We start from the raw sequence: 93,586 nt of genomic DNA on the forward strand, positions 1-93,586 counted from the left end.
CTAATTGGTTTTCCAAGTCCTGTTTCTGCTTAGGTGTAGAAACTCGGGCATACAGATAGACACCACGCTTCTCACCTTTATTAAGCAAAGCAAAGACGGATTCCTCGTCCCAATTGTACTGCCCACTAGGCAGCTTAGTTGCCTTGAGAATACCAGCCTCTCGCCACCGGTGAAGGGTAGGTCGGCTGATTTGAAGCAGTCTCAAAACTTCATTTGCTTTCATTCCTTTATTATATCGTATGATATAATATATACCAATAGATATAATTATTTTAACAACTAAAATGCAAAAAAATAGCACCAATGGTGCTAAATAAAAAAACATATCACATAATATCATTTATACGAAAAGATATAAGTTTTACAAACTATATATTTCAATCCAACTTCCGTGCGTTCACAAAGGTAAAGCACCAAGAAGTTTAACGTGATGCACTCAGCAAATACCGAGCCTAGCGCGAATCATGAATGTGCCATCTGTAGCAGTTCTTTGGCATGCTCGCGACTCAGCTTGGTGATCTCTTCGCCCGAAATCATCCGTGCCAGTTCGTTGATCCGCTCGGCTGGCTTTAAAATCGTCACATGTGTGGTCGTCCGATTGTTTTGAACAGTCTTTTGAATCAGAAAATGATGCTGGGCAACGGCGGCAACCTGTGGGAGGTGTGTAATACACAGGACCTGTGAATGCTGGGCAATCAGCTTGATTTTATCGGCAATGGCCTGAGCAACGCGTCCGCTGACCCCGGTATCGACCTCGTCAAAAATAATCGAGGTGACGCCTTCATGCTGAGCAAAGATCGTCTTCAATGCCAGCATGACCCGCGAAAGCTCTCCACCAGAGGCAATCTTGACCAATGGCCCCATGCTTTCACCAGGGTTGGTTTGAATATAGAACTCAACGTTGTCAATGCCATCTGGGTAGAAGGTCATTGAATCGTTTTGATGGAACTTCACCTCAAAAACAGCCTTATCCATGTAAAGTTCTTTTAACTGTTGATGTACCTGACCATTTAACTGATGGGCAGCTTTTTGACGGACCTGACTCAATTCACTGCCCAATTTCTGCAGCTCGCCAGTCACCGCGGCCAGCTGCTGCTTGAGCTCATCGTCTGAATCAGCGGTCTGCTCCATCGTCGATAGTTCCTTATGAATCTTTTCATAGTATGCCAAGACATCTTCAACCGTATCGCCATACTTACGTTCCAGGTCACCAATGATGGTCAATCTTTCATTGATCTGTTCCAGACGGCCATCATCAAATTCGAGCATATCTAACTGACGACTGGCAGCATTGGCAGCGTCTTGAAGCGAATAGTAGGCATCCCCCAGCGACTTGCTCAACTCATCATAGGCCGCATCAAACGGCGCGATTTCTTGAACCTCATTCATTGCCTGAGCAACCTGATCAAGGACCGGTGCCTCACCTTCATTTAAGACACCAACGACCAGCTGCAGGGCATTGTTGATCTGTTGAAAATGCTCCAGACGATCGCGTTCGCTGGTCAGCTCATCTTCTTCATTGGCGTGCAGATTGGCATCACTGATCTCTTTAACCTGGTAGCGCAGCATGTCCAAACGCTGTGCCCATTGCTGCGAGTCAGCCTGTTTACGACTCAGTGTTGCCTTTAGCTTAGCATAGCGCTGGTAAGCTTCTTGATATTTAGACAACAGCGGCTTAACCTGAGCGGCGGCAAACTGATCTAGCATGTGCAGGTGATTTTCTGGCTGCATTAGTTGCTGATGATCGTTTTGCCCTTGAATATCAACCAGATGCGCGCCGATTTTACGCAGCGTAGCAGTATTGATCAAGGCGCCATTAACGCGAATCACGTTGCGGCCGTTGCGATGAATCTCGCGGGAAATAATCAGCGTGCCATCCTCGTGCTCGATTCCCAGTTCCTCTAACAGCTCAAAAAAGCGCGGATCATTTGGCAGCGTAAACTGGCCTTGCAGATGCAGCTTTTCTTCGCCATGCCGGATAAACTCCTGTGAGCCGCGATTACCCGCTAACAACCCCACGGCATCAATGATAATGGACTTGCCGGCCCCGGTCTCACCAGTCAGAACCGTCATCTGATCGCTGAAGTCCAGCGTAAGGTGCTCAATAATCGCCAAATTATCGATTGTCAGTTCCTGTAGCATAGCATCACCTGACTTTAGCGCAATGCCTGCAGTGTTCGCTCAAATTCAACGGCAGCTCCGGCAGAATGGCAGACGATCAAAACCGTGGCATCATCGCCAATTGCCGTAAACACTGTTGGATACTTCATTTGATTGATCAGCATGGCAGCAACCGGACCGTTACCTGGCCGCATCGTTAAGGACACGAACCGATCGCTGCGCTTCATTTCCTGCAATTCGTTACCCATCACGTTGGCCAGACGCTCTTCTTTGTTGTCTTGGCGCCGAGCTGGCAAACTGTAGTGATAGCCGCCACCTACGCTTGGCACCTTGAGCAGCTGCATGTCTTTAATATCACGTGAAATCGTAGCTTGCGTCACCCGAATACCGGATTTGGCCAGCAGCTTAACGAGGTCTTCTTGACGCTCAACGTATTGATTGGAAATAATCTCTTGAATGTGTCGCTGACGTTCTGATTTCTTCATTAGACAAAACCTCCAAAACTAATCCTGCTTGTTCAGTTCCGCATAGGCCGCGTCAATCGTCTGGTCAATCTTGACTTCTGGTGCAATTTGGCCTTTTCGATCAACCAGTTTCAAGTGGGCCAAAAATTCGATATTGCCTTGACCACCTTTGATTGGTGAAAAGTCTAGACCTAAAACGTCGAAATGATCAGCAGTCGCAAATTCCAGCACATGCTGCAGGACTTCTTCATGCACCTTGCGATCACGAACGATACCATGCTTGCCGACGTGTTCCTTACCGGCTTCAAACTGCGGCTTAATCAAGGCCACAACTGAGCCGCCCATCTTTAGAATTTGGGCCAATGGCGGCAAAATCAGACTCAATGAGATAAACGATACGTCAATTGAGGCAAATTCCGGCTGACCGTGTGTAAAATCGGCCAGCTTGCTGTAGCGAAAGTTGGTCTGCTCCATGACCACAACCCGCGGATCATCGCGCAACTGCCAAACCAATTGATTGGTCCCAACGTCTAAGGCATAGCTGAGCTTGGCATCATTTTGCAACATCACATCGGTAAAGCCGCCGGTTGAGCTGCCAATGTCCAATACAACCTTATCCTTAACCGAAATATCAAACGACTTGAGTGCCTTGGCTAATTTGAGACCGCCTCGGCTAACGTATGGCATCTTCTTGCCTTTCATATGCAGCGTCGTGGTGACCGGAATCTTTTGGCCCGGCTTATCAAGGCGCTCATTGTTCTTGCCTAAAATCTCACCGGCCATCACGGCACGCTTAGCCTGTTCTCTAGAATCAAACAACCCTTGTTTGACTAGTAAAATATCAACGCGTTCTTTTTCAATCATAATCTCGTCCTATAGTTTAAAATATGCCAAAAATTGATCAAAGCTGTCCATTGATCTCCCAGTCAATTTAGCCAGCCGATCTTGATCCTCAATTGCCTGATCAAGGGCTTTTTGCAGCTGTTCTTTGGCACCGTCCAATCCCAAGAGCCCCGGATAGGTATTTTTGTGCTCGGCAGCATCCTTGTGAGTAGCCTTGCCCATCTGCTCTGGCGTGGCCACTACGTCCATGATGTCATCATAGATCTGAAAGGCCAGACCAAACTGCGCGCCAAACGATCCCAAAAGCTCAATGACTGCTGCCGGCTGCTCAGTGATAATACCGCCCGCTTGCACTGCATATTTAAGCAGCGCCCCGGTTTTTTGCCGGTGCAGATACTGCAGCTCCGCCAGCTTCAAATGCTTGCCCTCACCTTCAATATCGCGCGCCTGGCCGGCAACCATGCCACTGGGACCAGCTGCCTTGGCCAAAGCCAGGGTCAACCTTGCCTGCACTTCAATTGGCAATTCGTTATCAGTCAGCCACTGAAAAGCCAGCGTCAACAGGCCATCACCTGCCAGTGTTGCCATGCCTGCACCAAATTTAACATGGTTGGTCGGCTCACCGCGACGCAGATCATCGTTGTCCATAGCGGGCAGATCATCATGAATCAAAGAGTAGGTATGCAAAAGTTCCAAGGCACAAGCAGCCCGTAGCGTACTTTCATCAATCCTACCGCCCAGCATCTCAACCGTTGCCAATGTCAGTGCCGGTCGCAAGCGCTTGCCGCCTGCCGTTACCGAGTAGCACATTGACTTGCTTAAAGTTGGCTGATCAATATCTTGTGGCAATGCTCGATCCAAATAGTCATCGATTTGCGTTTTAAGTTCACTTAGCGTACTGGCCATCTGCTCATCCCTTTCATTAAATTCAGGCTAAAAAAGATCAACGTTGTCGTCTTGGCCATCTTTAAAGCCCTGACCGTTAAATTGCGAGCGATATCCTTGGTGACCAGAGCCATCGTCAGTACGGCTGTCGGTTGGATCTTCGACTTCTTTGCCATCGTCTTTCATTAGATGCGCAACGGTGGCTTCAGCGTTTTGCAGCTGTTTTTGCAGACCATTGGCCAGTTCCATACCGGTTTTGAATTCATTCAGTGATTCTTCCAAAGACAGATTGCCTTGTTGCAGCTCACTTACGATCTGCTGCAGCTGACTCATCTGTTCTTCAAAGCTGGGTTGTTTTGCCATTTTTTACCTCTTATTGATTTTCTTGATTACTGCTTCAGCCGCGCCATCCGCAAAATGCAAGACGACTGACTCATCTTTTTTAAGCTGCCTGGTACTGGCAACGACCTTGTCTTCTTTGGTGACATAACTGTAGCCACGTGCCATAACCTTTAGCGGACTCAGCGAATCCAGCTGGCTCAGCATGCTTTTGAACCGGTCGCTTTCATGCAGCAGGCGACGATCCATGGCATGAATCATTGCCTGCTGCAGCTGGGTAAGCGCCTGTTGATTATGCTGGAGACGATTAGCCGGTGCATTGAGCAAAAGGCCATCCAAGGCTCGCTGCCAATCGTGTCTGGTTTGGGAAAGGCGCCACTGCATGGACTGCTGCAGCTTTTCGGTTAATTGATCAACATGTTGCTGCTCACCCTCGTACAATCGTGCTGGCTGAGCAAAAACATAGCTGCTGGTTAGGACCTGAAGCTGTTGTTTAGCCTGCTGCAATCGATTTTGGATCGTATTGACCAGCTGTGTGCGGGCACTTTGCAGATCAGCCAAAAGATCCATTAAATGCAGCGGCGTAGCCATTTCAGCCGCCAAACCAGGTACCTGGGCCCGATAGTCGGCAGCCAGGTCGCAGATGGTCGTATCGGTTTCATGACCAACCCCAGAAATAACCGGAATTGGACTGGCAGCCACGGCACGAGCGACAATTTCAGAGTTAAAAGGCATCAGATCTTCTTCGGAGCCACCACCACGGGCCACAATCAGCGTGTCAAACGTGCCATTGATCCCAACTCGCTGAATCTGACGGGCCAAGTCCTCAGCCGCGCGCTCACCTTGCACTTGCGTAGGGTAAAAGACGACCTGTACCAACGGATTGTTATTGCGAATCCGCGTGATCATATCGTGCTTGACGGCCCCATCATTGCTGGTAACGATTGCGATTCGCTTAGGAAATGGATTGAGCGGGCGCGGGTCTTGCGCATGGGTAAACGCCCCGCTGGCCTTCAGTTTTTTATAGGTTTCTTGAAAGGCTAACTGGGCAGCGCTGATTCCAACCGGCAGCATTCGATTGACATAAAACTGATACCGGCCGTTTTGTTCATAAACCGTTACCTTCCCGCCTAAAATAACCTCCATCCCATTTTCTGGGGTAAAGTCAACGTTTTTCCAGTCGCTGCTAAACATTACGGCATCAATGACGGCCTGGCGATCTTCAGGAGCCGAGTCGTCTTTGAGCGAAAAGTACTGGTGACGGGCCCTTTTTTTAAAGTTGGTCAGCTTACCAACGATCCAGAGATTTTTCTGCAGATAAGGATCAAAATCAAATTTGCGTTTGATGTAGCGAGTCAGTTGATTAACCGTCAGGCAATCCTTTTTATCCATTAATTTCAGCGCTCCATTCTGCCAGATCAACCGTCTGTTCCATCAAAGAAGCAATCGTCATCGGCCCAACCCCTCCTGGAACGGGCGTAATCATTCCCGCCACTTCTTTGACTGATTCAAAGTCGACATCACCAACGATCGTCCCATCATCCAACCGATTAATACCGACATCGATCACCGTAGCTCCCGGTTTAACGGCATCGGCCTTGATCAGATTTGGTACACCGGCGGCCACAACCAAAATGTCAGCCTCGCGCGTCCGCTTAGCCAGATCCTTGGTACGACGGCCTGTAATGGTGACCGTAGCATCCTCATTGATCAAAAGCGCCTGCAGCGGCCGACTGACCAGCGTGCTGCGGCCAACGATAACAACGTCTTGGCTAGCCAATGGCACATGATAATGGCGCAGCATCGTCATGATACCGCGTGGCGTACAGGCAACCGGATAGTTTCCTTGAACGTTGTTGTAAAGCTTGCCGACATTGATTGGATGAAAGCCGTCAACGTCTTTAAGCGGGTCAATCAGATTGACGATCGCCGTATCATCAAGATGATTAGGCAGCGGTTCTTGAACCAGAATGGCATGAATCGATGGATCACTGTTGAGGTGTTCGACTGCCTGCACCAGCTCAGCCTGACTGGTTGAAGCCGGCAAGTGTTCACGAACCGATTTCATTCCCATGCTGTGCGCCTTTTTTTCCTTGCTGCGCGTATAAATCTGGCTGGCTGGATCATCACCAACCAAAATCGTGGCAATCCCTGGCGTAATGCCCTTTTCTTTCAATTTTTCAATACGTTGCTTGGTATGAGCGTTGACTTCTTTAGCCAATGCTCGGCCGTCAATCAATGTGGCCACGTGCTTCACCCCTTATCAGACTGCATAAAAATTGCATATGTTTATATTTTATCATCATTCGCGCAACAAAAAAAGAAGCTGGGAATTAACTCAGCCTCTTAGCAATTTTATAGATAACCATGCCTCAGCACAGGAATTGGCTGGCCGTTCAAATACTGATAGATCAGCGTTTGATCAACCTAGCCATTTTCGCGCACTCTGTTTAATTAGTTTTGTTCGCTTTCAATGCTGCCCAAGACACCGTTGATAAAGCGGTATGACTTTTCATCACTAAAGTCATGTGCCAGTCTTAAGGCTTCGTTAATCGCAACGGCATTTGGCACCTTGGTATATTCCAGCTCGTATAATGCCAAGCGCAAAATCACCAAATCAGGCCGTGCCAGACGCTCCAAAGTCCAGCCCGGTGCCAGCTTGGATTCGATCTGGGCATCCAGTTCGTCTTGATGGGCCAAAACGCCATCCACCAGCTCTGGCAAGTAGGCTGGCACCTCTTGATCCGGCTCAAGGCCCAGACGTTCGGTGTAGATTGCCTCCCGATCGATTTCAGGATCCGAAGCCAATGCAAAAAGCGTTTGAAAGGCACATTCACGGATCGCATGACGACTAATTTCCACTATTCTTCACCATCTTTGTTTTCGTGTTCCCCAAAAATATCGTTGGGGTCAACCTGCTGCTCTTCTTTTTCAGTGATAACGCCCTGTACGTGAACGTTGACTTCCTTAACGTCCAGATCAGTCATCAGCGTAACCTGCTGCTTGATTTTGTCTTGGATCTCGGCGGCCACTTTAGGAACCGAAACTCCGTATTCCAAGTAGACGTCGACATCAATCGACAGTTCGTCATCACTGTTGGAAAGCTTAACGCCACGACGATGGTCAGAACGCCCCAGCAATTCACTGACGCTGTTGGCAATTGAGCCATGCATGCGTGAAACGCCTTCAATTTGACCAGCAGCAATCCCTGCAATGATTTCTAAGACCCGTGGCGCGATTTGAATCGTACCCAACGATTGATCTTCGCTGTTTAAGATAATGTTGGAATCTTCTGCCATTTGTCAGCCCTCCAGTTTTTTTCGTCATTAAGACATCTTTTTAATTATGCACTATTCTGCTAAAATTGGCAACCATGCCAGCCTAGTGCATCAGTGCATATTCGGCAATCTTTTTTACATCATGATTGTACCAATCGTGAATAACCAAGTCTAGCCGATCGACTGTGAAGGTGCCAAACTGCAGCTGCTGCATGGACATTAGATCAGCCAACAACGCCGGCGGAGCTTTTAGCGGCGCTTTGAATCTGGCAATCGTCACGTGACCAGAACAAGTTGGATAACGTTCGGCAACTGGCAGCTTATCGGTTAACCGATGGCGCAAATTCTGACGCAGCATGGTCAATTCATCAGAATAATATCCCGTAGCCAAGATGCCAGCTGGACTGGCAATCAATCCCTTGAGCGTCACATCAAATGGCTTTGATTTTGCCATTAAATCTTGAAGCGCTTTTTGATAGGCAGCCAGGTCATGGGGCGAAATAGAAAAGTCATCATAAGCGCCAATCAGATCCAAAACGGTTAGATGCAGATCTTTTAATGGATAGTAATAAAGATTGGGATTGGCAAGGTGCAGTTTTTGCTGAGCATAGCCAATATTGCGACCGACATGAATCGGTAAGTGGGCAAGCAGCGTTAAGCCACGCCGATGATCTGGCTGTTCATGATTCAAATAAGGATCGGTAAATTCGTTTTTTAAAATGGCCCGCCTGCCTTTTCGATCGATGGCTTGGTAAAGGCAGCTCAGGTCGTTTGAAGCTGATTCGGTCATCATTACAGCTTAACGATTTCCAGTTCAGTTGGGGCCGTGGTCAAAACCTCAACGCCGCCATGCGTTACCAAAATGTCGTCTTCAATTCGGACGCCGCCAATTTCTGGAATATAGATACCAGGTTCAACGGTAATGACCTGATTGTTTTGCAAAACGACGTCACTGGCATTGGGACCATAGCTGGCTGGCAGCTCGTGGACGCTTAGGCCGATGCCGTGGCCCATGCCATGATTGAACTCATCGCCATAACCGGCGTTTTCGATAATCTGCCGTCCTGCTGCATCCAATTGATCACCATGAATACCAACTTTAGCTGCATCAATTACAGCTTGCCGGGCCTCATTGACGATCTTATAGACGTCCTTTAGTTCCGGATCGATGTTGCCGATCCCAAACGTCCGCGTCATGTCAGCCGTATAGCCTTCCACAAAGTAGCCAAAGTCCAGCGTCACGATATCGCCGTTTGCAATCACCTTGTCACTGGCCGTAGCATGCGGCATGGCAGCATTGGCACCACTGGCACAAATCGTTGGAAACGAGGCGGCCTGCGCACCGTGTTCTTTCATCCAAAAATCCAGGCGATTGGCCACTTGTCGTTCTGTCATCCCTGGCTCAATAAAATTCAAGACGTATTCATAGCCAGCTGACTGTAATTGAGCTGCCATGCGGATTTTTTTAATTTCATCGGGATCCTTGACTGCCCGCATGGATTCGATCAGACCATCAAAAGGCACGATATCGGCTTCCATAATTTCGTCTAAGACGTCATAGATCCGATAGTCAATCGTATTTTCAAAGCCAACGACTTCAATTTCCATGCCTTGGCAGATCTGGTTTAAAGCTCCCCAGTAATCGCGCGTGATCATGCCCACGACCTCATCGCTTTCAAATCCTTCCAGCTCGGTAGCATAGCGATCGTCTGTGATCAAAATCGCGGCGTCTTTGGTAATCAAAAGCTCGCCATCACCTTGGGTCAAATCAAATCCCGTCAGGTAAAAAATGTTTGCCTCATTGGTTACCAAAAAAGCATCAATGTATAAAGCGTCAAACCGCTTGCGCAGCCGTTCAATTCGAGAAGCCATGTCTAATCGTTCCTTTCAGTTTTTGCTTGTCATTATTAATCAATTCTGCGAATGCTCGTCAAAAACACCCCGTCTGGTCAGCAGATCTGCAAACGGCCGCACCGAAAGCTCATAAAATTCAGTATCCGAGATTCGTTGGTTACCATCCCAAAACCGGCTGCTCCAAAATTGACCGACGTTAAGCCAGACAAAATTCAAGGCTAATTGTCGATAATCAATATCATCGCGAATTTTTTCGGCTTGCTGCATTTTTTGGAAATAGTCAATAATCATCTCCACGCCATAATTACGGATTTTTTCAATCATACCCCGCAGCTGCTGTTTTTGTTTAGGATCTTTAGTGGTATTAAACATAACCAGCATCACGTTTTGGCGCGGCCACTGCTGGCGAAAGCGTTTGGAAAACTCAATCAGATCATCTTCAAGCTCCCAAGTTGGCACAAAATCATCCATCAGTTCAACAATCAGGCTGCGATACCTTTTGACCAGCTCATTAGCCAACCCCATCTTATCACCAAAGTGGCGGAAAATCGTACTTTCATTGACGCCCGCTTTTTTGGCCAGCTGACTGGTTGTCGTTGCGCTGTAGCCCTGCTCGTTGACCAAAACGGCAAAGGCATCCATAATCTTGTCGTCAGTCGCTGCTTTATCCTTCACGTTTTAGCCCCCTTTTTGTTTTTTATCATTTTAGCACATTATTGCAAGTATTTACTTGCACTTTCTTTTTGAGTATAATGTTTCATTAGATTAAGCTTATGTTAAGTTTAAAGTGGCTACCGTAATTATAGAAGGTGAGAAGTATGGTAAAAACAATTTATTATACCGAACCAACTGATGACGTAGTACAAAGCGCTCATCAAGACTTTCAACTGCAAGATGACTTTCGCTGGCTGCGCACTAAGCCGGCTGAGCGCTGCTGGTCATGGATGATTCGTGGTGGTGCCAAGGCATTCGCCTATCTATATACTTATGGCTGGCGCAGAGCCAAGATCGTGGGGCAAGCAAAACTGCAGCCATATCAAAATCAGGGATATTTTGTTTATGGCAACCACACGCAGCCGGTTAACGACGTCTTTATGCCCTTTTTAATCGGCCAGGCACAGCACTTTTATGCCTTGGCGGCACCGGCCAACTGGGGCATCCCCATAATCGGCCTATTGCTTTCCTATGGTGGAGCCTTGCCAGTGGGCAATTCGCTTCATCAAACCGCACAGCTCTTAAAAGCCGTACAGACCGTCAGTCGGCACCAAGGTCACGTCTTTATCTATCCTGAAGCTCACGTCTGGCCCAACTATACTGAGATTCGACCCTTTCCCGATACCAGTTTTCGGTTTCCGATTAAAAATCAGCGGCCAGCATTTGCCATGACGACGACCTATCAAAAGCCGCGCTGGGGAAAAAAGCCACGTCTGACCGTCTTTATCGATGGACCGTTTATTCCCGATCAGAATCTGTCACTAAAAAAACAGCAGTCCTGGCTGCATGATCAAATTCAAGCTGCCATGATCAGCCGGGCCCGCCTTAGCAATTATGAAGCCATCAAATATATTCAAGAAAGAAGATGAAACCGTGAATATCCTGTTTTGCGGCGATCACCGCGCTGAAGATGGCGTTTTGATCGTTACGCTGTCTTTGCTTCATCATGTTAAAGAACCGCTAAACATTTACATTCTAACGATGAAGACGGCCACCAAGTCGTTGCAGTATGAGCCTTTCAGCAAAAAAGCCGCCGATCTTTTGACCCAGCAGCTCCAATCGTATAATCCCAAAAATTCACTTCATTTAATCGATTGTACCGAGCTGTTCAACGAATCACAGCCCTTGGCCAACATGAACTCGCGCTTTACGCCTTACTCAATGCTGCGACTGTATGTCGATCTGATTCCTAACATGCCGGATCGCCTGCTTTATTTAGACAACGACGTAATCTGCCGTGAATCATTTGATGATTTTTACCATCAAGATCTGACCGGTATCCAGGTCGTTGGCGTACTAGATCATTATGGGAAATGGTTCTTCCACCATCAAATGCGCATGGCCGATTATATCAACTCAGGCATTTTGCTTTTGAACCTGCCTGAAATCAAGCGTACCAATTTATTCGTCAAGGCACGCCGCATGATTGCCACCCGCCATATGTTTATGCCCGACCAGGCTGCAATCAATCGACTCTCACATGCCAAAAAGATTGCACCACGGCGTTTCAACGATCAGCGCCGACTCCATCACGACACTGTATTTCAACACTTTACCACCAGTTTTCGCTTCTTCCCCTGGTTTCACATTCTGACCGTCAAGCCATGGCAGATCAACAACGTTCACAAAGATCTGCGCTTGCATGAATATGACGGTCTCCTGGAAGAATATCGTCAACTGAAGTCCGAACTATAAGGAAGGTTAATATGACGCAGCCAATTCCAATTTTTTATACCATCAGCAATGACTTTGCCCCCTATGCGGCTGTAGCGATTCAGTCGCTGCGTGATCATATCTCGCCTGAGCAGCACTATCAGGTTATCATCGTGCATCAGGGACTGACGCCAGTGACGCGGCAAAATCTGCAAAGCCTGGCCAGTGACAATCTTGAGCTTATTTTTTATGAGATCAATGATGAAGCACTCAATGCCATCCAAAATCGCAAAGAAAACTACCTGCGGGCCGACTTTTTTACGCCCAGCATTTTTTACCGCTTATTTTTAGCCGATCTTTTCCCTCAATACGACAAGGCCATCTATGTCGATAGCGATACGGTCTGGAATGGCGATCCAGCCGACATGTTTGCAATTGAGCTTGGCAATAATCTGATTGGTGCGGCACCAGACCATTCCGTTGAGCACGTTGGCCCAATGCAGCTTTACATTAAAGAAGCGGTCGGCGTCCCCGCCAAACAATACCTCAATTCTGGTGTCTTATTGATGAATTTCAGTCAGTTGCGCAAAGATGAATTTACCCGCCACTTTTTAAATCTGCTGCAAAGATACCATGTTGACTGCATTGCCCCCGATCAAGACTACCTAAACGTCATGTGCAATGGTCGCATCACCTATCTGGATGAAAAATGGAATGCCATGCCAAAAGATGAAGAGTTTGCTGATGAACGCGTCAAAAATCCTAAGCTGATTCACTATAACCTGTTTTTCAAACCTTGGCATTTTGATCACGTTATGTATGATGAATACTTCTGGCAAGCGGCTAAAAAAACGCCTTATGCTCAGCAGCTAAAAGACGTCCGAACTGACTATACGATTGCTCAACAACAGCTGGATCGGCAAAAACTGATGAGCATGCTTAATCATGCCGATGAGCTGCCTGATAATCCCGTAACGTTTAAAAAACTGCAAGAGCAAGGAAAGCAGGTACGGCTGTCATGATTATCGGCGAACATCGCGATCAGGTCATTAAAAACATCGCTGACCATGCGCAAAAAGGACTTTTTAACGAAAAGGTCGAAATCGATGACCCACAGACCTCATCTGAAGAAAGCATGGCGATCGTCAATCAGTTTTGGCAAAATCAAAATCACTGGCGCGCAAGATTCGATAATTTGATTGCTCGGACCACAATGCGTGGCATCACAGATTGGTTCAATCTCAATACCACGTTCTGTGGATTGGAAAATCTGAAATCGTTAAAGCCCAAGCAAGGTGCCGTAATCACCAGCAACCATTTCAATCAGTTGGACAACACCGTCATTCGCAAGCTTGCTCAGAAGAATCATCGTCGGCTGTTCATCGTAATTCAAGAAACCAACTTGAAAATGGATGGTCTGATCGGCTTTTTGATGAATCACCTCGATGTTTTGCCACTGACCAAAAACGTTGGCTATTTGGGTCGTACGCTGCCAAAAAAACTTGAGCAGCAGGTTCAAAAAGGGCACTGGGTTTTGATCTATCCTGAACAGGAAATGTGGTTCAACTATCGCAAGCCGCGGCCCGTCAAGCGTGGTGCCTACTATTACGCTGCCAAGGCCAACGTACCGATCATCTCTTGTTTTACGGAAATCATTGATCAGCCCAAACCAGAAAAAAACAACGATGAATTTTATCAGACTAAGTATCGTCTGCACGTTTTGCCATTGATTTGGCCTGATTCCAAGCTTTCGGTTAATGAAAATGCCAAGATGATGATGGAAAAAGACTACGCCCAGAAAAAAGCCGCTTATGAAGCTGCCTATCAAAAAAAGCTCAGCTATGATTTTGAGCCGCATGATATTGCGGGCTGGCGCGGTTAGGCACGGTTGATCAAAATTCGTTTTGCAATTATTTGATTATTTCACTTGCTTTTTGTAAGAACTCGTGTAGAATAAAGGCATGTTTTAAAGATGCGTTGAAAAAGCAGAAAGGAGAAGTGCATCATGATCAAGTTTGATTTTGCTAAGAACATGGCTTGTTGCTGCCTTTTTCTCTCTGCGGAAAAGGCTTGTTTGAGTTTAATCTAAACATCCCTATCGATCCATTCGATAGCAAAGCCCCGCAGACCTGTTAGTTGGCCAGCGGGGCTTTTTGTATATCGCACTTTGAATCATCGACAAACTCACCGGTGAAAGTCTGATTGTTTAACTATGGCAATCGTTAAGAAAGGAGTACCTGATGTTAGATCAGCATCTAAAAATCGGCATCTTAAATCTGATGCACGATAAAGTTGCTACTCAGCAGCGTTTCACATCAATTTTTAAGGCTCTTGATCCAACGGTTGAACTTACCTTTTTCTATCCTGTTGATCATTATCGCAATCGCGAGGTCCCAGCACTGGTTCAAAACATTTCTGAACCACTGGATCTTAACAAGGCAAGCCAGCTGCAAGGATTCATCATCACGGGTGCCCCAATCGAACAAATGCCATTTGAGCAGGTCGAATATTATGATGAGATCACGCGCCTGATCGATACGCTGGTCGAATTTAACATTCCGCAGCTCTACATCTGCTGGGGTGCCATGGCTGCCGCCAACTATTTGTATGGTATTGAAAAGCGGCAATTAACCAAAAAGTACTTCGGCGTTTTTGACAACGAGGTGTTGGTTGAGACTCCCGTATTAAATGGCTTGACTATGCCATTTCCGGCTCCCCACGCTCGCTATGCCGAACTGGATCATAATCAGATTCGGCAATCATCTGAACTGACGATCAACGCTATGTCCGTTGACGACTATCTGCTCGCTTTAAGCGGCAGCGACAATCAAGACTTTCTGTTTGCCCACCTTGAATACGATCGCATGGCTCTCTTAGCCGAATATCAACGGGAAACGGCTGCCCATCCCGATCGTCACTATGCATTGCCCAAGAACTATTTTAAAGACATCAAAACGCTAGCTGATCCCCAATTCAAATGGGAACAGGTTCAGCAGCTGTATTTTAGAAACTGGCTGCAAAAAGCGGCTGACTATTCACAACTCGCATTGATTGCATAAAAAGGAGAATACCTTATGTCAAAAATCTACACTTCAATCGACCAACTGATTGGCAACACCCCACTGTTAAAGCTTAACCGTATCGTGCCAGAAGACGCGGCTGATGTTTACGTAAAGCTTGAGTTCTTCAACCCAGCCGGCTCCATCAAAGACCGGATTGCCCTGGCCATGATTGAAAAGGCTGAACAAGAAGGCCAGCTTAAACCTGGCGACACTATTATCGAACCAACCTCAGGCAACACTGGGATTGGGCTGGCCAGCGTAGCAGCTGCCAAGGGCTACCACCTGATTATCGTAATGCCAGAAACGATGAGCGTTGAACGACGCAAGCTGATGCAGGGCTACGGGGCTGAATTGATTCTGACGCCTGGTGCCGAAGGGATGAAAGGCTCAATTGCCAAGGCCCAAGAACTGGTTGACGCTAAAGGCTACTTTATGCCAATGCAGTTTGAAAACCCAGCCAACCCAGCCATCCACGAAGCTACGACCGGCCAAGAAATCATCGATGCTTTCGGCAAGGATAATCTGCCAGATGCCTTCGTTGCCGGTGTTGGTACTGGCGGTACTTTGAGTGGGATTGGTCATGCCTTGAAGCAAGCTGATTCAAGCATCAAAGTCTATGCACTTGAACCAGCTGAATCTCCAGTGCTCAAGGAAGGCAAAGCCGGTAAGCATAAGATCCAAGGTATCAGTGCCGGCTTTATTCCAAAGACGCTGGACCAAGACGTTTATGATGGTATTATCGAAGTTACCAGCGACGATGCTATCAAGACCGCTCAAGAAGTCGGTCATCTGGAAGGATTTTTGCCGGGTATCTCAGCTGGTGCCAACATCTATGGTGCGATTGAACTGGCTAAGAAGCTTGGCAAGGGCAAGAAAGTCGTAACCGTTGCTCCTGATGGCGGTGACCGCTACTTGTCAACTGAGCTGTTTGACTACTAAAATCTAATCAATCAAAAGAGGCTGGGAATTAACCCAACCTCTTTATTGTTTTCTGGATAATAATGCCTCAGCGCAGTAGCTGGCTGGCAGTTCAAATGCTGATAAATCAGCATTTGACCGACCTAGCCATCCTTGCGGAGGTTCGAAGACAAACTCCGAAAATCGGCCGCAAGCTGATTTTCGGAGTTTTTTCTCACTCTCTTTATTTTGCAGTTGTTGCTAAACGCCTCAAATAACAATCATTTAGTATCCGTTTAGCAGCTTCCTTATTCGATTTTTCCCAACGTTCAACTGTTTTCAATCAGCTCAGCCACCCGATCCTGCAGTTCTGCAACCGTATGACGCCGCGAACGCGCACATTCCTTGGCTGGTCGCCCACAGATCAAGCACGTCCGTTTAGGCAGCCCCAGCTCGGTCCGTGACATTGAAACCGTCTGTCCAGCTTGACGACTCAAAACGTCCAGATCAAACAGTCGATTTGAGACATCAGCTTCTTCAAATGCGGTCGTCAGATGCTTAACCTGCTCAGCTGGACCATCAACCAAATAAAAGCGTTCAGGTCCGGTTGATTCGTCCAGCCACTGCTCAACCATTTTAAAATCATACTGAGCCTGCAGCTGCTTTTCAAAAATCGTCAGCTTGGTCACAAAGAAGTTCTTTATCGTCTCGTTATTCTTGATTGGTCCGGGAATATTAAGCTTAGCGGCAATCACGGTTTGGTCAGAATGTGATTTTGTCAATTGATTCTGCAAGGCCACCCGACGATCCCGATTGGCCAAGACTTCGGGAATCTGCTGCGGCGTGCCTTTGGCAAACAAATTGTTCATGTTTTCTTCCCCCTTTAGCAAAACGCCAAAAGAAAAGTCCAGTTCGATGACATGCAAGCACATCAGTCGGACTGGACTTTAATTTATTATTCGGCAACTGGGTAAACCGAAACTTTGCGGTTGCTGCGACCCATGCGTTCGAACTTAACAACGCCGTCGATCTTAGCAAACAAAGTGTCGTCACCACCGCGGCCCACGTTTTCACCTGGGTGAATGTGAGTACCACGTTGACGGTAGATGATAGAACCGGCCGTTACGACAGAACCGTCAGCAGCCTTGGTTCCCAGACGACGACCAGCAGAGTTACGACCGTTGGCAGTCGAACCGCCCCCTTTGTGGTGGGAGAAGAATTGAAGATCCATAATCATAGTTTTCACCTCCAGCTTAAAATTTGTTTTTAAGACATTTTAATGTCAATATTTTCTGCATACTGTTCTTGAATATCAAGCATCGCTTCCAAGAACGTCTGCATTAAAATCTGGGAATCGTGTCCCGGATCAATTGAGCTGACTTTAAGCAAACCGCCGTTAGCATGATCGGCCGTAATCGTGGCAGGCTGCCTGACGACTCTTTCCAATCCATTGACCGTAGCGATTGCCAAAGCAGAAACCGCAGCACAGACAATGTCTTGACCATAATCGCCATGATCGGCATGCCCAGTCATCTCAAACGAAGCTATTCCATGATCCTGATTGGTATGAAAAACCGCGCGAATCATTGAATCACCCCATTAAGCGTTAATCGTGTCAATCGTAACCTTAGTATATGGTTGACGGTGACCCTTCTTGGTGTGGGTGTGCTTCTTTGGCTTGTACTTAAAGGTAACAACCTTCTTTTCCTTGCCTTGCTTGTCAACAGTACCTTCAACAGAAGCACCGTCAACAAATGGCGTGCCGACCTTAACGTCGTCGCCGCCTACGAAGATAACCTTGTCAAAAGTTACCTTGTCGCCTTCTTTTGCGTCCAGCTTTTCAACGTAGATAGCTTGACCTGCTTCTACCTTGTATTGCTTGCCGCCAGTAACGATAATTGCGTACATCAGTTTGTGCACCTCCTTAATTTCTAAGACTCGCCGGCCGAGCAGCCGAAGCTTTTAAAACTCGGTTGCGTGCGGTTGTAGTTGTTGGTTCACAAATACAACGTTCATATGGTATCAAAATCTCGGCCGATCGTCAACATCAAACACAGATTTAGATAAAATTTTCCGTACTGATCTTGATAGGTAAATTCTAGATACTGGATTCGTTCGCTGCAATGGACCTAATTACTTCCAAAAGTCAGCGCGGTGTGCAGAATCTTGATGCTTAGAAAAATAAAAATCCCCGCCCCATTAAAGCGAGAATTTAACTATCAAACTTATTAGATTTCTAGTGCTGATTTAACCTTGCCATCAAAAAACGAGGTTAACAGCATTCCCTCACCGCTAAATTGCTGCAGCATCTTAACCATGCTCTGCGTCATATAGCGTGGCGTGTAGATCATGCCATCTTGCAGCCAGCTTTTGATGACGCCCAAAACAGCGGATGCCAAAAACGATACCTGCATTTTGATTGGAACGTCAAAATCATCAAACTCAGTACCAAGCTGTTTAGCATACTTGGTCATTTCCTGGCAAAGTCGATCATAAAGCTGACCATAGAAGAAATCATTGCGTTCGTTGTTCAACAATACATCAAAGACCTCGGCACTGTTTTCAATGCATTGAAAGGCCTCATTTAATGAAAGAACCTGAATTGAGGCACCAGACGTGGAAATAATCTGGCGCTCAACCATAATCTTTGCGAACAAGTCATCTAAAATCTCGTTCATAGCTGACTTGATAAAATCGCGCTTATCCTTATAATGTAGATAAAATGTGCCTCGAGTAATGTTCGCCGTTTCAGTAATCTTTTGGACGCTGATGTTTTCAAGCTTCTCATGCTTCATCAGATAAACAAGTGCCTTGCGGAGACTACTGCGGGTCTTGACTACACGAGGATCAACCTTGCTGCCCGTCATTGGCACTACGCCTCCATTCTAAAAAAAGCTCTTTAGGTTAAACATGTAGCTGGTCTACAAACTTGTTCTACCGTTAGATTAAAACGATGTAAGCGCTTTGTCAATAAATTACACCTACTTCAACAGAAAAGGTTTGGCAATGGTCTAACCAACTGTCTTATTGACATTTTCGTGGAATATAATATACTTAATTAAGTCTGGGGCAATAGCTCAACTGGATAGAGCATTGGTCTTCTAAACCAAAGGTTGTGGGTTCGATTCCCACTTGCCCCATTTTGGAAACGCGGAAAGCATAGATATCAAGGTATTCTCAATCACCCAGGTGTCCTAGAGGCATTAATAAGGGGGTTTTAAGGTTAGAGATGCCTTTTTTATTTTTTTTAATAGTTCTGGTTGATTTTATTAGAATTTAATGCTCAAAACACTGTTATATCAGTACTTCTAACTAATTTTTCGTCTAGCACTGATATAACCTATCAATTTGTATCTATAATTTTTTGTTACCTTTTTTTGGAATTTACACGCACGGCTAGACGGTATTGATTGTATGTTTTGTATAAGCTTGGAAAGATAAATATGTAGATCATTAGTTCAGCATTTTTTACCTAAAATGTTTAAGAAAGTATTAAGAATTAAATTTATGTTACAGAACCATTGCATTTCTTAATAAAAGTAACAATAATGAAATATATAGACAATGCTTTTGACGGGATTATAAAATATTGCCGCTCTTTATCATTTCGTTGATTCTTTCTTTATCTGTAGTTGGTCAAATCTTTGGCAATTTAAAATCCCCGCTGCTAGGTCAATATCCTAATGGCACAAAGCATCGCCTTTTCTTATCAACAAAAACGACATCTGTCTTCATGGCGGATGTCGTTTTTTAGTCATAAAAAAAGCCCTCCCAGAGCACTTAGCGACTAGCAGGGCTAATATATTTAATAGTTGTCTTCTTGGCGCTGAATGTTGATTTTCAGCTTTTCTTCATAGGCATCCATGATCTCGTCTTCAGTAAAGCCAAAATCAACCAGTCCCATCTTCAAAAACAGGTGCCAGGCATGGCGAAAATCTTCTTGACGGTGATTGAAATAACTGCCATACAAGAAGTTTTTGATGGCCAGATATTCCTTGTTCCAGTCTGGGACTTTTTCAGCAGGCTTGCCATTTTTAATGCGCGCAAGCATCTGCTCATCCAAAACAATCAGATGCGTCCATTGCTTTTTGGCACTGAAGAGTAAAAAGAAGTTCAGCGCATCCACGTATTCTTCCAGAACGGTCTGATGATGCGTCCGGCCAGGCAATTTTTTGCCAAGGTGCTCTTTCCAGACTTTAAACCATTCTGCAGCGTTGGCAATCTCAGCCAGCTCAACGTCCAATGCAGTAAAGACGTTTTGCACGCGGGCTTCGGCACCAAGTTGAATATCATGATCCTCATCCAACTGCCAATCAAATTCAATTGACTCATGCAGCAACTTAGTAATATCTAACAAACTAATCTTCCTTTTCTACTTCTGTTTGATTTTCTAAATTTTTAGCCGTCTGTTCTGCTGATTGAGCCGGTTGATCCGGCGTCGTCATGGTCAGCGTCTCATCAACATGATCCTGATCGGCATTGTTGGCAAAGATCATCGCATCCGTTCTAACGGCTAAGAACTCACGGTTGTCCAAGTACCATTCCCGTACCAGCGGATAATGCAATAAGACGTCAAAGAGCGAGACGCGCTCTTCTTTGTCCAGAACCCGGAAGCTCCATTCCTGAGCATAGTCGTCTGGATCAAACGCCAGCTGCAGTCGTACGTTTTGATCCAGTCGCAGCTCGGCGCCATTGTTTTGTGGCAGGTTCAGCAGCATGTAGTCGGTATCCGTGGTTTTGACAAACAGCCGGTCGATAATCGTCAATGGCAGATCTGGTTTTTGCAGGCGGAAACGGGCACCGTTGCCAGTTTCCAAAATTCCCAGATCAATGACGAAATTAAGCTGCTTTTCCAACAGCAAGGCAAACTTAATCATTGGCGAAACAACGGCCTGCAGATCCAGATCACTGAACTTTTGGGTCTGGCGAACGATGAAAAAGTCAACCAGCGCCCGGTTGCTGAACTTGAGAATCTGATGCTTGAGGTTCAGATAAAACAGCGGCTCGTGATGATGCTGCTCGGCAAAGAAGGCCCCACCGTTATGCGGATCGATTTCAAACGTAAAGCGCTCTTGATCCTCCATTGGCGAAATCTTAGCCAATAACTGGTGGTGAATCTCATTTTCTTCGATTTCCAGACTGTTTTCGCCATTCAATTCCAGCATGCGTGCCATTAGCAGTAGATAGTAGTCAGCCAGCTGATAATGCTGTGGAAACTTGACAAAAGCGTTTTCCAGGCTGAGTCCTTCCAGCTTTTCAGTAGCATCAAGCAGTTCAGCCGGATCCTTGGTTTCAGTCAGCTGATTGAGTAAAGCAACGTAGCGCTGACCGATTTCAAGGCCTTGGGTAATCGAGTCGCTGAGTGAATGAACGCGATCGGCTGCCGTTGAGATCATTTGATTACTGCTCATCTGCGCTCACCCCCGCTTTTTTGCCGCCTAGGCTGTTAAGATAGCTGGCATACAGATTTCGGTTGGCCAATTCGAAGTCCTCAAACGTGCCAAACGTATCAATGATGCTCTTTTGCTCGTAGCTTAGAATCGTATTTTCTTTTGAAAGATCCAGTACGACACGTTCATTTTCTTTGATCGTGTCCGCAGCCGTACGGGATTCTTGTTCCTCATCTTCCAGCTTGCTGATCTGTTCAACGATTACCTGACGTGCTTCACGATTCTTGTTGGACTCAAACAGACCGCTGCGTGAGCTGGCATCTTTGAGCTGCTCTTGTAAGGCTGCCCGCTTTTGTTCACGTTCCAGACGACTGTCAATCAGTTTTTGCAGACGATCGTTTTCACTCGAGATCTGTTCAATGCGATCACTATTGTAGCGCTTGTTTTGCTTGCTTAGTTCAAAGGCGCGCGCCAGTTTTTGGTATTCTTCTTGATCAAAGGCAAAGCGGATATTTAAGACGTCCAGTTCACCAAAGCGCCGTCGATCCCACCAGTTCCCAAAGTAGATGCGGTAGTGACCGGTTTGGTATTCTTCATAGTAAAAGAATGGGTATGCCTTGCCCAAATATTGAATCAGGTTGGCACTCAAAAAGTTGCTCAACTGGTCAGCCAGATCATCGACCAGGTTCATAACCCCCTGCTCGTTTGGCTGCTGTTCGCGATGCTCAATTTCCGCAGCATAGCGCTGATTGTCCAGCAATTGATATACCTTGCAGTCATCATGATGTTCGACCGCGGTTTCCAATTCTTGTAGATACTTGATCTTGGCCGCAATCTGCTTGTTGATTGCTTGGCTGATATCAAGCGCACCATTTGTCTGTTCAACACTTGCCATAGCTTTGACTCCTTAATTTAATACTGCTTTAATCTTAGCGGATTTTTGACAACTTTTAAAGCGATTAATCCAGGTAGTTGTAAAATCTTTACCATTTGCGATAACGGTTGCAAATTCTTAAAGAATGACTATAATAGAATTGTTCGAGTATTACACATATGTGGACTACTTGAATGTCAAGAAAAGAGGCGAAACTATTATGGCACGTAAATTGAGTAAGCAAGAACGAAAAGAAATGGCCCGCAAGGCTATGGAAAAGCGTGACAACAAAAAGCCTAATGGTTCAGGCTTCGCTAAGCTGGATGCAGATGCTAAAAAGCTGAGTGAATAGTTTTAGTCACGATTTTGATTTGAAAAAACGCAGCGTCACTTGCAACGCTGCGTTTTTTTCGTCTCTAAAATAAAAAGACCTGCAGCTTGGCAGGCCTCTTTGGCAAAACACAAATTAGTATTGGAGCATGTACTTGTCACGTTCCCAGTCAGAAACGTGTTGACGGTAGCCATCATATTCAAGCGTCTTGGCCTCAAAGAAGTTCTTGTAGAGGTGTTCGCCCATTGATGCACGAACTACGTCATCGGCACGCAGACTCTTCAAAGCGTTGTGCAGGTTGGATGGCAGATCTTCAATGCCCTTGGCTTCACGTTCTTCTGGCGTCATCGTGTAGATGTTTTCCGTAACTTCCTTCATTGGCGTCAGGTTGTTGCGCAGACCGTCCAGACCGGCTTCCAAAATAGCGGCAATTGCCAGGTATGGGTTAGCCGTGCAGTCAACGGAGCGCATTTCAACCCGCGTACCCATCTTACGATCATCTGGGATCCGGATCAATGGTGAACGGTTGGATGCAGACCAGGCAACGTAAACTGGGGCTTCATAGCCAGGTACCAGACGCTTGTAAGAGTTGACGGTTGGGTTGCAGATAGCCGTCAAAGCGCGAGCGTGCTTCAGAATCCCAGCCAGGAAGTGGTAAGCCGTATCGGACAATTGCAGGTCGCCCTTTTCATCGTAGAAGGCGTTATTGCCATCTTTGTCAAACAGCGACATGTTGGTGTGCATACCTGAACCGTTGATGCCAGACAATGGCTTTGGCATAAACGTGGCGTGCAAGCCATGCTTTTTGGCAACTGACTTAACAACAAACTTAAACGTTTGAATGTTGTCGGCTGCTTCCAGAGCATTAGCGTACTTAAAGTCGACTTCGTGTTGGCCAGGAGCAACTTCATGGTGAGCAGCCTCAACATCAAAGCCCATCTTTTCCAGTGCCAAAACAATGTCGCGACGGCAGTTTTCGCCGGCATCGGCAGGTTCCATATCAAAGTAGTTTTCGTTATCGTTTACTTCAGTCGTTGGGTTGCCCTTTTCGTCAGTCTTGAACAAAAAGAATTCTGGTTCCGGACCGATGTTGAATGAAGTAAAGCCAGCTTTCTTCATGTCGTCTAAAACACGGATCAGGTTGTTGCGAGGGTCACCAGCAAATGGCGTGCCATCAGTCATGTGCACGCTGCAGATCACGCGAGCAACCTTACCGTGTTCCTCACCCCAAGGAAAGACCAGCCAAGTTGACATGTCTGGGTAGAGGTACATGTCACTTTCGTTGATGCGGACAAAGCCGTCGATTGAAGAGCCATCAAACATCATCTTGTTGTTCATCAGCTTGTCTAATTGGCTGACGGGCAGGTCAACGCTCTTCGTCGTACCAAACAGATCAGAGAACATTACCCGCAGAAAATGAACGTTTTCTTTTTCAACTAATTCATGAACTTCTTCTTTAGTGAATACGTGTTTTGCCATTTTATTCCATTCCTTCCACACTTACGGTTTCACAACTAGTCTCAGATGGCTAGACCAATTATTGAATTGGCCTTGGTTAATGCTTATATTCAGCCTTCCCTCTGATTACTTTAATAGCCTACCAATTGGAAGGAAATAAGTCAATTTTTGATAGGGCTTTCATGATCGATCACGTTGATTAATTAGTTTGGCTAACGTTTAACTTTAATTTTTTAACCACTCTTTAACGTCAGCTTCAATTTCATTAGTCGTATTCCGACCGCTAACCAAATCATACCATTGAACGTTCATCTTATTTCTAAACCAGGTTAACTGACGCTTGGCATAGTGACGGGAATCCTGCTTGATCTTGGCAATTGCATCCGCCAGCGTCGTCTCACCCTTAAAGTACGGAAACAGCTCTCGGTAGCCGATTCCCTTGCCAGACTGGTAATTTTCACCGCCTTGTTCATACAGCCAGCGTGCCTCATCAAGCAGACCTTCTTTAATCATCAAATCAACCCGTTGATTGATGCGTTCATATAAAACCGAACGTTCGGTAGTCAAACCGATCAGCAAAAATTCATTGTCGCTTTTGGTCTGCGTCTGCTGCGAAAACAGTTGGCCCGTTTTTTCAATAACCTCTAGTGCCCGAATTACACGTCTTAAATTACCCACCGGGATCTGTTTGGCAGCCTGAGGATCTTTTTGGTACAGCTGCTTCCAAACGGCTTCAGGGCCCTTTTGATCGGCCATTTGATGCCAGTAGTCGCGAATCCGTTGCGATTGTTCATCGAAATGATCAGCACCCAGCGCCAGATTTTCAGTCAGTGTCTGCAGATAAAAGCCGGTCCCGCCAACGACCATGGGCAGATGCTGACGAGCGGCAATCTGATCAATTTGTTCATTAGCCAGTTTTTGGAATTCTGCCGCCGAAAAGCGCTGGTTAAGGTCGCGAATATCAATCAAGTGATGCGGTACGCCATCCATTTCAGCAGGCGTGATCTTAGCCGTACCAATGTCTAAGTGACGATAAATCTGCATCGAGTCGCCTGAGATCACCTCGCCGTTTAAATCATGGGCCAGCTGAATCGACAGTGCCGTCTTGCCGACAGCAGTTGGGCCAACGATGGCTATTGCTTTAGTCAAAATTAAAACCTTCCTTGCTTAAAATTACTGGTAAATCTATTCAAAATCAGTCATAATAAAGCCAAATGACATAAAGGGGGCTACTCTTTTGAAAAAATTTACACGTGGTTTTGTATTGGGTGCCTTAACGACTCTGGGTGCGGTGGCAAGTGGCGTGGCTGCTTTCCACAAGACCGTCGTTAAGCCAATCGAAGAAGAAGAAAATCGTTTTGATGAGAACCGTCGCGCCGCTACGCGCAAGGGACGCTCTTCTCACCAACTGTAATCCATTACGATTATAAAAAAGGCTGTTGCATTTCTGCAACAGCCTTTTGTTTTTAGTCAGCGTACTTGGCTTTTTTCGTCTTGCCATGCCAGTCAGCATAGCCGCCCTTTAAGATATAGAGCTTGTGGTAGCCTTTTTTGGCTAAGAAAGTCACGGCCTGCGTGCTCAGCTGCATGCCGTCATCATAAAGGTAAACCGGCAGATCCGGCCGCAATTCGCCATACTGCTGCTTAAGATAGATGTATGGAAGACTGCGGGCGCCTAAAATGTGCCCCTTGTCAAAAGCATCCTTTTGCCGCAAGTCGATTACCTGCGCCTTACGCATGCCATCACGGAAGGCATCTTCATCCAGCACCGTGGCATAATGCTTGCGCCGGTAAGCACTGATCCCAGCACTTACGCCCCAGCCAATCAAAAGTGCCAATACGATGATATCAAAAGCCAGCCATCCCGAACTCATTCCCAGTACCACAACAATTCCTCCAAACATGCTTGTCTTAATTTAAGAAAGGCAATTCATCACGTAAAACGTGCCTCCTTGCCTAACCAAAAATAGTTTTCAAATAAATAGTTTATTTTTCATCGGCAGTAAAGTCAAGTGCCAATGAAGCAGCCCCGATCACACCAGCATCGTTACCCAATTGTGCCAGCTTCAGTTGAGTAGAAGTGCGAACCGTTGGGAAAGCAAATTTTTGGAAGTTTTGCTGTACGCGCTTGAGCAGGAACTCACCGGCTGCCGAAACGCCACCACCGATAACAACCGTTTCAGGGTTCAGCGTGTTGCTGATGTTGGCACATGCCAGACCCAGGTAGTAGGTAACCTTGTTAACAACTTCATTAGCCAGGAAGTCGTTTTCCTTGGCCAGATCAAAGACGATCTTAGCCGTGATCTCATCACCGTTGTCGATCATGGCCTTCAAGCGGCTGTTACCTTCGTATTCTTCAGCAGCATCTTGGGCCAGATGAACGATCCCGGTTGCCGAGGCATATTGTTCCAGACAGCCGTGGTTGCCACAGGTACATTCATAACCATTTGGCTCAACGATGATGTGACCGACTTCACCACCGGCACCATTGACACCATGAACCAGCTTGCCATTGGCGATGATCCCACCACCAACGCCAGTCCCCAGCGTGATGAATACAACGTCGTCACCTTCATGACCAGCACCCTTCCAGCGCTCGCCAAGGCCGGCACAGTTGGCATCGTTGTCCAGAGCAAACTTCAGGCCAGTACCCTTTTCAATTTGTTCCTTAACTGGCTGCAGCGTCTTCCAGTTAAGGTTGTAAGCACCAATTACCGTACCTTCTTCACGGTTAACCGTCCCAGGCGTTCCCATGCCGATACCAATAAATTGACTGCGGTCCATCTTGTACAGATCAATATGGTGGTTGATGGATTGAATAATGTCGGGAACGATGTGCGAACCTTCATCCAAAATGTTGGTACGCAAAGACCACTTTTGTTGAATTTCACCTTGGTCCGTTAAAATAGCAAACTTGATCGTAGTCCCACCAAGGTCAACACCGATTAACTTCTTGTTCATGCTCAAATTTCTCCTTTAACCTCAATAAATCCCTTGCCTCAGTCTAATAAGGCGACTTGTTTTCTTGATTCAGCTCTTCTTCGATGCGGTGCTCTTTTCTTAAAACCAGCTTGGCCTGCATATACAGATCCTTATCCAAGACGCCAGCCCGATAAAGATTGTCGACCTCAATGGCCATCAGCTCGATATCCCAAAGCCTTTTGCCTACGTAAACGAAGACATTAAAGCGTTTCAAAAGCTGTTGAACATCATAAAGCGTGCGAATCTCGCGAATTGGTTTCATTTTAGCAATCCCATTTCCAAAAAAGCTGCAATCGTTACAATCAATATAGTGCCACTTAGAAAGCGTTTTAGCAAGTCTATCCTGCCCAAACGTGGAGCACCAACCACGGCTGCCATAAAGAATCCACCCAGCAAACCGCCCAAGTGACCAGCCAGATCGATTCCTGGCACCAAAATGTCGGTTCCCAGATTAAGCAGCACCAGAATCAAAAACTGATGAGCCAGCGAATGAATTGCCGGCTCGTCCCAAAAAGCCAGCCCCAGCATCAAAAAGGCGCCAAACAGCCCAAAGATCCCGGTACTGGCACCCGCTGAAATCGACTGTGGCAAAAAGACCGCACTAGCTAGATTACCCATCAGCGTACTCATTAGATAGATCGCTAAGAATCGCCAGTGGCCAAATAAATTTTCAATATACATGCCGATAAAATATAGCGTTACACTGTTGACGACCAGGTGCGTGAGTCCAATGTGCACGAACCCGGGCGTAATCAATCGCCACCATTCACCTGCCTTGATCAGGGGCGTATAGCGTGCGCCAAATTCAATCAGCACTTGCGTATTGGTTGAGCCGCCAGCCAGCGTCATCAAGATGAACACAATGACTTGGATCAAAATAATCAGACTGGTCAGCGGCGCTTTTTGCCATGCTTCTCTCATTGTTATGCCTGCTCTAAATTAACGACCTGACCAATTTTAACATCATGATCCTCGAGCGACCATTCGTCATCATCAGCCAGTTGTGTGGTCAATGCTAAGGCAACCGTATTACCGGCATAATTGGCCAGCCAGCGATCATAATAGCCGCCGCCAAAGCCCAGCCGCTTGCCATTAACGGTAAAGGCAACGCCCGGTACGACGGCCAGATCAATGTCTGATGGATCGACAACCGTGCCGCCTTTCGGTTCCAAAACGCCGAATGCGGTTTCTTCAAATTCGGTATCCTCATCAATTTGAACAAACTCCATTTGCCGCTTAGGCAGCGTGCGAGGAACGACGACTCGCCTTCCTTCATGACGCGCATGCAAAATCAGTGGAGCGGTATCCAGTTCAAACGACTGACTCATCGTCAGTGCAATCGTCTGGGCACTGCGCCATTGCGGCAGATCGTAAAGCTTTTGTGCCAAACGATGCTGTTCATGCAGCCGCGTATTTTGATCCAGCTGCTGCAGCCGGGCAATATACGCCTTGCGCATCTCATTTTTTGAATGTGTCAATTTCTTTCTCTCCCTCCGTAAAACGTATTGACAGACGTTTACAAAAGGTAATTATCACCGTTAATTGCGATTTATGCAAGCGTTTTTGTCCAAAAATTGCAACCGTTCGCATAAATCAGTTCAAAATCATGCTGTTTGAGCTAAAAGCATCAATCATTCGGTTGCCGAAAACAAGGCGTACTTTTAGAGCAAAAAAAGACCCAGCCATCAAATTGACGACTGGGCCTGGTTTAATTTGAATTACTTGGTTTCGCGGTGCAGCGTAACCTTGCGTTCCCGTGGGCAGTACTTGTTCAGTTCAAGACGGTCCGGGTTGTTACGACGGTTCTTGCTGGTCAAGTAAGTCCGTTCGTGGCATGAAGTACATTCAAGAGTAATGTTTACACGCATTGGTGGCAACCTCCAAACTTTTTTCAGATTTAATTGGTTATTCGTAACCCTAACTCGTACAACTATATCATCAATTCACTGCTTTGACCAGAGTTTTGTCCAAGATTGTTAAGGAAATTCCCTTGACAGTGATATTTTTTAGTCAAATCTGCAGCTTTATTGATAGTCCTTAGAGCTCTTAACATCCTTCCAGAAAGCCTTAAAGATCTGTGAAGCCATCGTCAGGTTGGCCCCACCATCAGAATTGCTTGCCCCTGGGATGGCCAGGGCAACTACGACCTGTGGATTGTTAGATGGCGCATAACCGGCAAAACTAAGCGTAACCGTGCTGTTGTTCTTGTAGAACGTTTCGGCCGTACCAGTCTTACCTGAAATCGAAGGCGTATCACTGGCTAATTTCTTACCGGTAATGTAAGTGCTGGAACCGTGAACCACGTCATAGAGACCTTCTTTGACGATCTTCCATTCAGCAGCCGTTGCTGGAATCGTCCCCAGCACTTCTGGCTTGGTAGTGTATTCAATGGCCCCCAGCGAACCGTCTTTATTGGTACCACGAATCTGCTTGACGATATATGGTCTCATCCGATAGCCGCCATTGGCAATCGTTGACATGTACTGTGCCAATTGAATCGTTGTGTAGCCATCGTAGTTCCCGTATGAAAGGTCAAGTGCCGAACCGATGTTGGACTGTTTAGAAGGCCCCTCATAGCCGGTACTTTCACCTGGCAGGTCAATCCCTGTCTTAACGCCTAAGCCGAACATCTTGAAGTAGTAGCGCAGCTTGGTAAAGATCGATGGATCAAGGTCAATCGCGCCACCAGAGACATACTTCATGCCCCCTTCTTTCATTGCCAGCTGCATCATGTAGGAGTTGGATGAAACTTCCAGAGCGGTAGCCGCATTCAAGGCAATGTTGGCACTACCAGTCTTGTTGAACCAAGAAGTCTTGGCACTGGTTCCGGCCAGCTTGATCGGCATATCAGTCAAGGTGTTGTTGCTTGGCGTAATGACACCGCTCATAAAGCCACCCATGATCATGGCCCCTTTGACAACCGAACCCATCGTAATTGGATGGTTGATCGCACCAATTTCATCGGTCGTCTGCTTGCCAGTCGTTGGATCCCGATCAATCCCAGCCATCGCGTAGATCTCACCGGTATTTGGATTCATAACGACGGCATAGACCCCAGTTGAATAAGCGATCCCAGCTGATGAATAGTTCTTTTCCAAAATGCTTTGTACCTGTTTTTGGAACTTGGAATTGATCGTCAAAACCAGGTTGTCACCCTTCTTGCCGGCATATTTTACCTTTTCTTTGTTCGTATTGCCAGTGGTTGTAACCTCAGTCTGCGACTTGGAGCCAGCCAGCGTTGCCTGATAGAGTTTTTCCAGATAGCTTTGACCCACGTTGTCGTTTCTTGAGTAGCCTTGCGCCAGCATTGAGTTCAACTCGTCGCTTGGCAGCCCGGATGACAGCGTCCCAGTCAGTGTCTGAATCGCCTTGCCCTGTGGATAGTTTCGCGTCCAGGCCTTGCCGATCTTGACCCCTGGCATCTCGCTTAAGTGCTCACCGACTTCAGCTAATTCCTTAGCCGTGACGCCAGTTGACTTGATATAGGTTGTCGAAAGCGAATAGGCCCCGCTCATGGCAGCATAGATGCGCGCTTTGTTTTGCTGCAGCTTGGTCAGCTTGTAGACTTCCGGATGCTTGTTCAAGTAGGCTAATGCCTTGTTATATTGACCGTTGCTGGTAACCTGACTGGACAGGTGCAGTTTTTTGACAATTGCCTTTAGGTTGCGGCTGTCAGCCAGATAGTAGTCTTCTGCCTGGCGCTGCGTCAACTTGGTCTTGGTACCAACATTGACATAGTTACCCAGACGATTGGCAATCTTATACAGATCCGCACTGGTAACATCGGCGCCTTTGGTATAGGTAATTGCCTGGTGAACCTGATTGCCGACCAGCACCTTGCCAGATGAGTCATAGATCATCCCACGCTGAACGTTGTTGGTCTGCACGGTGGTATCCGAGCTTTTGACCTCAGCCTTAAAAGATGATCCATTCAGCACCTGCAGATAAAACAGGCGGGCAACCAAGGCCAGTAAAAGGAGCGCTACGATCCACAGCAAAAAGTTCAATCGCGATGGAATCACGGATTGCGCAGTTTTTTTGCCCTTCTTGCGTTGATCGAAGATGCCCTTAAAGCGATTTAAGAACTTCAATTTCGATATCTCCTTAGACAGAATAAGTCTATTTTAACAAATTTTTCGCGACTCGACAGAATCAAGCCACAAGATTGTCCTCAAGACTTTAACTATACTCTTTTATTTGCAAGATTAAACCTATTATGAGATGATTTAACGAATTTTAAGCAAGGAAACCACGAAGTTTTCACACTTTATGGCTATAATAAAACCCGTAATTTTCATACTTTATGATAAGGATCTGTTTTAATATGACACATACCGTTCGTCAGCGCCGTTTGGTTTTGCTGATCAGTTTCTTGCTGCCTGTCTTGATTATGGGCGGCTACTTTGCCTATCGCGGCATGGCACCATTTGGCAGCAGTACTGTCCTGACTGTAGATCTTGGTCAGCAGTACGTTGATTTTTTTGCCTATCTGCGCTCATCGCTTCTGCATCACCCCAGCAGTCTGCTCTATTCATTTAGCAAGGGACTGGGCGGTGAGATGTGGGGGACCAATGCATATTATCTTTGGAGTCCACTGAATCTATTGCTGCTCTTTTTCCCAGCCCAGCACCTGTCGAGCGGCATCGCCATCATGACCCTTTTAAAATATGGTCTAGCCGGACTTTCGATGGCTTGGGTGCTTGACAAAGAAAAGCTTCAGCAAGGTCCGCGCATCTGGATCTTTTCAACGCCATATGCCTTAATGGGCTGGATGGTGGCTAATCAGTTCAACCTACTGTGGCTGGACGTTTTGTTCCTGTTACCAATGATCATCTATGGCGAACGCAAGCTGCTGAAGGGTCAGAGTCCCTGGACCTACACGCTATGGCTGGCAGCTGCTTTGATCGACAACTACTATATGGCCTGGATGGTGGCCATCTTTACCGTTTTATTTGGAATCTGGATGATCGCCAGTGAAAAGACCACCTGGCAGTGGCACTGGCACAATGTCGGCTATACCATAGGACGCTATTTAGGCAGTTCCATGATCGCTGGAGCCATCAGCGCGTTCGTACTGCTGCCGACTGCCTATGCCTTAACTCAGAGTAAGGGTACTTATACAACCACGTCATGGAACTGGAAACTCGAGTACAATCCATTGAAGATGCTGGCTAAGCTGGTGCCGGGATCATTTAATTTCAACCAGATGCCAAGTGGTCAGCCTAATATCTATGTCGGCATGCTGATCATGATTGGTGCCGTACTTTACTTTTTCAACCGGCGCGAAAAAATTGGCGGTCGCTTGGTTGCTGGCCTGATTACCTTGTTTTTGCTGGCTTCTTTTTGTATCGAGGCATTGGATTTATTCTGGCATGGCGGTCAGTTTCCGGTCTGGTACCCCTACCGTTTTTCCTACCTATTTTCTTTTTGGAGCATCTGGCTGGCTGCGCGAACATTGCAGCCCGACTTTCGCATCAAGTGGCCAGCCGCGCTTGGCTTAATGGCTTTGGTCGGCAGCATTTTTGCCTACCTGATGCTCAAGCAGGTCAGTCATCTTTCATACATCAATCGTAATCAATTGCTGATTGGGCTGGGGTTTGCACTGGTTGCCATTTTGGCGCTTTTAATTCCGCGCCGGGGCAATCAAAGACTCTATGACCTGCTTTTGATTTTACTGGCAGTCTGTGATGTCAGCACCAGTGCATTTACGTCTTTAAACAATATCTCTTATGTCTCGCAAGCTGAGTTTGGCAACTATACCAAAGAATTGGACAAAGCCGTTACCAAGCTCAAATCTTTAGACAGTGGCCTTTATCGCACTGGCAAGACCTTTATGCGGACCAAAGACGATCCATTCCAAGCCGATTTCAACAGCGGTGATCACTTTGGCTCGACGCTGGAACCTGCTCAGCCGGCTTTCATGGGTGCAATCGGTCAGCCGGATGGTGATGGCTTTATTACCTATACGGACGGCACGCAGGTTACTGATTCGCTGTTGGGCTTCAAGTACTTCTTACAAGAGCGGCATGCTGGCCAACAAAATGGCAATACCGTTTTACCTCAGACCAGCCTCAGACCTGATCTCAAGCAGAAAAAAACGGTAGCCAAGACTTCGATGGTCAACATCAAGTCCAATCAAAATGCCTTGCCAATCGCATTTGGGGCTAGCAGCCAAGTACTGAATCTGACGCATAATACGTTAGATCCCCTGTCCTATCAGTCACAGATTTTTCAGTCACTGGCTGGCCGCAATATCAACCAGTCATTGTTCCAGGTGCAAAACTTTAACCATGTGACGTTTGGCAATGTTCAATCAGCCGTGCAGATTACCGGTACGACCTTCAAAAAGCGCAACCTCATGACTCCGGCAAGCATTGAGCTTGAGTTTACACCAACAACCAACAATTCTTATTATCTGACGCTTGGTGCCAACATCAAAAACAATGCCACGATTACGATCAACGGCAAAGCTTTAACCCAATATGACACCTATCGTAATACGGTAACGGTCAACGTGGCTAACCATGCTAAAGGCAAGACCATCAAGATCATCTTCAGCCTAAAGAACTCAACTTTGTGGATGCAAAACGTCAGCCTCTACATGCTTAACCAAAAAGCTTTCAATGCCAGTCTCAAGACCTTAAAGCAGTCGCCATTAAAGGTCACCAGCTATGGATCCAACCGCATCAAGGGGACGATCAATCTTAAGCATGGTCAGGATCTTTTGATGACCACCATTCCTTATGACAAGGGTTGGCACGTTAAGGTTGATGGCAAAACGGTCACGCCTAAAAAAGCTTTGAGTACCTTCATGGCCATCTCAATGTCTGCTGGCAAGCATACGGTCTCGATGTATTACATTCCACCATACTTGATCTTAGGTACGGCGATCACGCTGATCAGTCTTGGCGCCAGTCTCTGGTGGATCAGATCTGGCATTCGACGCAGACAGTAAAATTTATTTGATTACTATATAAAACAACTTTAATAATAAAAATGGCCGAAGATCAGCGTTTTAAGTCACGCAATCTTCAGCCATTTTTTGTTTTGAGACTTTATTCCCAGCCTCTTTTTTTCATTCGTCAATTTTAGCAACGTTTAACAGCAATGAGCTGGCAACCACCGAAGCTGAGCTAAAGGCCATTGCCAACCCCGCCAAGGCAGGACTGAGCTCAATTCCCCAATGCGCGAAAACACCGGCCGCGATTGGAATACCGATCAGATTGTAGATCAAAGCCCAAAACAGATTCAACTTGATGCGGGCAAAGGTCTTTTTAGCTATTGAAAGTGCCCTAACGACATCTTTAAGACTGTTCTTGATTAAAACAATGCCGCCCGTCTCAATTGCCACATCAGTTCCCGAGCCCATCGCAATGCCGACATCCGCAGTTGCTAATGCCGGTGCGTCATTGATCCCATCACCGACAAAGGCTGTTACACCTTGATTTTGCAGATTTTTGACTCGTTGTGCCTTATCGCCTGGCATAACCGAGGCAATTACCTCATCGATGCCAACCTGCTTGGCAATTGCTTGGGCCGCCTGCTCATTGTCACCGGTAATCATAACCGTGTGATAGCCTTGCTGCTTAAGCTTTTCAATCGCAGCCTTGGCAGATGGCTTAGGGACGTCTTGAATTGCAATCAAGCCGATTACTTTGCCTGCTTGGCCGATTGCTGCTACCGTCTTGCCATCTGACTGCAGCTGATTCATTTTGACTTGCAGTGTTTTGGCAATTGGCTGGCTGGCCAGATCCGGTTTGCCGACAAAAACGGTTTGACCATTGATTATGCCAGTGACGCCTTGGCCTGTTAGATTCTTAAAATCAGTAACAGTAGGCAGCGTAAGCTTTTGATCCTGTGCCTTTTTAACAATGGCACCAGCCAAGGGATGCTCAGACAATGATTCCAAACCGGCTGCCAGTGTTAAGGCTTGTTCTTGCTCCCCGATCACATCGGTAACGACTGGCTGTCCCAGCGTAATCGTCCCGGTTTTGTCAAAGGCCACGTTTTTAATATGGCTGGCAGTTTCCAAAACCTCGCCATTCTTGATCAAAATTCCCAGCTTGGCAGCACGTCCGGTACCAACCATCAAGGCAGTTGGCGTGGCAATTCCTAAAGCACATGGACAGGCAATCACGATTGTCGAAACGGCAAAAGTCAGTGCCTTGGCTAATTCAGCATCCAAAAAGACGTACCAGACGGCAAAAACGGCAATTGCAATCATCAAGACCACTGGAACGAAAATATCAGCAATCCGATCCGCCAGTTTTTGTATCGGTGCATGGCTGGACTGAGCATGCTTGACGATCTCAACGATTTGAGCCAGCATGGTATCCTTGCCAACTTTTTCGGCGATATATTCCAGCATCCCCGTTTGATTGAGGGTACCACCGATCACTGCATCGCCGGCCTGCTTTTCAATCGGCATGCTCTCACCGGTAATCATTGACTCGTTGACCGTTGAATGACCAGCAACTACCTTGCCGTCGGTAGCAATTTTTTCACCAGGACGTACCAGCAGGCGATCACCGATTTTAACGTCTTCAATCGGAACTTCTTTGGTTTGGCCATCTTTAATCAGCGTGGCGTTTTTAACCTGCAGCTGCAGCAGTCTGGTTGTTGACTGTGAGGCTTGCGTGCGCATCTTGTCTTCCAGGTACTGCCCAAGCAAAACGAAGACAATGATGTAAGCGGCACTTTCAAAAAATACGCCTTGATGATGCAATAGCGCGTAGATACTGTACAGATATGCCGTCATGGTCCCAACGGCAACCAACGTGTCCATGTTGGCATGGTGATGCAAAAATGCTGCCCAGGCACTCTGAACAAATGCACGGCCTGAGATCAGCATGATCAACGTTGTCAAAATCAATGCCACCCAGTCACCGTTTGGGATCATTGGCCAATTAAAAAACATAGCCAGCATGTCATATAACATCGGTAACGCCAGCATCAAAGCCAGCCAAAAACGCTTTTTGATGCTCATCATTTTACGATCACCTTACCATGAAACATATTCATCCCACAGGCAAACTCATACTCGCCAGCCTTGCTGGTATCAACTTTAATCTGGTGCAGCTGATTTTGTGGCAGTTTTTCGTTGATTCCCATATCTGGAAAGACGACCCGTTCCAAGCAAGATGAAGGATCCTTGCGATAAAAATCCAGTTCTGCCGGTACGCCTTTTTTTAAGACAATCGTACTTGGCGAATAACCACCATTAACTTCTACTTTTACCTTCTGATCCTGGCTGTCGGCACTAACGTCAGCCGCAACGGCCTTTTCTTGATGACGGCCAAAGAACCACCAGATAATTGCAGCAATTAATAATACAGCAATCAATAAAACTAAGACTTTAATCATTATTCCATTCTCCTTTTGTTTACGATTGTAATCTTTAACCGTAATCATTTTGAACTTTATAATTACATTTGTCAACACAGACGTAATAAAAAAATTCCCCACTTCGCTTTTGAAGCGGGGAATTATTGGAAGCTTACTTAACTTCCAAAATCTTGACCTTCATCGTGCCATTTGGAATCTCAATTTCAACTTCTTCACCAACCTTGTGACCAATCAAGCCCTTAGCCATTGGCGATTCGTTTGAGATCTTGCCGTTCAGTGGGTCAGATTCGGATTCACCAACGATTTGGTAGGTTTCCGGTTCTTCGTCCGGCAGTTCTTTAAACGTTACCTGACGACCCATTGATACCTCGTCAGCAGCCACGTCATTGTTGTCGATGATCACCGAGTACTGCAGCATGTGTTCGATCTGTGAGATCCGGCTTTCAACAAATGACTGCTCGTCTTTGGCTGACTCGTATTCGGAGTTTTCCGAAAGGTCACCATAGCTGCGGGCAATCTTGATTCGTTTGATTACTTCTGGGCGCCGTACCAGACGCAGGTTTTCCAGTTCTTCTTCCAGTTTTTGCTTACCTTCAGCCGTCATTGGGTAGCTTTTTTCTTCAGCCATTTCAATAACTCCTTTGATTTTTATTTAGAAATGATTTTAAGTTTCGTCTTTTGCAACGTTAACATGCTAAACATTAATTGTAAACCATCATTAATGTTACTTTAGTTCAGTATGACCGCGCTTGACCAAAATGTCGCGAACCTTAGTCGATAAAAGATCAATTGCGACCTGGTTTTCGCCACCCTCTGGTACGATCAAATCAGCGTAGCGCTTGGTTGGTTCGATAAATTGGTGATACATTGGCTTAACCGTTGCCAGATATTGACCAATGATTGAATCCAAAGACCGCCCCCGCTCTTCCATATCACGCTGAATACGGCGAATGATGCGAATGTCATCATCAGTATCAACATACACCTTGATATCCATCAGATTACGAAGGCGCTCGTCATCCAGGATCAAAATGCCTTCCAGAATAATCACGTCTTGTGGTTCCACATGCACGGTCTCCTTAGCCCGCGTGTAGGCTTTATAGTCATAAACCGGCATTTCAATGGCTTGATTATGCCGTAATTGGTCCAGCTGCTCAACCAACAGATCCGTGTCAAAAGCCAGGGGATGATCATAGTTAACGGCCTTACGCTGCTCCATGGTCATGTCGGCCTGGTCGTTGTAGTAGGTATCTTGAGTAATAATCTGAATGGACTGGCCATGCAGCTGATTGTAGATGGCACGGCTGACCGTGGTTTTACCACTGCCGGAGCCGCCCGTTACGCCAATAATGATTGGACGTTTGTCATCATTGTTCACGCTAAATTTCTCCTTTATTTGTCAATACAAAATTTAGTATAGCGCAGCCAGATAGCAGCGACAAGGTTATTCACTGGTATTTGTCGTTGCAGTCGGTTTTTGCTGCAGCTTTTCTACAATCTGAGGCGTTGACTGACTCCGTTTTAGATAAAAGCGCCCGGCCTTAATTCCCTGCGTCTTGTGCGTTTGCAAATAATAGTCGAACACATAGGCATTGCGTACCAGTTTTTGTTTTTTTAGCAAGGACCCGGTCTGTTTATCGGTCGTACCCTTTGGAATCACCACCACACGTTTGGTTTGATCACTAGTATCAACTGGCAGCAGCTCATGATTAAACCAGCCATGAATCACTAATCCGCCAATGATTAAAATAGCAATCACAATTATGGTGACGATGTTTTGGCGCCGCAGCTGTTGTTTGGTAAAATTGGGCATTTTTAATTCCTCTGACAAAATGACAAAAAGGGACCGCCAGTTTTGACGTTCCCTAATCAGTCATAAATTAACGAATCTCAGCATTCAAGACGTCTTGCAGATGCTTTTCTACTCGAGCAAAGGCATCGTTAACCTGATCTTCAGTCAGCGTCGTGTCGTCAGCCTGATAGGTCAGCGTGTAGGCCAGCGACTTTTTGCCAGCTGGCAGCTTGGCGCCCGTGTAAACGTCAAACAGATGCACGTCCTTGAGATATTGACCACCCTTTTGATAGATCAGATCAACAACTTCTTCATTGGTTACGTCCTCATCAACCAACAGGGCAATGTCACGCGTTACGGCTGGGTACTTGCTGATGTGCAGGTACTGTTTTGGCAGTTTTTCAGCCACCATCAATGCTTCCAAGTTCAGTTCAAAGACATAGGTAGCTGGAATCTTTAAGTCCTTAGCAAATTGTGGGTGAATCTGACCGACAAAACCAATCAGCTTGCCATTAAGCAGAATATTGGCGGTCCGTCCTGGATGCATCTCCTTGCGCGTGCTGTCGGCTACGTATTCGATCGTACCAGCAATTGCCATGTTGTGTAAGTAGCGTTCTACAATTCCCTTGATCTGGTAGAAGTCAACCGGACGCTTCTCAAGATGCCAGCTGTCAGCCAACAGACTGCCGGCCATGGCCCCAGCAACGTGCTCTTGTTCTTCAGGACGCTCACCGCCTTTAGGAATAAAGACGCGACCTTGTTCGTAAAGCGCGATGTCTTCAACCTGGCGAGTCGTATTGTAGGCTACGTCAACCAAAAGACCACTAATAATGCTTTCACGAGCCGTCGTGTGATCAGAGCTCATTGGATAGTCCAGCTGCATTGGCGTAACGGCTGGATCAATCGTAAACTGCTGAGCCTGCTTTTCATTCATCAATGAGTAGCTGATAGCTTGGTTGAGCCCCATGCTTTGCAAAGATTGGCGCGTAGCTTTCAAGAATTTTTGGCGTGGATTTAAGCCACCCAGCGTCCGCGTCATAGTTGGTAAAGTTGATGGAATGTTTTCATAACCATACAGCCGCGCGATTTCTTCGTTTAAATCGGCTGCAATGCTGATATCCCAGCGCCGGGCCGGAACATTAACGACCAGTGCATCATCACCTGACTGCGTGTAGGCAAACTTCAAGCGATCAAAGATGTTTTCAATCTGCTCAAGCTTCAGCTCCGTACCCAAAACGGCGTTGACCTTGTTTACAGACATCGTAATCGGCGTGGATTCAACCGGTTTTTCACTGCCAGTAACGATCCCCTGTTCAACTTCACCGTCAGCCAATTGCTGAAGCCAGTAAGCTGCTTCGTTCAGTGCCGTTTCCACGGTTTCTGGATTGATGCCTCGTTCAAACCGCATTGAGCTTTCACTGTGCAGATCCAGTCGGCGAGCCTGCTTGCGCACCATTACTGAATCAAAGATAGCAGCTTCTAAGACTACGTTTTGCGTCTGATCGTTAACTGCCGTGCTCAAGCCGCCCATCGTTCCGGCCAGGCAGACTGGCTCATCGTTTGAGGTTACCAGGATGTCTTCTTTTTGCAGCGTTTGTTCGGCCTCATCCAGCGTTACAAACTTTTCGCCTTCATGCGCATGGCGAACGCTCAGATCATGGGCTGGCAGACGGTCGTAGTCATAGCTGTGCATTGGCTGACCATACTTGAGCAAAATGTAGTTGGTAACGTCAACGACATTATTGATTGGGCGAATCCCAGCGTTCCACAAACGAATCTGCAGCCACATTGGACTCTCGCCCAGCTTAACGTTTTTAATCACCCGTGCTTTATAGGTTGGTGCAATCTGAGGATCAGGAATCGTGATCTTCAATAGATCGCCAGCCTTTTGCGTGCCATTTTCTTTAACGTCGTAGGTCTTAAAGTTGTTTGGCAAGTCATAGATTGCACTTAGATCATTAACGTTGCCGTACATGCTCAGCATATCGCCACGGTTAGGCGTCAAGTCGGTATCAATGATCGTATCGTCCATTCCTAGGTAGGAAAAGACCGCATCGCCGACCTTGGCATCGTCATTTAAGAACCAGATGCCTTCTTCATAGGCTTTGGGAGCGATTTTGTCGCTAAAGCCAATTTCTTGCAGTGCACACAGCATCCCGTTTGATTCTTCACCGCGGATCTTGCCACGCTTGATCTTGGTGCCGTCCTTTAACTTGGCACCGGCTAAGGCAACGATGACCTTCTTGCCCAGTGCCTGGCTGACGTTTGGTGCACCACAGACAATCTGAACCGTGGCACCTTCGCTGATCTTGACTTGGCACAGATTCAAGTGATCAGAGTCTGGATGTGGCTTGATTGATTCAACCTGGCCAACGACAATATTGCTCAGCCCATCGCTTGGTGAGTAGACTTCATTGATGTCAACCGAGGTCAAGGCCAGTTTTTGTGCCAGCGCATTTGGTTCAATCTTATTTTCTTCAAGAGGCAGATATTCATTTAACCATTGGTATGAAACTTTCATTGAGATTATCCTTTCTGATCAAATTGAGTCAAGAAGCGCATGTCGTTTTGGTAGAAGTCACGAATGTCTTCAACGCCGTATTTAATCATGGCGAAACGATCTGGTCCCAGACCAAAGGCAAAACCGCCATATACATCGGGATCAACGCCTGACATCTTCAAGACGTTTGGATGAACCATACCGGCACCCAGCACCTCAATCCAGCCATTGCCCTTGCAGATGCCGCATCCTTTACCCAGACAGTTGAAACAAGTAACGTCAGCTTCAACGCTTGGCTCAGTAAATGGGAAGTAGCTTGGACGCAGACGCACCTTTAATTGATCGCCAAACAGATTTTGGGCAACGACTTCCAGCGTCCCCTTCAAATCGGCCATCGTTACATGCTCACCGACAACCAGTCCTTCAACTTGATGGAACTGATGGCTGTGCGTAGCGTCATCGGTATCGCGCCGGTAAACCTTACCTGGCGAGATCATCTTCAAAGGACCCTTGGAAAAGTCGTGCGTCTCCATCATACGGGCCTGCATTGGCGAAGTCTGGGTCCGCATCAGAACGGATGGCGTGATGTAGAAAGTATCCTGCATGTCACGAGCTGGGTGATCTTTTGGCAGATTCAGCTTTTCAAAGTTGTATTCTTCTTGTTCAACCTCATCACCGACTGCCACTTCATAGCCCATCCCAATAAACAGATCTACCAGTTGGTCAATAATCTGCTGGATCACGTGTGGCTGCCCTTGAGCAACCGGCGTCCCTGGCAGGGTAACATCGATTGATTCGCTTTGCAGCTTGGCATCCATTACGGCCTGTTCCAGACTGGCTTTTTTATCTTCCAAGGCTCGTTGCAATTCATCACGAACCTCATTGGCAAACTTGCCGACTTTGGGCCGTTCTTCAGCCGTCAGATCACGCATGCCGCGCAAGACGTTGGTGATTGGACCTTTCTTACCCAGCAATTTTACGCGAATATCATTAACGTTCTTTAAGTCCTCACTGTTTTCAATTTCATTGAGCCCTTGTTGACGCAATTCTTCAAGTTTTTCTCTTAAACCCATCATTTTCCTCCTTAGCGTGGCCACAAAAAAACTCGCCCCTCGACGAATCGAGGGACGAGTTATTCGCGGTACCACCCTGGTTTATGACAATGTCATACGCTCAAATGACTGATAACGGTTGTCAACCGGGATACAAGGTACCGACTCCGGAAGTGAAATTCACTAATGCCGGCAGAAATGACTTGCAGTCGATGATCATTTCTCCCTAAGTGCCGCCTAATCAGCTACTAATTTCCATCACAGTCGCTTTAATAAATATAAGGCTATTTTAGGCAATCATGACGGCATGGTCAAGTCCTAATTTTAATTGCACCCGCACCAGCGATCACTCCACTGATGCACGGCGTCCATAACTGGAGCCAGCTCACGTCCGCGCTCAGTCAATGAATAGTCAACGCGACTTTCGCCTGGATAGGTATTGCGTGAAACAATCCCATCTTCTTCCAGTTCCTTTAAACGCTCGCAAAGCACCCGATCACTGCACTTTTCGACATGAGCCGCCAGATCCTTGAACCGCTGCGTATGCTCATGCAGCAGTACCTCAATGATCAGCCCATTCCATTTCTTGCCCAACATGGCAAACGTTTCGGTAAACTTTGGACACAGCGTAAAATCATCCTGCTTGGCTTTTACTTGATCCATCAAATCTCCCCTTCCTCAAATTAGACTTTTTTCCTGGTTTTGGAAGGAATGGCATGCCAATTCACGATTTCTTTTTGCTGCTCCAGTTTTTTGCGCAATGGGCCAAAGAATTCATGCTCGGCCTCGTAGTTGTCGACCATTGACACGATCAGACTCTCCATATAACGCGGCACGGCCATCGTAGCACCAAACATATGCTTTAAGATAATGTCACGTTCTTTTTTGTTCAGGTGCGTGATCTTTTCGGCATTCCGCAGTGCAACGCGAGGGTGAATAAAGGCATGCGATCCCAGATTGAATTTGGTAGTTCGCCAGTCATAGTAGAACAGATCGTGCAAGAGTCCAGCGCGAGCAGTGCTCTTGTAGTCCAGATGCATTTTCTTTGCCAGCTTGTAGCTGTCAAATGAAACGGCAATCGAATGCTGCAGACGGTTGGAATGATGATGCTGTTTATAGTGCGCAAGCCTTTTGACGGCCGGCTGTTCCAGCAGATCCTTAACCAGTGAAACATACTCAGGGTCTTGACGCCATTCGTTCTCGGTTTTCATAGTAACTGGCCCCTTCCTTTATTTGTCAATATCATACACGATTCGCCATCAAAAATAAATTAATACGCTCTTATAAAATGTAAGTATTAATAGTAAGCAATCTGCTGAGACTGACGATAACTGAGGATCTAGTCCTGGGCATTCAGCTGAAACATCAAGATGCCAGCTGAAACCGCCACGTTAAGCGACTCGGCTTGACCACGCATCGGAATATACAGATTATCCGTAGTCTGGCTCAAAAGTCGATCGCTCATCCCCTGGCCCTCGTTGCCCATGATCAGAGCAAAGTCATTTCCAGGGTGAACACTGCGGAAATTCTTGGCCGCCGGGTTGAGCTGCGTGCCATAAACCGGTGCCTGCTGATGCTTGAAATCATCGATCCACTTGCTAAGATCGCCTTCAAACAGCTGCAAATGAAACTGACTGCCCTGCATAGAGCGTACGACCTTAGGACTGCATAAGTCGGCAGTACCATCACCGGCAACCACACCTGCAAAGCCTGCTGCATCGGCCGTTCTGACCATCGTGCCCACGTTGCCCGGATCCTGCACTCGATCCAACAGCAGCCAGGCTCCATGAAGCGGCAGTTTAGGCATACGCTTGAGATCCGGCATGTCAACAATGGCGGCGATTCCTTGCGGCGTGATCGTTTCTGTAATATGACGCATGATCTCAGGCGTGACCTGATAGACCGCCTCGACTCGTGATACAATATCACTGTGTTCGGCCAGTGCATCGCTGGTGCCGATCAGTTCATGAATCGTCAAGCCGCTTTGAATGGCTTCTTGAACCAGATGCCAGCCATCCAGCATGTATTGACCGGTTTGGCGGCGATACTTGCGGGTCTGTAGTTTTTTCCAGTTCTTGACGCGTTGGTTGTGAATTGAAGTTAGTTCTTCCATAGTCTGATTTTTCACCTCAGTTTATCGTTAACTTAATTATACCATTATCCTAACGATCCTTGATAATCGTCAACCGCTTATGGGAGGGGTTTTTATGCTTAATTATCATATTGTCGTCACTGGCAGAGTCCAGGGCGTTGGTTTTCGCTGGTCAACTCATGAACTGGCGTTACAGCATGGTCTGGTCGGTCAAGTCAAAAATGAATGGGACGGCAGCGTTACGATCGATGTCCAGGGCCCAGCTGCAGCAGTCAAAATGTTTGTCAAAGAAGTTCAAGCTAGTCCCAATCCATATGCCAAAGTCGCCGGCATGCAGATTGAGCCACGTGCTATCAGAAACGACTGGCAAGACTTTAAAATGCGGTGATCTTGTTGAAGTTGCTAGATTTTAAGCCCTTTTTAAGGTAAGATACAAAATGTTAAATTTATTGAAGTCAAAGGAATGAGCTATTTAAAATGAAGAAAAAACGCCTCACCGTGGCCATGCTTTTAGGCACCATGCTGCTGATTTTAAGCGGCTGCGTACGTACCGACAAGCATGGACATCCAATCGGCTGGGTCTACAATTACATGGCTAAACCCATGCAGCATCTGATGACTTGGCTGGCTCAGCACATGGGAAACAACTATGGCTGGGCAATCGTCGTGATTGTTGTGATCGTCCGCTTGATTCTTTTACCGGTTATGATGAGCCAAATGAAAAAGTCAACGCTGATGCAGGAAAAAATGGCAATGGTGCAGCCACAGCTGCGTGAGCTGCAGCAACGGCAAAAAGACGCCAAGACGCCACAGGAACAAGCCGCGGTCAGCCAACAGATGATGCAGCTCTATCGTGACAACAACATCTCAATGACTGGCGGAATCGGCTGCCTGCCATTGCTGATCCAGCTGCCGATCTTTGCTGCCCTGTACGCAGCCATCCGCTACTCGCCAGATCTTTACCATGCTACGTTCATGGGAATGCCTTTAGGGAAACCAAGTGCAATTTTGGCAATTCTGGCATTTTTGGCCTACATGGTCCAAGGTTGGCTTTCCATGATCGGTGTCCCTAAAGAACAGCGCAAGCAGATGGGCGCCGCGATGCTGATGAGTCCGATCATGATTCTGTTTATTGCCTGGTCTTCTTCTGCCGGCCTAGGATTGTATTTTGTGGTCAGCGCCCTGTTTGCCATCCTGCAGACCTGGCTGGTAAACACCTGGCGACCAAAGCTGCGGGAAAACATCAAACAAGAAATGAAGGATCATCCAGTTAAGCTGCCCGACCCGATTCCTGCTCAGCCAGCTGCCGCCAAGCCAACGACTGACACGATCGAACAGCTCAAAAAGACACCAGCCAAAGCCAAGCCTGCTGCCAATAAGAGTCAACGGCGCAATGCCGGCAAGCAGCATCACCATTCATCCAAATAACTAAGCAAAGCATCGCGGTCAATTCACGACTCGATGCTTTTTGTAAACACAGAAAGGAAGCAAATCATGATCAAGCCAATTTGTCGCAACCTGCAGATTTTGTCACAAAAAGCTCGTCCTGCTGGCAAACAGGATATTCCTTTGGCCAAGGATCTTTTGGAGACGCTGGCAGCCCACTCAGCTGATTGCGTAGGCATGGCCGCCAATATGATCGGCGCTCCCGTAAACATTATTGCCGTCTCATTAGGACCAGTCAGTGTCGCCATGCTTAATCCTCGTTTAATTGCCAAAAAGACTCCTTACCAAACCAAAGAGGGCTGCTTAAGTCTTGTTGGCCAGCGACCAGCGACTCGCTACCAACAGATCGTCGTTGAGTATCAAGACCTCAATTGGCAGCCTCAGTCGCTTTCTTTGACTGGCTTTGCTGCCGAGGCCGTTCAACACGAGATTGACCACTGCAATGGCATCATCATCTAATGCATTCAGTTTGCAGCTAATTAAGGACCGATTCAGCTCATTGATTCTGTATGAGACGAATCGGTCTTTTTCTTTTCGAGCAATTGACGTTGCCTGTTACAGCAGCAGATTTTTAGCCTATAATTAAATCAATTCCAGTAAGTATTTTCAAAATAAGGGGTGGTGAGATTGAAACATCATGACTCAATCATCAGCGAGTTAAACAATTATATCGTCCGTAACGTTACGGCTTCCGTCGGGCTTTCAATCTATATTCTGATTGACACGCTGTTTATCTCAATGGCAGCCGGTGCAATGGGCTTGACCGTTTTAAACCTGGCTTTACCAATCTACAGTTTGTTCAACTGTACAGGACTGCTTTTGGGCGTTGGTGGCGCAGCCTATTTTTCCTTAAACAAGGTCGATCATCCCGAACGCGTCAAAACCCTTTACAGCGAACTGGTTATCTTTGCCGTTTTGCTGGGAACTGCCATTATTATCCTAATCAATCTATTCACCAGACCACTGGCAACGATTCTGGGGGCAAACAGTCAGACCATGGACATGGCAATCAAGTATCTGCGCTTGATGTCGATTGACGCACCCGTTACCATGGCCAACTACATTACCGTCAATTTTGTGCGCAACGACAACCATCCTGGTCTGACCATGCGCGCGGCTTTGATCGAAAGCTTTGTCGTTATCATCTTTGACTGGTTCTTTATCTTTGGTCTGCATCTGCAAATCGAAGGGGCCGCTTTGGCAGCAGTCGTCTCACCAGCCACCAGTCTGATCGTATTGTCGTTTCATAAGCGCTTTCCATATCGGCAGTTGGAATGGCATTGGGTCTGGCCACGGTTTAAGACCCTTAAAACAGCGGCAACGCTTGGGGTATCAGCTTGTCTCAATGAGCTGAGTACCGGGGTTTCAATCTATGTTTTTAACATGGTACTCTTAAAGCTCAGCGGCAACTATGCCGTGGCAGCCTATGGCGTAATCTCAAATATTGCCATTGTGACTGTTGCGATTGCCAATGGAGTTGCTTTAGGCGTTCAGCCACTAGCCAGTCGTGAATATGGTACACGGCATTTTCGCAACGTGCGGCTGGCACTTCGGCATGGTCTAAAGATTACGGCAGCAATTGCGGTATTGGCATTTATCGTCTTGGTTGCATTTCGTCATCCAATCATCACCCTGTTTAACAACGACCATTCGCTGCAGTTAACCCATTACGCCATGGCCGGAATGCCTATCTACTTTACCAGCACGCTGTTTTCGGCAGTCAATCTGCTGATGATCATCTTTTTGACCGCCATCAACTGTGCTACGCTTTCGTTTTCAATGTCGTTTCTACGTGGCTATCTCATCTTATTACCAGCAATCATTTTGATGGGCTGGCTGTTTGGCATCAATGGGGTCTGGGCGGCCGTACCGGTTACCGAGCTTTTAATCACCATCATTGGCTTCTTTTTAGTCCATCAACAGGATCATCGTCTCAAGCTCATGGAAGATGCCCAGCGAAAAGCCGAACTGGCCAAATAAGTCATGGTTGATTACGCATAATAAAAAACCTCGCTTCACTTGGAAACGAGGTTTTTTATATTCGTCAAAGACTATTTATCTTTTTCCATTGGCTTTTCTTTAACGATTGGCAAGGTGATTCTAAATAACGAACCCGATCCAACCGTACTTTCAACGGTAATGTGGCCATGATAGCCTTCAACCAGACGCTTGGCAATTGCCAGTCCCAGTCCATTGCCACCCTTTTTACGACTGCGGGCCTTATCAACGCGATAGAAACGATCAAAAACGTGCAACTGGTCTTCTTGCGGAATTCCCTCACCGAAGTCTTGAACGCCGATTTCAACCGCATTTAAGTTGCGTGACAATGACAGATGAACTTCTTTACGATCCTTGGAGTACTTTACTGCATTATCAAATAAAATAATCAGAATCTGTTCAAGATGGTCACGATAAATGTGTACCGGCACGTCTTGATGCAGATCGTCATCAAAACGAAAAACATAGTCTGGATACAGCATCTTAAAGTTGTTGTAGACTTGCTCAACCACGTCTTTAACCTGCGTGACGGCATCATGGAACTTGACGTCAACTTGCTCGGCACGCGTCAAATCAAGCATTTCTTTGATCAGACTATTCATTCGATTTGTCTCTTTTAAGGCCGCGGCAATCGATTCATCCAAGACCTGTGGATCATCCTTGCCCCAGCGCTGCAGCATCTCCATATGGCCTTGAATAATGGCAACCGGCGTTCTTAATTCATGCGAGACGTCACTGACGAATTGTGTCTGTTGATCAATGTAGCGCTGTGTTTGATCAAGCATCTGATTAAACATTCTCGACAGCTCGCCAAGCTCATCGTTCAATTCTGTAACGTCTTCTGGCACGCGTGCATCACTGGTTGGATCATCTCTTACTACCGTCAGGGTATCATGAATATCATCCAACGGTTGCAGCCAGTAATAAGACAGGAAGTATCCCAGCAAACCACTGGCAATAACGACCAGACAAAGGGCCAGAATCGAGATCAAAATCAAGCGCTTAAAGACCTGGTAGTACTGCTTGAGATCATTTTCAACCTGAACGTAGCCAATTATTGTACCATCATGCGATAGAACTGGTTCGCGGCCAACCAAAATTCGATGACCGTTCCCTTTGACCATGGCCGTCTTGGTATGATGGGACGTTTTCAGCGGCAAATTAGCTTTACCGGTTTGAAAGATCTTTTTACCCTTGGCGTTCATCACGGTAATCGTAACTCGTGAATTGCTTAAGCCTTGAACCAAAGGCTGACGATAAAACTCAGTCGTGCTGTTGAGACTGGCCTCGTGTTCAAAAATCGACCGAACCCCACTCTTGGTTAAAGAGCTTTCGCCAGCATTTCCCAGCTGACGCACCACGACGGACATATTATGATTAACCTCGCTGCGTTCTTGCTGTAGCAGGTTTTGCGTAAAGGCACTGAACAGAGAGATCACTACGATCATTGAAATGATTAAAGACCCAACCGCCGTACCAATGGCCCACTTTACCTTGAGCGAAACGAAGCGAGATGATTTTGATTTCTTTTCGCTCATAAAGAACCTTCTTTAATCGATTAGGAACGAATTACGTAGCCAGTACCCCGAACGGTTTGAATGTAGCTCTTTTCGCCAGGGCGATCGATCTTGTTCCGCAGATAACGGATGTAGACATCGACAACGTTGGTTTCAACCTTGGAGTCATAGCCCCAGACCTTGCTGAGCAGCTCTTTACGTGACATGACCACGTTAATGTTTTCCATCAAGATCAAAAGTAGCTCGTATTCACGTTTGGTCAGGTTAATGATCTCATCGCCACGACGTACAACTCGGTTTTCCTTTTCAATCGTCAAGTCCTTATACGTAACCGTAGTCTGGTGACTCTTGGCATTGCCGCCTTCAATGTTGATCCGCCGCAGCAGTGCCCGTACGCGCGCCAGCAACTCTTCGATGGCAAATGGCTTGACGATGTAGTCATCAGCACCATAATCAAGTCCTGAGACACGATCCATCACAGAATCACGTGCTGTCATGATGATAATTGGCGTATCCTTGACTTCACGAATGCGGCGAGCAACCTCGATCCCGTTTAATTCCGGCAGCATCAGGTCAAGTAAAATAACGTCAAAGTCTTGGTTTAAAGCGGCATCCAAGCCAGCACGACCATCAAGCTCGACATCGGTTTCGTATCCTTCATGTTTTAATTCCAGCTCGACAAACCGTGCCAGGTTTTCTTCATCTTCAATAATTAAAATCCGACTCATATTAAAACGCTCCTCGTTTGAATTGGTGGGTCTTACTCCCACATAATAACCACACCAATTTTATCACACAAAATTAATCTGCCCTACCTTTGCGATTAATAAAACTGCTTTTAAATTAAAAATTTTTCAATCTTTGGCAGTTATGACATAAAAAAAGACCTTCCCAGGTCCGGCGCCTCGAGAAAGGTCTTTAATCGATAAAATCGACGTGATTAGTTGTTTTCAACAGCTTGCTTGCCGTTGTAGTAACCACAGCTTGGGCAAACCATGTGTGACTTGCGCAGTTCACCACAGTTTGGACATGGAGCCAAGCCAGGCACAGTCAGCTTGATGTGACCACGACGATTGCGCTTACGCGTCTTGGATGTCTTCCGTGCTGGTACAGCCATGTGTGACACCTCCTTCAAATAATCTATCCACTAGTGGTTTTTAACCGTTCGCTAATTTTGGTTATCCTGATCAGGAAATAAATTTTTGAGCTTAGCGAAACGTGGATCAACATGTTCCTTATCCGGTACCTGATTAGCATCATCTTCAGCAACAACTTCCCATCCCTTGCCATTTGGCATCTGAGAGCTGTTTTTTTCATCTTCGGACAATACCTGCATTGGAACCTGCTCAATGATATTTTCCGCTAAAACATTGTCAAAATCAATCGTATCATGCGGGTCTGACAAAACAAAGACCAATTCATCGTCTTCATAGCGGCCAACATGTGATTCATCATTGACATAGGTTTCAGCAAAAGCAAAATCCAATGGCAACTCGACCGGTTTCAGCGAACGGCTGGATGGTACGGTCAGCGTCGTTTTAACGCTAACGCTTAAAGTAGCATCACCCTGATCATAGACCACATAGCCATCAACCTCAACGGGCTGGCAACTGATGACCTGATTAGGGAACCGTTCTGTCAGTGATGCGTTTAGATCAAAAGTACTTTGAATACGCAGCGGTTCATCATGATAGCGATGAAGTTCAGCTAACGTCCATTTCACGGTACTAACCTCCTAATGCAACAAGCGTTATTATACTAGTCCCAAGTTTGCTTGTCAATGTTTATTCCTTGACACCCTTAACAATCACCGGGGCATGCTTGAGATCCTGCTCAACCGGCGTAAAGGTCTGATACAGCTTGCCAGCGCGATAGTCCAGATTAAGCAATCCATCACGCAGGTCTTGATCGATCTTGGTCAAAAGCGGCAACGCGACCGTTTTTTTGATGGTATGCAGATATTTGCGACCGCGTTTATTAAAGCCCAAAACGTGCAGATACGGCTGGCTGAGATGCTCATTGAGTTGAGAATCGGTAATCTGCAAAACCGTATACAGATAGACTCTTAGCAGATGGGCATAGGTATAGCGCTTGGTCTTGACCGACTTCATAAAGCCTGCAAAGGTCAGATTGCGCTGCGCAGCATCTTTCATGCGATATTCCAAACCTTCTGCCATTTGATAGATCTGGGCAAGCTGGGCAACCGGGGTCTGAATCAATTGATTGCGCAGCATTGGATACAAAGCGTTCCAATCCGGTACCTGCTGAATCTGCTGCAGATATCGCGCGGTTGCCGCAGGGACAGCTTGACTAAAATCGTCTTGTTCCAAAACGGCTTGCCGAACTGCACTGGCACTGGCAATCTTACCATTGATTTGCTCATCATGATACTGACTGCCACGTCGCTTAATCGGGTGCAGTCTTAATGGCAGATTCTCTTTGATTTGAGCTTTGTAATAGCCAAACGCCAAAATATCATTGGGATCGATCAATGATACGCCAGTCTGCTTTTGAAGCTGTTCATTAAACTGAGTGGCATAAGTCGCATTAAACCGACTAAAGCTGCTGGCTGAAAAATCTTGCTCCGCTGCTACCAGCTGGCTAAAATTCCATTCTGGATGCTCAGCACCAAAAACCACGTCATCGACTCCCAAAGATGCCAACAGTTCCAAAGCCCCGGCCGCAAATCGGTGTGCCGGCTGCACAGCCATAAAGATTGGCAATTCAACGACCAGATCCACGCCGTTTTCAAGTGCTGCCTGCGTTCGCTGCCATTTATCAAGCAGCGTTGGCTCGCCACGCTGCGTAAAATTACCGCTCATTACGGCAACAACTGCATCGGCAGCAGTCAGTCTTTTAGCCTGCTCCAGGTGATATCGATGACCATTATGAAACGGATTATATTCAGTTACCAGCCCCACGGCCCGCATTATTTCACCTGCTTTCGACAGATAAAGAACCAGCGTGTCGTCTGATCGTTAATTTCTCTATGGCCAAAATCAGCCTTAACCATGACTTGATCAAACCCAGCTTGTGCCAATGCAGTTTGCCAGTCTTTTAACTCATAGGCCCGCTCAAAATGCGTTTCGTGCAGGCGCTGATAGCTGCCCGCTGTCATTTGATAAAAGAAGGTTAATTCATGAATTACACCATGCAAAACGTCATCATCGGCATAGCTGTGCCATAAAAAGGCCCGCTGTGCATCTGGATCCTCATAGTTGTACATATAGCCTGGGTAGATTTCATCGGTTTGATAAGGCGTGATCACGTCAAACAAGAGCACGCCATCATCTTTTAGGTGCGCAGCCATCTGTTCAAGCGTAGCCCTCACATCATTAAAATCATCCAGATAGCAAAGCGAGTCGGCAAAGCAGGTGATTGCATCATATTGATCCAGGCCGCTAAGATCTCGCATGTCGCCTTGCACCAGTGTCAATGGCACTTGTGATTCCTGTGCATGCTTTAAGGCCAGGCTCAGCATCTCTTCTGAATAGTCCAGATCGATAACGTCATAGCCATCTTCAGCCAGCAAAACGCCCAGTCGTCCTGCCCCACCGGCAACGTCTAAGATCGTCTTGGCGTAATTAGGCAACTGAGAGTTGACAAATTCACGCCATTGCTGATACATATCGCTTTCAAATAGCTCATCATACAGCTGGGCAAACGTCCCGTAGATCATCTCTACTCCTTAACCCATTCGCTGAGATCAACCAATGGTGCATCGGACCAAAGTTTTTCCAGATTGTAGTAGTGGCGAGTTTCCTCACGAAAGACATGAACGACCACATCGCCCAGGTCAATCAGAACCCATTGTGCCTCCTGCTTGCCTTCGACACTCTTGATATCAACGCCGTTTTCATGAGCGGCTTCAATGATGGCATTGGCAATGGCTTGGACCTGACGATTAGAGCCACCTGTCATGATGACGAAATAATCAGCCATTGGCGTGATCGAATCAACCTTTAATGCCGTAATATCTTCGGCACGGCGACCATCAGCCGCCTGTACGGCCATCTTCAATAATTCTTTGCTGTCCATTAATCAATTTCCTTTCCATATCGTGGCACCCATGCATTAAAGGTTGCCAAAGTCTGTGGGTGAATCGGTGCATTGCTTTCAATCAGGTAAAGCAGCGTGTGCTTGGTCTGGTAGGCAACGCCAGCTCCCAGATCCTTTTTGGTCAGTTTGCGGGCTTTTTTGACGGCCGGAAAATCACGGCCCGGCTCGATATAATCAGCCATGTAGATGATTTGAGCCAACTTGGTCATGTAGGCTGCTCCCGTTGTATGGAAGCGAATTGCGTTTAAGATATCCTCATCATGCACGCCCAGCTCATCTTTAACCATTTCGGCACCAACGAAGCCATGCCAGATTGCATTGCCATAGTTTAAGAGATCCGGATCCAGCTTTTTTTTCTTAATAACTTTGATAAAATCCTCATCCGGACGCTGCTTGGCATAATCGTGGCATAAACCGGCAATGCTGGCGGCCTCAATATCAACGCCATATTGGCTGGCCAGTTCAACCGCTGTTTTTTCAACGCGCAGTACATGCTCGAAACGTTTGTCGCGCAAAGCTGCTCGTAAGTGCTCAACAAGCTCTTGGCGCGTCATCGGAATCAAATGCTCTTGATAGATCAATTCATCACTCATGATATAGCTGATGCTCCTTAATATATTCGGCAACCTTGTCGGGAACCATATAGCGAATCGAACGACCGGTTTTGATGCGGCTGCGGATATCGGTAGAACTGAAGTCGACTCCTGGCACGTCGACCCAGATTACCGGATACTGTGAGTCATTTTGAGCGCCCGGTCGCCGGACACCCACAAAGTTGACCAATTTAACCAATTTATCGATCTCATGCCATTTTGGCAAATAGTCGACCATGTCACCGCCAATAATAAAGTAATAGTCGGTGTCAGGATGCTTGGCCTTTAGATATTTCATCGTATCGTAGGTATAGCTGATGCCGCCCCGTTCAATCTCAGCCATCTCAATGCCAAACAATGGATTGTCCTCAATTGCCAATTGCAGCATATTAACGCGATCTTCGGCATCAATCGCCTCTTTATGGTCAACGTGTGGCGGAATCATATCGGGCATAAAGAGGACCTTGTTGAGCAAAAGCGTTTTACCAACCTGGTCAGCGGCCAATAGATGGGCGTTGTGAACAGGATTAAACGTTCCTCCATATAGGCCGACGCGTTTTCGATGCTGAAAACTGGTACGCTGAACCTGTGGCTTGGGGATCGCTATCGTTGCTTTAGCCTGCTGCACAAATCACACCTCGATTCTAGATGTGTTCAACGCGTTGTGAAAGCTCACGCAGCTTGGGGTTTTTTGAGACCTTAAACAGGACCAGTACTCGGCCGATTTCTTGAACGACTTGAATATCACTGTTGGCCTCGATAAATTCTTTGACCTCACCAGTCGTCTCATCGGCATTTTGCAAGATGCTGACCTTGATGAGCTCACGCTTGTCTAGCGCACCATCCAATTGAGCCAGCCAGGCATCAGTCAGACCATTTTTACCAACTGCAAACAGTGGCTGCAAATGGTTGGCCTGTGCACGCAAAAAACGCTTCTGCTTTCCGCGGAGATTCATAAATTATTTTCCTTTCTGTGATAAAAACTAAATCATTGCACGACGCACCAAGACATCAACTCCCTTAGGCGCCCATCCAGCGACGGTCGTTCCAGCCGGTACCGTAACCCAGCCCAGTCCTTCAAAGACTAAGTCGCTTTTTTCCTTGATGGCAAACTCATGCCGTTCCAGTGGTGGAAAATCAGCCAGCTCGTCTTTGGTTGGCGGTGTCAGCAGATCGCCACAGTGCTTTTGATAAAACTCGTCGGCATTGGCAAGTTTCGTACGATGCAGTGGCAAGCTGTTTTCAAAGTAGGCAACAATGCCGGTATGTGGCCCCTTGACGTAATCAAAGCGCGCCACCCCGCCCAAGAAGACGGTTTGAGAATCATTAAGCTGGAACGTTCTTGGCTTGATTTCCTTTTGTGGAGCTACGATTTTAAGATCCTTGGCCGATAAAACATGGGCCATTTGCTCTTGATGAATGATCCCTGGCGTGTCAACCAGCTTGTGACCATCATCCAAAGGAATCTCAATCTTGTCCAGCGTCGTACCTGGGAACCGTGACGTCGTAATCAGATCCTGCACGCCGGTCTGCTGCTTGATAATGGCATTGATCAAGGTCGACTTGCCGACGTTGGTAACCCCGACGACATAAACGTCGCGATCTCCACGATGCTTTTCAATCTCAGCCAGCAGCTGGTCGATCTGATGATTCTTTTTTGCCGAAACCAGCAGCGTATCAATTGGTCTAAGGCCTGCCAGATTGGCCTGCTGTCTCAGCCAATCCGTTAATTTGCGTCGACGCAGCGAGCGCGGCAGCACATCTTCTTTGTTGCCGACCAGCAGGACTGGATTGTCATTACCTACAAACCGGTGCAGGCCAGGAATCAAACTGCCGTTAAAGTCAAAAATGTCCACCACGTAGACGATCAAAGCGTGCGCATCACGAATATGATTCAACAGACGCAAAAAGTCATCGTCAGTCAAGGAAACCGGTGCGATTTCGTTATAATGACGCAGCCTGAAGCATCGCTGACAGTACAGCTCGCCAGACTCAAGACCTTTTTTCAGCGCTGAGTTAGGCGTGTATCCCAAGCCATCGGGATCCGTCGTTTGTATAACTGCACCACAGCCGATGCATCGCAATTCTTCATCCTGCATTATTTAAATTCCTCCTGCCAGTCCATTTCTTTTGGATACTGCTTTTGCAGACTCTGCATGACGAACTTCTCCATAAAACGGTTGGGCCGCGTGATCCACTTGTCGGTTTCAATCAATGGCTTGACCAAAATACTACGCACGTGCGCATGATTGGCAGCGGCCACGTCAGTCATCAGCTGATCGCCGACCATAACGACCTCAGACGGCTCCAGTCCAAGCTTTTTGCGTGCGCGCGTGATCCCGAAGCTCAATGGCTTAAGTGAACGGGCAACATATGGCAGATCCAGCTTTTGAACCGCCTTGCCAATCCGCGCCCGACTGTTGTTGGAGACCACGATCAATGGAATACCAGCTTCATGCAGTTCTTCCATCCATGCACGCAGTTCCGGGGTGCCATTTGGATTGTTCCAGGCAATCAGCGTGTTGTCCAGATCGCTGAAGACGGCTCGGATGCCTTGACGCTTGAGGGCTTGTGGTGAGATCTCATAGGCGCGTGCGACCATCCAAGTCGGTTTAAACATTTCGAGCATTTTCCACCTCGTAAAAAAATTTCTAACTTCAATTATACCGACTAACCGGTATGGGTTCAATCAACGTGCAGTGTCAAGCAGTAATAAAAAAATAAGGTCAGAACATTGCTGCTCCAACCTTATTGATGATTTCAAACGCAAATTAGTTGAGGGCCTTCTTGGCTTCGTCAACTACGGCCTTAAAGGCATCAGCGTCGTTAACGGCCAGGTCAGCCAGCATCTTACGGTTCATGTCGATGTTGGCCAGCTTCAGACCATGCATCAGCTTGCTGTAGCTGATACCATTTTGACGGGCACCCGCGTTGATCCGGGCAATCCACAATTCACGGAAGTTGCGCTTGTTAGCCTTGCGGTCACGGAATGCGTACAGACCGCTCTTCATAACTTGGTCCTTGGCAGTCTTGAACAGACGGTGCTTGGAACCAGTGTAACCCTTAGCCAACTTCATAATGCGCTTACGACGTGCGCGCGTAACAGTTCCACCCTTAACTCGCATAGTGGTATCCTCCTAGATTGTTTAAAAATTATTTAATCGTAAAATGCCCTGATTACTTGGCAGGAAGCATCTTCTTGTAACGTTTTACGTTAGACTTGTCCATCATGGAAAGGCCACGCAGTTGACGACGTTGCTTCTTCGTCTTACCGTGGAAACGGTGGCTGGTGAAAGCTTGGGCACTCTTGAAGCCACCCTTGGCAGTACGCTTGAAACGCTTAGCAGCAGCGCGATTAGTCTTCATCTTTGGCATAACTATTTCCTACCTTCTTAATAATTATTTTTTTGCCTTATCAGCAGCAGGGGCCAGCGTTAAGAACATGCTGCGCCCTTCCATCTTTGGCCGTTGCACAACCGTTGCGATGTCCTTAGTTTCTTCGGCCATCTTTTCAATCATGTCACGTCCGATATCCTTATGGGTAATTGCCCGACCACGGAAACGAATTGAAACTCGTACCTTGTCGCCCTTTTCGATAAACGTCCGCACGCGCTTCAGCTTAACGTTGAAGTCGTTGGTATCAATCGATGGGCTCAGGCGAATTTCCTTAACCGTGACCGTCTTTTGGTTCTTGCGGGCTTCCCGTTCTTTCTTTTGCATCTCAAAACGGTACTTCCCGTAGTCCATAATCCGTGCGACTGCGGGACGGGCCTTGGGCGCAACCAGCACCAGATCAAGGCCGGCATCCTCAGCCAGCTGCAAAGCTTCACGTTTGGACTTGATGCCCAGTTGTTCACCATTTTGGTCGATAAGACGAACTTCCCGTGCACGAATACCGTCATTGACAATCATTCCTTGAGCTATGGCAACACACCTCCAATTTTACTAGCAGAAAGATCAAGCAAAAAAAGCGGAATGCATACTGCACCCCGCTAAACTCCATTGACAAGGACTGCCAACGGTCATTTAAACTCGTCAGCCCGGCAACTCTGGTCACCAAGGCGAGAAGCGGGTGCTTCTGCTTTTTCTTTCAACAGATACTAATATACTAAATCGATTCATTGATGTCAAGGCATAATTTAATTGCCTGAGCGCATGTTTTCACCTTCGATATGATACTCGCGCGACAAAAAGCGAATGCGCTGCATGATCCGCTTAGCCTTCATCGGCTCACGAGCTCCCTGCGCATCAATTGCCAAATGCTGATCCTCCAACTGCTGCATCGTGAAATTGGAGCTAAAAAACGTCGGCAGCTCTTCTTGCATGCGGTATTCCAAGATTACGCCCAAAACATCATCGCGTACCCAGGCCGACATCGAATCAGCACCGATGTCGTCCAGCATCAGAATCGGCGCTTTTTTAATGGCATCGCGTCGTGAATCAACCGAGCCATCCTTGATTGCGCCTTTCATTTCAACGGCAAAGCTGGGAAAGTGCACCATTGTCGAGATGATGCCTCGCTCAGCCAGTGCATTAGCGATTGCCCCAAGCAAATAGGTTTTGCCAACACCAAAATTCCCCGACAGATAGAGCCCTGGCTGGAACTGGCCGGGCTGATAGGTCTGCGAAAAACTGATTGCCGCCTGCAAAGCATCCATTCGATCATCATTATCGCGAATCACATTATTAAAGCTGGCTTCACGAATAAACTTGGGCATTCGTACCGTCGTGACGCGCTGCCTTAACTCAGCAGCCTGCTGCTGGGCTCTGAGCTGAGCGGTCGGTACGTAGACTACGTCGATTCTTCCCGCACTGACGACCAGTTGTGGCGTATAGCCCGGTGCAATGCTTGCCTGGTGATTTTGCAGCAGTATTTTTTCATGATAAAACTCATAAAGTTTGGAGCTGCCTCGTTCGATCTGCTCATTGGACAGTTCATTGCGATGCTCACGCAAAAATTTTTGGACATCGGGATCCTGATAAGCCTTTTTGATCAGTTCCCGATACTGTGGCGAGCCGCTTTGACCACCAATGATCGAGTTGATGGTTTCCATGATAGGACGCATTGGCAATCCCTCCAATCATTATTTCTTGGTACCTGGGTTATTTTTTTGCTGATTGAGCTCAGCCAGCATCTGGTCAATCTTAGCCAGTTTTTCGGCCGATGGCTTTTTGTTTTTGACTTTTTCTGGATGCTTGGCCCACTCCGGCAGCTCTTCATTAATATTGCTGCGTCCACTTGAATAATAGCGACGGCGCGGCTTTGCACCCGCCTGTTTTTCATTGCTTTTACGATGTTTTTTGATCTCGCGAATCGCATCGGCAGCCGTTTTGACGCCCGCTTTGGTCCAAGCATTGATAATCCCGTCAGCCAAGCCCGATTTTAAGGTTGTATATTCTTTTTCAACAAACATATAGTTGATCAAGATGTTGATAACCTCATTTGGCATACCGCTATTTTCAATCATTCTCAATACGGTATTGCGTTCATTTGGCGAGACATATGCAGCCCCAACACTTTGTTTGATGCCAGCCAAAAAGTCATTAGGTGAATTTTCACGAGCAACTTTGATCAGATTGCGTTCCGTTTCACCCAGCCCATCTAAATTTTCATCGCCAGCAGCAACCACCGGCGCCGGATCATCATTTTGACGCAGCGTACCGGCATATTTGGCGGCGATGCGCTGCTTTAGAATATTTGGCTGCAGCATACTGGTTCTAAAATCAGTCGCGTCAAAAACCAGATCAGCCATTTCAAGGGCACCAATGCCATACATCAAGCTCTCAGTCAAAATCAGACGACGCTGATCCTTGACGCTTTGCAGATCAACTCCGCGGTTTTCCAGGCGGCTGAGCAAAAGGCCAAAATCAAAATCATTTTGCGGGACTGCCTTGATAGAATTGCTTTTTTGCACGGCCGTAGCTCTGGCATTATTCAGTGTCGGACGTTCTGCATCCCAAGCCGCCCGGTCCGGTTTAAAGACCTCAAAATAGTCATGCGTCAGATTATGCATGCGACTGGTATCAAACTGATAGCGTCTGGAATGGGCCACTAATTCATTAAAGCGCTGCTCACCAATCTGTTGAAGCAGCCGTACGCTCAAAAGATCATCATTGATAAATTCTTCAGGCGTCATGGTTGGCTGCAGCACATAGACAAAAACGCCGCCAATCTCATCTTGTTGATAAAACGTCTGCAGCATTTCAACGCCCTCTAAGGCATTACGGGCTTCGGCAAACTGAGCTATGCCAAGATTCAAACGATCCAGCATGATACTGTGCGCCTGACGCTTGGTCAGCATCGGATCGGGCTTGAGCTGACTTTGTAAAGCATAAAAAAGCCCCAGCGCGGTGGGACTTAACAATGGTTGATAAAAATCAATAAAAGTCGCCTGGTCAAACCGTACAAAGTCTGACGCAGCGGCCACGATAAAGCCGGTTTGCGGCGTCAAGCGTCCTTGCACCTCAGCCATAACGACTCCCCCTTAGTTAGTCTTGATGCTTTTGATGATTTTGATTAATCATTGCCTCCAGCTCATTCATAAACGCATCAACGTCTTTAAACTGACGATAGACACTGGCAAAACGAATGTAGGAGATCTCATCGACGTCTTTGAGCTCGTTCATTACGTATTCGCCAATTACCTGGCTGGATACCTCATTTTCTCCCATTGAACGAACGCGTCTTTCAACCTCATTGGCAATGCTGGTAAGCTTTTCCATGCTGACGGGACGCTTTTCGGCTGAGCGAACCAGACCGTTTAGGACCTTTTGGCGATTGAACTCCTGGCGCGTACCATCTTTTTTGACTACCAAAAGCGGCGTCTCCTCATAGCGCTCAAAGGTAGTAAAGCGAAAGCCACAGTTTGCACATTCGCGACGACGACGAATACAGATGCCGTCTTCGCTTGGACGACTGTCAACTACGCGCGATCCATTATGATGGCAGTGTGGACATTGCATACAGGTTCCTCCTGTTAATTGGTTATGCATCTATCTTATCACATTTATAATAATTGATGCTGACTTACCCGGTCAACCAATTCTGCTACCTGGCTGCGCGTTTGCTCAAGCGTACCGTTATTATCGATAATTACATCAGCTCGCTGCATCTTTTCTTTTAAAGACATTTGCGAACTGATTTTTTTGACGGCATCCATTTTCGAAATCTGATCCCGCTTCATCAAACGCTTCAGCTGTGTTGCCTGATCAACGACTGCCAAAACCGTCAGATCGCACTCCTCATCCATTCCCGTTTCAAACAGCAATGGCACGTCCAGCACTACTACCGGCAGATGCTGTTTTTTAAATTCATCCAGCTGGGAATCGATTGCTTCTTGAATCAGCGGATGTTCAATTTTGTCCAGATCACTCAGCTTTTTAGGATCATCAAAGACCGTTTTTCCCAGCTTTTTGCGATCAAGCGTACCATCGGAATTAAGCATCTGAGGACCAAAGCGATTTACGATCTGTTCCAATCCTTTGCTGCCCGGCATTACAATCTGACGTGCAATCAAATCGGCGTCAATCACCGGCCAGCCGACTGCTTTAAGAATGCTGCTGATAGTTGACTTGCCGCTTGCAATGCCGCCCGTCAGTCCGATTACCAGCGTCATTTCTGATCACCTTCCAAGGGCTGACAATGCGGACAAAAAGTCGTCCCACGCTGAGCTACCTTGATCTTGACCAGCTTATGGCCGCAGCGCTCACATTTTTCGCCCCCACGACCATAAACCTCCAACTGGTTTTGAAAGGCACCGGCCTCACCAAAGGCATTCATAAACGTATGCACGGTCGTTCCCTTATATTTAGTCGCCTTGGCAATCTCTTTGATGATATTGTCGTGTAAGATTTGAATCTGCTCGTCAGTCAGCGAATTGGCCGGCTGTTCAGGATTGATGCAGCTTTGCCACAGCACCTCATCACAATAGATATTGCCTAGGCCGGCTACATGATCTTGATTCAGCAAGAATGGCTTGATCTTGCTGCGACTCTTTTTTAAGATGCCTTTGAAGTAGTCAACCTTGAAATCTTTTTCGGTTGGTTCAGGACCCATCGTCTTTAAGCCGCCCACCTGCATTTCAGTGCCGGTTTTGACTAAGTGCATCCGGCCAAACTTGCGCGTATCGCGATAGCAAAGCTCCGTGCCGTCCGTAAAATGAAAAACCACATGGGTATGCTTGTCGATTGGTCCGTCATTTAATTGGCGATAATAGCTGCCTTCCATTCTGAGATGCGAGACCATAGTCAGATTATTAGTAAAGCGAAACAGCAGATACTTGCCGCGCCGATCGATGCGTTCGATCGTCTGCCCGATCAGTGCCTGACGAAACTCATCTATATCGTTTTCAATTGTTTTTCCATAATAAACGTCGATTCCTTGAATCTTGCGGCCCGCAGCAATGTTCATCAAGCCGCGACGCACGGTTTCTACTTCTGGCATTTCTGGCATTTGATCGTCCTCATTTCTTTTTAGAATCATTATTGATTATAGTAGATTTTCGTTTTTGAACCAGTGATCTGCTCAAACCAACAGCTCAAAAAACCGCGGTCAGATTCATTGGCCGCGGCTTGAACTTATTTTTTCAGATCATACCAAGTATCGCCATACTTGCTTTCAACCTTGAGCGGTACGTCCAATTTGAAAGCTGAGTCCATGACTTGCGGTACTAGTTTTTCCAAGACTGGAATCTCTTTTGCCGGTGCCTCAAAGACCAGTTCGTCATGAATCTGCAAGAGCATCCGTGCCTTAAGATTGTTTTCGCGCAGCATTTTATCCATGTTGATCATAGCAATCTTGATGATGTCAGCCGCACTGCCTTGAATTGGCGTGTTCATCGCCGTACGTTCGGCAAATGAGCGCTTGGCAAAGTTTTTGGAATGAATATCTTCCAAATAGCGCCGCCGATGCGTCAACGTTTCAACATAGCCTTTTTCATGTGCTGACTTGACAATCTCCGTAACGTATTTTTTAACGCCAGGGAATTCTGCAAAGTAGCTTTCGATAAACTCATGTGCCTGCTTGCGCGTAACATGAATGCTTTGTGAAAGGCCGTAGTCGCTAATCCCATAAACGATTCCAAAGTTGACGGCCTTGGCATGACGCCGCATGTCGGGAGTAACCTCTTCACCTGGCAAAAGATGGAAGATACGACGCGCCGTACTTTCATGAATATCGCGACCTTCGATGAAATCTTGCTGCAGATTCTGATCGTCAGTAATGTGGGCCAAAACGCGCAGCTCAATTTGTGAGTAGTCAGAAGAGAAAATCTTCCAGCCTGGCTCGCTTGGTACGAATGCCCGCCGAATCTGCCGGCCTTCTTCTAAACGCACCGGAATGTTTTGCAGGTTTGGATCAACCGATGACAGCCGTCCCGTTGCCGTCAGCGTCTGCAGATAACGCGTATGAATCTTTTGATCGCTGCTGTGAATAACCTTCAAAAGTCCTTCGATATAGGTTGACTGGAGCTTGGCAATCTGCCGATATTCCAAAATGTGGCCAATGATTGGCGAATACCCCTGCAGTTTTTCCAGTACCGCGACGGCAGTTGAATAGCCCGTTCGCGTCTTTTTAATGACCGGCAGTTTCATCTTGTCAAATAAAATCTCACCCAATTGCTTGGTCGAATTAATGTTAAATTCTTCGCCAGCTTCTTGGTAGATAACCTGTTCGATCTCAGCCAGACGCTCTTTTAGTTTACTGCCCATTTCCTTGAGTGTCTGTGCATTGACCCTGATACCAGCAATCTCCATTTTGGCCAGCACATAGGTCAACGGCAGCTCAATGTCTTCATAAAGCGGCATTTGTTCATGTTCCTTGAGCTTTTCATAAACCGGTGCTCTTAGTTCATGAATGGCACGAGCTTTTTGGGCCAGATGCGTGAAAAATGTCTGATCATCGTCTGGAATGGCTCGCTTGACCCCTTTGCCATAAACTTCCTCATCGGTTTGAACGTCATAATAATCATATGCATGAGCCAATTCACCCAGATCATTGCCATTGTCGCTTGGATCTACCAGATAGGCAGCCAAAAGCAGATCAAAGGCCACGTAGTCCAATTCAATGCCCAGCCGATGCAGCCCCACAATCTGTGCCTTAGCATTGAAAACATCTTTAGTGTATTGATCACTGGTCAGAATCTTTTTGAGCGGTGCCGATTGCAACAGACTCGCATCACGACTGACGAGCCATTTTTGACCATCCCCGATTACAAAGCCGGCAAAATTTGATAAATGGTAGTTTTCTTCTGGCATCTCCAATTGAAACGTCACATGATGATCCAATTGATCCAATAATGCCAGATTATCAGCCGTCAATTCCGTATATTCGATTGCCTTGGTCTTGACTGGTTCATCGGTATCTGGGGCAACGTTCATCTTGCTTAAAAACGACTTGAAGTTCATCTCTTGATAAAATTTGATCAAGTCTTCGGTCTGCTCGCCTTGATAATTCAAATCACCCAAACCGATCGTCAATGGGGCATCACGATGAATCGTTGCCAGCTTCTGACATTCACGCGCGATGGCTTCTTCATTGACCAGATTTTCCTTACGCTTTGATTTACGCATCGAGTCGATGTTTGCATAAAGCCCATCCAATGAACCGTATTCTTGAATCAGCTTTTGGGCAGTTTTTTCGCCAATACCGGTGACCCCAGGATAATTATCGGAACTATCGCCCATCAAGGCCTTCATATCGATAAACTGAGTCGGCGTTACCCCGAATTTTTCTTGGAAGTGCGCCGGCGTATACATCTCAGTCTGCGTGACGCCCTTGATCGTTACGGCAACTGTAGTTTTGTCAGTTACCAATTGTGTCAGATCTCGATCCCCAGTCACGATCAAAGTCTCGTCACCGGCTTCATCACCAAGTCTAGCCAGGGTACCGATAATATCGTCAGCTTCATAGTTGGCCAGCTGATAGGTCTTGATCCCACAAGCATGCAGCATCTCATGCAAATAGGGCAGCTGCTCGGTCAATTCAGCCGGCGTCTTGGCCCGGCCGCCTTTGTAATCAGCATACATTTCCGTTCGAAAGGTCTGCTTGCCGGCATCAAAAGCAACCAGTGCCTTGTTTGGATGATAATTAGCCAACACGTGATCCAACATCAGCTTAAAGCCATAGATTGCCGCAGTATGCAGGCCATTTTGGTTGGTGAATCTGTCAATTTGATTATGCATCGCAAAAAAAGCACGAAATGCAATGCTGTTACCATCAATCAACAACAGTTTTTCTGCCATTTAAACTACCTCGTCCTTTTATTTTCTTTCTTGATTGTAACAAACTTTGCCTGGCCCTGACATTTTTGCTGATTAAAAATAAATAAGGCTCCGCACCATCATTGATGCAGAGCCAATTTAAATTTTATCCAATATTAGTTGCGCCGATCATCGCCCATACCGAAGATCTGCAGCAGCTGAATGAACAGGTTGATAAAGTCCAGATACAGCTGCAACGCTCCCATGACTGCCAGACCAGTCGTTGAAACCTGGCCATTGTACTCAAGATAGATGTTTTTCATCTTTTGAGCATCATAGGCCGTCAAAATAACGAAGATAATCACGGCAATGTAGGAGAAAATGTAGGTGATCGCAGGACTGTTTAAGAACATGTTGATCAAAGAGGCCAAAATCAAAGCAATCAAGGCCGCCATTGCATGAGCACCGAAGCGATCAAGCGAGCGTTTGGTCAGCGTCCCATACAGCGCCATTACGATAAAGATCGTTGCTGATGAGACAAAGGCCGCCGTGATATCGGCACCGGTATAAACGCCGGCCAGCAAGGCAAATTCAACCCCGTACATAATCGACAGCACCATCAGCATAATAAAGCTGCCGGTTGGATTCCGGGTAGCACTGACACTGATCCCCATCGACAGTGCAATTGGCAACAATAATAGCAGCCACATCATCCCAGTATGCTGGGTAAAATAGCCAAACACGGCAGCTCTAAAGGTCGTCATGACCAAAAATGAACTGATGGCCGAAACAAAAACCGACAGACCGACAAAGCCATACATCTTCGTCAAAAAGCCATTTAAGCCGGCTTCATTGACGACACGCCTTCTTTGCTCAGGCTCTGGTGTAGAGTTGAACATAAGCTCCCCTTCTTTCATTCAATTAAGCGGTCAAATTAGTTTGACCAATATTGTCTTTCATATAAAAAATGGTAGCAAAAGCCACCATTTTCTACAAGCAATTTAATCATTGGATAATAAATTCTTATATTTATCTTCATATTTTTCGATATCACCGGCACCCATGAAGACAACGACAGCATCATGGTAGGCCAAAAGCTTATCCATCGAGTCCATGTCAATGCCTTCACTGCCTGGAATCAGGTCTTCTAAGTCTTGGCTGGAGACCTGACCAGCATTTTCACGAATGGAACCAAAAATCGGCGTCACAAACGTCTTGTCAGCAGCACTCAGCGATTGACCAAATTCCTTTAAGTAGGCTTGCAGACGACTGTAGGTATGCGGCTGAAAGACGGCCAGTACCTTTTTATCGGGGTACTTTTGGCGGGCAGCATCAATCGTGGCCTTAATTTCGCTTGGGTGATGGGCATAATCGTCAATCAGCGTCATATCGCCAACATGACTTTCGGCAAACCGCCGCTTGACGCCAGAAAAACTGGCCAGCCCCTTAGCAATATCTTTTAAGTCGACTTGTTCCATGTAGGCAACCGCGATGACAGCCAGACTGTTCAAGACACTGTGCTCACCGTATAGATGAATCTCAAATTCGCCCAGCTTCTCATCTTTAAACCAAGCCTCGAAAGTCGATCCTTGCGGCGTCCGTTGAATATTGACGGCCCGGAAGTCATCTTTTTCACTGGTACCGTAGTAATAGATCGGCACGTCCAGCTGCAGCTTACGCAGATTTTCATCGTCACCCCAGGCAAAGACGGCCTTTTTAACCTGCTTGCCATAGGTTTCAAATGAGTCGCGCACGTCATCGATGTCTTTAAAGAAGTCGGGATGATCAAAGTCAATATTGGTCATGATGGCATAGTCTGGATGGTAGGCCAAGAAGTGATCCCGGTATTCATCCGCTTCAAAGACAAAGAAGCGTGAATCAGGCGTGCCAACCCCTTCACCATCACCGATCAGGTAAGTTGTTGGTGCCACCGAGCTCAGCACGTGTGAAAGCAGCGCCGTCGTACTGGTCTTGCCATGTGCGCCGGCAACGCCGATGCTGGTGTATTGCGCAACCAGTTCCTCAACCGTATCTGGGTAGCTTTGCACCTTGTCGCCCAGTTCCTTGGCCCGAACGATTTCTGGCTGATCGTCGCCAAAGGCATTTCCTTGCACGATGATCATCCCTGGCTTGATATTTGCTGGGTCAAAGTCGTGAATCTGAATACCGGCCTGTTCCAAAGGCGCCTGCGTAAAGGTTTCTTTTTCAATGTCTGAGCCTTCAACATGATAGCCGCGGTCATGCAGTACCCGTGCCAAAGCGGCCATCCCAGTACCCTTGATGCCTACAAAATAATAACTTTTTTCCATAATGCTGATTTTCCTTTCCTTGCCGCCATTTAGGCAAACAGCTGATTGCCGCGTGCAAAGTCAAAAGCATCGCCAGCCTGACCAAAGTCATCAGGCAAAATCAGGCAGCCCGGCTTTTGAGGAGCATTCTTTAGGTTTAATTCACGCGCTGCACAGATCATCCCGTTGCTTGGCACACCCACTAAAGCCCCTGGCCAGATGATCTGTCCACTTGGCATCATGGCGCCAACCTTGGCAACGACGACCTTGACGTGTTCAGCGATGTTTGGTGAGCCGCAGACGATCTGTACCTTTTGATCGCCCAGATCGACCTGGGTAATGTGCAGATGATCTGATTTTGGATGCTTGGTCATGGATTCAACATAGCCGATAACAAACTTTGGCGTTTCATCAGCCGTTAATTTTTCATCAAAACCAGCCGCTTGAATCTTTTCGTTTAATTTGGCAACTTGCGCCTCGTTTAAAAAGACCTGGCCATTTTGTCCCTTGAGCTCTGGCAATACCTCACTGGCCCCTAAGAAATTATAGCCAAGCAGACTGCCATCCTGAGCACTGACGATCTGTACCACGCCTTGATTCTGCTTAACGTTTTGATCAGCGGCCTGGCCGGTTACGACTACCAAAACATCACCCATCTCATTTGGGTTGTAGCTTGAAATTAACATCAAAAATCCTTCCCTTGGCATCGCATTGAAACGGTGCTAAATATTCTTTTTCGCTTCGTCAAAAAACTTTTGACAACCAGACTAAATTGTACCACACAACCTGGGTTCATGGATCCAGTCCATAAAAAAATGGCGACCAGTCTGCCGCCATCATTTGTTATTTCAAATTGCTCAAAAAGTCTTCGACCTGCTGCTTGGTCTTACGATCCTTGCTGACAAAGCGGCCAATTTCTTCACCGTCACGGTAGGCAATAAAGCTTGGAATGCCCATGACGTTTAGTTCAGTTGCCAAATCAAGATTTTCATCACGATCAACAGCATAGAATTTAAAATCAGCAAAATCTTTTTCTACTTCTGGCATTGCCGGCTTGATAAACTGGCAGTCTGGGCACCAGTCGGCTGTAAACATCAAAACGACCTGTCCCTTCAGATATTCTTGCAGCTGTTGAGCATTAACCTTAGGTAAAGTTTCCATTATCGAGCACCGTCCTTTTACTTATTTTATGTAAGTATATACTACTACAGGTTCAAAGACAATGCATAATGATCTGCCTTTGTGTTAAAATTGTTACATCCAATCTACTTGGGTCAAAATATGGCATAGGCTAAACGAAAGAAGCGATTGAAATGAATGATTCAAATGGTTCACTTAGCCCATGGATGATTCCGCTTACTCTGGGTGCCTCCGGAATTGCGGGTTTCTTTGCCGGCAAGCTGGTGGGCAACCGACGGCGTTCCGCAAACATGATCTTAAAAATGATTACCAATGATTTCAAACGCGAGGGCACGGTTGAAGGCAGCTGGATTGACCATCAGCCGATCCCCTATCGTCAGTATGCCGTACGCACTCTGGCATATCGTGGGGGAATTCGCCGTTTTGAAGATGATCAGCTAATCAGCTATGAGTTCTTGGCGGATGCCAGTACCGGCACGTTGCTGAAGTTAAAGCGCATCGATAATTAAGCAATACAAAAAGGCTGTTGGATTTCTCCAACAGCCTTTTTTCGCACCATATATCCGGAATATGACGCATGGCCGATTGTCATTCACAATTGTTGATTAAGAGTTTAATTGGAATCTTTTGATGTAAATTGCACTAGGAACTGCGGTCAAAGCAATCAATCGGTAAATGGAATCATGATCATCAATGGCGGAGTGGATGGGCAGCGCATTGACGATCTTAAATTGATCATTTAAAGCAACGAGACTCAACTCAGCCAGATCGCACACTATCCTGGCCAAGCCAGCTTCGTTAGTATTGAAGCTTAATAATACTTATTGCGCTTATCTTCATTAATGGAGCGGCATCTGCATCAGCGGTGAATGGGGTTCCGCCGAAAACATCGTGCACTAAGCGATTTTTTCGTGATACAGAATGCCTGATCTGACAAATTATCAACTATTTATCCTTGATCTTTTGATGTACCCGGACATAATCAACAACTATCATTGGGATTCCCCCCTGAATGACAACTAAAGTATATCAACTAAAACTAAGCTGTTTCTATCAACATCTAACCCTCATGAGCATGTAAGATTGATAGTTTCTCATTGATATTTTCGACATAGGCAGTTGTACGAATCTGATACAGACTGGTCCGCAGGCGCTCGATACCCAAAAAAGGATGATCCAAAGCAATCAAAAAGCGCTGATTATTGGGATTGGTTTCAGCCAGCAGCTCCCAAAACTCGTGGTCGGCTAAAATCAAACTTGACGACACCTGATTGATTTTTTGCAGCTGTTCGGCGCTGAAATAGCTGCAGCTGCTGATTGCAAGTCGATTGCCAAATTCCTGCCGCAGCAGCTGAGCAATGACGGCATAATTAGCATGCGACTTAGTAAAAATATACAGCGGAGTAGCCGGCAGCCGTTCTTCAATCAATGGCATCAGCTGGTGAGCAAAGTACTTGATTTGACTGTCATCAACCAGATCCGACCATTGATTTTGCTGGCACCATTGTTTAACGATCTTTTGCACCAGCTGATCAGTCTGAACCTGAAACTCATTTTCATACAGATCGCCCAGCTGGTAATCAATCACCAGATTCTGCAGGCCACCCATAAAACGCAGCCCAAACGCATTAACGACTTCTTTAAAGGCAACCGTCTTAACCAGTTCTTTTCCCCAAAGCGAAGCAAAAATTGCCGTCAGTTCATGAATCTCAGGGATTTGTTGAAGAATCTCGCGAAAAGCGGCTCGCTGCATGCTCCAGGCATCATCGCGAAACAATTCGTTGGCAACCGTTAGATAAACCAGGTACAAATAATCATGATCCGTTGCCGTTAATTCAAATGACAGCTGTGGCTGCAGCTTTTCAATTACCATTTCTTTCAATCGCTGATGTGCCTTTTCTAAACAGACGGCCCGCCAGAAGTTATCATCCGGCAATTCCAGAGTCTGATCATGTCTTAGCCAGGTCAGTGCCACCAGGTGATCAAACATAGCAAACGCTTGCGGCATCTTGTCCAAGAGTGGCTTGACGCCTGGATTGGCAGCCATAACGAAATTTTTGACAATCTGGCGACTGTTTTGATCAAAGTCAACGCAGTCAATGCCATAGCGACAGCTTAAAGCCGCAACCAAGTAACGCTTGCGATATTCTTGACCACAAATCTGCCCCCGATGAACCGTTAAGCCAACCGTTTTTAAAAAGTCACGACACTGTCGCTGCAGCCGATAGAAAGTCGGCTCCGAAAAATAATGCTCCTGACAAAAAGCCGTTACCGATCGGCCGCGGTGGTTCAGCAGATAGGCCATGACCTGCAGCACCTCGGAATTTTGGTAAAGCTGTTTTTTTAGTTCGAACAGCATTTCAGGACTGATTGGTGAAAGCGAGACGACGGCATCATTGATCTGAATATCAACTTTTGGCTGTAGTTCTTGATTTAAGCTGTTCAATTCTTTTCTAAGCCGCGCTTCAGAAAGACCCGTCCGTTTCGTTAAACAGCGCAGTGTGATATGAGAGCTGTCAAACAACAGACTCAAAAGATGAACGGCAATCACCGTATCATCTTCTAAGAAACGTTCCAGCATCAGTTTTCACCTTTGCTTTCATCCAATTTTTTAACCAGTTCGGCAGCACTTCCTTGATCAATCACCAAAACGTTGGCATAACCAGCCTGCAGTGCCCCGGCTGTGGCCTGGACCTTAGCTGGGTTGGCAATTACCATAATCCGCTCGGGAATCTTTTTTAAATGCTCCAGATCAATGCCAATCGTCCGCTGATCAATCTGCGGTGCCACGATCTGGCCATTTTGATCGATAAAGCGTGAAAAAACGTCACCCACGGCATGCTGCTGTAAATACTGCTGCTCTGCTTGGCTAAAATAGCCCAGGTGAAACAGCAATGCCGAGTCACGCACTGTCCCAACGGTAAAAACAGCAATATCGGCTTTTTTGCCCAGATCCAGAATATATTTGATATGCGTATCCTGTTCAACCAGTTCCTTGGTTGTCTGATGATCAAAGATAACCGGCAATGGCAGATACTGTGGCAAAGTATGAAAGGCACTGGCAAATGCATTGACGCTTTCAAAAGCATAATTTTTCTGTTTGGTATTGGCAACGCTGCCCTTGAGCTGAACGACCGTAACCCCATGTACGTCTTCAGGCGAGAGGTGCTGAGCGATGGCATGAATCGTTTTGCCCCAGGCCAAGCCAATCGTATCATCGTTTTTAACGACTTTTTCAATGTATTGAGCCGCCGCTGCCCCCACCAGCTCCAATAACTCACCACTAGCCGTCATCTCTGAAGGTACAACGATGGCATTGCTTAGGTGATAATGCGCTTTTAGCTGATCAGCCAACTGCTGCGTTGAGACCAATGGATTATTAATCCTGATCTGAACAATGCCGCTTTCTCTGGCATACTGCAGCAGTCGTGATACCGTAGGCCGCGATAAACTCAGCTCAGCCGCAATCCGACTCTGCCGCCAGTCATTTTGATAATAGAGCTGTGCGACTTTAACGGCTAAAGCACGCTTGTCGGTTTCATCAGTCATTTTCCCATCCACCTTCTGATTTTTTCCCATTCAATTTTACTATAAGAAAAGACGGCCCGTCATCAACGGTCCGTCCTTTTAAAACTTTGATATCTATCAGTCAGTCTGAGCAATTGCCGTTTCCAGGCTGATCTTGATCATGTCGTTAAACGTTTTTTCTCGTTCGGCAGCCGTCGTCTTTTCTTGACTGCCAAATAAAAGATCACTGACCGTTAAAACGGAGAGGGCCTTAAAATGCAGCTTGGCGGCCAGCAGATAAAGTCCGGCTGACTCCATCTCAGTACCAATTACGCCATAGTCGGCCAGCTTTTTCATATCAAGGTCATCATTATAGAAGCGGTCAGCAGCAAAGATATCGCCAACCTTGGGCTCGATGCCCATTTTCTTGGCAACGTGGTAGGCCGTGTCCAGCAATTTAAAGTCAGCCAGTGGCGCAAAGTGCACGCCAGATTGGAATGAATTGGCAACCACGGCAGAATCGGTTGATGATCCCGAAGCCAGACAGACATCTCTTAACTTGACATCTGGAGCCATCCCGCCACAAGAGCCAACCCGAATGATCGTTTTGACACCGTAAAAGCGGACCAGTTCATTGATGTAGATCGACATGGAAGGAATCCCCATTCCCGATCCTTGAACCGAAATGCGATGTCCCTTGTACTCACCCGTATAGCCAAATGCATTGCGGACATGATTAACCTGCTTTACATTAGTCAAAAAGTTTTCGGCAATGTATTTAGCCCGCAGCGGATCGCCTGGCAGCAATACCGTTTCTGCATAGTCACCGTTTTGTGCTTCAATATGTGGCGTACTCATTAAAATGCCCCCTATTCGATAATCTCGTGAATCAAGACAGGTGCTTTGGCCGCTTCCTTAATGGCAACAGCTTGATCCAATAATTCTTTGACGTCATCAACATTTTCACGATTGCTCCAGATCGTCATGATCGACTCGCCTTTTTGGACTGGATCGCCAATCTTTTTGTGCAGCTCAATGCCAACTGCATAATCCAATTTATCATCGGCTTTTTTCCGGCCGCCGCCCATCAGCATGCTGGCCATCCCAATCTCATCAGCTGTCAGCTTGGCAATTACACCGTCTTTTTGCGCGGGGTATTCAATTTGATACTTGGCATGCGGCATCAGCGAATAGTCGTCAACCACGTTTGGATCACCATGCTGAGCCTTGATCATTGCCTTAAAGCGAGCCAATGCCGAGCCATCAGTGATCGTCTGTTCCAATTTGGCACGTGCTTCAGCTAAATCGGCTGCTTTTTGGCCCATCACGACCATGCGGCTGCCCAATTCCAATACCAGCTCCAACAAGTCTTTTGGCCCGTTGCCTTTTAACAGATCCAGCGTCTCTTCAATTTCCAGCGTATTACCAATTTTAGACCCTAAAGGCTGATTCATATCCGAGATCACGGCTTCGCACTTCAAGCCGGCCCGCTTGCCAATTGCAACCAATGCTTGTGCCAGCTGAACAGCCGCTTCTTCGGTCTTCATAAATGCACCGGCACCGGTTTTGACGTCAATTACTAAAGCATCAGTTCCTGAGGCCAGCTTTTTGCTCATAATTGAGCTGGCGATCAGTGGGATCGAATCTACCGTATCGGTAACGTCGCGCAGCGCATAGATCTTTTTATCAGCTGGAGCAACGTCTCTAGTAGCACCAACAATCGCCAGTTTTTCTTTGGCAACTTGATTGATAAAGCCCTGCTCGCTTAGTTCAACTTGAAAACCTGGGATCGCCTCCAGCTTATCTAACGTTCCCCCGGTATGACCAAGGCCACGTCCTGAGATCATTGGTACCGGAATGCCCAGTGCAGCTACCATCGCAGCCAGTGGCAGACTGGTCTTGTCGCCAACACCGCCAGTCGAGTGCTTATCAACCTTAATGCCGGGAATCTTTGACAGATCCAGCCGCTCACCAGAATGCATCATCTTCATTGTTAGCTGCGTTTGCTCATGATCCGTCATCCCTTGAAAATAGATTGCCATCAAAAGCGCGCTGATTTGATAATCAGGCAATGATCCATCAACTACGCCGTCGACAAAAAACTGCAGCTGCTCATCACTTAAGACGCCACCATTGCGTTTTTGATCAATTACATCCACCATTCGCATGATGAATCCCCCTTTAATTGATTAATTTTCAATTGCCGACAAAAAGCTCGTACCGACATGATTGCCACTAACGCCAAAGTTTTCCATGATTGTAGCACCTAAGTCAGCAAACGTTTGGCGCGTGCCCAGCGACTGACCAGGATGCTTCATTGATGGCGAGTAGGCCAAAAGCGGCGTAACTTCTCTAGTATGATCCGTACCACGGAAGCAAGGATCGTTGCCATGATCAGCCGTAATCAAAAGCAGATCATCATCGCGCATGTTTTCAAGCACCGTCCCCAGCCGCTTGTCAAAGTCCATCAAAGCCTTGCCAAAGCCTTCTGGATTGCGACGGTGACCATACATGGCATCAAAGTCGACCAGATTTACGAAGCAAAAGCCATGGAAGTCTTCTTGCATGACATGGTCAACGTGATCCATCCCATCCATGTTGCTTTCATTATGGTAGCCTTCCGTAATGCCGTGGCCAGAGAAGATATCGTTGATCTTGCCAATACCGATTACGTCCAGGCCGGCTTCTTTCAGATGATCCAGATCAGTCTTGCCGGTTGGTTCCAAGCTAAAGTCATGACGGTTGGCCGTTCTGGTAAAGTGATCCTTGTCTGGACCAACGTATGGACGAGCAATGATGCGACCGACCGTATACTCGGGACCATTGACCAACGTCCGCGCATAACGGCAGATCCGATAGAGTTCTTCGACTGGGATTACATCCTCATGAGCTGCAATCTGTAGAACCGAGTCGCCGGACGTGTAGACGATCAGATCCCCTGTCTTCATTTGCTGCTCACCATAGTCATGAATGACTTCCGTGCCGGAATATGGCTTGTTGACGATTACCTTGCGGCCAGAAAACTCTTCCAGCTTTTTGATAATGCTGTCTGGAAAGCCGTTTGGAAAAGTCGATAGTGGCTTTTTAACCGGCAGCTCCATCATTTCCCAGTGACCGTCCATACTGTCTTTTCCGGCTGAGATTTCGGCCATCTTGCCAAAGCAGCCTTTTGCCGGATCCGCAACCGCCACGCCTTGAATCGGGTCCTCAGGCCGAATATTGCTCAGCCCTAATTTAGCCAGGTTGGGCAGTGCCAGTTTTCCTTGATACCATTTGCCAATGTGACCCAGCGTGTCGGCACCATCATCACCAAATTTTTTGCCATCGGGTGCTTCACCTATTCCGACCGAATCCAAAACAATGCCAAATACTCGTTGATACGTCATAATCTTTTCCTCCCCTGAATCGATGTGTCAGACGTTTCAAAACAGTTTCTATTGCCGAGCAGCTTCTTCTAAGATCTGAACCGAGGCTGAAACTCCCAGCCGGTTGGCACCGGCTTCAATCATGGCATATGCTTCATCGAGGTGGTGAATGCCGCCAGAAGCCTTGATCTTAAAATCAGGGCCAACCGCCTGGCGCATCAAGGCAACATCTTCTGCCTTGGCACCACCTGTTGAAAAGCCGGTTGAGGTCTTAACAAAATCAGCACCACCTGCAACCGTCAGCTTAGAGGCCGTTACTTTTTCATCATCGGTCAAAAGACACGTTTCGATGATAACCTTCAAAAGCTTATCGTGATCATGAACAGCTTTGGCAACTGCTTGAATGTCTTGTTTAACGATATCGGTATGGCCGGACTTTAATTCGCCAATATTAATAACCATATCGATTTCTTCAGCACCGTTTTTAATGGCATCAATGGCTTCGGCAACCTTGATTTCAGTTGTCGAGGCCCCCAGAGGAAAGCCGATTACGGTACAAGTGTTGACGTCCGTATCTTTTAAGCGATCAGCGGTATGTTTGACCCAGTATGGATTGATGCAGACCGAGGCCGTGTTGTACTTGATGGCTTCGTCTATGCATTGATCGATCATTGCCTGGGTGGCATCTGGCTTGAGCATCGTGTGATCCATGTATTTAGCAAGTTCTGCAACTGTAAGTTTCATTCTTGTAACCCCTTTCATAAATGAACGCTTTTACTATATCACGTTTTGAAATAAATTCCAACAATTCTTAGAAATTATTTTCTAGCAGTACTGATCAATTTTTCAAAAAACAAACAAAAAGGGCCTTGCCAAAGAGATTTCTCCTTGGCAAAGCCCATTAGATATAGCTAGGCAAAGTGTGCCTTTAATTTATAGATTGGCTGACCCTTAGCCGCAAATTTTTGCTCATATTCCGTTTCAACGTTGTTTTCATTCTCAGCACTGTGATGCAGATCCAGCCAGACCCCATCGTATTGCATACCGTAGTTGTTCATGCTGACTAATGAGAACTCAAAAAAGCCCATGTTGTCGGTCTTTAATTCGATCGTTCCGTGGGGCACCAATACTTTTTCATAGTTAGCCAAAAACGTCTTGTAGGTCAGCCGGCGCTTGGCGTGACGTGACTTTGGCCATGGATCAGAAAAGTTCAAAAACAGCCGATCAATCTCGCCATCAGAAAAGAACTCATCCAAGCCAGCCCCGTTGGCACAGATAAACTGCAGGTTGGGTAATTCTTCGTCTTCCAGCGATTTTTTCAAAGCAATGCCTGCCACCGTCGAAACCACATCTAGACCGATAAAATTGACTTCTGGATGCGCCTTGGCCATGCCAATTGCAAACTGGCCCTTGCCCATACCGACTTCAAGCCAGATTGGCTGTTCTTTTTCAAAGCGGCTCTGCCATTTGCTTTTAAATTGAGCCGGGTCGGTGGTGATTTTTTCTGGATGGGCTTCAATCAGTGGCTCAGCCCATTTCTTGTGTTTTACTCGCATTGGTTATCCTCACTTTTGCATTTTCTTTTTGAAATAGATATTAATCAGCCAGTACAGCTCCAAAACGGCCAAAGCCAGGCTGCTCAGCATACTCAACCAGTCAAGGCTCCTGCCCAGTGCGGCCAGAATCAACAAAAGGCTCAAGCTGCCCATGACCTTTTTTAAAAAGGCCTGAAAATCGGTTAGCTGCGTGACTTGATCAATTGGGTAAAGGTGGGTAAAGACGTTGTTTTGATAGTGATCAACAAACGTCATCAGCTGCATGGCAATCAGATAGATAAACAATAAAACCAGGATACATCTCAGCCAGCCCAGTGGTACAAAAAAGATGATCAGCATGCCGACAATCGTCAATCTAGCGACCAGGCCGCTGGTTTCCGTATCGCGTATAAAGCCGCGCGCATATAGATAAGACCAGGCATGGTTAGGAATCGTCAGCCATTTAATCAAACCTTGCGCCCAGGCACGCCGCTTAATACCGCCTTTAACGCTTGGCACATCGGTAAACAGGTTAAAGAAACGATAAACGTCATACATGCGGTGCTGTTCACCGTCGACGGCCGCCCGCCAATCAAGATCCTGTTTTTTCAACCGGATGCTAACTGCCAGCCATATTAACAGTGAGACGACACTGCCCCACAACGGTGAAAGCAGCCATGACATTATGCCGATTAACAGTGGCAGCAGCCATTGACCAGCCCGCAACAGCTTTTGATGTCGCGACCATTGCAGACTTAAACGTGCCTTGGCTAAAACCAGCCAGGAAAGCTTGGCAAAAAAAACAGCAATAAACAGCGCTAAGATGTTGGCTGCCGACATTTTGACGTCAATCATGGCCATTGGCAGCTCGATTGTAAGCAATCCCAAGGACATCAGCTCACCAAGAACCGTACTGTATAAGAATGCCTGATTCAGATATTTTTTAATACCATCAGCTTGAGGCAGTAAAAAGACCGGATCGGCCGGTTTGATCAGCGTTGCCATTCTGCCAACCTGCATAACCAAAACAAACCATATGATCAACAGCCAACGGATCCACCATGCTCCCGGCGTCAATGTCTTGAGCCACTGCGCATAAGTATAGGCCAGCGCCCCGAACATAAAGAACAGCGCAATCGTAAACTGATCGTTAAAGACCAGCCGCCAGTATTTCATCAGCTGCAGCAGATGTCTTTGCCGGCGATTTTTAAAAAGACTATTCATCACGCTCATCCCTTGCCAAGCGCAGATAGATGTCATCTAACGTAGAGTCGGCGCCAGCGGCTTTTTGCTGCAGCTCGTTTAACGTGCCGTGTGCCTTAACCTGACCATGTGCCAGCAAAATAAAACGATCACAGTAGCGTTGGGCAGTGTCCAAAACATGCGTCGACATCAAGATTCCAGCCCCTTGCGCCTTTTTTTCCTCGATCAGATTCAGCAGATCATGTACCGCCAACGGATCCAAACCATAAAACGGCTCATCGACGATAAATAATTTGGCATTCGTCATAAAGGCACTGACGATCATAACCTTTTGCTTCATCCCTTTGGAAAAATCGGCCGGAAACCAGTCCAACTTATTGTCCAGGCGAAAAGTCTTCAACAGACGATGAGCCTTTTCCCAGGTCTGATCATGATCCAGACCATATGCCATCATTGTCAGCTCTAGGTGCTCTTTTAGCGTCAGCTCGTCATACAAAATCGGCGTTTCCGGTACGTAGGCGATCTGCTGCTTATAAGCGGCTGCGTTTTCCTGTAGGCTCTGGCCATTTAAAGCGATCGATCCTAAAAACGGCCGCAGCAGACCAATCACATGATTGATCGTTGTTGACTTGCCGGCCCCATTTAAACCGATCAACCCCACCAGCTCACCTGGCTGTACGTCAAAAGAAACGTCTTTTAAAACCGGCAGCTGTGAATAGCCACCCGTTAAGTGTTTAACTTCCAGCGCCATAGTATCCCTTCTTTATCTTTCTTGCTTGCCTAACCGAGTAATTATAACACATTGCTTAAAACTAACTAAGCGTGCAGATTTTTAAAAATTCGTTTATACTTATAAAAAATTGAAAAGAGGTATTCTAGGATGGAAGATTGTATTTTTTGCAAGATTATCGATGGTGAGATTCCTAGCTACACGGTTTATGAAGACGATGTCGTAAAAGCCTTTTTAGATATTTCACAAAATACGCCTGGCCACACGCTGGTTGTACCCAAAAAGCACGTCAAAGACATTTTTGAATACGACTCTGAACTGGCAGCTGCCGTATTCAGCCGCTTGCCAAAGATTGCCCGGGCCATTCGCGACTCCAATCCTGACATCAAGGGCATGAACATCTTGAACAACAATGGTTCCGTGGCCTACCAATCCGTCTTCCACTCCCACATTCATCTGATCCCACGCTACAGCGACAAGGATGACTTTGGGATTACGTTTTCGGACAACTCGAACCAATATGATGAGCAAAAGTATCAGACTGTTCAACAGGCAATTATCGATCAGCTCGGTGACTAGCTATGTTCGACGACTTCAAAAACGCTGGTCGCGATGTTTTAAACGCCGCTAAAAATCTGCAAGAGCAGCTGATGAGACTGCAAGATTGCCTAAATGAGCTGAATCAAGCAATGGACGGCGTGGCAGAATTTTCAAGAGCTGCCCAGCATGCCGTTAATTTGTGGCAGTTTAAAAACGAGCCGCGATTAGAAAAAATTCAAAAAATCATATCTAAATATCAAGCATAGTAAATGGGACCGCGAAAAATCGGTCTCTTTTTTATAAGAAAAAGCGCTGGATCCGGCCGATTAAAAGCTGGATTCAGCGCTGTTGCTATTAAGAGTTGTTTTGGTTAGTTGCTTGAGCTTGATGATGCATCCGAGCTGGAACTCTTGGAAGAACTGGACGTTGAGCTGGAGCTGGTCGTCAGGTATTCATCCAAAATGTTCTTCAAGTCGCTATCCTTGATGGAAACGTTACCCTTCTTCAGGACCTTGGAGACAACGTTTTGCAGGAAGGTTGAGTCATTCATATTTTCTTCAACGATCTGCTGCTTCAATTGGGCAATGTGGTTGCTCATCTTACCCTTGGCTGGGTGCTTGATCATGTAGATGACCTGGTAGCCGCTGTCGGTTTTGACCGGCGTTGTCGTGTATTCACCGGTCTTAAGCTTAAAGGCGGCCTTCTTGTAGGCTGAGTCAAGCGTGGTGTCGGTGTTGTCAAAGGCTGCTACCTTGCCACCATTACTCTTGTTGGAAGTATCCGTTGACTTTTCCTTGGCCAGTTTCTTGAATGCCTTGTACTTGTCACCAGAAGTACTGTTCAGCTCATCAATGATTGATTGAGCCTCGGACTTGGAGCCAACCAGGATTTCAGCCGTTTGAACCTTTGGCTGGTATTCTTTCCATTGTTTCTTCAAAGCCTTGTTGGAGAAGTTGGAGTAATGACGAACGGCCGCTTGCAAAAGCAGGTTAGAGCGAATCTGCTGCTTAAGCGTCTTAGTCGTCAAGCCGTTTTGCTGCAGTACCGTAGAGAACGATGAGCCATATTGCTTCTTGTAGGAGTTGTACTCACTGTTGACCTTGCTGTTAGAAACCTGTGAGCCGTACTGCTTTTCCAAAACCTTGTCCAAGATCATTTGTTGAAGCACCTGCTTGCCCGCAGAGGTCTGCTTCATGCTGCTGTAGTAGGCACTTTCGGTGATCTTGCCACCACTCGTTGTTGCAACTGCCTTATTGCCACAGGCAGCCAATGGCAGCATTAAAGAAATTCCGGCCAGGATAGCCAAAGCTTTTTTCTTTGCGTTCACTAAATTACACATCCTTTAGATTATTAAGAATTTACTCGTGATAAATTTACCAGTCTAATATAACACAACCAAACCGAGATTAAACCCGACTTAGACAATGTTTAGCTTTTCTTCAAAGTTTCTTCATTGGTCGGGCGATAAAAGCGGCGATTGTCTAGGCTAAACAAACGGTCGGTATACTCCCCAGGCGCGGTTTTATTCAATGCCGTCTGAATCGTCATAATTGAAGCATCCAACTCATCCAAGTGGTGCAAGATCTCTGCTTCCAAGAGCTGTGGCCGCGCCGGTGAGCCATATTCCAACAGGCCATGATGAGAAAGAATCATGTGTCTGAGCAGTACCACTTTGGGCGATTCTGGATCAAAGCCCAGTTCATCGCAGGCTTGGACGATCTCACCGTCCAAAAGCGAGATGTGGCCAATCAGATTGCCCATCACGGTATATTGCGTTGCAATCGGACCGCTTAGTTCAATGGTCTTGCCCAGATCATGCAGCATTGCTCCAGTATACAAAAGCGCCGCATTGACGTTTGGATACTGACCGACAACTGAGCGTGCCAGTCGCAGAATCGACAGCGTGTGAAAGGCCAGCCCACCAACAAAGGCATGATGATTGCTCTTGGCGGCCGGATACGAAAACAGTTTTTCACCGTGCTTGCTGAACAGATGACCGGCAATCTTTCTCCAGACCGGTTCATCAATCAGATCAAAAAACTCCCGGAAGCCCGCCTTTAGCTGGATTGTCGTTTCTGGTGCGCGAGGTACAAACAGCAATGGATCATGAGGCTCGCTTTCTGTTGCCAAACGAATCGAATCAATTTTGATCTGTGGTCGATCCCGATACGTTTCACGCTGACCCTTAACGCTGACAACTTTCCCCGCCTGCAGTTGTTTGATTTCATCAGGCGTAGCGTCCCAGCGCATCCCGCTGATCTCACCAGAAGCATCTGAGATGGTCAGCGCCAGATAAGGCTTACCGGCACTGGTTGTCTTGGCTGCAGCCTCCTTGAGCAGGGCAAAAAGCTGCATGCTTTCGCCTTCTTGATATTGGGCAATCTGTTTGGCCATTTCGTCTCACCGCCTTTAAAAAACGGAACCGTAAGCTACGATTCCGTTAAATTGACTATTTTTCTGCACCGCCGTTTTGTTCAGGCATCGCTTCACGATAAAGTTCTGCAATTGGTGCCGTGATCGTCTTGCTGATCTGTTGGATCATGTCGTCCAATTGGCGTTCTTTGACCATCAGATTTTTGATGGCATCTTTTTGACCAACTTCTTTAGCCAGATCTTGAACTTCCTTGATTTCTGCTTCCGTCAGCTGCACGCCTTGCATCTGCTTTTGTTGAGCCTGCATCTGCTTTTCCTGGAATTTTTGGAACGTACCAAATGCATCCTCGTCTTTCTTGAGTTCCGCAAAGGCTTCCTTTAATGCCAGGAATTCTTGCGTTTCGCGCATTTGACGCTCCATTTCGTTTGCCGTGTCGTAAATATTGACAACCATATTGGCATCCTCCTAATTAATTATTGCTTGTTAAATTGTAACATTATGCCCGATTTTAGGCTAGTAGCTACTGAAACATCGACTGCAATGAGCTCCACCAGTCGCTGGCCTTTTGCTTAAGCGTATTGCCGCTGTTGCTTAACTCATCGCTAATATTATTCCACCAATTACTGCTTGATTTGCTCTGTTTTGATTCAGCCTTGGTTTGGGCATCTTTAACCGTAAACTGCGTCCCGGCCGTTTCTGGTAAAATAGCGCTCATCTCGGCTTTATAAAGCACGCTGATATTTCTACTGGTAACGTCAGCCAGCTGCTGTGACTCGGTCGTGCTGTCATAGCCTTCCCAGGTTGCCACAACGATATCAGGCGTGTAGCCGACGATCCATTTGTCACGATCGCCATCACCGATTCCCGAGTCGGTCGTCCCGGTCTTACCGGCCAGCTCATAGCCGGACGGTTTTGCCGATACCCCGGTTCCATGCTTGAACACGCCCAAAAGCATGCTGGTCATCTCATTGCTGATTTTTTTAGAGATGATCTGCTTAGCTGGCTTGGCGCGATAACGCTTGATTACCTTGCCGCTTGCATCTTCAATCTTGACGATATAGTGGGCATTGGGCAGTTTACCGCCACTGGCAAAGACCGAATATGCCCGGGCCAATTGCTGAGGCGAGACGCCATTTGACATCCCACCCAATGCCAGTGCCAGGTTCTTATCGCTCTTTTCTACCGGTAAGCCAAACTTTTGGGCCATCTGGTAGCCGGCATTGACGCCAATTTTATTTAAAAGCCAGACTGCCGGTGCATTAAGACTCTCGTACAGCGCCTTGTACATTGGTACACTGCCGCTGTAGGTATCGTCATAGTTTTTTGGCGTATAGTGGTTGCTGCCATAAGACGTCTTTTTATCCTGCAGCGTTGAGTCGTAAAAGTAGCCTTTCTCTAAAGCCGGCGTGTAGACAACGATCGGCTTAATGGTGGATCCTGGCTGCCGTCGCATCTGAGTAGCACGGTTATAGCCTCTAAAGACGTGTTTGCCACGGCCGCCGACAACCGCCGTTACGCCACCAGTCTTAGGATCCATGGCGATCGACGCAGATTGAACCATCGTCGAGCTGCTTGAGCTGTCCGGGAAGTTGTCGTCATCGTCATAAGTATCCTGCATGGCTTTTTGCTGATTTTGATCCAGCGTCGTGTAAATCTTATAGCCGTTGTTCATGATGTCTTTTTCCGACAAATGATACGTATTGACGGCCTCACTGATCACCGCATCAAAGTAGTATGGATACTTATAGGTATCAGGGCTAGTATAGCCGTTGGTAATCGTCAATGGCGTCTTTTTATAGGCATCAGCTTGCGATTGAGTCAATTTCTTGTTTTCGACCATCAGCTGTAAAACCACATTCCGACGCTGCTTGGCAGCAGCCGGATGCTTGACTGGATCATAAATCCCCGGCGAGGTCAGCATCCCTGCCAAAGTCGCGGCCTGAGGAACGGTCAATTCACTGGCATCCTCGTTAAAGTAACGCTTGGCCGCATCTTGAACGCCCCAGACCCCATTGCCAAAGTAGGCATTGTTAAGATACATGGTTAAAATCTGTTTTTTGGAATATTGGTTCTCCACCTCAATGGCAATAAAGATTTCTTTTGCCTTCCGCGAGAAGGTCTGCTCTTGACTCAAAAAGGCATTTTTAACCAATTGCTGGGTCAGAGTTGAGCCCCCACCAGAAATATAGTCGCGGCCCAACAGCTTATTTTTGACCAGCAGCAGTGCCGCCCGTCCCAAGCCGCGGATCGAAAAACCGTGTTCATGATAAAAGCGGCGATCCTCGGTTGAAAGCACTGCATCCGGTACGTTGGAAGAGATCTTGCTCAGCTTGACATAAGTCCCCTTTTGCGAATAAAGGCTCCCTGCTGACTTACCCTTACTGTCGTAAATCATCGTCGGCTGTTCCAGGCGGCGCTCCAGATCCTTGACGTTGGCGGTTTTGGCAACAAACGTCAGATAGATGCTGGCAACCAAAAACAGTGACATTAAGATAACGATCAGCCAGCGCGTTAGCTGAAAGCGGTGCCAGAAATACTTAAAACGCGTCCAAAAAGCACGCCAGGTCTTGCCCAGCCAGGCTTTAAAGCGCACTTTCCAATCAGTTGCAGGTTGTTTCATTATAATTTTTCCTCATGTTTGAAATTCACCGCTCAATTTTATCACAATCAAACTTTTTTTGAATCAGCCGCCAGCGTGACCAGGCAAAACTTATCCAAAACGCAAACAATCCAGGCCAGTACTTAGACGTTTGGTTATCCAATACGATTTAAAATTAAAAACCCCCGCCTTGATTTTAAGACGGGGATTAGTTTTATCAGTATAAACCGATTGAAAATGATTTTTCAGTTGTTTTGGCCAACCTTGACTACATTTCGTCTGGAGCCTTAACACCCAGCAGTGCCAGAGCAGACTTCAAAACATCGCTAACGGCTTGAACCAGGGCCAGCCGTGCCAGCTTTTGGTCATCGTCAACCAGAATCCGCGTGTGAGCGTAGTATTGGTTAAAGGCCTTAGCCAATGACAAAGCGTACTTACCGATCAATGATGGGTCGTACTTGATGGCGGCGCGCTTGATCGTTTCTTGGTATTGACCCAAAAGCTTGATGATGTTCCATGATTCTTCATCATTGAGCTTCAGATCAGCATCAGAAAGGTCGGGGTTGCCAGCCTTGCGCAGCAGACTCTCAGCCCGAGCATGAGCGTATTGAACGTAAGGACCGGTTTCACCTTCAAACTTAACGGCGTCTTCCAGCTTGAAGTTGATTGAGTTGGTCCGTTCGTTCTTCAAATCATGGAAGACGATGGCACCAACGCCGACTTCTTGAGCAACTTGATCGGCATTTGCCAGGTCAGGGTTCTTTTCAGCAATTTGTTGACGAGCCAGTTTGATGGATTCATCCAGTACTTCTTCCAGCTGGACGACGTTACCCTTCCGCGTTGACATCTTCTTACCGTTCAGCGTCATCAGACCAAATGGAATATAGTGAATCTGCTTAGACCAGGTAAAACCCATCGTAGCCAGCGTAGCCTTTAATTGTTGGAAGTAGTAGCTTTGTTCGGCACCAACAACATACAGTGACTGTTCAAAGCCGTACATCCGCTTTCTAAACAGCGCCGTTGCCAGGTCCCGCGTCATGTACAGCGTGGAGCCGTCTGACTTTTGAACCATGGCTGGATTCAAGTCGTACTTGGACAGGTCAACGATGCCGGCGCCACGACTCTTTTGCAGCAGGTGCTTGTCGTTGAGCAGCTGCAGGATTTCATCCATCTTATCGTTGTAGAAGGCTTCACCATTGTAGGAGTCGAATTGAACGTCCAGCATGTCGTAGACCTTCATGAAACGCTTCAAAGATTCAGCCCGGAACCACTTCCACAGATGAACGGCTTCTTCATCACCATCTTCCAGCTTCCGGAACCATTCACGACCGGCTTCGGCATATTCTGGATGTTCATCGGCTTCCGTGTTGATCTTAACGTAGTATTTTTGCAGTGTGTTGATTGGGTCAGCCTTGACAGCTTCTTCATCGCCCCACATTTTGTAGGCGGCCATCAGCTTACCAAACTGGGTGCCCCAGTCGCCAAGGTGGTCAATCTTGATCGGGTTATAGTTGGCCTTCTTCATGATGTTGGCAATTGCGTTACCGATAACCGTTGAACGCAGGTGCCCCATACTCATTGGCTTAGCGATGTTTGGTGAGGACATGTCGATCGTAACATTGGCTTGGTGACCAAGATCCAAGTCACCGTAATGTTCTGGGTCGGCCAAAATTTCCTTTAAGATGCCAGCCCCAACATTGGCCTTGTCCAAGAAGAAGTTGATGTATGGACCAGCTGCAACGACCTTTTCGAAACCAGTTTGGTCGATCTTTTCAATCAGTTCACCAGCAATCATCTGTGGTGCCTTGTGCAGTTCCTTAGCCAAAAAGAAAGTTGGGAAAGCGTAGTCCCCGTTCTTGCTGGTCTTTGGCCGTTCTAACTTATTTTTGATGTCTTCGATGCTCATCTCTGGCAATGCAGTCTGCAGCGCCGTAGCAACCTGTGTTTTTTCGTCCATGTTTTACCTCCTAAATAAAAAACGCCTCCAACGAACCCCAAAGTCCATTAGAGACGAGAAATTTCCCGCGGTACCACTCTAGTTGAATGTGCAACATTCCACTCAAATGATATTTAAATGTCTTACCAAAGCGCGTTCAAGAGACCAGCTGCACCTGCCTTCCAGCAACGCAGGCTCGCTTGCCAGCGGCTACCTCTCTAATATTCTTCAGCTTTTTATACAATTTCAGATTATACCAGTTCAATTAAAAAAGGCAAGTTACATGTTTGTTACGATGATGAATTTTTCAGTCGTGCGATCGTTTTTCTAATTCTGTATTTTTAAGACGCCGATTCTTTCAACCGCTCAATTCGCTTTTCTAATGGCGGGTGCGTATCAAACAGTTTCATCAGCCAATTGCCAGGTCTGGCATTAAAGCAGATGGCATTGGTAGCTGCATCGTCAACCGGCATCTGGCGATCATCGCTTTTCAATTTCTCCAACGCACTGATCAAGCCGTTGGGATCACGGGTCATTTCAACCGAGCCCGCATCGGCCAGATATTCACGCTCTCTGGAGATAGCAAAAAACGCAACCTTGGCCAATGGAATACCGGCAATGGCAATCATGCCACCAACGACAGCCAGACTGGTACCGATCAGCCAAAAAATCAGCTTGATGATCCCGGCCCTGGTTTTGACGCTCATCAGGCCAATTCCGGCAATTAATAGACCCCAGCCTGAATATCTAACCAGCTCCAATAATGACATGGCAATCGTCGTAACGCGAATATCGTAGTTTTTGATATGTGACAGCTCATGGCCCAAGACACCACGCAGCTCTTCATCATTCATCAGATCCAACAGTCCCTGAGTAACCGCCAGACTGGCATGTTCTGGATTGCATCCCGTTGCAAACGCATTGGGACAGTCAATCGGTAAAATGTAGATTTTTGGCATGGGCAATCCACTGGCTAAACAAAGCTCACTAACCAATTCATAAAGGTGCGGTGCCGTTTTTTCATCAACTTGTCGGCCACCATTGATCTTCATTAAAAAAGTTGCTGAATGCCAGTAAAACCAAATTAGATAACCAAAGCCAACCAATCAGAAAATCCACATCCAATCAGTCCCAAACGCCCAGTCAAATACCAGCCCGACGCCAATGACAATGACGCTCATAAAAATTAATAGCCAAACTGTATGGCGCCGATTACGGGCAATCTGTTCAAAAAGCATTTTCCTCCCCCCTCATCTTGATTATAATGCTGGGGGCGTCTTATAAGCGCTGAAATCAAAAAAGGATGAGCAACAACTGCTCATCCTTTACATAAGCGGGTAACGAGAATCGAACTCGCGACACAACCTTGGGAAGGTTGGGTTTTACCACTGAACTATACCCGCAAAAAGCTAAGTAAAAATAACTTACTTAGCAAGTATACCTTATTAATTTAAAAATGTCATCAATTAATTTGATTTTTTAAATTATTTCTTGTCGGCCGGCTTTTCGATGCGAACCTTTGAAGAGCGGCGGGCCCGCGTTGTCTTTTTGCCAGTCGTCTTTTTAGCCTCTTTTTCAGCTTCTTCTTTTTCCGCTTCCACTTCGGCTTCTTTGTCTTCTGCCGTACGTGGAACAGCCTTCAGCATCTTGGCCTCATCTTTGCGAATGATTGCGCGACCGTTCAATTCGTTGACACCGCTCTGGTCAGACGGATCGTAGTCTTGAATGGCAATCATAATCGAGTTTTCATATACTTTTTCGACTTCTCCGGAAAAGTCATGATCCATAGGGCCAAACTTTTTGCCTTTGACAATATCGCCAATCTTGTAAAGCATGCAATTCACCTCGTCAATTTTCCCGATTGATAGCAATACATGATAGTTTACTCTTTTTACGGCAAAATTCAAGCACCACGTATCAAACCCGGCTTTATCAAGCAAAAAATGATAAAATTTAAACAGCTAAAAACTTTAGAAGAGAGGCCTTTCAAATGATCAAAACCCTAACTTTAATCGATGCCATCTGTGCAATTGCTCTTTTTATCACTGTTTTTATGGGACTACATGCCAAAATGGAAAAACGCGTCAGTGACTGGTTCGTCCTCACGTGCTTGGCATTGATCGTTGCGGCCATTACGGCTCTGGCCACGACTCTGATGTTTTTCCATCTGCATCCGCTGCTGTTTGTCGGCCGCATCATCTGGTTGCTGATCGCCTTGTTTGCCATTGAAGCTGCCTTTCGTCAAAAACGCGAGACATTCGGCAATCCATGGCTGTTTTTTGCTACCTATCTGATTTTAATCATTAACGTTGTCATTAATATTTGGTAATTAACGATTTGCCAAATTGATCATTTCTGTTTGTCATCAGCTGCGTTGCCAGTATCCGGATGTGATCGTATCAATCATTTTAACCAATTGACGCGTCTCTTGAATATCGTGAACCCGCAGTACCCGACCGCCATGCAGATACATGTAGGTTTCTGCAATCAGCGTCACTGACAGGCGCTCATCTTTGGGCAGATCAAACAGTTTTTTGCCAAAGCCCTTGCGCGAGATGGCTACCATGATTGGTCGGTTCAGGTAACGGAACTCATCGATATTGCGCATCATCGCGTAGTCCTGTTCACCATCGGCAACCTTGGAATAGCCAATCCCTTCATCGATAATCACACGGTCCAGATCAATCCCGGCTGACGCAATCTTAGCCAGATTATGCTCAAAGAAATGCTTCATCTCAACGGTCAGATTGCCATACTCGCGATCACGGCTGCTGTGCATCGTTACCAGGCCAACCCGACTGTTTTTAAGCAGCTGTAATTTGCGTTGATCATCAAAAGCATTGACGTCATTGATGATATCAACGCCTAACTCCAAGACTTTTTCCATCACAGGCAGCTTATAAGTGTCAACGGCAATTGCCACGTTGGGAAATTCTGCTTTTAACATCTCAATGCCCGGAACGATGCGTGCAAGCTCTTCTGCTGGCGTAACCTCTTTAAATCCGCCTGGCTTGGTGGTTTGTCCGTTGACCTCAATCACGTCGGCACCTGCCTCAACCATCTGCCGAATATGATCACGCATGGTTTCAGGAGTATTGTAGCGGCCGCCATCGTAAAATGAGTCTGGCGTAATGTTCATGATGCCATAAATAATTGGCTTGGCCGAAACATTGAAGTCGAAGCGACCTGCACGCCAAGAGACGGTATGATTAGCCGCGATCTTAACCAAAGATTGGCATAGTTCTTTATCATCAGACCATTTTTGAGTTGCACGGTGGGCCATTAAATGAAAGGCCGTCAATGGCAGCATGAACTCAACCTTGCCTTTTAGATGAGCCAAGGCAGCATCAAAATGATTTAAAAAATGAGCTACTTGATTAGTCGTTTCGTCATCGTTGCATTCCCAGGTCAAAAAAAGCATCTGCTGATTATGTGCCAGCTTGTCATAGATTGCCGAGGCTAATGGCGACAAATTGGCAACGTTTGTGTTCTCCACGATTCTCATTTCATTTCCTCCATTTGGTCCAATAGATTCTTAACGGCGCAACTACGATGACAATAAGCCACCCAATCAGCAAAGCTCATCTCAGCGAGCGTATGATCCAAACCTTCTGGAATCAAGATTCGATCAAAGCCTGATCCCTCATCACCATGCTGAGCCGTGGCAATTGTTCCCTTTAACTCACCATAAGCAGTCTTGCTGACCTGACCGTTTCTTGCCAACACGATTACGGTTTTCATAACAAAGTGCCGATCACGGCCATCAACCAATCGAATAATTCCATCATTCATATCGCTTTTGGTAGCAAAGCGCGGAGTCAATTGACGTGCGGTCTCAATACCGAATCTTTGCGGAAAAGCCTCCAATTCTAGTCCAGAATCATCGGCAATAACGTTTTGGTCAGGTAACAGCCGACTGATGAACTGGGCTTTTTTTGCGGCATTTTCGGCATAGCTTTGCTTACCTTCTGCCGGAAAAGTCTGTCGTACGATCAATTGGTCATAGGCAATCCCCTGCGCGCCATAAAATTCCAGAATTTGACTGATTTCGCGTTGCTTGGCTGGATTATGAGTTGCAATTACAAAACGCTGTGTCGTCATCTTAAATTCTCACCTCGATTTCTTTGATCAGATAAAACGATCCCGTTACCAGCACCATCCCGTCCGCGCCTGCCAACGCAACTGCTTTTTGATAGGCAGTCCAGGCATCGGCAATCACCAGGGCATTCGGCAGATACTGCTGCAAGTCTTTGGCAGCCATTGCTCGCTTGGGCTGATCTGGCGTTGCCAAAATGATTTGGGCATTCAGTTTTTGATATGTTTGTACCATTTGCGCAACGTTTTTGTCTTTTAAAAAGCCCAGCACCAAGACCAGTTTTTGTGGATGGCCCAGCTGATCAAGCGTTTGGATCAGGCGAATTGCCGCATCGGGATTATGCGCACCATCCAAAAAGCTCAGCGGCTGTGTGCCAATTTTTTGCAGGCGACCCGGAATCACAATGTTTGCTAAGACCGCAGCAATCCGTTCCGGCGTGATTTCAAGCTCAGCTTGATTAAGCCAGTCAACGGCAGTCAATGCGGTTTTTAGATTATCCAGTTGAAACGTGCCCAACATATTAAACTGACATTCCAATTCAGCACCTGGCAGTTTAAGCTGCAGCCGCGTACCTGCCCAGCTCTGATCAAGTACTGTCAGCTGAACCGTTTTTTCACTATCCAAAACCGGCACCTGACAAGCCTGGGCACGTTTAATAATCTGCGCTCTGGCAGCCTGATCCTGGTTAGGTGCCAAAATAACTGCGCCAGTGCCCGGCTTGATGATACCGGCCTTGGCTTGAGCGATATCTTTAATGGTTGGTCCTAAAATTCGTGTATGATCCAAGGCAATATGCGTAATGACGGCTAGTTTAGGAGCTTCAATTGCATTGGTGGCATCGTTTTGTCCGCCCAGGCCGCATTCAATCACTGCCCAGTCGACTTTTTGATCAGCAAAGTACTGCAGCATAATCAGCGTCCACCACTCAAAAACCGTTAGATCATCAGCATTCAAGTCATCCGGCAGCTGCTGTACGATTTTTTCATAGGTGGCAGCAAAGGCTGATTTTTCGATCAGACAGCCATCGATTTGAATCTGCTCACGCTGGTCAACCATGGCCGGACTGCTGAAATGCCCCACCTTTTGTCCCGCCTGGTGCAGACACTGGGCAATCATCGTACCGGTTGAACCCTTGCCATTAGTACCAGCAACGTGAATGATGCGAAACTGCTGATCAGGATGATGCAATTTTGCCAAAACGTGCTTAAGCATCCCCACGCGATCATTATCGCCGCCACGCATCTGGGGATTCAGACTGTCGATAATCCGTTCATAGCTCATCTGATCGCGACTTGTCTGTTCGTTGCTCATTTGACCAGGTCCTTGGTTTGCATCAGAAACTCTTTACGCAATGCCTGATTGTCTTTAAAGTCACCGGTAAACTTGGAGGTGTAGGTAAACTGCCCAGCCTTATTGATGCCCCGCATTTCCATACACATGTGGCGAGCTGCCACCTTGATGGCGATGCCTTGAGGATTCAAAATCCGCTGCAGCTCAGTGGCCAGTTCGGTAGTCAGACGCTCTTGCATCCCTGGTTTTTTGGCTACGAAATCGACCAGCCGCGGAATCTTGCTTAAGCCGATCACCTTACCGTCTCTTGGTACATAGGCTACGCTGGCATAGCCAAAAAACGGCAGCAGATGATGCTCACACATTGAATAAAACGGAATCTGTTGGATCAATACCATTTCTGGCTGATCATCGACATGAAAAGTCTTATAGTTGCTAAAGTCTTCTGGCTGGTGGTTCAAAGATGCAAAGATTTCAGCATACATCTTGGCAACCCGCTGCGGCGTCTCTTTAAGTCCTTCACGCTGAGGATTCTCGCCAAATGCTTCTAAAAGCTCGCTGACCGCGTGTTTGATTTTTTCTTGATCCATAATTTCCCCTATTCTACTGGACGAATCCAGTTATGATCCGTGGTGTTTTGCAGCAGCTGCTTGATCCGCTCTTGATGTACCGGATCATCATCCATAACGTCCAACAGCGGCTGCAAGACGAACCGGCGATTGCCCATTTCAGGATGCGGAATCGTTAAGGAAGCCGTCTGCCATTTTTCATCTTCATAAAGGACGATATCCAGATCGATCGTCCGTGGTCCCCAGTGAATCAGCCGCCGTCGATGCAGCGACTTTTCAATGATATGCAGCCAATGAAGCAGTTCAGGCGGTGTTAGCTTTGTCTCCAAGGCCACGGCTATATTTAAAAAATCATCCTGCTTGACGCCGCCAACTGGTTCGGTTTCATAGATTCGCGAGACCTTCAAGTTTTGATTGGCTGGATTGCGCATCAACAGGTCTAGGGCACGCGTCAGATTATCAAAACGGTCGCCCAGGTTGGTGCCGATGCTTAAATAGGCCCGCTTAGTCATTATTGCCCCCTACTACTTCAATCTCTACGTTGTCAAAAACGCCATCAATCGGCACGCTGTATTTGCGAATCCTTAAAGTAACCTGCTGCAGACTTGGGTAGTCCGCTAAAATTCTTTTTAAAAGCTGATTAGCCACGCTTTCGATCAAATCAAAGGAATGCGTCGTCACAAAGTTTTTAATGGTATCATAGACATCCGCATAACTGACGGTTTCGGTCAAATCATCATGCTGAACCCGCTCTTCAATTGGATACTGCATGTCGATGTCAATCTCCAGCTTTTGTCCGAGTTTCTTTTCTTCGGCAAATACGCCGTTATAGGTATGAAACTTCATATTATTGATCTTGATGCGCCCGATGATAACCCTCTCCTTACCTGGTTTCAAAATTCAATACCACCATCATACCGCACCCATGCCCGATGCAAAATCTTTATGCTAAAATAAATATTGATAAATTTTAAGGAAGTGAAGCCCATGTTCTTAATGACCGAAAATCTGCCATCGCCGCATAAATCACTAGGCATCGTTAACGCAACCAGTCACTTGATGCTGCCCAGCGAAGCCATCGATGAATTCGAGGCTTTTGATCAGCTTTTTCCTGCCGTTGAGGAAAAATTAAAGCAAAAAGCCAACGAAAAAGGTGCTGATGGCATCGTCGGGGTTCGTTTTACCACTAATGTCGCCAACGTCCAAGTCGCGCCTAAATTTCTGGTTTTAACTGGTTATGGAACGATGGTGCAGCTGCTGAATTAAAAAAGTTGATTTTTTTGGTAAATTCGCTTGCAATATTTTAATATTAACGGTATAGTTAATATCGTTGTCTTAGGCAACAAATGATCAATTAAGTTTGAGATGCCCCAGTGGCGGAACTGGCAGACGCGCAACGTTCAGGTCGTTGTATGGGTAACCATGTACAGGTTCGAATCCTGTCTGGGGCATTGGCTTTTCAGCCTTAACTAAACATTTCAAATGCCCCAGTGGCGGAACTGGCAGACGCGCAACGTTCAGGTCGTTGTATGGGTGACCATGTACAGGTTCGAATCCTGTCTGGGGCATTGGCATTCAGCCTTAATTAAATATTTTCAGATGCCCCAGTGGCGGAACTGGCAGACGCGCAACGTTCAGGTCGTTGTATGGGTGACCATGTACAGGTTCGAATCCTG

106 protein-coding genes, 4 tRNA genes and 2 other annotated features are annotated in these 93,586 nt (G+C 46.8%); of the genes, 21 read left to right on the top strand and 89 right to left on the bottom strand.

The features are described 5' to 3' along the window. From HF864_RS04330 to HF864_RS04390, 13 genes are all read right to left on the bottom strand, one after another. A partial coding sequence (locus HF864_RS04330) for a helix-turn-helix domain-containing protein (RefSeq protein ID WP_240936875.1) occupies nt 1-205 on the bottom strand: 205 nt, incomplete at its 3' end. Between the two features lie 257 nt (nt 206-462). Continuing rightward, nucleotides 463-2,142, bottom strand: a complete 1,680-nt coding sequence (recN, locus tag HF864_RS04335; protein WP_169461861.1) for a DNA repair protein RecN — start codon at nt 2,140-2,142, stop codon at nt 463-465. Between the two features lie 14 nt (nt 2,143-2,156). Then, on the bottom strand, nt 2,157-2,606 hold the full coding sequence (locus HF864_RS04340; protein WP_169461862.1) for an ArgR family transcriptional regulator: 450 nt from the start codon (nt 2,604-2,606) through the stop codon (nt 2,157-2,159). A gap of 18 nt (nt 2,607-2,624) precedes the next feature. After that, the gene (locus HF864_RS04345) at nt 2,625-3,446 is read right to left on the bottom strand and encodes a TlyA family RNA methyltransferase (RefSeq protein WP_169461942.1); all 822 of its coding nucleotides are present in this window, start codon (nt 3,444-3,446) and stop codon (nt 2,625-2,627) included. Between the two features lie 12 nt (nt 3,447-3,458). Then, a complete protein-coding gene (locus tag HF864_RS04350) occupies nt 3,459-4,334 on the bottom strand; it encodes a polyprenyl synthetase family protein (RefSeq protein ID WP_169461863.1) in 876 nt (291 codons plus the stop codon). Nucleotides 4,335-4,361: 27 nt separating this feature from the next. After that, nucleotides 4,362-4,676, bottom strand: a complete 315-nt coding sequence (locus HF864_RS04355) for an exodeoxyribonuclease VII small subunit (RefSeq protein WP_169461864.1) — start codon at nt 4,674-4,676, stop codon at nt 4,362-4,364. Nucleotides 4,677-4,679: 3 nt separating this feature from the next. After that, on the bottom strand, nt 4,680-6,044 hold the full coding sequence (xseA, locus tag HF864_RS04360) for an exodeoxyribonuclease VII large subunit (protein ID WP_169461865.1): 1,365 nt from the start codon (nt 6,042-6,044) through the stop codon (nt 4,680-4,682). Then, complete coding sequence (locus HF864_RS04365) at nt 6,037-6,900, bottom strand: tetrahydrofolate dehydrogenase/cyclohydrolase catalytic domain-containing protein (RefSeq protein WP_169461866.1); 864 nt, start codon at nt 6,898-6,900, stop codon at nt 6,037-6,039. Before HF864_RS04365 ends, xseA begins: the two co-directional genes overlap by 8 nt. 206 nt (nt 6,901-7,106) lie before the next feature. Continuing rightward, nucleotides 7,107-7,514: a transcription antitermination factor NusB gene (gene nusB / locus HF864_RS04370; protein ID WP_169461867.1), complete on the bottom strand. Its 408-nt coding sequence runs from the start codon at nt 7,512-7,514 to the stop codon at nt 7,107-7,109. Continuing rightward, nucleotides 7,514-7,951, bottom strand: a complete 438-nt coding sequence (locus HF864_RS04375) for an Asp23/Gls24 family envelope stress response protein (protein WP_169461868.1) — start codon at nt 7,949-7,951, stop codon at nt 7,514-7,516. Before HF864_RS04375 ends, nusB begins: the two co-directional genes overlap by 1 nt. A gap of 82 nt (nt 7,952-8,033) precedes the next feature. After that, nucleotides 8,034-8,723, bottom strand: coding sequence for a 2'-5' RNA ligase family protein (locus HF864_RS04380; RefSeq protein WP_169461869.1), 690 nt, complete (start codon nt 8,721-8,723; stop codon nt 8,034-8,036). Further along, nucleotides 8,723-9,802, bottom strand: coding sequence for a Xaa-Pro peptidase family protein (locus HF864_RS04385; RefSeq protein ID WP_169461870.1), 1,080 nt, complete (start codon nt 9,800-9,802; stop codon nt 8,723-8,725). Before HF864_RS04385 ends, HF864_RS04380 begins: the two co-directional genes overlap by 1 nt. 39 nt (nt 9,803-9,841) lie before the next feature. Beyond that, complete coding sequence (locus tag HF864_RS04390; protein WP_169461871.1) at nt 9,842-10,459, bottom strand: TetR/AcrR family transcriptional regulator; 618 nt, start codon at nt 10,457-10,459, stop codon at nt 9,842-9,844. A 143-nt stretch (nt 10,460-10,602) separates the two neighbouring features. On the opposite strand from HF864_RS04390, the gene HF864_RS04395 reads away from it, so the two are divergent. The 6 genes from HF864_RS04395 (at nt 10,603) to cysK (ending at nt 16,152) form a co-directional block, all read left to right on the top strand. Next, entirely contained in the window at nt 10,603-11,367 is a 765-nt protein-coding gene (locus HF864_RS04395) for a 1-acyl-sn-glycerol-3-phosphate acyltransferase (protein WP_169461872.1), read from the top strand. Then, nucleotides 11,333-12,193 carry a glycosyltransferase gene (locus HF864_RS04400; protein ID WP_205882283.1) on the top strand — a complete coding sequence of 287 codons (861 nt, stop codon included), beginning with the start codon at nt 11,333-11,335 and terminating at the stop codon, nt 12,191-12,193. Before HF864_RS04395 ends, HF864_RS04400 begins: the two co-directional genes overlap by 35 nt. Nucleotides 12,194-12,204: 11 nt before the next feature. Continuing rightward, a complete protein-coding gene (locus HF864_RS04405) occupies nt 12,205-13,173 on the top strand; it encodes a glycosyltransferase family 8 protein (RefSeq protein ID WP_169461874.1) in 969 nt (322 codons plus the stop codon). Further along, nucleotides 13,170-14,033, top strand: a complete 864-nt coding sequence (locus tag HF864_RS04410) for a lysophospholipid acyltransferase family protein (RefSeq protein WP_169461875.1) — start codon at nt 13,170-13,172, stop codon at nt 14,031-14,033. Before HF864_RS04405 ends, HF864_RS04410 begins: the two co-directional genes overlap by 4 nt. 358 nt (nt 14,034-14,391) lie before the next feature. Continuing rightward, nucleotides 14,392-15,210, top strand: a complete 819-nt coding sequence (locus tag HF864_RS04415) for a homoserine O-succinyltransferase (RefSeq protein ID WP_169461876.1) — start codon at nt 14,392-14,394, stop codon at nt 15,208-15,210. A 15-nt stretch (nt 15,211-15,225) separates the two neighbouring features. Further along, nucleotides 15,226-16,152, top strand: a complete 927-nt coding sequence (cysK, locus tag HF864_RS04420; protein WP_169461877.1) for a cysteine synthase A — start codon at nt 15,226-15,228, stop codon at nt 16,150-16,152. 287 nt (nt 16,153-16,439) lie between these two features. Here cysK and citX read toward each other — a convergent pair whose 3' ends face one another. From citX to HF864_RS04445, 5 genes are all read right to left on the bottom strand, one after another. Further along, nucleotides 16,440-16,979 carry a citrate lyase holo-[acyl-carrier protein] synthase gene (citX, locus tag HF864_RS04425; protein WP_169461878.1) on the bottom strand — a complete coding sequence of 180 codons (540 nt, stop codon included), beginning with the start codon at nt 16,977-16,979 and terminating at the stop codon, nt 16,440-16,442. 86 nt (nt 16,980-17,065) lie between these two features. Continuing rightward, entirely contained in the window at nt 17,066-17,347 is a 282-nt protein-coding gene (gene rpmA, locus HF864_RS04430; RefSeq protein WP_006499566.1) for a 50S ribosomal protein L27, read from the bottom strand. A 29-nt stretch (nt 17,348-17,376) separates the two neighbouring features. Then, the gene (locus HF864_RS04435) at nt 17,377-17,697 is read right to left on the bottom strand and encodes a ribosomal-processing cysteine protease Prp (RefSeq protein ID WP_056968020.1); all 321 of its coding nucleotides are present in this window, start codon (nt 17,695-17,697) and stop codon (nt 17,377-17,379) included. A gap of 12 nt (nt 17,698-17,709) precedes the next feature. Next, nucleotides 17,710-18,018 (bottom strand): 50S ribosomal protein L21, encoded by a 309-nt coding sequence (rplU, locus tag HF864_RS04440; RefSeq protein WP_056968018.1) that lies wholly within the window; start codon nt 18,016-18,018, stop codon nt 17,710-17,712. Nucleotides 18,019-18,034: 16 nt separating this feature from the next. Continuing rightward, nucleotides 18,035-18,105 (bottom strand) — a sequence feature (ribosomal protein L21 leader region). 233 nt (nt 18,106-18,338) lie between these two features. Beyond that, entirely contained in the window at nt 18,339-18,977 is a 639-nt protein-coding gene (locus HF864_RS04445) for a TetR/AcrR family transcriptional regulator C-terminal domain-containing protein (RefSeq protein ID WP_169461879.1), read from the bottom strand. A 199-nt stretch (nt 18,978-19,176) separates the two neighbouring features. Between HF864_RS04445 and HF864_RS04450 the strand changes: the two genes are divergently transcribed. After that, nucleotides 19,177-19,250 (top strand) — tRNA-Arg (locus HF864_RS04450). Nucleotides 19,251-19,915: 665 nt separating this feature from the next. Here HF864_RS04450 and HF864_RS04455 read toward each other — a convergent pair. From HF864_RS04455 to HF864_RS04465, 3 genes are read right to left on the bottom strand one after another with little or no spacing between them, the layout of a single operon-like run. Further along, nucleotides 19,916-20,467 carry a dUTP diphosphatase gene (locus HF864_RS04455; protein ID WP_056968011.1) on the bottom strand — a complete coding sequence of 184 codons (552 nt, stop codon included), beginning with the start codon at nt 20,465-20,467 and terminating at the stop codon, nt 19,916-19,918. 1 nt (nt 20,468) lies between these two features. Further along, nucleotides 20,469-21,521, bottom strand: coding sequence for a hypothetical protein (locus HF864_RS04460; protein WP_169461880.1), 1,053 nt, complete (start codon nt 21,519-21,521; stop codon nt 20,469-20,471). Further along, nucleotides 21,511-22,395, bottom strand: a complete 885-nt coding sequence (locus HF864_RS04465; RefSeq protein ID WP_169461881.1) for an exonuclease SbcC — start codon at nt 22,393-22,395, stop codon at nt 21,511-21,513. Before HF864_RS04465 ends, HF864_RS04460 begins: the two co-directional genes overlap by 11 nt. A gap of 199 nt (nt 22,396-22,594) precedes the next feature. On the opposite strand from HF864_RS04465, the gene HF864_RS09530 reads away from it, so the two are divergent. Then, nucleotides 22,595-22,726, top strand: coding sequence for a hypothetical protein (locus HF864_RS09530; RefSeq protein WP_272209307.1), 132 nt, complete (start codon nt 22,595-22,597; stop codon nt 22,724-22,726). Between the two features lie 114 nt (nt 22,727-22,840). Here the strand turns inward: HF864_RS09530 and glnA are convergent, their stop codons facing one another. Together glnA and miaA are read right to left on the bottom strand one after the other, a co-directional pair. Beyond that, nucleotides 22,841-24,184 carry a type I glutamate--ammonia ligase gene (glnA, locus tag HF864_RS04470; protein ID WP_169461882.1) on the bottom strand — a complete coding sequence of 448 codons (1,344 nt, stop codon included), beginning with the start codon at nt 24,182-24,184 and terminating at the stop codon, nt 22,841-22,843. Nucleotides 24,185-24,388: 204 nt separating this feature from the next. Next, nucleotides 24,389-25,312, bottom strand: a complete 924-nt coding sequence (gene miaA, locus HF864_RS04475; protein ID WP_169461883.1) for a tRNA (adenosine(37)-N6)-dimethylallyltransferase MiaA — start codon at nt 25,310-25,312, stop codon at nt 24,389-24,391. Between the two features lie 88 nt (nt 25,313-25,400). Here miaA and HF864_RS04480 point away from each other — a divergent pair, with 88 nt between their 5' ends. Then, a complete protein-coding gene (locus HF864_RS04480) occupies nt 25,401-25,577 on the top strand; it encodes a DUF3042 family protein (RefSeq protein ID WP_081036732.1) in 177 nt (58 codons plus the stop codon). A 52-nt stretch (nt 25,578-25,629) separates the two neighbouring features. On the opposite strand, the gene HF864_RS04485 is transcribed toward HF864_RS04480, so the two are convergent. The 7 genes from HF864_RS04485 to HF864_RS04515 form a co-directional block, all read right to left on the bottom strand. Continuing rightward, nucleotides 25,630-26,055: a rhodanese-like domain-containing protein gene (locus HF864_RS04485; RefSeq protein ID WP_235803990.1), complete on the bottom strand. Its 426-nt coding sequence runs from the start codon at nt 26,053-26,055 to the stop codon at nt 25,630-25,632. 94 nt (nt 26,056-26,149) lie between these two features. Continuing rightward, entirely contained in the window at nt 26,150-27,124 is a 975-nt protein-coding gene (locus tag HF864_RS04490) for an ROK family glucokinase (protein ID WP_056968002.1), read from the bottom strand. A 43-nt stretch (nt 27,125-27,167) separates the two neighbouring features. Beyond that, entirely contained in the window at nt 27,168-27,407 is a 240-nt protein-coding gene (locus HF864_RS04495) for a YqgQ family protein (RefSeq protein ID WP_056968000.1), read from the bottom strand. After that, the gene (locus HF864_RS04500) at nt 27,404-28,066 is read right to left on the bottom strand and encodes a rhomboid family intramembrane serine protease (protein ID WP_056967999.1); all 663 of its coding nucleotides are present in this window, start codon (nt 28,064-28,066) and stop codon (nt 27,404-27,406) included. The genes HF864_RS04495 and HF864_RS04500 overlap by 4 nt, the downstream gene beginning before the upstream one ends. Nucleotides 28,067-28,068: 2 nt before the next feature. Continuing rightward, the gene (locus HF864_RS04505; RefSeq protein ID WP_169461884.1) at nt 28,069-28,623 is read right to left on the bottom strand and encodes a 5-formyltetrahydrofolate cyclo-ligase; all 555 of its coding nucleotides are present in this window, start codon (nt 28,621-28,623) and stop codon (nt 28,069-28,071) included. A 240-nt stretch (nt 28,624-28,863) separates the two neighbouring features. After that, nucleotides 28,864-29,013: a 50S ribosomal protein L33 gene (rpmG, locus tag HF864_RS04510; protein WP_033935278.1), complete on the bottom strand. Its 150-nt coding sequence runs from the start codon at nt 29,011-29,013 to the stop codon at nt 28,864-28,866. 156 nt (nt 29,014-29,169) lie between these two features. Next, entirely contained in the window at nt 29,170-31,236 is a 2,067-nt protein-coding gene (locus HF864_RS04515) for a penicillin-binding protein 2 (RefSeq protein WP_169461885.1), read from the bottom strand. A 233-nt stretch (nt 31,237-31,469) separates the two neighbouring features. Between HF864_RS04515 and HF864_RS04520 the strand changes: the two genes are divergently transcribed. Further along, the gene (locus tag HF864_RS04520; RefSeq protein WP_169461886.1) at nt 31,470-34,100 is read left to right on the top strand and encodes a YfhO family protein; all 2,631 of its coding nucleotides are present in this window, start codon (nt 31,470-31,472) and stop codon (nt 34,098-34,100) included. Between the two features lie 120 nt (nt 34,101-34,220). On the opposite strand, the gene HF864_RS04525 is transcribed toward HF864_RS04520, so the two are convergent. From HF864_RS04525 to HF864_RS04570, 10 genes are all read right to left on the bottom strand, one after another. Then, nucleotides 34,221-36,131: a copper-translocating P-type ATPase gene (locus tag HF864_RS04525; protein ID WP_169461943.1), complete on the bottom strand. Its 1,911-nt coding sequence runs from the start codon at nt 36,129-36,131 to the stop codon at nt 34,221-34,223. Then, entirely contained in the window at nt 36,131-36,508 is a 378-nt protein-coding gene (locus tag HF864_RS04530; protein WP_205882284.1) for a cupredoxin domain-containing protein, read from the bottom strand. Before HF864_RS04530 ends, HF864_RS04525 begins: the two co-directional genes overlap by 1 nt. A 133-nt stretch (nt 36,509-36,641) precedes the next feature. Beyond that, on the bottom strand, nt 36,642-37,118 hold the full coding sequence (greA, locus tag HF864_RS04535; protein WP_006499982.1) for a transcription elongation factor GreA: 477 nt from the start codon (nt 37,116-37,118) through the stop codon (nt 36,642-36,644). A 96-nt stretch (nt 37,119-37,214) separates the two neighbouring features. Further along, the gene (gene udk / locus HF864_RS04540) at nt 37,215-37,868 is read right to left on the bottom strand and encodes a uridine kinase (RefSeq protein WP_048345325.1); all 654 of its coding nucleotides are present in this window, start codon (nt 37,866-37,868) and stop codon (nt 37,215-37,217) included. A gap of 66 nt (nt 37,869-37,934) precedes the next feature. After that, nucleotides 37,935-38,303 (bottom strand): endolytic transglycosylase MltG, encoded by a 369-nt coding sequence (locus HF864_RS04545; RefSeq protein WP_056967988.1) that lies wholly within the window; start codon nt 38,301-38,303, stop codon nt 37,935-37,937. Between the two features lie 67 nt (nt 38,304-38,370). Next, a complete protein-coding gene (pheT, locus tag HF864_RS04550) occupies nt 38,371-40,803 on the bottom strand; it encodes a phenylalanine--tRNA ligase subunit beta (RefSeq protein WP_169461887.1) in 2,433 nt (810 codons plus the stop codon). Between the two features lie 5 nt (nt 40,804-40,808). Beyond that, nucleotides 40,809-41,855, bottom strand: a complete 1,047-nt coding sequence (gene pheS, locus HF864_RS04555; RefSeq protein ID WP_169461888.1) for a phenylalanine--tRNA ligase subunit alpha — start codon at nt 41,853-41,855, stop codon at nt 40,809-40,811. Between the two features lie 303 nt (nt 41,856-42,158). Next, on the bottom strand, nt 42,159-42,497 hold the full coding sequence (locus HF864_RS04560) for a helix-turn-helix domain-containing protein (protein WP_169461889.1): 339 nt from the start codon (nt 42,495-42,497) through the stop codon (nt 42,159-42,161). Between the two features lie 20 nt (nt 42,498-42,517). Further along, nucleotides 42,518-43,045 carry an HD domain-containing protein gene (locus HF864_RS04565; RefSeq protein ID WP_169461890.1) on the bottom strand — a complete coding sequence of 176 codons (528 nt, stop codon included), beginning with the start codon at nt 43,043-43,045 and terminating at the stop codon, nt 42,518-42,520. 128 nt (nt 43,046-43,173) lie between these two features. Then, nucleotides 43,174-43,947 (bottom strand): RNA methyltransferase, encoded by a 774-nt coding sequence (locus HF864_RS04570; protein ID WP_169461891.1) that lies wholly within the window; start codon nt 43,945-43,947, stop codon nt 43,174-43,176. Between the two features lie 94 nt (nt 43,948-44,041). Between HF864_RS04570 and HF864_RS04575 the strand changes: the two genes are divergently transcribed. From HF864_RS04575 to HF864_RS04590, 4 genes are all read left to right on the top strand, one after another. Beyond that, nucleotides 44,042-44,314 carry an acylphosphatase gene (locus tag HF864_RS04575; protein ID WP_169461892.1) on the top strand — a complete coding sequence of 91 codons (273 nt, stop codon included), beginning with the start codon at nt 44,042-44,044 and terminating at the stop codon, nt 44,312-44,314. Between the two features lie 89 nt (nt 44,315-44,403). Next, nucleotides 44,404-45,354 (top strand): membrane protein insertase YidC, encoded by a 951-nt coding sequence (gene yidC, locus HF864_RS04580; protein ID WP_169461893.1) that lies wholly within the window; start codon nt 44,404-44,406, stop codon nt 45,352-45,354. A 66-nt stretch (nt 45,355-45,420) separates the two neighbouring features. Then, nucleotides 45,421-45,831: a peptide deformylase gene (locus HF864_RS04585; protein WP_169461894.1), complete on the top strand. Its 411-nt coding sequence runs from the start codon at nt 45,421-45,423 to the stop codon at nt 45,829-45,831. Between the two features lie 168 nt (nt 45,832-45,999). Next, nucleotides 46,000-47,352 carry an MATE family efflux transporter gene (locus HF864_RS04590; protein ID WP_169461895.1) on the top strand — a complete coding sequence of 451 codons (1,353 nt, stop codon included), beginning with the start codon at nt 46,000-46,002 and terminating at the stop codon, nt 47,350-47,352. 71 nt (nt 47,353-47,423) lie between these two features. On the opposite strand, the gene HF864_RS04595 is transcribed toward HF864_RS04590, so the two are convergent. From HF864_RS04595 to HF864_RS04715, 25 genes are all read right to left on the bottom strand, one after another. Beyond that, entirely contained in the window at nt 47,424-48,908 is a 1,485-nt protein-coding gene (locus tag HF864_RS04595; RefSeq protein WP_169461896.1) for a HAMP domain-containing histidine kinase, read from the bottom strand. Between the two features lie 20 nt (nt 48,909-48,928). Beyond that, nucleotides 48,929-49,615, bottom strand: a complete 687-nt coding sequence (locus HF864_RS04600) for a response regulator transcription factor (protein WP_169461897.1) — start codon at nt 49,613-49,615, stop codon at nt 48,929-48,931. Between the two features lie 212 nt (nt 49,616-49,827). Next, on the bottom strand, nt 49,828-50,004 hold the full coding sequence (gene rpmF, locus HF864_RS04605; protein WP_006500051.1) for a 50S ribosomal protein L32: 177 nt from the start codon (nt 50,002-50,004) through the stop codon (nt 49,828-49,830). A gap of 51 nt (nt 50,005-50,055) precedes the next feature. Beyond that, complete coding sequence (locus HF864_RS04610; RefSeq protein WP_169461898.1) at nt 50,056-50,610, bottom strand: YceD family protein; 555 nt, start codon at nt 50,608-50,610, stop codon at nt 50,056-50,058. Nucleotides 50,611-50,671: 61 nt separating this feature from the next. Beyond that, nucleotides 50,672-51,817, bottom strand: coding sequence for a nucleotidyltransferase (locus HF864_RS04615; protein WP_169461899.1), 1,146 nt, complete (start codon nt 51,815-51,817; stop codon nt 50,672-50,674). Continuing rightward, nucleotides 51,817-52,566, bottom strand: coding sequence for a class I SAM-dependent methyltransferase (locus HF864_RS04620; RefSeq protein ID WP_169461900.1), 750 nt, complete (start codon nt 52,564-52,566; stop codon nt 51,817-51,819). The genes HF864_RS04615 and HF864_RS04620 overlap by 1 nt, the downstream gene beginning before the upstream one ends. A 2-nt stretch (nt 52,567-52,568) precedes the next feature. Beyond that, complete coding sequence (rsfS, locus tag HF864_RS04625) at nt 52,569-52,925, bottom strand: ribosome silencing factor (RefSeq protein WP_169461901.1); 357 nt, start codon at nt 52,923-52,925, stop codon at nt 52,569-52,571. Further along, nucleotides 52,925-53,539, bottom strand: coding sequence for a bis(5'-nucleosyl)-tetraphosphatase (symmetrical) YqeK (gene yqeK, locus HF864_RS04630; protein ID WP_169461902.1), 615 nt, complete (start codon nt 53,537-53,539; stop codon nt 52,925-52,927). Before yqeK ends, rsfS begins: the two co-directional genes overlap by 1 nt. After that, nucleotides 53,532-54,146 carry a nicotinate-nucleotide adenylyltransferase gene (locus HF864_RS04635; RefSeq protein WP_272209350.1) on the bottom strand — a complete coding sequence of 205 codons (615 nt, stop codon included), beginning with the start codon at nt 54,144-54,146 and terminating at the stop codon, nt 53,532-53,534. The genes yqeK and HF864_RS04635 overlap by 8 nt, the downstream gene beginning before the upstream one ends. Before the next feature lie 37 nt (nt 54,147-54,183). Next, nucleotides 54,184-54,495: a ribosome assembly RNA-binding protein YhbY gene (yhbY, locus tag HF864_RS04640; RefSeq protein ID WP_169461904.1), complete on the bottom strand. Its 312-nt coding sequence runs from the start codon at nt 54,493-54,495 to the stop codon at nt 54,184-54,186. A gap of 27 nt (nt 54,496-54,522) precedes the next feature. Beyond that, nucleotides 54,523-55,638 carry a ribosome biogenesis GTPase YqeH gene (gene yqeH / locus HF864_RS04645; RefSeq protein WP_169461905.1) on the bottom strand — a complete coding sequence of 372 codons (1,116 nt, stop codon included), beginning with the start codon at nt 55,636-55,638 and terminating at the stop codon, nt 54,523-54,525. After that, the gene (locus HF864_RS04650; RefSeq protein ID WP_169461906.1) at nt 55,638-56,168 is read right to left on the bottom strand and encodes a YqeG family HAD IIIA-type phosphatase; all 531 of its coding nucleotides are present in this window, start codon (nt 56,166-56,168) and stop codon (nt 55,638-55,640) included. Before HF864_RS04650 ends, yqeH begins: the two co-directional genes overlap by 1 nt. Before the next feature lie 142 nt (nt 56,169-56,310). Continuing rightward, complete coding sequence (gene rplT, locus HF864_RS04655; RefSeq protein ID WP_169461907.1) at nt 56,311-56,664, bottom strand: 50S ribosomal protein L20; 354 nt, start codon at nt 56,662-56,664, stop codon at nt 56,311-56,313. Between the two features lie 52 nt (nt 56,665-56,716). Next, nucleotides 56,717-56,914 carry a 50S ribosomal protein L35 gene (rpmI, locus tag HF864_RS04660; RefSeq protein ID WP_033935301.1) on the bottom strand — a complete coding sequence of 66 codons (198 nt, stop codon included), beginning with the start codon at nt 56,912-56,914 and terminating at the stop codon, nt 56,717-56,719. 24 nt (nt 56,915-56,938) lie between these two features. Further along, on the bottom strand, nt 56,939-57,451 hold the full coding sequence (gene infC, locus HF864_RS04665) for a translation initiation factor IF-3 (protein ID WP_169461908.1): 513 nt from the start codon (nt 57,449-57,451) through the stop codon (nt 56,939-56,941). Nucleotides 57,452-57,495: 44 nt separating this feature from the next. Next, nucleotides 57,496-57,629: a sequence feature (ribosomal protein L20 leader region), on the bottom strand. Between the two features lie 49 nt (nt 57,630-57,678). Beyond that, nucleotides 57,679-58,605, bottom strand: a complete 927-nt coding sequence (gene dnaI, locus HF864_RS04670; RefSeq protein ID WP_169461909.1) for a primosomal protein DnaI — start codon at nt 58,603-58,605, stop codon at nt 57,679-57,681. 18 nt (nt 58,606-58,623) lie between these two features. Continuing rightward, entirely contained in the window at nt 58,624-60,012 is a 1,389-nt protein-coding gene (locus tag HF864_RS04675) for a DnaD domain protein (RefSeq protein WP_169461910.1), read from the bottom strand. A gap of 16 nt (nt 60,013-60,028) precedes the next feature. After that, entirely contained in the window at nt 60,029-60,502 is a 474-nt protein-coding gene (nrdR, locus tag HF864_RS04680; protein ID WP_169461911.1) for a transcriptional regulator NrdR, read from the bottom strand. Between the two features lie 44 nt (nt 60,503-60,546). Beyond that, nucleotides 60,547-61,155: a dephospho-CoA kinase gene (gene coaE, locus HF864_RS04685; protein ID WP_169461912.1), complete on the bottom strand. Its 609-nt coding sequence runs from the start codon at nt 61,153-61,155 to the stop codon at nt 60,547-60,549. Continuing rightward, nucleotides 61,152-61,991, bottom strand: coding sequence for a DNA-formamidopyrimidine glycosylase (mutM, locus tag HF864_RS04690; RefSeq protein WP_169461913.1), 840 nt, complete (start codon nt 61,989-61,991; stop codon nt 61,152-61,154). The genes coaE and mutM overlap by 4 nt, the downstream gene beginning before the upstream one ends. A gap of 125 nt (nt 61,992-62,116) precedes the next feature. Beyond that, on the bottom strand, nt 62,117-64,780 hold the full coding sequence (polA, locus tag HF864_RS04695) for a DNA polymerase I (RefSeq protein ID WP_169461914.1): 2,664 nt from the start codon (nt 64,778-64,780) through the stop codon (nt 62,117-62,119). 134 nt (nt 64,781-64,914) lie between these two features. After that, entirely contained in the window at nt 64,915-65,637 is a 723-nt protein-coding gene (locus HF864_RS04700) for a Bax inhibitor-1/YccA family protein (protein WP_169461915.1), read from the bottom strand. A gap of 102 nt (nt 65,638-65,739) precedes the next feature. After that, nucleotides 65,740-67,050, bottom strand: a complete 1,311-nt coding sequence (murC, locus tag HF864_RS04705; RefSeq protein WP_169461945.1) for a UDP-N-acetylmuramate--L-alanine ligase — start codon at nt 67,048-67,050, stop codon at nt 65,740-65,742. Between the two features lie 26 nt (nt 67,051-67,076). After that, nucleotides 67,077-67,712 carry a YtpR family tRNA-binding protein gene (ytpR, locus tag HF864_RS04710; protein ID WP_169461916.1) on the bottom strand — a complete coding sequence of 212 codons (636 nt, stop codon included), beginning with the start codon at nt 67,710-67,712 and terminating at the stop codon, nt 67,077-67,079. Between the two features lie 157 nt (nt 67,713-67,869). After that, entirely contained in the window at nt 67,870-68,187 is a 318-nt protein-coding gene (locus HF864_RS04715; protein WP_169461917.1) for a thioredoxin family protein, read from the bottom strand. A gap of 152 nt (nt 68,188-68,339) precedes the next feature. Here HF864_RS04715 and HF864_RS04720 point away from each other — a divergent pair, with 152 nt between their 5' ends. Next, the gene (locus HF864_RS04720) at nt 68,340-68,675 is read left to right on the top strand and encodes a hypothetical protein (RefSeq protein ID WP_169461918.1); all 336 of its coding nucleotides are present in this window, start codon (nt 68,340-68,342) and stop codon (nt 68,673-68,675) included. Nucleotides 68,676-69,226: 551 nt separating this feature from the next. Here the strand turns inward: HF864_RS04720 and HF864_RS04725 are convergent. The 9 genes from HF864_RS04725 to HF864_RS04765 form a co-directional block, all read right to left on the bottom strand. Beyond that, nucleotides 69,227-70,747 (bottom strand): helix-turn-helix domain-containing protein, encoded by a 1,521-nt coding sequence (locus HF864_RS04725; protein WP_169461919.1) that lies wholly within the window; start codon nt 70,745-70,747, stop codon nt 69,227-69,229. Beyond that, nucleotides 70,747-71,715 carry a sugar-binding transcriptional regulator gene (locus HF864_RS04730; protein ID WP_169461920.1) on the bottom strand — a complete coding sequence of 323 codons (969 nt, stop codon included), beginning with the start codon at nt 71,713-71,715 and terminating at the stop codon, nt 70,747-70,749. Before HF864_RS04730 ends, HF864_RS04725 begins: the two co-directional genes overlap by 1 nt. Nucleotides 71,716-71,811: 96 nt before the next feature. Beyond that, on the bottom strand, nt 71,812-72,531 hold the full coding sequence (gene deoD, locus HF864_RS04735) for a purine-nucleoside phosphorylase (protein WP_169461921.1): 720 nt from the start codon (nt 72,529-72,531) through the stop codon (nt 71,812-71,814). 11 nt (nt 72,532-72,542) lie between these two features. After that, on the bottom strand, nt 72,543-73,841 hold the full coding sequence (locus HF864_RS04740; RefSeq protein ID WP_169461922.1) for a pyrimidine-nucleoside phosphorylase: 1,299 nt from the start codon (nt 73,839-73,841) through the stop codon (nt 72,543-72,545). Nucleotides 73,842-73,862: 21 nt separating this feature from the next. After that, entirely contained in the window at nt 73,863-75,059 is a 1,197-nt protein-coding gene (locus HF864_RS04745) for a phosphopentomutase (RefSeq protein ID WP_169461923.1), read from the bottom strand. Between the two features lie 48 nt (nt 75,060-75,107). Then, a complete protein-coding gene (gene deoC / locus HF864_RS04750) occupies nt 75,108-75,782 on the bottom strand; it encodes a deoxyribose-phosphate aldolase (RefSeq protein ID WP_169461924.1) in 675 nt (224 codons plus the stop codon). A 167-nt stretch (nt 75,783-75,949) separates the two neighbouring features. Further along, nucleotides 75,950-76,594: a tRNA (guanosine(46)-N7)-methyltransferase TrmB gene (gene trmB / locus HF864_RS04755; protein ID WP_169461925.1), complete on the bottom strand. Its 645-nt coding sequence runs from the start codon at nt 76,592-76,594 to the stop codon at nt 75,950-75,952. A gap of 9 nt (nt 76,595-76,603) precedes the next feature. After that, nucleotides 76,604-77,797: an ABC transporter permease gene (locus HF864_RS04760; RefSeq protein ID WP_169461926.1), complete on the bottom strand. Its 1,194-nt coding sequence runs from the start codon at nt 77,795-77,797 to the stop codon at nt 76,604-76,606. Then, nucleotides 77,790-78,527 carry an ABC transporter ATP-binding protein gene (locus HF864_RS04765; protein ID WP_169461927.1) on the bottom strand — a complete coding sequence of 246 codons (738 nt, stop codon included), beginning with the start codon at nt 78,525-78,527 and terminating at the stop codon, nt 77,790-77,792. The genes HF864_RS04760 and HF864_RS04765 overlap by 8 nt, the downstream gene beginning before the upstream one ends. A gap of 129 nt (nt 78,528-78,656) precedes the next feature. Between HF864_RS04765 and HF864_RS04770 the strand changes: the two genes are divergently transcribed. Both HF864_RS04770 and HF864_RS04775 read left to right on the top strand, forming a co-directional pair. Next, nucleotides 78,657-79,085: an HIT family protein gene (locus HF864_RS04770; RefSeq protein WP_169461928.1), complete on the top strand. Its 429-nt coding sequence runs from the start codon at nt 78,657-78,659 to the stop codon at nt 79,083-79,085. Between the two features lie 2 nt (nt 79,086-79,087). Further along, complete coding sequence (locus HF864_RS04775; RefSeq protein ID WP_169461929.1) at nt 79,088-79,312, top strand: hypothetical protein; 225 nt, start codon at nt 79,088-79,090, stop codon at nt 79,310-79,312. 104 nt (nt 79,313-79,416) lie between these two features. Here the strand turns inward: HF864_RS04775 and HF864_RS04780 are convergent, their stop codons facing one another. The 9 genes from HF864_RS04780 to HF864_RS04815 all read right to left on the bottom strand — a co-directional run bounded on the left by HF864_RS04780 (nt 79,417) and on the right by HF864_RS04815 (nt 87,790). Continuing rightward, complete coding sequence (locus tag HF864_RS04780; protein ID WP_272209338.1) at nt 79,417-80,373, bottom strand: peptidylprolyl isomerase PrsA; 957 nt, start codon at nt 80,371-80,373, stop codon at nt 79,417-79,419. Between the two features lie 101 nt (nt 80,374-80,474). Further along, nucleotides 80,475-81,440, bottom strand: a complete 966-nt coding sequence (locus tag HF864_RS04785; RefSeq protein WP_169461931.1) for an HD domain-containing protein — start codon at nt 81,438-81,440, stop codon at nt 80,475-80,477. Nucleotides 81,441-81,495: 55 nt separating this feature from the next. After that, nucleotides 81,496-81,873 (bottom strand): YlbF family regulator, encoded by a 378-nt coding sequence (locus HF864_RS04790; protein WP_169461932.1) that lies wholly within the window; start codon nt 81,871-81,873, stop codon nt 81,496-81,498. 67 nt (nt 81,874-81,940) lie between these two features. Then, complete coding sequence (locus tag HF864_RS04795) at nt 81,941-84,040, bottom strand: PBP1A family penicillin-binding protein (RefSeq protein ID WP_205882286.1); 2,100 nt, start codon at nt 84,038-84,040, stop codon at nt 81,941-81,943. A gap of 247 nt (nt 84,041-84,287) precedes the next feature. Beyond that, nucleotides 84,288-85,976 carry an arginine--tRNA ligase gene (gene argS, locus HF864_RS04800; RefSeq protein WP_169461933.1) on the bottom strand — a complete coding sequence of 563 codons (1,689 nt, stop codon included), beginning with the start codon at nt 85,974-85,976 and terminating at the stop codon, nt 84,288-84,290. Between the two features lie 320 nt (nt 85,977-86,296). Continuing rightward, the gene (locus tag HF864_RS04805) at nt 86,297-87,007 is read right to left on the bottom strand and encodes a M48 family metallopeptidase (protein ID WP_169461934.1); all 711 of its coding nucleotides are present in this window, start codon (nt 87,005-87,007) and stop codon (nt 86,297-86,299) included. Nucleotides 87,008-87,061: 54 nt separating this feature from the next. Continuing rightward, nucleotides 87,062-87,193: a hypothetical protein gene (locus HF864_RS09535; RefSeq protein WP_277346615.1), complete on the bottom strand. Its 132-nt coding sequence runs from the start codon at nt 87,191-87,193 to the stop codon at nt 87,062-87,064. 94 nt (nt 87,194-87,287) lie between these two features. Continuing rightward, nucleotides 87,288-87,358, bottom strand: a tRNA-Gly gene (locus tag HF864_RS04810). Nucleotides 87,359-87,439: 81 nt separating this feature from the next. After that, the gene (locus HF864_RS04815; RefSeq protein ID WP_169461935.1) at nt 87,440-87,790 is read right to left on the bottom strand and encodes a hypothetical protein; all 351 of its coding nucleotides are present in this window, start codon (nt 87,788-87,790) and stop codon (nt 87,440-87,442) included. Between the two features lie 155 nt (nt 87,791-87,945). Between HF864_RS04815 and HF864_RS04820 the strand changes: the two genes are divergently transcribed. Continuing rightward, nucleotides 87,946-88,284: a hypothetical protein gene (locus HF864_RS04820; RefSeq protein WP_169461936.1), complete on the top strand. Its 339-nt coding sequence runs from the start codon at nt 87,946-87,948 to the stop codon at nt 88,282-88,284. A gap of 36 nt (nt 88,285-88,320) precedes the next feature. On the opposite strand, the gene folP is transcribed toward HF864_RS04820, so the two are convergent. The 6 genes from folP to folB are packed head-to-tail and all read right to left on the bottom strand — an operon-like array spanning nt 88,321 to nt 92,780. Continuing rightward, nucleotides 88,321-89,460 carry a dihydropteroate synthase gene (gene folP / locus HF864_RS04825; protein ID WP_169461937.1) on the bottom strand — a complete coding sequence of 380 codons (1,140 nt, stop codon included), beginning with the start codon at nt 89,458-89,460 and terminating at the stop codon, nt 88,321-88,323. Further along, nucleotides 89,457-90,056 (bottom strand): non-canonical purine NTP pyrophosphatase, encoded by a 600-nt coding sequence (locus HF864_RS04830; protein WP_169461938.1) that lies wholly within the window; start codon nt 90,054-90,056, stop codon nt 89,457-89,459. Before HF864_RS04830 ends, folP begins: the two co-directional genes overlap by 4 nt. Nucleotide 90,057: 1 nt before the next feature. After that, nucleotides 90,058-91,362, bottom strand: coding sequence for a folylpolyglutamate synthase/dihydrofolate synthase family protein (locus HF864_RS04835; protein ID WP_240936876.1), 1,305 nt, complete (start codon nt 91,360-91,362; stop codon nt 90,058-90,060). Further along, nucleotides 91,359-91,931: a GTP cyclohydrolase I FolE gene (folE, locus tag HF864_RS04840; protein ID WP_169461939.1), complete on the bottom strand. Its 573-nt coding sequence runs from the start codon at nt 91,929-91,931 to the stop codon at nt 91,359-91,361. The genes HF864_RS04835 and folE overlap by 4 nt, the downstream gene beginning before the upstream one ends. Before the next feature lie 8 nt (nt 91,932-91,939). Next, nucleotides 91,940-92,422, bottom strand: a complete 483-nt coding sequence (folK, locus tag HF864_RS04845; RefSeq protein WP_169461940.1) for a 2-amino-4-hydroxy-6-hydroxymethyldihydropteridine diphosphokinase — start codon at nt 92,420-92,422, stop codon at nt 91,940-91,942. After that, nucleotides 92,415-92,780 carry a dihydroneopterin aldolase gene (folB, locus tag HF864_RS04850; protein ID WP_169461948.1) on the bottom strand — a complete coding sequence of 122 codons (366 nt, stop codon included), beginning with the start codon at nt 92,778-92,780 and terminating at the stop codon, nt 92,415-92,417. The genes folK and folB overlap by 8 nt, the downstream gene beginning before the upstream one ends. A 117-nt stretch (nt 92,781-92,897) precedes the next feature. Between folB and HF864_RS04855 the strand changes: the two genes are divergently transcribed. The 3 genes from HF864_RS04855 (at nt 92,898) to HF864_RS04865 (ending at nt 93,478) form a co-directional block, all read left to right on the top strand. Then, nucleotides 92,898-93,176 (top strand): heavy metal-binding domain-containing protein, encoded by a 279-nt coding sequence (locus HF864_RS04855; protein WP_169461941.1) that lies wholly within the window; start codon nt 92,898-92,900, stop codon nt 93,174-93,176. Between the two features lie 101 nt (nt 93,177-93,277). Then, nucleotides 93,278-93,361, top strand: a tRNA-Leu gene (locus HF864_RS04860). 33 nt (nt 93,362-93,394) lie between these two features. Then, nucleotides 93,395-93,478: transfer RNA gene (locus tag HF864_RS04865), tRNA-Leu, on the top strand. Nucleotides 93,479-93,586 lie beyond the last annotated feature (108 nt).

The sequence above is a fragment of the Lactobacillus sp. MRS-253-APC-2B genome (genome assembly GCF_012843675.1).
GTDB lineage: Bacteria > Bacillota > Bacilli > Lactobacillales > Lactobacillaceae > Limosilactobacillus > Limosilactobacillus pulli.

Excerpts from the sequence above, each read along its gene's own strand:
- recN (WP_169461861.1), bottom strand. The coding sequence starts at position 2,142 with ATGCTACAGGAACTGACAATCGATAATTTGGCGATTATTGAGCACCTT.
- HF864_RS04340 (WP_169461862.1), bottom strand. The coding sequence starts at position 2,606 with ATGAAGAAATCAGAACGTCAGCGACACATTCAAGAGATTATTTCCAAT.
- HF864_RS04350 (WP_169461863.1), bottom strand. The coding sequence starts at position 4,334 with ATGGCCAGTACGCTAAGTGAACTTAAAACGCAAATCGATGACTATTTG.
- HF864_RS04355 (WP_169461864.1), bottom strand. The coding sequence starts at position 4,676 with ATGGCAAAACAACCCAGCTTTGAAGAACAGATGAGTCAGCTGCAGCAG.
- xseA (WP_169461865.1), bottom strand. The coding sequence starts at position 6,044 with ATGGATAAAAAGGATTGCCTGACGGTTAATCAACTGACTCGCTACATC.
- HF864_RS04375 (WP_169461868.1), bottom strand. The coding sequence starts at position 7,951 with ATGGCAGAAGATTCCAACATTATCTTAAACAGCGAAGATCAATCGTTG.
- HF864_RS04380 (WP_169461869.1), bottom strand. The coding sequence starts at position 8,723 with ATGATGACCGAATCAGCTTCAAACGACCTGAGCTGCCTTTACCAAGCC.
- HF864_RS04385 (WP_169461870.1), bottom strand. The coding sequence starts at position 9,802 with ATGGCTTCTCGAATTGAACGGCTGCGCAAGCGGTTTGACGCTTTATAC.
- HF864_RS04395 (WP_169461872.1), top strand. The coding sequence starts at position 10,603 with ATGGTAAAAACAATTTATTATACCGAACCAACTGATGACGTAGTACAA.
- HF864_RS04400 (WP_205882283.1), top strand. The coding sequence starts at position 11,333 with ATGAAGCCATCAAATATATTCAAGAAAGAAGATGAAACCGTGAATATC.
- HF864_RS04405 (WP_169461874.1), top strand. The coding sequence starts at position 12,205 with ATGACGCAGCCAATTCCAATTTTTTATACCATCAGCAATGACTTTGCC.
- HF864_RS04410 (WP_169461875.1), top strand. The coding sequence starts at position 13,170 with ATGATTATCGGCGAACATCGCGATCAGGTCATTAAAAACATCGCTGAC.
- HF864_RS04415 (WP_169461876.1), top strand. The coding sequence starts at position 14,392 with ATGTTAGATCAGCATCTAAAAATCGGCATCTTAAATCTGATGCACGAT.
- cysK (WP_169461877.1), top strand. The coding sequence starts at position 15,226 with ATGTCAAAAATCTACACTTCAATCGACCAACTGATTGGCAACACCCCA.
- citX (WP_169461878.1), bottom strand. The coding sequence starts at position 16,979 with ATGAACAATTTGTTTGCCAAAGGCACGCCGCAGCAGATTCCCGAAGTC.
- rpmA (WP_006499566.1), bottom strand. The coding sequence starts at position 17,347 with ATGATTATGGATCTTCAATTCTTCTCCCACCACAAAGGGGGCGGTTCG.
- HF864_RS04435 (WP_056968020.1), bottom strand. The coding sequence starts at position 17,697 with ATGATTCGCGCGGTTTTTCATACCAATCAGGATCATGGAATAGCTTCG.
- rplU (WP_056968018.1), bottom strand. The coding sequence starts at position 18,018 with ATGTACGCAATTATCGTTACTGGCGGCAAGCAATACAAGGTAGAAGCA.
- HF864_RS04445 (WP_169461879.1), bottom strand. The coding sequence starts at position 18,977 with ATGACGGGCAGCAAGGTTGATCCTCGTGTAGTCAAGACCCGCAGTAGT.
- HF864_RS04460 (WP_169461880.1), bottom strand. The coding sequence starts at position 21,521 with ATGAGCAGTAATCAAATGATCTCAACGGCAGCCGATCGCGTTCATTCA.
- HF864_RS04465 (WP_169461881.1), bottom strand. The coding sequence starts at position 22,395 with ATGGCAAGTGTTGAACAGACAAATGGTGCGCTTGATATCAGCCAAGCA.
- HF864_RS09530 (WP_272209307.1), top strand. The coding sequence starts at position 22,595 with ATGGCACGTAAATTGAGTAAGCAAGAACGAAAAGAAATGGCCCGCAAG.
- glnA (WP_169461882.1), bottom strand. The coding sequence starts at position 24,184 with ATGGCAAAACACGTATTCACTAAAGAAGAAGTTCATGAATTAGTTGAA.
- HF864_RS04490 (WP_056968002.1), bottom strand. The coding sequence starts at position 27,124 with ATGAACAAGAAGTTAATCGGTGTTGACCTTGGTGGGACTACGATCAAG.
- HF864_RS04495 (WP_056968000.1), bottom strand. The coding sequence starts at position 27,407 with ATGAAACCAATTCGCGAGATTCGCACGCTTTATGATGTTCAACAGCTT.
- HF864_RS04500 (WP_056967999.1), bottom strand. The coding sequence starts at position 28,066 with ATGAGAGAAGCATGGCAAAAAGCGCCGCTGACCAGTCTGATTATTTTG.
- rpmG (WP_033935278.1), bottom strand. The coding sequence starts at position 29,013 with ATGCGTGTAAACATTACTCTTGAATGTACTTCATGCCACGAACGGACT.
- HF864_RS04520 (WP_169461886.1), top strand. The coding sequence starts at position 31,470 with ATGACACATACCGTTCGTCAGCGCCGTTTGGTTTTGCTGATCAGTTTC.
- HF864_RS04525 (WP_169461943.1), bottom strand. The coding sequence starts at position 36,131 with ATGAGCATCAAAAAGCGTTTTTGGCTGGCTTTGATGCTGGCGTTACCG.
- HF864_RS04530 (WP_205882284.1), bottom strand. The coding sequence starts at position 36,508 with ATGATTAAAGTCTTAGTTTTATTGATTGCTGTATTATTAATTGCTGCA.
- greA (WP_006499982.1), bottom strand. The coding sequence starts at position 37,118 with ATGGCTGAAGAAAAAAGCTACCCAATGACGGCTGAAGGTAAGCAAAAA.
- HF864_RS04545 (WP_056967988.1), bottom strand. The coding sequence starts at position 38,303 with ATGCCCAATTTTACCAAACAACAGCTGCGGCGCCAAAACATCGTCACC.
- pheT (WP_169461887.1), bottom strand. The coding sequence starts at position 40,803 with ATGAAAGTTTCATACCAATGGTTAAATGAATATCTGCCTCTTGAAGAA.
- pheS (WP_169461888.1), bottom strand. The coding sequence starts at position 41,855 with ATGGGTTTAAGAGAAAAACTTGAAGAATTGCGTCAACAAGGGCTCAAT.
- HF864_RS04560 (WP_169461889.1), bottom strand. The coding sequence starts at position 42,497 with ATGGATCAAGTAAAAGCCAAGCAGGATGATTTTACGCTGTGTCCAAAG.
- HF864_RS04565 (WP_169461890.1), bottom strand. The coding sequence starts at position 43,045 with ATGAAAACCGAGAACGAATGGCGTCAAGACCCTGAGTATGTTTCACTG.
- HF864_RS04570 (WP_169461891.1), bottom strand. The coding sequence starts at position 43,947 with ATGGAAGAACTAACTTCAATTCACAACCAACGCGTCAAGAACTGGAAA.
- HF864_RS04575 (WP_169461892.1), top strand. The coding sequence starts at position 44,042 with ATGCTTAATTATCATATTGTCGTCACTGGCAGAGTCCAGGGCGTTGGT.
- yidC (WP_169461893.1), top strand. The coding sequence starts at position 44,404 with ATGAAGAAAAAACGCCTCACCGTGGCCATGCTTTTAGGCACCATGCTG.
- HF864_RS04585 (WP_169461894.1), top strand. The coding sequence starts at position 45,421 with ATGATCAAGCCAATTTGTCGCAACCTGCAGATTTTGTCACAAAAAGCT.
- HF864_RS04595 (WP_169461896.1), bottom strand. The coding sequence starts at position 48,908 with ATGAGCGAAAAGAAATCAAAATCATCTCGCTTCGTTTCGCTCAAGGTA.
- HF864_RS04600 (WP_169461897.1), bottom strand. The coding sequence starts at position 49,615 with ATGAGTCGGATTTTAATTATTGAAGATGAAGAAAACCTGGCACGGTTT.
- rpmF (WP_006500051.1), bottom strand. The coding sequence starts at position 50,004 with ATGGCTGTACCAGCACGGAAGACATCCAAGACGCGTAAGCGCAATCGT.
- HF864_RS04615 (WP_169461899.1), bottom strand. The coding sequence starts at position 51,817 with ATGCGGGCCGTGGGGCTGGTAACTGAATATAATCCGTTTCATAATGGT.
- HF864_RS04620 (WP_169461900.1), bottom strand. The coding sequence starts at position 52,566 with ATGATCTACGGGACGTTTGCCCAGCTGTATGATGAGCTATTTGAAAGC.
- rsfS (WP_169461901.1), bottom strand. The coding sequence starts at position 52,925 with ATGGACAGCAAAGAATTATTGAAGATGGCCGTACAGGCGGCTGATGGT.
- yqeK (WP_169461902.1), bottom strand. The coding sequence starts at position 53,539 with ATGAGTGATGAATTGATCTATCAAGAGCATTTGATTCCGATGACGCGC.
- yhbY (WP_169461904.1), bottom strand. The coding sequence starts at position 54,495 with ATGAATCTCCGCGGAAAGCAGAAGCGTTTTTTGCGTGCACAGGCCAAC.
- yqeH (WP_169461905.1), bottom strand. The coding sequence starts at position 55,638 with ATGCAGGATGAAGAATTGCGATGCATCGGCTGTGGTGCAGTTATACAA.
- HF864_RS04650 (WP_169461906.1), bottom strand. The coding sequence starts at position 56,168 with ATGCTCGAAATGTTTAAACCGACTTGGATGGTCGCACGCGCCTATGAG.
- rplT (WP_169461907.1), bottom strand. The coding sequence starts at position 56,664 with ATGCGAGTTAAGGGTGGAACTGTTACGCGCGCACGTCGTAAGCGCATT.
- rpmI (WP_033935301.1), bottom strand. The coding sequence starts at position 56,914 with ATGCCAAAGATGAAGACTAATCGCGCTGCTGCTAAGCGTTTCAAGCGT.
- infC (WP_169461908.1), bottom strand. The coding sequence starts at position 57,451 with ATGATTGTCAATGACGGTATTCGTGCACGGGAAGTTCGTCTTATCGAC.
- dnaI (WP_169461909.1), bottom strand. The coding sequence starts at position 58,605 with ATGCGTCCTATCATGGAAACCATCAACTCGATCATTGGTGGTCAAAGC.
- HF864_RS04675 (WP_169461910.1), bottom strand. The coding sequence starts at position 60,012 with ATGGCTGAGGTGCAAGGACGCTTGACGCCGCAAACCGGCTTTATCGTG.
- nrdR (WP_169461911.1), bottom strand. The coding sequence starts at position 60,502 with ATGCAATGTCCACACTGCCATCATAATGGATCGCGCGTAGTTGACAGT.
- coaE (WP_169461912.1), bottom strand. The coding sequence starts at position 61,155 with ATGACGCTGGTAATCGGACTGACGGGCGGCATTGCAAGCGGCAAGTCA.
- mutM (WP_169461913.1), bottom strand. The coding sequence starts at position 61,991 with ATGCCAGAAATGCCAGAAGTAGAAACCGTGCGTCGCGGCTTGATGAAC.
- polA (WP_169461914.1), bottom strand. The coding sequence starts at position 64,780 with ATGGCAGAAAAACTGTTGTTGATTGATGGTAACAGCATTGCATTTCGT.
- HF864_RS04700 (WP_169461915.1), bottom strand. The coding sequence starts at position 65,637 with ATGTTCAACTCTACACCAGAGCCTGAGCAAAGAAGGCGTGTCGTCAAT.
- ytpR (WP_169461916.1), bottom strand. The coding sequence starts at position 67,712 with ATGTTAATTTCAAGCTACAACCCAAATGAGATGGGTGATGTTTTGGTA.
- HF864_RS04715 (WP_169461917.1), bottom strand. The coding sequence starts at position 68,187 with ATGGAAACTTTACCTAAGGTTAATGCTCAACAGCTGCAAGAATATCTG.
- HF864_RS04720 (WP_169461918.1), top strand. The coding sequence starts at position 68,340 with ATGAATGATTCAAATGGTTCACTTAGCCCATGGATGATTCCGCTTACT.
- HF864_RS04725 (WP_169461919.1), bottom strand. The coding sequence starts at position 70,747 with ATGCTGGAACGTTTCTTAGAAGATGATACGGTGATTGCCGTTCATCTT.
- HF864_RS04730 (WP_169461920.1), bottom strand. The coding sequence starts at position 71,715 with ATGACTGATGAAACCGACAAGCGTGCTTTAGCCGTTAAAGTCGCACAG.
- deoD (WP_169461921.1), bottom strand. The coding sequence starts at position 72,531 with ATGAGTACGCCACATATTGAAGCACAAAACGGTGACTATGCAGAAACG.
- HF864_RS04740 (WP_169461922.1), bottom strand. The coding sequence starts at position 73,841 with ATGCGAATGGTGGATGTAATTGATCAAAAACGCAATGGTGGCGTCTTA.
- HF864_RS04745 (WP_169461923.1), bottom strand. The coding sequence starts at position 75,059 with ATGACGTATCAACGAGTATTTGGCATTGTTTTGGATTCGGTCGGAATA.
- deoC (WP_169461924.1), bottom strand. The coding sequence starts at position 75,782 with ATGAAACTTACAGTTGCAGAACTTGCTAAATACATGGATCACACGATG.
- trmB (WP_169461925.1), bottom strand. The coding sequence starts at position 76,594 with ATGCGAGTAAAACACAAGAAATGGGCTGAGCCACTGATTGAAGCCCAT.
- HF864_RS04760 (WP_169461926.1), bottom strand. The coding sequence starts at position 77,797 with ATGAATAGTCTTTTTAAAAATCGCCGGCAAAGACATCTGCTGCAGCTG.
- HF864_RS04765 (WP_169461927.1), bottom strand. The coding sequence starts at position 78,527 with ATGGCGCTGGAAGTTAAACACTTAACGGGTGGCTATTCACAGCTGCCG.
- HF864_RS04770 (WP_169461928.1), top strand. The coding sequence starts at position 78,657 with ATGGAAGATTGTATTTTTTGCAAGATTATCGATGGTGAGATTCCTAGC.
- HF864_RS04775 (WP_169461929.1), top strand. The coding sequence starts at position 79,088 with ATGTTCGACGACTTCAAAAACGCTGGTCGCGATGTTTTAAACGCCGCT.
- HF864_RS04785 (WP_169461931.1), bottom strand. The coding sequence starts at position 81,440 with ATGGCCAAACAGATTGCCCAATATCAAGAAGGCGAAAGCATGCAGCTT.
- HF864_RS04790 (WP_169461932.1), bottom strand. The coding sequence starts at position 81,873 with ATGGTTGTCAATATTTACGACACGGCAAACGAAATGGAGCGTCAAATG.
- HF864_RS04795 (WP_205882286.1), bottom strand. The coding sequence starts at position 84,040 with ATGAAACAACCTGCAACTGATTGGAAAGTGCGCTTTAAAGCCTGGCTG.
- argS (WP_169461933.1), bottom strand. The coding sequence starts at position 85,976 with ATGGACGAAAAAACACAGGTTGCTACGGCGCTGCAGACTGCATTGCCA.
- HF864_RS04805 (WP_169461934.1), bottom strand. The coding sequence starts at position 87,007 with ATGAAGATCAATGGTGGCCGACAAGTTGATGAAAAAACGGCACCGCAC.
- HF864_RS09535 (WP_277346615.1), bottom strand. The coding sequence starts at position 87,193 with ATGCTTTTTGAACAGATTGCCCGTAATCGGCGCCATACAGTTTGGCTA.
- HF864_RS04815 (WP_169461935.1), bottom strand. The coding sequence starts at position 87,790 with ATGCTTTACAAGATTGGCGATATTGTCAAAGGCAAAAAGTTTGGCCCT.
- HF864_RS04820 (WP_169461936.1), top strand. The coding sequence starts at position 87,946 with ATGATCAAAACCCTAACTTTAATCGATGCCATCTGTGCAATTGCTCTT.
- folP (WP_169461937.1), bottom strand. The coding sequence starts at position 89,460 with ATGAGAATCGTGGAGAACACAAACGTTGCCAATTTGTCGCCATTAGCC.
- HF864_RS04830 (WP_169461938.1), bottom strand. The coding sequence starts at position 90,056 with ATGACGACACAGCGTTTTGTAATTGCAACTCATAATCCAGCCAAGCAA.
- HF864_RS04835 (WP_240936876.1), bottom strand. The coding sequence starts at position 91,362 with ATGAGCAACGAACAGACAAGTCGCGATCAGATGAGCTATGAACGGATT.
- folE (WP_169461939.1), bottom strand. The coding sequence starts at position 91,931 with ATGGATCAAGAAAAAATCAAACACGCGGTCAGCGAGCTTTTAGAAGCA.
- folK (WP_169461940.1), bottom strand. The coding sequence starts at position 92,422 with ATGACTAAGCGGGCCTATTTAAGCATCGGCACCAACCTGGGCGACCGT.
- HF864_RS04855 (WP_169461941.1), top strand. The coding sequence starts at position 92,898 with ATGTTCTTAATGACCGAAAATCTGCCATCGCCGCATAAATCACTAGGC.